At 67.3% G+C, this 112,548-nt stretch carries 104 protein-coding genes, 2 pseudogenes and 2 riboswitches (2 of these 108 only partly in view); of the genes and pseudogenes, 48 read left to right on the top strand and 58 right to left on the bottom strand.

From position 1 onward, the window contains the following. Both NU688_RS03545 and NU688_RS03540 read right to left on the bottom strand, forming a co-directional pair. Positions 1–605, bottom strand: partial view of a DMT family transporter gene (locus NU688_RS03545; RefSeq protein WP_257860501.1) — the 5' portion only. The gene continues 280 nt to the left of window position 1, outside the view; 605 of the gene's 885 nt are visible here — the first part of the coding sequence; its start codon is at positions 603–605; the stop codon falls past the left edge of the window. Between the two features lie 20 nt (positions 606–625). After that, positions 626–1,408 carry an SDR family oxidoreductase gene (locus NU688_RS03540; RefSeq protein WP_257859155.1) on the bottom strand — a complete coding sequence of 261 codons (783 nt, stop codon included), beginning with the start codon at positions 1,406–1,408 and terminating at the stop codon, positions 626–628. Positions 1,409–1,523: 115 nt separating this feature from the next. On the opposite strand from NU688_RS03540, the gene NU688_RS03535 reads away from it, so the two are divergent. Together NU688_RS03535 and NU688_RS03530 are read left to right on the top strand one after the other, a co-directional pair. Next, positions 1,524–3,221: an electron transfer flavoprotein-ubiquinone oxidoreductase gene (locus tag NU688_RS03535; RefSeq protein ID WP_257859154.1), complete on the top strand. Its 1,698-nt coding sequence runs from the start codon at positions 1,524–1,526 to the stop codon at positions 3,219–3,221. A gap of 165 nt (positions 3,222–3,386) precedes the next feature. Next, the gene (locus NU688_RS03530) at positions 3,387–3,881 is read left to right on the top strand and encodes a lipopolysaccharide assembly protein LapB (RefSeq protein WP_257859153.1); all 495 of its coding nucleotides are present in this window, start codon (positions 3,387–3,389) and stop codon (positions 3,879–3,881) included. Between the two features lie 60 nt (positions 3,882–3,941). On the opposite strand, the gene NU688_RS03525 is transcribed toward NU688_RS03530, so the two are convergent. Then, complete coding sequence (locus NU688_RS03525; protein WP_257859152.1) at positions 3,942–4,490, bottom strand: DUF3455 domain-containing protein; 549 nt, start codon at positions 4,488–4,490, stop codon at positions 3,942–3,944. Between the two features lie 102 nt (positions 4,491–4,592). Between NU688_RS03525 and NU688_RS03520 the strand changes: the two genes are divergently transcribed. The 11 genes from NU688_RS03520 (at position 4,593) to NU688_RS03470 (ending at position 15,803) form a co-directional block, all read left to right on the top strand. Continuing rightward, positions 4,593–5,201: an RNA polymerase sigma factor gene (locus NU688_RS03520; RefSeq protein WP_257859151.1), complete on the top strand. Its 609-nt coding sequence runs from the start codon at positions 4,593–4,595 to the stop codon at positions 5,199–5,201. Beyond that, a complete protein-coding gene (locus NU688_RS03515; protein ID WP_257859150.1) occupies positions 5,198–5,947 on the top strand; it encodes an anti-sigma factor domain-containing protein in 750 nt (249 codons plus the stop codon). Before NU688_RS03520 ends, NU688_RS03515 begins: the two co-directional genes overlap by 4 nt. A 126-nt stretch (positions 5,948–6,073) precedes the next feature. Next, positions 6,074–7,048, top strand: a complete 975-nt coding sequence (locus tag NU688_RS03510; RefSeq protein WP_206178511.1) for a TRAP transporter substrate-binding protein — start codon at positions 6,074–6,076, stop codon at positions 7,046–7,048. Between the two features lie 88 nt (positions 7,049–7,136). Beyond that, complete coding sequence (locus NU688_RS03505) at positions 7,137–7,649, top strand: TRAP transporter small permease (protein WP_257859149.1); 513 nt, start codon at positions 7,137–7,139, stop codon at positions 7,647–7,649. 11 nt (positions 7,650–7,660) lie between these two features. Next, positions 7,661–8,953 carry a TRAP transporter large permease gene (locus NU688_RS03500; protein WP_257859148.1) on the top strand — a complete coding sequence of 431 codons (1,293 nt, stop codon included), beginning with the start codon at positions 7,661–7,663 and terminating at the stop codon, positions 8,951–8,953. Between the two features lie 77 nt (positions 8,954–9,030). Further along, positions 9,031–9,552 (top strand): DUF4440 domain-containing protein, encoded by a 522-nt coding sequence (locus NU688_RS03495; RefSeq protein ID WP_257859147.1) that lies wholly within the window; start codon positions 9,031–9,033, stop codon positions 9,550–9,552. Positions 9,553–9,671: 119 nt separating this feature from the next. Continuing rightward, positions 9,672–10,217: a hypothetical protein gene (locus NU688_RS03490; protein WP_257859146.1), complete on the top strand. Its 546-nt coding sequence runs from the start codon at positions 9,672–9,674 to the stop codon at positions 10,215–10,217. A gap of 42 nt (positions 10,218–10,259) precedes the next feature. Next, positions 10,260–10,334, top strand: a riboswitch (glycine riboswitch). A gap of 20 nt (positions 10,335–10,354) precedes the next feature. Continuing rightward, positions 10,355–10,466: riboswitch (glycine riboswitch) on the top strand. A 125-nt stretch (positions 10,467–10,591) separates the two neighbouring features. Further along, on the top strand, positions 10,592–11,686 hold the full coding sequence (gene gcvT / locus NU688_RS03485) for a glycine cleavage system aminomethyltransferase GcvT (RefSeq protein ID WP_257860499.1): 1,095 nt from the start codon (positions 10,592–10,594) through the stop codon (positions 11,684–11,686). A 42-nt stretch (positions 11,687–11,728) separates the two neighbouring features. After that, entirely contained in the window at positions 11,729–12,100 is a 372-nt protein-coding gene (gene gcvH / locus NU688_RS03480) for a glycine cleavage system protein GcvH (protein WP_093433797.1), read from the top strand. 48 nt (positions 12,101–12,148) lie between these two features. Then, positions 12,149–15,055: an aminomethyl-transferring glycine dehydrogenase gene (gcvP, locus tag NU688_RS03475; RefSeq protein ID WP_257859145.1), complete on the top strand. Its 2,907-nt coding sequence runs from the start codon at positions 12,149–12,151 to the stop codon at positions 15,053–15,055. A gap of 16 nt (positions 15,056–15,071) precedes the next feature. Next, positions 15,072–15,803, top strand: a complete 732-nt coding sequence (locus tag NU688_RS03470; protein WP_257859144.1) for a Crp/Fnr family transcriptional regulator — start codon at positions 15,072–15,074, stop codon at positions 15,801–15,803. Here NU688_RS03470 and NU688_RS03465 read toward each other — a convergent pair. From NU688_RS03465 to NU688_RS03445, 5 genes are all read right to left on the bottom strand, one after another. Further along, positions 15,746–17,338, bottom strand: coding sequence for a CocE/NonD family hydrolase (locus NU688_RS03465; RefSeq protein ID WP_257859143.1), 1,593 nt, complete (start codon positions 17,336–17,338; stop codon positions 15,746–15,748). The genes NU688_RS03470 and NU688_RS03465 overlap by 58 nt on opposite strands. A gap of 98 nt (positions 17,339–17,436) precedes the next feature. Next, positions 17,437–17,685: a hypothetical protein gene (locus NU688_RS03460; protein ID WP_257859142.1), complete on the bottom strand. Its 249-nt coding sequence runs from the start codon at positions 17,683–17,685 to the stop codon at positions 17,437–17,439. 105 nt (positions 17,686–17,790) lie between these two features. Continuing rightward, positions 17,791–18,702, bottom strand: a complete 912-nt coding sequence (locus tag NU688_RS03455) for a DUF3014 domain-containing protein (RefSeq protein ID WP_257859141.1) — start codon at positions 18,700–18,702, stop codon at positions 17,791–17,793. Positions 18,703–18,828: 126 nt separating this feature from the next. Next, positions 18,829–19,497, bottom strand: a complete 669-nt coding sequence (locus tag NU688_RS03450; protein ID WP_257859140.1) for an alpha/beta hydrolase — start codon at positions 19,495–19,497, stop codon at positions 18,829–18,831. 12 nt (positions 19,498–19,509) lie between these two features. Beyond that, positions 19,510–20,565 (bottom strand): nitronate monooxygenase family protein, encoded by a 1,056-nt coding sequence (locus tag NU688_RS03445; protein ID WP_257859139.1) that lies wholly within the window; start codon positions 20,563–20,565, stop codon positions 19,510–19,512. A gap of 107 nt (positions 20,566–20,672) precedes the next feature. On the opposite strand from NU688_RS03445, the gene NU688_RS03440 reads away from it, so the two are divergent. The 3 genes from NU688_RS03440 to NU688_RS03430 are packed head-to-tail and all read left to right on the top strand — an operon-like array spanning position 20,673 to position 23,307. Continuing rightward, positions 20,673–21,644, top strand: coding sequence for a hypothetical protein (locus NU688_RS03440; protein ID WP_257859138.1), 972 nt, complete (start codon positions 20,673–20,675; stop codon positions 21,642–21,644). Positions 21,645–21,661: 17 nt separating this feature from the next. Next, on the top strand, positions 21,662–22,342 hold the full coding sequence (locus tag NU688_RS03435) for an AraC family transcriptional regulator (protein WP_257859137.1): 681 nt from the start codon (positions 21,662–21,664) through the stop codon (positions 22,340–22,342). Positions 22,343–22,395: 53 nt separating this feature from the next. After that, on the top strand, positions 22,396–23,307 hold the full coding sequence (locus NU688_RS03430; RefSeq protein WP_257859136.1) for a DMT family transporter: 912 nt from the start codon (positions 22,396–22,398) through the stop codon (positions 23,305–23,307). A gap of 124 nt (positions 23,308–23,431) precedes the next feature. Here NU688_RS03430 and NU688_RS03425 read toward each other — a convergent pair whose 3' ends face one another. Beyond that, complete coding sequence (locus tag NU688_RS03425; RefSeq protein WP_257859135.1) at positions 23,432–24,733, bottom strand: UDP-N-acetylglucosamine 1-carboxyvinyltransferase; 1,302 nt, start codon at positions 24,731–24,733, stop codon at positions 23,432–23,434. 246 nt (positions 24,734–24,979) lie between these two features. Between NU688_RS03425 and NU688_RS03420 the strand changes: the two genes are divergently transcribed. Beyond that, entirely contained in the window at positions 24,980–25,381 is a 402-nt protein-coding gene (locus tag NU688_RS03420; RefSeq protein ID WP_257859134.1) for a RidA family protein, read from the top strand. Here the strand turns inward: NU688_RS03420 and NU688_RS03415 are convergent. Further along, positions 25,371–26,276, bottom strand: coding sequence for a LysR family transcriptional regulator (locus NU688_RS03415; RefSeq protein ID WP_257859133.1), 906 nt, complete (start codon positions 26,274–26,276; stop codon positions 25,371–25,373). The genes NU688_RS03420 and NU688_RS03415 overlap by 11 nt on opposite strands. Before the next feature lie 182 nt (positions 26,277–26,458). On the opposite strand from NU688_RS03415, the gene NU688_RS03410 reads away from it, so the two are divergent. Together NU688_RS03410 and NU688_RS03405 are read left to right on the top strand one after the other, a co-directional pair. Beyond that, complete coding sequence (locus NU688_RS03410; RefSeq protein WP_257859132.1) at positions 26,459–27,391, top strand: tripartite tricarboxylate transporter substrate binding protein; 933 nt, start codon at positions 26,459–26,461, stop codon at positions 27,389–27,391. Positions 27,392–27,445: 54 nt separating this feature from the next. Further along, the gene (locus tag NU688_RS03405) at positions 27,446–28,432 is read left to right on the top strand and encodes a Bug family tripartite tricarboxylate transporter substrate binding protein (RefSeq protein WP_374684612.1); all 987 of its coding nucleotides are present in this window, start codon (positions 27,446–27,448) and stop codon (positions 28,430–28,432) included. A 31-nt stretch (positions 28,433–28,463) separates the two neighbouring features. Here the strand turns inward: NU688_RS03405 and NU688_RS03400 are convergent, their stop codons facing one another. The 4 genes from NU688_RS03400 to NU688_RS03385 all read right to left on the bottom strand — a co-directional run bounded on the left by NU688_RS03400 (position 28,464) and on the right by NU688_RS03385 (position 31,969). Further along, on the bottom strand, positions 28,464–29,534 hold the full coding sequence (locus tag NU688_RS03400) for a hypothetical protein (RefSeq protein WP_257859130.1): 1,071 nt from the start codon (positions 29,532–29,534) through the stop codon (positions 28,464–28,466). Positions 29,535–29,782: 248 nt separating this feature from the next. Beyond that, positions 29,783–30,100, bottom strand: a complete 318-nt coding sequence (locus NU688_RS03395) for a hypothetical protein (protein ID WP_257859129.1) — start codon at positions 30,098–30,100, stop codon at positions 29,783–29,785. Positions 30,101–30,654: 554 nt separating this feature from the next. Beyond that, entirely contained in the window at positions 30,655–31,290 is a 636-nt protein-coding gene (locus NU688_RS03390) for an ankyrin repeat domain-containing protein (protein WP_257859128.1), read from the bottom strand. Between the two features lie 64 nt (positions 31,291–31,354). After that, the gene (locus NU688_RS03385) at positions 31,355–31,969 is read right to left on the bottom strand and encodes a GNAT family N-acetyltransferase (protein WP_257859126.1); all 615 of its coding nucleotides are present in this window, start codon (positions 31,967–31,969) and stop codon (positions 31,355–31,357) included. A 241-nt stretch (positions 31,970–32,210) separates the two neighbouring features. On the opposite strand from NU688_RS03385, the gene katG reads away from it, so the two are divergent. From katG to NU688_RS03370, 3 genes are all read left to right on the top strand, one after another. Continuing rightward, the gene (gene katG / locus NU688_RS03380) at positions 32,211–34,394 is read left to right on the top strand and encodes a catalase/peroxidase HPI (protein WP_257859125.1); all 2,184 of its coding nucleotides are present in this window, start codon (positions 32,211–32,213) and stop codon (positions 34,392–34,394) included. A 167-nt stretch (positions 34,395–34,561) separates the two neighbouring features. Next, positions 34,562–34,792, top strand: coding sequence for a hypothetical protein (locus NU688_RS03375; protein ID WP_257859124.1), 231 nt, complete (start codon positions 34,562–34,564; stop codon positions 34,790–34,792). A gap of 236 nt (positions 34,793–35,028) precedes the next feature. Further along, positions 35,029–35,718: a class I SAM-dependent methyltransferase gene (locus tag NU688_RS03370; RefSeq protein WP_257859123.1), complete on the top strand. Its 690-nt coding sequence runs from the start codon at positions 35,029–35,031 to the stop codon at positions 35,716–35,718. Positions 35,719–35,733: 15 nt separating this feature from the next. Here NU688_RS03370 and NU688_RS03365 read toward each other — a convergent pair whose 3' ends face one another. Then, positions 35,734–36,669 carry a LysR family transcriptional regulator gene (locus NU688_RS03365; protein WP_257859122.1) on the bottom strand — a complete coding sequence of 312 codons (936 nt, stop codon included), beginning with the start codon at positions 36,667–36,669 and terminating at the stop codon, positions 35,734–35,736. A 161-nt stretch (positions 36,670–36,830) separates the two neighbouring features. Between NU688_RS03365 and NU688_RS03360 the strand changes: the two genes are divergently transcribed. Continuing rightward, positions 36,831–38,171 carry an amidohydrolase gene (locus NU688_RS03360; protein WP_374684611.1) on the top strand — a complete coding sequence of 447 codons (1,341 nt, stop codon included), beginning with the start codon at positions 36,831–36,833 and terminating at the stop codon, positions 38,169–38,171. 240 nt (positions 38,172–38,411) lie between these two features. On the opposite strand, the gene NU688_RS03355 is transcribed toward NU688_RS03360, so the two are convergent. From NU688_RS03355 to NU688_RS03340, 4 genes are all read right to left on the bottom strand, one after another. Further along, positions 38,412–38,786, bottom strand: coding sequence for a hypothetical protein (locus NU688_RS03355; protein ID WP_257859121.1), 375 nt, complete (start codon positions 38,784–38,786; stop codon positions 38,412–38,414). A gap of 28 nt (positions 38,787–38,814) precedes the next feature. After that, positions 38,815–39,213: a hypothetical protein gene (locus NU688_RS03350; RefSeq protein ID WP_257859120.1), complete on the bottom strand. Its 399-nt coding sequence runs from the start codon at positions 39,211–39,213 to the stop codon at positions 38,815–38,817. Between the two features lie 63 nt (positions 39,214–39,276). Further along, positions 39,277–39,636, bottom strand: a complete 360-nt coding sequence (locus tag NU688_RS03345; RefSeq protein ID WP_308340280.1) for a hypothetical protein — start codon at positions 39,634–39,636, stop codon at positions 39,277–39,279. 41 nt (positions 39,637–39,677) lie between these two features. Beyond that, positions 39,678–40,223: a hypothetical protein gene (locus tag NU688_RS03340; protein WP_257859119.1), complete on the bottom strand. Its 546-nt coding sequence runs from the start codon at positions 40,221–40,223 to the stop codon at positions 39,678–39,680. A gap of 136 nt (positions 40,224–40,359) precedes the next feature. Between NU688_RS03340 and NU688_RS03335 the strand changes: the two genes are divergently transcribed. Beyond that, positions 40,360–42,042 carry an ATP-binding protein gene (locus NU688_RS03335; RefSeq protein ID WP_257859118.1) on the top strand — a complete coding sequence of 561 codons (1,683 nt, stop codon included), beginning with the start codon at positions 40,360–40,362 and terminating at the stop codon, positions 42,040–42,042. Continuing rightward, the gene (locus NU688_RS03330) at positions 42,039–42,746 is read left to right on the top strand and encodes an alpha/beta hydrolase (protein WP_257859117.1); all 708 of its coding nucleotides are present in this window, start codon (positions 42,039–42,041) and stop codon (positions 42,744–42,746) included. The genes NU688_RS03335 and NU688_RS03330 overlap by 4 nt, the downstream gene beginning before the upstream one ends. On the opposite strand, the gene NU688_RS03325 is transcribed toward NU688_RS03330, so the two are convergent. The 3 genes from NU688_RS03325 to NU688_RS03315 form a co-directional block, all read right to left on the bottom strand. Continuing rightward, positions 42,724–43,497: a tRNA-uridine aminocarboxypropyltransferase gene (locus NU688_RS03325; protein ID WP_257859116.1), complete on the bottom strand. Its 774-nt coding sequence runs from the start codon at positions 43,495–43,497 to the stop codon at positions 42,724–42,726. The two genes, NU688_RS03330 and NU688_RS03325, sit on opposite strands and share 23 nt — an antisense overlap. A 43-nt stretch (positions 43,498–43,540) precedes the next feature. Beyond that, a complete protein-coding gene (locus NU688_RS03320) occupies positions 43,541–43,963 on the bottom strand; it encodes a hypothetical protein (RefSeq protein WP_257859115.1) in 423 nt (140 codons plus the stop codon). Positions 43,964–44,055: 92 nt separating this feature from the next. Next, positions 44,056–44,466 (bottom strand): cupin domain-containing protein, encoded by a 411-nt coding sequence (locus NU688_RS03315; RefSeq protein WP_257859114.1) that lies wholly within the window; start codon positions 44,464–44,466, stop codon positions 44,056–44,058. Positions 44,467–44,718: 252 nt separating this feature from the next. On the opposite strand from NU688_RS03315, the gene NU688_RS03310 reads away from it, so the two are divergent. From NU688_RS03310 to tuf, 6 genes are all read left to right on the top strand, one after another. Further along, positions 44,719–45,090 (top strand): VOC family protein, encoded by a 372-nt coding sequence (locus tag NU688_RS03310; protein ID WP_257859113.1) that lies wholly within the window; start codon positions 44,719–44,721, stop codon positions 45,088–45,090. Positions 45,091–45,114: 24 nt separating this feature from the next. Continuing rightward, positions 45,115–45,387 (top strand): immunity protein Tsi6 family protein, encoded by a 273-nt coding sequence (locus NU688_RS03305; RefSeq protein WP_257859112.1) that lies wholly within the window; start codon positions 45,115–45,117, stop codon positions 45,385–45,387. 42 nt (positions 45,388–45,429) lie between these two features. Next, positions 45,430–46,203, top strand: coding sequence for a hypothetical protein (locus NU688_RS03300; protein ID WP_257859111.1), 774 nt, complete (start codon positions 45,430–45,432; stop codon positions 46,201–46,203). Positions 46,204–46,389: 186 nt separating this feature from the next. Then, positions 46,390–46,689, top strand: coding sequence for a hypothetical protein (locus NU688_RS03295; protein ID WP_257859110.1), 300 nt, complete (start codon positions 46,390–46,392; stop codon positions 46,687–46,689). 370 nt (positions 46,690–47,059) lie between these two features. Further along, positions 47,060–47,458: a hypothetical protein gene (locus tag NU688_RS03290; RefSeq protein WP_257859109.1), complete on the top strand. Its 399-nt coding sequence runs from the start codon at positions 47,060–47,062 to the stop codon at positions 47,456–47,458. A 943-nt stretch (positions 47,459–48,401) separates the two neighbouring features. Then, positions 48,402–49,598 (top strand): elongation factor Tu, encoded by a 1,197-nt coding sequence (gene tuf / locus NU688_RS03285; protein WP_374684610.1) that lies wholly within the window; start codon positions 48,402–48,404, stop codon positions 49,596–49,598. Between the two features lie 56 nt (positions 49,599–49,654). Here tuf and NU688_RS03280 read toward each other — a convergent pair. The 13 genes and pseudogenes from NU688_RS03280 to NU688_RS03220 all read right to left on the bottom strand — a co-directional run. Next, a pseudogene (locus tag NU688_RS03280) lies at positions 49,655–49,792 on the bottom strand (VOC family protein); the annotation flags it as partial. Between the two features lie 64 nt (positions 49,793–49,856). Beyond that, positions 49,857–50,153 carry a hypothetical protein gene (locus tag NU688_RS03275; RefSeq protein ID WP_257859107.1) on the bottom strand — a complete coding sequence of 99 codons (297 nt, stop codon included), beginning with the start codon at positions 50,151–50,153 and terminating at the stop codon, positions 49,857–49,859. A 28-nt stretch (positions 50,154–50,181) separates the two neighbouring features. Further along, positions 50,182–51,393, bottom strand: a complete 1,212-nt coding sequence (locus NU688_RS03270) for a DUF1501 domain-containing protein (protein WP_257859106.1) — start codon at positions 51,391–51,393, stop codon at positions 50,182–50,184. Positions 51,394–51,547: 154 nt separating this feature from the next. Further along, entirely contained in the window at positions 51,548–53,113 is a 1,566-nt protein-coding gene (locus NU688_RS03265; protein WP_374684609.1) for a DUF1800 domain-containing protein, read from the bottom strand. 121 nt (positions 53,114–53,234) lie between these two features. Then, a complete protein-coding gene (locus NU688_RS03260) occupies positions 53,235–53,918 on the bottom strand; it encodes a DsbA family oxidoreductase (protein WP_374684608.1) in 684 nt (227 codons plus the stop codon). Positions 53,919–53,965: 47 nt separating this feature from the next. Beyond that, a complete protein-coding gene (locus NU688_RS03255) occupies positions 53,966–55,378 on the bottom strand; it encodes an MFS transporter (RefSeq protein WP_257859104.1) in 1,413 nt (470 codons plus the stop codon). 54 nt (positions 55,379–55,432) lie between these two features. Then, complete coding sequence (locus NU688_RS03250) at positions 55,433–57,313, bottom strand: bifunctional sugar phosphate isomerase/epimerase/4-hydroxyphenylpyruvate dioxygenase family protein (protein WP_257859103.1); 1,881 nt, start codon at positions 57,311–57,313, stop codon at positions 55,433–55,435. Positions 57,314–57,447: 134 nt separating this feature from the next. Then, positions 57,448–58,215 (bottom strand): alpha/beta fold hydrolase, encoded by a 768-nt coding sequence (locus tag NU688_RS03245; protein WP_257859102.1) that lies wholly within the window; start codon positions 58,213–58,215, stop codon positions 57,448–57,450. Between the two features lie 39 nt (positions 58,216–58,254). Beyond that, positions 58,255–59,412 carry a multidrug effflux MFS transporter gene (locus tag NU688_RS03240; RefSeq protein WP_257860495.1) on the bottom strand — a complete coding sequence of 386 codons (1,158 nt, stop codon included), beginning with the start codon at positions 59,410–59,412 and terminating at the stop codon, positions 58,255–58,257. Between the two features lie 50 nt (positions 59,413–59,462). Next, the gene (locus tag NU688_RS03235; protein WP_257859101.1) at positions 59,463–59,897 is read right to left on the bottom strand and encodes a carboxymuconolactone decarboxylase family protein; all 435 of its coding nucleotides are present in this window, start codon (positions 59,895–59,897) and stop codon (positions 59,463–59,465) included. Next, a complete protein-coding gene (gene pcaB, locus NU688_RS03230) occupies positions 59,894–61,105 on the bottom strand; it encodes a 3-carboxy-cis,cis-muconate cycloisomerase (protein WP_257859100.1) in 1,212 nt (403 codons plus the stop codon). Before pcaB ends, NU688_RS03235 begins: the two co-directional genes overlap by 4 nt. Positions 61,106–61,127: 22 nt before the next feature. Beyond that, positions 61,128–61,961, bottom strand: coding sequence for a shikimate dehydrogenase (locus tag NU688_RS03225; protein ID WP_257859099.1), 834 nt, complete (start codon positions 61,959–61,961; stop codon positions 61,128–61,130). Positions 61,962–61,990: 29 nt separating this feature from the next. Then, positions 61,991–62,914, bottom strand: a complete 924-nt coding sequence (locus NU688_RS03220) for a shikimate dehydrogenase (protein ID WP_257859098.1) — start codon at positions 62,912–62,914, stop codon at positions 61,991–61,993. A 200-nt stretch (positions 62,915–63,114) separates the two neighbouring features. Between NU688_RS03220 and NU688_RS03215 the strand changes: the two genes are divergently transcribed. Beyond that, the gene (locus tag NU688_RS03215; protein WP_257859097.1) at positions 63,115–63,918 is read left to right on the top strand and encodes an IclR family transcriptional regulator C-terminal domain-containing protein; all 804 of its coding nucleotides are present in this window, start codon (positions 63,115–63,117) and stop codon (positions 63,916–63,918) included. A 23-nt stretch (positions 63,919–63,941) separates the two neighbouring features. On the opposite strand, the gene NU688_RS03210 is transcribed toward NU688_RS03215, so the two are convergent. The 5 genes from NU688_RS03210 to NU688_RS03190 all read right to left on the bottom strand — a co-directional run bounded on the left by NU688_RS03210 (position 63,942) and on the right by NU688_RS03190 (position 78,707). Beyond that, positions 63,942–64,562, bottom strand: a complete 621-nt coding sequence (locus NU688_RS03210) for an RNA polymerase sigma factor (protein WP_257859096.1) — start codon at positions 64,560–64,562, stop codon at positions 63,942–63,944. Positions 64,563–64,704: 142 nt separating this feature from the next. Beyond that, positions 64,705–76,158 carry a filamentous haemagglutinin family protein gene (locus NU688_RS03205; protein WP_257859095.1) on the bottom strand — a complete coding sequence of 3,818 codons (11,454 nt, stop codon included), beginning with the start codon at positions 76,156–76,158 and terminating at the stop codon, positions 64,705–64,707. A gap of 144 nt (positions 76,159–76,302) precedes the next feature. Continuing rightward, on the bottom strand, positions 76,303–77,307 hold the full coding sequence (locus tag NU688_RS03200; protein WP_257859094.1) for a FecR domain-containing protein: 1,005 nt from the start codon (positions 77,305–77,307) through the stop codon (positions 76,303–76,305). A 90-nt stretch (positions 77,308–77,397) separates the two neighbouring features. After that, the gene (locus tag NU688_RS03195; RefSeq protein ID WP_257859093.1) at positions 77,398–77,910 is read right to left on the bottom strand and encodes an RNA polymerase sigma factor; all 513 of its coding nucleotides are present in this window, start codon (positions 77,908–77,910) and stop codon (positions 77,398–77,400) included. Then, entirely contained in the window at positions 77,907–78,707 is an 801-nt protein-coding gene (locus NU688_RS03190; RefSeq protein ID WP_257859092.1) for a secretin and TonB N-terminal domain-containing protein, read from the bottom strand. Before NU688_RS03190 ends, NU688_RS03195 begins: the two co-directional genes overlap by 4 nt. Positions 78,708–78,914: 207 nt before the next feature. On the opposite strand from NU688_RS03190, the gene NU688_RS03185 reads away from it, so the two are divergent. The 5 genes from NU688_RS03185 to NU688_RS03165 are packed head-to-tail and all read left to right on the top strand — an operon-like array spanning position 78,915 to position 83,472. After that, positions 78,915–79,919 carry a tripartite tricarboxylate transporter substrate binding protein gene (locus NU688_RS03185; RefSeq protein ID WP_257859091.1) on the top strand — a complete coding sequence of 335 codons (1,005 nt, stop codon included), beginning with the start codon at positions 78,915–78,917 and terminating at the stop codon, positions 79,917–79,919. Positions 79,920–79,945: 26 nt separating this feature from the next. Next, positions 79,946–80,611, top strand: a complete 666-nt coding sequence (locus NU688_RS03180; RefSeq protein ID WP_257859090.1) for a response regulator — start codon at positions 79,946–79,948, stop codon at positions 80,609–80,611. Between the two features lie 8 nt (positions 80,612–80,619). Continuing rightward, complete coding sequence (locus tag NU688_RS03175; RefSeq protein WP_257859089.1) at positions 80,620–82,020, top strand: sensor histidine kinase; 1,401 nt, start codon at positions 80,620–80,622, stop codon at positions 82,018–82,020. A gap of 13 nt (positions 82,021–82,033) precedes the next feature. After that, the gene (locus NU688_RS03170) at positions 82,034–83,044 is read left to right on the top strand and encodes a tripartite tricarboxylate transporter substrate binding protein (protein WP_257859088.1); all 1,011 of its coding nucleotides are present in this window, start codon (positions 82,034–82,036) and stop codon (positions 83,042–83,044) included. A gap of 23 nt (positions 83,045–83,067) precedes the next feature. Next, the gene (locus NU688_RS03165; protein ID WP_257859087.1) at positions 83,068–83,472 is read left to right on the top strand and encodes a DUF6194 family protein; all 405 of its coding nucleotides are present in this window, start codon (positions 83,068–83,070) and stop codon (positions 83,470–83,472) included. A 24-nt stretch (positions 83,473–83,496) separates the two neighbouring features. Here NU688_RS03165 and NU688_RS03160 read toward each other — a convergent pair whose 3' ends face one another. Further along, positions 83,497–84,138, bottom strand: coding sequence for a hypothetical protein (locus NU688_RS03160; RefSeq protein WP_257859086.1), 642 nt, complete (start codon positions 84,136–84,138; stop codon positions 83,497–83,499). 195 nt (positions 84,139–84,333) lie between these two features. On the opposite strand from NU688_RS03160, the gene NU688_RS03155 reads away from it, so the two are divergent. Further along, entirely contained in the window at positions 84,334–84,810 is a 477-nt protein-coding gene (locus NU688_RS03155; protein ID WP_257859085.1) for a hypothetical protein, read from the top strand. A gap of 50 nt (positions 84,811–84,860) precedes the next feature. On the opposite strand, the gene NU688_RS03150 is transcribed toward NU688_RS03155, so the two are convergent. From NU688_RS03150 to NU688_RS03130, 5 genes are all read right to left on the bottom strand, one after another. Further along, positions 84,861–85,580 (bottom strand): hypothetical protein, encoded by a 720-nt coding sequence (locus NU688_RS03150; RefSeq protein ID WP_257859084.1) that lies wholly within the window; start codon positions 85,578–85,580, stop codon positions 84,861–84,863. 245 nt (positions 85,581–85,825) lie between these two features. Beyond that, a complete protein-coding gene (locus tag NU688_RS03145) occupies positions 85,826–87,049 on the bottom strand; it encodes an ROK family transcriptional regulator (RefSeq protein ID WP_257859083.1) in 1,224 nt (407 codons plus the stop codon). Continuing rightward, on the bottom strand, positions 87,042–87,839 hold the full coding sequence (locus tag NU688_RS03140; RefSeq protein WP_257859082.1) for an ATP-binding cassette domain-containing protein: 798 nt from the start codon (positions 87,837–87,839) through the stop codon (positions 87,042–87,044). The genes NU688_RS03145 and NU688_RS03140 overlap by 8 nt, the downstream gene beginning before the upstream one ends. After that, a complete protein-coding gene (locus tag NU688_RS03135; protein WP_257859081.1) occupies positions 87,839–88,801 on the bottom strand; it encodes an ABC transporter permease in 963 nt (320 codons plus the stop codon). The genes NU688_RS03140 and NU688_RS03135 overlap by 1 nt, the downstream gene beginning before the upstream one ends. A 27-nt stretch (positions 88,802–88,828) precedes the next feature. Next, entirely contained in the window at positions 88,829–89,842 is a 1,014-nt protein-coding gene (locus tag NU688_RS03130; RefSeq protein ID WP_257859080.1) for a sugar ABC transporter substrate-binding protein, read from the bottom strand. A gap of 369 nt (positions 89,843–90,211) precedes the next feature. Here NU688_RS03130 and aspT (NU688_RS03125) point away from each other — a divergent pair, with 369 nt between their 5' ends. The 3 genes from aspT (NU688_RS03125) to NU688_RS03115 are packed head-to-tail and all read left to right on the top strand — an operon-like array spanning position 90,212 to position 95,294. Then, a complete protein-coding gene (aspT, locus tag NU688_RS03125) occupies positions 90,212–91,897 on the top strand; it encodes an aspartate-alanine antiporter (RefSeq protein WP_257859079.1) in 1,686 nt (561 codons plus the stop codon). Positions 91,898–91,916: 19 nt separating this feature from the next. Further along, complete coding sequence (gene aspT, locus NU688_RS03120; protein ID WP_257859078.1) at positions 91,917–93,605, top strand: aspartate-alanine antiporter; 1,689 nt, start codon at positions 91,917–91,919, stop codon at positions 93,603–93,605. Positions 93,606–93,650: 45 nt separating this feature from the next. Continuing rightward, on the top strand, positions 93,651–95,294 hold the full coding sequence (locus NU688_RS03115) for a bifunctional aspartate transaminase/aspartate 4-decarboxylase (protein ID WP_257859077.1): 1,644 nt from the start codon (positions 93,651–93,653) through the stop codon (positions 95,292–95,294). 54 nt (positions 95,295–95,348) lie between these two features. Here NU688_RS03115 and NU688_RS03110 read toward each other — a convergent pair whose 3' ends face one another. The 10 genes and pseudogenes from NU688_RS03110 to NU688_RS33920 all read right to left on the bottom strand — a co-directional run. Next, positions 95,349–97,523: a LamG-like jellyroll fold domain-containing protein gene (locus NU688_RS03110; RefSeq protein WP_257859076.1), complete on the bottom strand. Its 2,175-nt coding sequence runs from the start codon at positions 97,521–97,523 to the stop codon at positions 95,349–95,351. A 96-nt stretch (positions 97,524–97,619) separates the two neighbouring features. Next, a complete protein-coding gene (locus tag NU688_RS03105) occupies positions 97,620–98,813 on the bottom strand; it encodes an MFS transporter (protein ID WP_257859075.1) in 1,194 nt (397 codons plus the stop codon). Continuing rightward, positions 98,813–99,925 carry a chorismate synthase gene (aroC, locus tag NU688_RS03100; RefSeq protein WP_257859074.1) on the bottom strand — a complete coding sequence of 371 codons (1,113 nt, stop codon included), beginning with the start codon at positions 99,923–99,925 and terminating at the stop codon, positions 98,813–98,815. Before aroC ends, NU688_RS03105 begins: the two co-directional genes overlap by 1 nt. 32 nt (positions 99,926–99,957) lie before the next feature. After that, entirely contained in the window at positions 99,958–100,143 is a 186-nt protein-coding gene (locus NU688_RS03095; protein ID WP_257859073.1) for a hypothetical protein, read from the bottom strand. A 47-nt stretch (positions 100,144–100,190) separates the two neighbouring features. Beyond that, entirely contained in the window at positions 100,191–101,783 is a 1,593-nt protein-coding gene (locus NU688_RS03090; RefSeq protein ID WP_257859072.1) for an MFS transporter, read from the bottom strand. Next, a complete protein-coding gene (locus NU688_RS03085; RefSeq protein ID WP_257859071.1) occupies positions 101,780–102,142 on the bottom strand; it encodes a YciI family protein in 363 nt (120 codons plus the stop codon). Before NU688_RS03085 ends, NU688_RS03090 begins: the two co-directional genes overlap by 4 nt. After that, positions 102,139–102,510, bottom strand: a complete 372-nt coding sequence (locus NU688_RS03080) for a YciI family protein (protein WP_257859070.1) — start codon at positions 102,508–102,510, stop codon at positions 102,139–102,141. Before NU688_RS03080 ends, NU688_RS03085 begins: the two co-directional genes overlap by 4 nt. Positions 102,511–102,603: 93 nt before the next feature. Continuing rightward, positions 102,604–103,854: an RNA polymerase sigma factor gene (locus NU688_RS03075; protein WP_257859069.1), complete on the bottom strand. Its 1,251-nt coding sequence runs from the start codon at positions 103,852–103,854 to the stop codon at positions 102,604–102,606. After that, positions 103,851–104,324, bottom strand: coding sequence for an SRPBCC domain-containing protein (locus NU688_RS03070; protein WP_308340279.1), 474 nt, complete (start codon positions 104,322–104,324; stop codon positions 103,851–103,853). Before NU688_RS03070 ends, NU688_RS03075 begins: the two co-directional genes overlap by 4 nt. A gap of 149 nt (positions 104,325–104,473) precedes the next feature. Then, positions 104,474–104,671, bottom strand: a pseudogene (locus tag NU688_RS33920) (ArsR/SmtB family transcription factor); the annotation flags it as partial. Positions 104,672–104,840: 169 nt separating this feature from the next. On the opposite strand from NU688_RS33920, the gene NU688_RS03060 reads away from it, so the two are divergent. From NU688_RS03060 to NU688_RS03030, 7 genes are all read left to right on the top strand, one after another. Beyond that, positions 104,841–105,263 (top strand): cupin domain-containing protein, encoded by a 423-nt coding sequence (locus NU688_RS03060; RefSeq protein ID WP_257859067.1) that lies wholly within the window; start codon positions 104,841–104,843, stop codon positions 105,261–105,263. An 82-nt stretch (positions 105,264–105,345) separates the two neighbouring features. After that, positions 105,346–106,278 (top strand): DUF2167 domain-containing protein, encoded by a 933-nt coding sequence (locus NU688_RS03055; protein ID WP_257859066.1) that lies wholly within the window; start codon positions 105,346–105,348, stop codon positions 106,276–106,278. A gap of 113 nt (positions 106,279–106,391) precedes the next feature. Further along, a complete protein-coding gene (locus NU688_RS03050) occupies positions 106,392–107,501 on the top strand; it encodes an ABC transporter substrate-binding protein (RefSeq protein ID WP_257859065.1) in 1,110 nt (369 codons plus the stop codon). 1 nt (position 107,502) lies between these two features. Further along, a complete protein-coding gene (locus NU688_RS03045) occupies positions 107,503–108,531 on the top strand; it encodes an adenosine deaminase (protein WP_257859064.1) in 1,029 nt (342 codons plus the stop codon). Next, positions 108,528–109,361, top strand: coding sequence for an ABC transporter ATP-binding protein (locus tag NU688_RS03040; protein ID WP_257859063.1), 834 nt, complete (start codon positions 108,528–108,530; stop codon positions 109,359–109,361). The genes NU688_RS03045 and NU688_RS03040 overlap by 4 nt, the downstream gene beginning before the upstream one ends. Further along, positions 109,358–110,188, top strand: coding sequence for an ABC transporter permease (locus tag NU688_RS03035; RefSeq protein ID WP_257859062.1), 831 nt, complete (start codon positions 109,358–109,360; stop codon positions 110,186–110,188). Before NU688_RS03040 ends, NU688_RS03035 begins: the two co-directional genes overlap by 4 nt. Positions 110,189–110,222: 34 nt before the next feature. Then, positions 110,223–111,227, top strand: a complete 1,005-nt coding sequence (locus NU688_RS03030) for an isopenicillin N synthase family oxygenase (RefSeq protein ID WP_257859061.1) — start codon at positions 110,223–110,225, stop codon at positions 111,225–111,227. 24 nt (positions 111,228–111,251) lie between these two features. On the opposite strand, the gene NU688_RS03025 is transcribed toward NU688_RS03030, so the two are convergent. Together NU688_RS03025 and NU688_RS03020 are read right to left on the bottom strand one after the other, a co-directional pair. Further along, positions 111,252–112,217 carry a LysR family transcriptional regulator gene (locus NU688_RS03025; protein ID WP_257859060.1) on the bottom strand — a complete coding sequence of 322 codons (966 nt, stop codon included), beginning with the start codon at positions 112,215–112,217 and terminating at the stop codon, positions 111,252–111,254. A gap of 106 nt (positions 112,218–112,323) precedes the next feature. Then, positions 112,324–112,548: the final stretch of an enoyl-CoA hydratase-related protein gene (locus NU688_RS03020; protein ID WP_257859059.1), read on the bottom strand. The gene runs 564 nt beyond the window's last position; 225 of the gene's 789 nt are visible here — the last part of the coding sequence; the start codon falls outside the window, past its right edge; the stop codon is at positions 112,324–112,326.

Here is a 112,548-nt window from a genome sequence, read left to right as displayed (position 1 = left end):
CCCGCCACCACCCACAGCAGCAGTGCGCCGAGGCCGGTCGCGATGCCGAGCCAGTTGGCCCAGTCGGTCGCATTGAGTTCGGTGTGGCGCTGCAGCCATTTCGCGTTGAGCAGGCCGTAGATCGTCCAGCTCACCATCGCACACAGCGCGAGCGCGATGCCCCAGCCGAATCGCGCTCCACCACCCGCGCCATGCTGCGCCGACCACGCACCCCAGATCATCAACGCGATGCCCGCACCCGTGAGCAGCAGCCCCGGCAGCAGCGCGCGCATCTGCAGCCCCGCGGGCCGGCCGAGCAACATCATCCAGACGGGAATCGTGCCGATGATGAGGCTGGGCACCTCGGTACCGGCCGCCGCGATGCCGAAGGCCAGCAGCAGGTAGTAGCCGCTGAAGCCCAGCACGCTGAGCCCGAGCGCCGCCAGGGCCTGCCGCCCGTTGGGCCAGCGCACGGCCGCCGGCCGGCCGAACACCGCGAGCGCCGAGATGGCACCGAACACCGCATAGCGCGCGGCCGTGATGTCGACCATGCCGAAATGCCCCACCATGCGCGGTGCCACGAAGCTCAGGCCCCAGAGCGCGCCCGCAGCCAGCCCGGCAGCGATGCCGACCCACGCCCGCGGAGTCAGAGTGCGAACCCGTCGTCAGCGGCGATGACGGCGCCGTTCACGAAATGACTCTGGCCGCTGGCCAGCAGCACGATCAGGCCGTCGAGGTCTTCGGCCTTGCCCACGCGCTTGCGCGGCAGCATGCTGACCAGCTTGGCGCCGGCTTCGGTGGTCCAGACATCCTCGTTGAGCTCGGTGGCGATGTAGCCGGGGCACAGCGCATTCACGTTGATGCCGAAGCGGCCCCATTCGAGCGCCATGGCCCTGGTCATCTGCACCACCGCAGACTTGCTCATGCAGTACGCGGCGAGGTTCGGCACCACCTTGAGCGCGGCCACCGAGGCGATGTTGATGATGCGCCCACCGATGTAGGTGCCCGGCGCCGAGCCGTCGGCGCGCGCCAGCATGCGCTTGCCGACTTCCTGTGCGACGAAGAAGGCGCCCTTCACATTGGTGTCGAAGATGAAGTCGTAGTCGTCGGGCGTCACGTCCTGCAGGCGCTGGCGGACGTTCACGCCGGAGTTGTTGACCAGGATGTCGATAGCGCCGACCTCGGTCTCGGCGCGCGCAACGGCGGCCTTGATGCTGCCGTGGTCTGTGACGTCGAGTTCAACCACGTGGGCGTCGCCGCCCTCGCCTTCGATGCGGGCGCGCAGCTCCTTGAGTTTTTCGACCCGGCGGCTTGCCAGGACCACCGCGGCGCCGGCGCGCGCCAGTGTTTTCGCGAACTGGGCGCCGAGGCCGCTGGAGGCGCCGGTGACGAAGGCCACGCGGCCCGAAAGATCGATGCTGTAAGCCATGGGGAGCGTCCTGGGTGGGTCCTGTCGAGTCGCGGAGGTGACGCATTGCGCTCCCCCTAAAATGTTTCGCGCCCTCGTAGCGTCCGAGCCTCAAAACATTATCGACCACACCCACATGACCCACGACGAAATCCTTGCCCAGTTCGGCCCTCGCGAAGCCATGGAATACGACGTGGTCGTGGTCGGTGGCGGCCCGGCCGGCCTCTCGACCGCGATCCGCCTGAAGCAGCTGGCTGCCCAGCACGAAAAGGAAATCTCGGTCGTGGTGCTCGAGAAGGGCTCCGAGCCCGGCGCGCACATCCTCTCGGGCGCGATCATGGACCCGCGCGCGCTCAACGAGCTCTTGCCCGACTGGAAGGAACTGGGCGCCCCGCTGAACCAGCCCGTCACCGACGACGCGATGGTGTTCCTCGGCGAGAAGTCGGGCCTGCGCACCCCCAACGCGTTCCTGCCGGCGTGCTTCCAGAACCACGGCAACTACATCATCAGCCTGGGCGCCTTCACCAAATGGCTCGCGCAGCAGGCCGAGAACCTGGGCGTGGAGATCTTCCCGGGCTTCCCGGCCGCCGAGGTGCTCTACAACGAGAACGGCTCGGTGCGCGGCGTGGCCACCGGCAACATGGGGATCGGCAAGGACGGCGAGCCGACCGAGAACTTCCAGCTCGGCATGGAGCTGCTGGGCAAGTACACGGTGTTCGCCGAAGGCGCGCGCGGCCACCTGGGCCGCCAGCTGATCGCCAAGTTCAAGCTCGACGAAGGCAAGGACCCGCAGACCTACGGCCTGGGCGTGAAGGAAGTGTGGGAAATCGACCCCAAGCGCCACCAGCCCGGCTTCGTGCTGCACACGGCCGGCTGGCCGATGAAGAGCGACACCTACGGCGGCGCGTTCCTCTATCACATGGAGGACAACAAGGTCACGATGGGCTTCATCACGGGTCTCGACTACAGCAACCCGTACCTGAGCCCGTTCGAGGAAATGCAGCGCTGGAAGCTGCACCCCAACGTGCGCTGGTACCTCGAAGGCGACGAGGCCAAGGGCATCAAGCCGGCCAAGCGCATCGGCTACGGCGCGCGCGCCATCACGGCGGGCGGCCTGCAGTCGCTGCCCAAGACGGTGTTCCCGGGCGGCGCGCTGGTCGGCTGCGAGGCCGGCTACCTGAACGTGAGCCGCATCAAGGGCAGCCACGCCGCGATCAAGACCGGCATGCTGGCCGCCGAAGCCGCTTTCGATGCCGTGCAGGCAGGCCGCCAGCACGACGAGCTCACCGCCTACCCGGCCGCATTCGAGAAGAGCTGGCTGCACGCCGAGCTGAAGAAGGCGCGCAACTTCAAGGCCTGGTTCAAGAAGGGCCTGCTCGTTGCGACCTTCATGAACGGCATCGAGCAATGGCTGCTGAAGGGCAACATCCCCTGGACGCTGCGCCGCACCAAGCCCGACCACCAGTACCTCAAGCCCGCGGCCGAGTGCAAGCCCATCGTCTACCCGAAGCCGGACGGCAAGCTCACCTTCGACCGGCTCTCCAGCGTGTTCATCAGCAACACGAACCATGAAGAGCAGCAACCGGCCCACCTGACGCTCAAGGACGCGACGGTGCCGGTCAACATCAACCTCGAGAAGTTCGCCGGCCCCGAGAGCCGCTACTGCCCGGCCGGCGTCTACGAATTCGTCGGCACGGAAGACGGCAAGCAGCGCCTGCAGATCAACGCGCAGAACTGCGTGCACTGCAAGACCTGCGACATCAAGGACCCGACGCAGAACATCGTGTGGGTCACGCCGGAAGGCGGTGGCGGGCCGAACTACGTGGGCATGTGACAAGGCCCGCGCGATGATGAACAAGGCCCTCTTCGGAGGGCTTTTTCATTTTTTTCCGCGAAGATGCGTCCGTTCGGAAACACGCGGCGTAAGTGGAAGCAGGACGGCGATGAAACATCACCGTCCGCCAACCCATTCAACGACCATTCGAGAGGATCTTTCGCCATGAACACCATGCTCACCCGCATCGCCATCGCAGCCACCTTCGCCCTGGCCGCCGGCCACGCACTCGCCGCGGACATGACGCCCGCCCCTGCACCAATGACCCCGGCCGCCAAGGCCGCGCCGGCCAGCAACCTCGCCGCCGCCCGCGCGCTGATCGCCGACAGCAAGTGGACCGCCGCCGTCAGCGAGTTGGAGCGCGTCAACGACACGGGCAACGCCGACTGGAACAACCTCATGGGCTACACGCTGCGCAAGTCCGGCGCGGGCAAGTGGGTGGCTTCGGAGAAGTACTACGACGCCGCATTGAAGATCGACCCCAAGCACCTCGGCGCGCTCGAATACTCGGGCGAGCTGTACATCTCGATGGGCGACCTGCCCAAGGCCGAGCAACGTCTTGCCGCGCTGGGCCAGGCCTGCAACATGAACTGCCCCGAGTACAAGGACCTGAAGGCCTCGGTCGAGACCTTCAAGGCGAGCGGCGGCAAGAAGAGCTGATCGCCACCGTCGCCTGAACCACGCTGCGGGCCCATGGGTCCGCAGCGTCGTTTTCAGGGTTTACCGGGTGACGAGAAAAACATAGTCGGCGCTGTAGCCTTGCCTGATTCGCTTGCCACTGTCGGCCGCCACCTCGCAACCCTTGGCCGGCGCGTTGCCGCCGAGGGTGTTGATGCGCTGCACGCCGGTCACGTTGGCCAGCTTGCCGCTGCCGCCCGCCGACCTGGCCGAGAGCAGCAGCCAGGGAATGTCCGCCTCGCGCTGGCCATTGGCGCGGGCCTTCAGGGTGCCGATGGTCTTGCTGCCGTCGAGCGCGGCCCAGTGCGGGCCGGCGCCGTGGGTTCCGGCGCGTTCGCCGCCGGGTGCGTAGAGCTCGGCTTCGGGCGCGACGAGCTGCCAGGCCAGGGCGCCTTTGTCGCCCGCGCGGCATTCGTAGATCTGCACACCCACCGCGTGCCAAGTGAAGGCGGCGCGCTCGCCGTCGGGCGCCTTGATGGCGGCCGGCAGTTCAGCGGGCGGGGTCGACGGCCTCGGCGAGGCGCAGGCTGCGAGCAAGGCCGCGCCCACGAGAGTGGCGACAAGGGGAAGGCGTCGCGTGTTCGATGTCATGGCATTTTCCTTTTCGAGAAGAGTGATGAAGCCCGGGCCACGGTGGCCCGGCGCTCCTTCCACAAACGACAACCACGCCGCAACGGATGCAATACTCGCCGCATGGATAGAAATATTCTGACCAGCCTGCAGGACCTGATCGCCGGAGCGGCGCGCGGGGACCACAGCGCCTTCGCCCAGATCTACGAGCGTACGCACCTGCACCTGTTCGGCGTCGCGGTTCGCCTGCTGGGCAATGAGCAGGCCGCAGAAGACGTGCTGCAAGAGGCCTACGTGAACATCTGGAAGAACGCGGGCAGCTACCGCGCCAGCGTCGACGGGCAGGAGATCCAGCCGATCACCTGGCTGATCGCGATCGTGCGCAACAAGGCGCTCGATGCGTTGCGTTCGCGCACGCGGCGCAACGCGCACGAGCAGCCGCAGCAGCACTTCGACGCCGAGGACGACATCGAGGCACCCCAGAACACCGACACCGCGCCCGGCGCACTGCATCTCTTCGAGCAGGCGATGCAGGCGCTGCGCATCGAGGGCTGCATGGCGGCGCTGGATGGCAGCTTTCGCCAGAGCCTTGCGCTCGCCTACTACCAGGGCCTGTCGCACACCGAGGTGGCCGCGCAGATGAATGCGCCGCTGGGCTCGGTCAAGGCGTGGATACGCCGCGGCCTCGACAAGCTGCGCGCCTGCCTGAGCGCGCAGGGGGTCACGCCATGAGATACACCGATACCAGGTTGCTCGATGCGCTGGCATCGGCCTATGTGCTCGGCACGCTCGAAGGCGGCGCGCGGCGGCGCTTCGAGCGCCTGCAGCGCGACCGCGTCGACGTGCGCGCGCTGGTGGCGCAATGGGAGCAGCGGCTGGGCCAACTGGCCCTGTCGGTGCCGGCACGCCAGCCCTCGGCCAATCTGTGGCGCGCGATCGAGGCGCGCACGCGGCCGGCTGCGCAACACAAGGCATCCACCTCGCGCTGGCCGGCATGGCTGCGTCCCGCGGGCTTCGGGTTCGGCGGCGTCGTGGCCGGCGTGATCGCCGCGAGCGCGCTGTTCCTTTCCGCGCCCGGCCTCTTCATCACAAACGACCAGCTCGCGATGCGTTCGGGCGAGCGCCTGCCGCAAAGCTATGTGGGCGTGCTGACCGATGCACAGGGCCAGGGCCGGCTGCTCGTGAGCTCGCTGCGGCATGGCAAGACGCTCACGCTCAAGGTGCTGGGCACTGCGCCCCTCACATCCGCATTGGGCAGCGACGAACGACTCGTGCTGTGGGCTCTGCCCGCCGACGGAGTGCCTTTCGCCATCGGCACGGTTCCGGCCAGCGGAACCCAGGTGTCGGCACTGCCCGACACCTCCGAGAAACTGCTGTCGAAAGTCTCGCGTCTCGTCGTCACGCGCGAGCGCACGGCGACGCCTTCGGCCCCGAGTGCCGAGGTGGTGTTGAGCGGGAGCTGCGCCAAGCTCTGGTGATTCGCGGGGGGCGGCTTTCACGGGTGGCGTCCGTGAAACTCCCGACATGGCGAAGCCCCCGGTTGCGGCATAGTCGAATGCACCTGACGCATTCCTGACCCCGACCATATTCCCCCCGGAGACACCATGAAACTCGGCCACATCGCCGCCGCCTGCCTTTCGCTCGCCCTGGGCACATCCGCCCTCGCACAACAACCGACGGTGCTGAAGATCGGCTACGCGACCTCCAAGGAGTCGCACTACGGCGTGGGCTCCACGGTGTTCTGCGACGAGGTGGAGAAGGGCACGCAAGGCCGCTTCAAGTGCCAGCACTTCGCCAACTCGGCGCTGGGCGGCGAGCGCGAGCAGATCGAGGCGATCCAGCTGGGCACGCAGGACCTGGTGAACACCTCGACCGGCCCCGTGGGCAACTTCGTGCCCGAGGTCAAGATCGTCGACATCCCCTTCCTCTTTCGCGACTACGACCATGCGCGCAAGGTGATGGACGGCCCGATCGGCCAGGACATCCTCACCAAGTTCCCGAGCAAGGGCATCATCGCGCTGGCCTGGACGGAGAACGGCTTCCGTCACATGACGAACAGCAAGCGCGACATCGTCAAGCCCAGCGACGCAGCGGGCCTCAAGATGCGCACGATGGAGAACAAGGTGCACATGGACGGCTACCGCACCTTCGGCATCCTGCCGACGCCGATGGCTTTCCCCGAACTCTTCGGCGCGCTGCAGCAGGGCACGGTCGATGGCCAGGAGAACCCGATTCCGGTGATCCTCGCGTCCAAGTTCTCGCAGGTGCAAAAGCACCTGTCGCTCACGGGACACGTGTACTCGCCTGCCCTGCTGCTGCTCTCGCCGAAGGTGTGGAACAAGCTCTCGGATGCCGACAAGAAGGTCTTCGTCGATGCCGCCAAGAAGGCGGCCGTGGCCCAGCGCAAGAAGGTCAACGACGACGAGAACAACGGCATCGCCCAGCTCGAAAAAGACGGCATGAAGGTCACCAAGGTCGTGGACGGCGCCGCCTTCCGCGAAGCCCTGAAGCCGGCCTATGCGGGCTATGCCAAGGAGTTCGGCGCCGACAACATCAAGAAGATCACGGACGTCCAGTAAGCCTCGCGCGCCAGACTTCTTTGACGACCGCGCCCGGCCCGCTTCAGTGCGCCGGGCGCTTCGCTTTTTCAAGACAAGAGAACCACACGTGCAAGCCTTCGAGCGCTACTTTCTCGCCGCCAGCCGCTGGGCGCTGATTCTTCTGCTGGCCGCCATGTCGGTCATCATCTTCACCAACGTCGTCATGCGCTACACCACGAGCAATTCGCTCGAATGGGCCGAAGAGGTGTCGCGCCACATGATGATCTGGCTCACCTTCCTGGGCGCCGGTCCAGTGCTGCGCTACGGCGGCCATATCGCGGTGGAGAACCTGCAGGACGCATTGCCGCGCGCGGGCGCCATCGCGGTCCGCGCCTTCGTGGCGGCGCTGCTGTTCGCCTTCTTCGGCTTCATGGTCTGGTACGGCTGGCTCTACATGCAGCGCACGATGTTCCAGCTCACGGCAGTGACGCAGATTCCGTTCGCCTACATCTACAGCGCGATGCTGTTCGGCGGCGTGCTGCTGATCGTGCACTGGCTGCTGGTGGTGCGGGGCTATGTGCTGCGGCGCGAGTTCGCATCCGACGCGCACTTCGACGCCAACGCCTCGGCGTCGCTGTAAGGAGAACGACCATGGATGCCAGCATCGTTCTCATCGTCTCGGCCTGCATTTTCCTGGCCATCGGCGTGCCCGTGGCCTTTGCGCTCGGGCTCTCCACCGTCACCACGCTCATCCTTGCGGAGAACTATCCGCTGATGGTGCTGCTGAAGGAAACCTTCACCGGCATCGACAGCTTTCCGCTGATGGCCGTGCCCTTCTTCATCCTGGCGGCCGAGCTCATGAGCGGCGGCTCGCTCACCGAGGTGCTGCTGCGCTTCGCGGGCCAGTTCGTCGGCCACCGGCGCGGGGGCCTGGGCTACACCAACGTGGTGTCGCTCACCTTCTTCTCGGGCATCTCGGGCTCGGCATTGGCCGACGCGGCGGGGCCGGGGTCGATGCTCATCAAGATGATGGACAAGGCCGGCTACGACCGCTCCTACGCAGCGGCGCTCACGGCCTCCACGGCAATCGTGGGGCCGATCATCCCGCCCTCGATCATCATGATCATCTATGCGCTGCAGGACGAGAGCGTGTCGGTCGGCACGCTGTTCGCGGCCGGCATCCTGCCGGGCATCCTGATCGCGGTGGCGATGTGCGTGGTGAACTTCCACGTCTCGAAGAAGCGCAACTACAAGGGCGACGGGCAGACGCCGCCGCTGCGCGAAATTCTCATCACGACCTGGAAGGCGATTCCCGCGATCCTGTTGCCGGTGGTCATCCTCGGCGGCATGCGCGCCGGCTGGTTCACGCCGACCGAAGCCTCGGTGGTGGCGGTGTTCTATGCGCTGGTGTGCGGCAAGTTCGTCTACCGCACGCTCGAGTGGAAGATGCTGCCCGACATCCTCTCTCGCTCGGCCCTGCTCTCGGCCTCGGTGCTGATCATCATCGGCCTGTCGGCCTCGTTCGCGTGGGTGCTGACCATCGAGGGCATTCCGCAGCAGATGGCCGAATGGCTGATCAGCATGAACCTCTCGCCGTGGATGTTCCTGATCATCGTCAACGTGTTCCTGCTGCTGTTCGGCATCTTCATCGAGCCGCTGCCGGGGGTGATGGTGCTGGCGCCGATCCTGGCGCCCGTGGCGATCAAGCTGGGCGTGGACCCGGTGCACTTCGCGATGATCGTGATCTTCAACCTCACGTTGGGCATGATCACGCCGCCGGTGGGTGGGCTGCTGTTCGTGACCTGCAACGTGTCGAAGGTGCCGATGTCGGCGCTGGTGAAGGAGCTGGTGCCGTTCCTCTGGGCGCATGGCGCGGTGCTGATGATCCTGACCTTCGTGCCCGCGCTCAGCACCTGGCTGCCGCGGGCGCTGGGGTTCAAGTAGCGGCGCCGCTGCTCCTGAAACGGTTCGCTGCCAGAATCGGCGCCACGCCAACAACCGACAACCGAGGGAACTGCCCCATGAACCGACTCGTCATCTGCCTGCTTGCCGCAGGGCTGCTGTCCACGGCCGCGCTGGCTGCCACGCCTGCCACCACCCCGGCGGCAAAGCCACCGGCACCTGCCGCATCGGCGCCCGCTGCAGCGGCAGCAACCCCGGCACCTGCTGCGCCAGCGGCTGCCCCCGCGCAGGCGCCCAGCGCGGGCATCGCCGAAGTCGAAACCGCCGTGCGCGCCTGGGCCGACGCCTGGTCCGCGCGCGACGTGGACCGCTACCTCGCGACCTACGCCCCCGACTTCACGCCGGCCAAGAAGCAAGACAAGAAGCACTGGGAAGCCGAGCGGCGCACCCGCATTTCGAACAAGTCGAAGATCAGCGTGACCGTTGACGACCTCGTCATCAGCGTCAGCGGGCAGACCGCCAGCGCGCGCTTCAAGCAGGTCTACAGCGCCGACAAACTCAAGAGCACCGACCGCAAAACGCTGGAACTGCAGCGCGTGGGCGACAAGTGGCTGATCCGCAAGGAAAGCACCGGCGCCTGAAGACTTGAGCGTCCGACGGGGCGGCGGTGGTGATTTCTCCTGTAAGCCGAACGGGTTCATGAAGATGTCACCGCTTGCAGCGATGCTGCAGCCTTCGATCTTCGAAAGCTGTGGCCGCCATGTTTCCCACCAAGACCGACAAGGCACGCGACGAACTCCAGGGCGGGCAGCGCACGCTCAGCCAGCGTGAACGCGCCCTGCTGCTGATGGCCGACGGCCGGCGCTCGCTGACCGACTTCAGCCCGCTGTTCGCGAACCGCATCGAGGCGGAGCAGGCGATCCAGGCGCTGGTGAGCAAGGGCTATCTGCAGGATGCGCAGGCGGTTGCGGCGGCAGCGCAGGCGTCGGCTCCCCCGCCCACCCCGGTGCCCGCGGCCGACCCGATCCGCATCGCCACCTCGACCGACACCTTCGACGGCAAGCGCTCGCTGGCCACCACGCGGATGTTCCTGTTCGACATCTGCGAGCGCATGTTCGTGCGGCGCGACCCCAAGTTCGCCCTGCAGATGCGCGACGCCCTGCGCGAGGCCCGCGACCGCGAGGCGATGCTGACCATCGCCGCGCTGATGCTCACCGAGATCGAGAAGACGGCCGGCGCCGAGCGCGCCGAATCGCTGCGCGAGCGCATCGACCGGCTGCTGCCGCCCGCGGAAATCGTGCACTGACCCCGCGAGCCCCGGCCAGCCCGATCCACTACACTCGGCGGGGTCAGGAGAGAGCCCCGCACGACGGGGCCGCCGAAGGCGCAGGGAACCCCCGAACGCTCAGGCAAAAGGACTGACAAGGCGCCGGTTCACACCGGCGTTTCCTTGCTGGAGAGAGGCCGTTGCAGGCATGCATTGCACCGGCCCACCGAAGGAGCAAACCCCGATCGTGGGGCGAATCTCTCAGGTAAAGCGGACAGCAGGGGTGGCCCGTGGCGTTGCAGCCATGGATTTCGACTGCCCCTTTGGAGTGCCTCCCGGTGACTTCTCCCGCTTCTGACGCCCAACTTCTCAAGACACCGCTGTACGACCTCCACGTGGAGCTCGGCGCCCGCATGGTGCCCTTCGCGGGCTATTCGATGCCGGTCCAGTACCCGGCCGGTTTGATGGCCGAGCACAGGCACACGCGCGATGCGGCCGGCCTCTTCGACATCTCCCACATGGGCCAGCTGCGCCTCATCGGCCCCGACGCCGCAGCCGCCTTCGAAACCCTGATGCCCGTCGACGTGATCGACCTGCCCGCCGGCAAGCAGCGCTACGGCCTCCTGCTGAACGACGAGGGCGGCATCCTGGACGACCTGATGTTCTTCAACGAAGGTCACGACTCGATCTTCGTGATCGTGAACGGCGCCTGCAAGGTCGACGACATCGCGCACATCCAGCAGAAGATCGGCACGCGCTGCGAGGTGCAGCCCCTGCCCGACCACGCGCTGCTCGCGCTGCAGGGCCCGCAGGCCGCGGCCACGCTGGCGCGGCTGTCGCCCGGCATCGAGCGCTTCGTGTTCATGACGGGCGGTGCGGTGCAGATCGGCGGCATCCCCGCCTTCGTCACGCGCAGCGGCTACACGGGTGAAGACGGCTTCGAAATCTCCGTGGCCGGCAAGGACGCCGACGCCCTCGCCCGCCTGCTGCTGGCCCAGCCCGAGGTCAAGCCCATCGGCCTGGGTGCCCGCAACTCGCTGCGGCTCGAAGCGGGCCTCTGCCTCTACGGCAACGACATCGACACCACCACCACGCCCGTCGAGGCCTCGCTCAACTGGGCGATGCAGAAGGTGCGCCGCGCCGGTGGCGCGCGCGAAGGCGGTTTTCCGGGCGCGACAAAGATCCTCGCCCAACTCGCTGCCACCACCGCTGGCGCAGCCGGCCATACCGACCACGACACCCTGAAGCGCAAGCGCGTCGGCCTCGTCGCGTTGGAGCGCATTCCGGTGCGCGACGGCACGCTGCTGCAATCCTTTGAAGGCCAGGACATCGGCATCGTCACCAGCGGCCTGCTCGGCCCGACGGCCGACCGCTGCGTCGCGATGGGCTACGTGGCCACCGCGTTCTCGGAGCCCGGCACGCGCGTGCAGGCCATCGTGCGCGGCAAGCCGGTGCCGATGGAAGTCTCGACCATGCCCTTTGTGCCGACCCGCTACTACCGCGGCTAGGCTTCGCATCTCTATTCAATTTTTTCCACGAGGAGTTTTCCCATGAGCATCAAGTACACCAAGGACCACGAGTGGGTCTCGGCCGAAGGCGGCGCCGCCACCGTCGGCATCACCGTGCATGCACAGGACGCACTGGGCGACGTCGTGTTCGTCGACCTGCCGGAAGTCGGCAAGACCTTCGCGCAGGGCGAAGTCGCCGGCGTCGTCGAATCGGTGAAGGCCGCGGCCGACGTGTTCATGCCCGTCTCGGGCGAGATCACCGAAGTGAACGAAGCGCTGCGCGCCGACCCGTCGCTCGCCAACACCGACCCGCTGGCCACTGGTTGGTTCTTCAAGGTCAAGCTGAGCGAGCCCGCGCAGCTCGACGCCCTCCTCGACGCTGCCACCTACGACAAGTTCGCCGCCGAATCCTGATCCACCGCGTTCCCCGCCTTTCCTTCTTCTCCTCGAGCCTTCACCGCCATGCCGATTCCCGCCCTTCCCTCTTTGCAAGCCCTAGAGAACGCCGAAGAATTCCTCGCCCGCCACATCGGCATCGATGCGGCGGACGAGGCGCGCATGCTGCCGGTGATCGGCTCGGAAACGCGGGCGGAGCTCATCGACGGCATCGTGCCCGCGGCCATCCGCCGCGCGAAGCCGATGCGCCTGCCGGCCCCGGTGACCGAGGCCGAGGCGCTGGCCGAGTTGAAGGCGATGGCGTCGAAGAACAAGGTGTTCAAGAGCTTCATCGGCCAGGGCTACTACGGCACGCACACGCCGGGCGTCATCTTGCGCAACGTGCTGGAGAACCCCGCCTGGTACACCGCCTACACGCCCTACCAGGCCGAGATTTCGCAGGGCCGCATGGAGGCCCTGCTCAACTTCCAGACGATGGTGTGCGACCTCACGGGCATGGCCATCGCCAACGCCTCGATGCTCGACGAAGCCACGGCCGCGGCCGAGGCGATGACGCTCGCCAAGCGCAGCGTGAAGAGCAAGAGCAACGTGTTCATCGTCTCGGGCGACTGCCATCCGCAGACCATCGAGGTCATCAAGACGCGCGCCGCGCCGCTGGGCATCGAGGTCAAGGTGAGCACCGCCTCCGAGACGCTGCCGCACCTGATGGTGAGCGGCGAATTCTTCGGCGTGCTCGCGCAGTACCCCGCCACCACCGGCCATGTTCATGATCTGCGCCCACTCGCGGGCCACGCCCATCAATGCGATGCCGCCTTCTGCGTGGCTGCGGACCTGCTGGCGCTGACGCTGCTTGCGCCCCCCGGCGAATGGGATGCCGACATCGTCTGCGGCACCACGCAGCGCTTCGGCATGCCGCTGTGCAACGGCGGCCCGCACGCCGCGTACCTGGCCTGCCGCGATTCGTTCAAGCGCTCGCTGCCGGGCCGCCTGGTCGGCGTGAGCGTCGACTCGCACGGCCAGCCCGCCTACCGCCTTGCGCTGCAGACGCGCGAGCAGCACATCCGCCGCGAGAAGGCCACCTCCAACATCTGTACCGCGCAGGTGCTGCCGGCCGTCGTCGCCAGCATGTACGCCGTGTACCACGGGCCCGATGGCTTGACGCGCATTGCACAGCGCGTGGCGGCACTCACCGCCATCCTCGCGCAGGGCCTCACGCAGATGGGCCGCGAGCCGGTCAACGCATTCGCCTTCGATTCACTCACGATCCGCACCGGCGACGACACGCCGAAGATCATCGAGCGCGCCTATGCTGCCGGCGTCAATCTGCGCCAGCGGCTGCAGCAGCACCTGGGCATCTCGCTCGACGAGACCAGCACGCGCGCCGACGTCGAAACTCTCTGGGCCCTGTTCGTGCCGGCCGGTACCGCAGTGCCGCGCTTCGACGACCTCGCCAACACCGCGCCGCGCCTGCCCGAAGACCTGCGCCGCACCAGCGCCTTCCTCACGCACCCGGTGTTCAACACCCACAAGAGCGAGACGGCGATGCTGCGCTACATCCGCAGCCTCTCGGACAAGGACCTCGCGCTCGACCGCAGCATGATCCCACTGGGCAGCTGCACGATGAAGCTCAACGCGACCAGCGAGATGATCCCGATCACCTGGCCCGAATTCGCGAACATCCACCCCTTCGCGCCCGCCGAGCAGCAGCTGGGCTATGCGCAGCTCGACGCGCAACTGCGCGCGTGGCTCTGCGAAGCGACCGGCTACGCGGGCATCAGCCTGCAGCCCAACGCGGGCTCGCAGGGCGAGTACGCGGGCCTCCTTGCCATCAAGTCCTTCCATGAAGCCAAGGGCCAGGGTCACCGCAACATCTGCCTGATTCCCTCGTCTGCCCACGGCACCAACCCCGCGAGCGCCCAGATGGTGGGCCTGCAGGTGGTGGTGACGGCCTGCGACGCGCAGGGCAACGTCGACATGGACGACCTCAAGCGCGCCTGCGAGAAGCACAGCGACAAGCTGGCCGCGGTGATGATCACCTACCCCAGCACGCACGGCGTGTTCGAGACGCGCGTGAAGGAACTCTGCGAGCTCGTGCACGAACACGGCGGTCGCGTGTACGTGGATGGTGCCAACATGAACGCACTGGTCGGCGTGGCCGCGCCGGGTGAGTTCGGCGGCGACGTGAGCCACCTGAACCTGCACAAGACCTTCTGCATTCCGCACGGCGGCGGCGGCCCGGGCGTGGGCCCGGTCTGTGTGGTCGAAGACCTCGTGCCGTACCTGCCGGGCCATGCGACGGCCGGCGTCGCATCGAACGGCGTCGGTGCTGTTTCCGCAGCGCCGCTGGGCAACGCGGCCGTGCTGCCGATCAGCTGGATGTACTGCCGCATGATGGGCGCCAAGGGCCTGCAGGCCGCGACCGAGACAGCGATCCTCAGCGCCAACTACATCAGCGCACGCCTGAAGGACCACTACCCCACGCTGTACGCGAGCCCCAACGGCCACGTTGCGCACGAGTGCATCCTGGACCTGCGCCCGTTGAAGGACACGAGCGGCGTCACCGCGGAAGACGTGGCCAAGCGCCTCATCGACTACGGCTTCCACGCCCCCACGCTGAGCTTCCCCGTGCCCGGCACGCTGATGGTGGAGCCCACCGAGAGCGAACCGCTGGCCGAGCTCGACCGCTTCATCGACGCGATGATCGCGATCCGCGGCGAGATCCGCCGCATCGAAGAAGGCGTGTGGCCCAAGGAAGACAACCCGCTCAAGCACGCACCGCACACCGCGGCCAGCCTGCTGGGCACCGAATGGGCGCACCCGTACTCGCGCGAACTCGGCGCGTTCCCGCTGGCCGAACTCAAGCTCGCGAAGTACTGGCCGCCGATCGGCCGCGTGGACAACGTGTACGGCGACCGCAACCTGTTCTGCAGCTGCGTGCCGGTGGGCGACTACAAGGAAACCGAAGAGGCCTGAGACGACTGAGACGCGCATGAACGCGGACGAGGTCGCCTCGCTCAAGTCGCGCTGGCGCGGCTGCGTGTGGGCCCACACGCTGAGCGACGACGAAGGCGCGGCACTGCTGCCGCATCTGCGTTTTGTCGAACTCGCCGCGGGCCAGGCCATCTGGCATCGCGGCGATCCCGCCGAGCATTGGGTGGGCATGGGGCGCGGCAGCATGAAGCTGTGCACCACCTCGGCCTCGGGCAAGGCCGTGACCTTCATGGGCCAGGCCTTCAGCTGGGTCGGCGAGGTCGAGCTGCTGCAGGACACGCCGCGCTTCTGCGACGCGGTGACGCTGTCCGAAGCGGTGGTCATCAAGTTGCCCAAGGCCGCGTTCTTTCACCTGCTCGACACCAACCCCGCGTTCAACCGCTTCGTGCTGCGGCTGATGAGCGAACGGCTCACGCAGTCGATGGCCGTCACGCTGTCGGACCGCACGCTGGAGCCCCTCGCCAAGGTGGCGCAGACCCTGGCCCTGCTGTTCAGCCCCTCGGCCTTTCCACCGCGCTCGCTGGAGCTGCGCGTGTCACAGGCCGAACTGGCGAGCTACTGCAACATGTCGCGCTCGCGCCTGAACGCGGCCCTGCGGCAGCTCGAATCCGAAGGGCTCGTCGAACTCGGCTACCAGGTCGTCACGCTCACGCGGCTCGATGCGCTGCGCAGCTACTGCGGCAGCGCATCGGTGGCGAGCGGCAGCCACACGCGGCCAGAGACCGCATAGGCGTTGCCGGCGACGATGCCGGCCACCGGTGTACCCAGAGCGCCCGCTGTGGGCGCGGGCGCCCACACGTACTGTGGATGCGTCGCGAACAGCGCCACGCCCAGTTCATCGCCCGGCTGCATGCGCGCGGCCACGCCACCGAGCGCGATGCGCTGTCGGCCCGTCGGCACCGGCACCACCTGGTCGGACAACAGCACCACCTCGCCGCCGCGCCGCCGCAGCGCAAGGCCGACCAGCGCCACGCCGGGGCCGGCCTTGCCCTGCACGTCGAGCTCGGCCTCGGGCACGCCGGCCAGCACGGCGCCCGCGCCCTGGCGCGCGAGCGCATCGACGGACAACGGAACGAACCTCGGGCCCGCCATCGTCGCGGGCACGTCGGTCAGTGGAAGCGCTGCGCCAACCTGCGCCGCGACAGGCGCCGTGCCCGTGTAGGCGGTGCCGTCGTCCAGCGCGATGCACACGCGCGGCACCGACGCGAGCCCTGCATCCACATCCCGCAGCTTGGCATCGAGCCACGCCGCCATGGCCACCATCGCATCGACGTCGCCGCAGCGCGCCGGCTTGTCGCGCTGCCCGGCGCGCGGATTCACATGGCCCGAGCGCAGCACCACGAGCCGCACGTCGCCACCACCGGATTTCAGATAGCGCCAGTTGCGCAGGCCCTCGCCCATGTCGAACAGCACGTCTTCGCTGGCCTGCACGACCAGCGCATCGACCCGCCGCACCGGCTGCCCGGCCCAGCTTGCGCCCGAGGGGCCGTGGGCCTGGTAGGCATCGCGCAGGCGCGGCGCGTCGGTGCCCATGTCGTTCCACGCCCATGCACCCGGCTTGGGCGCGGTGTCGCACAGCGGGCGCAGCAGGCCGCCGTCGCGCACCTTGCCGCGCTGCGCCATGAAGCATTCGAACTGCACGAAGCCCTGCTTCAGCACGCCTTGCGGCGCAAGCGCGTGCTGCAGGTCGTACCAGGTCATCGATGGAACGGCGGTGGTGATGCGCGGCTCGCGCGCTGCGAGCTGCATCTGGTAGCCGCCGCCATAGGAGCCGCCGATGGTGCCGATGCGCGCACGGCCATCGGCGCCCTTGCGCAGCGGCAGTTCGCGCTCGGCCCAGTCGACGAGGCTGCGGATGTCGGCGATCTCGGCCTCGGGATCCATGATGCGGCTCGCGCCGCCGCTGTCGCCATGGCCCCGGTGATCGAAGCTGATGACCGCATAGCCGCGCTCCACCAGCGTGGGCACCAGGCGATCGAGCCGTGACCAGTAGCTGGCCGCCGGGTCGGTGTCGCGTGGCGGCATGGCCTGCAGGCGCCCGAGGCCGAAGCCGCTCGCATGCAACACCAGCGGGTAGCCGCCTTCGGGTGGCCGGTCGGGCAGGAAGAGCGTGAACGCGACCTTGGTGCCGGCGGTGCCTTGCGCCAGCGGATCGGCCACCGCCGACTGCACCGAAAGCTGCTGAACCGTTGCCGCCTGCGCAGAGAGTGCTACGCCAAACAATGCCGCCGCGCACAGCGTCGCGGCTCGAATGATTGCCTTCATGGATTCCCTCGTTGCGTGTCTTGTCTCGAAGCACGCGACTCTAGGAACGAAGGCATCGGGCCGGTGTCCCCGCAGGAACAATGGCCGCGCCCTTCCCGTCAGGCATCACGGCGATAGGTCGCCCACCTCACCGTCAGGATGTCCGCCGCGATCTTCGCGGCGTTGACGCCCGCGTAGCTTTCGGACGGGTTGAATTCGAACGCCTCCTGGTAGCGCTTGACCTGCGCGTAGTCGCGGTCGAAGGTCATCGGGCCCATGAGTTCCGTGGGGTCGACGCCCGTGGGCAACGCGAGGAATTTCTCCGGATTGGTGGCACTCTGGTAGAGGTCGACGCTCATCGGGTTCATATGCTTGTCCTCGTAGTTTGAGAACACATGGTCCCCGGCCCCGGCGCCCCGCGCAATCGGCCCCCGCCTACACGGCGCGCCGGATCAGACCCGATCAACCGGCGTTCAGGGCTGCTTCTTCTTCGCCAGCTCGCCCGTGGCGATCTGCTGGCGGAAACCGCGCAGACTGGCCTTCACCTTGCGCTCGTTCTCCGGCCCCATGCGCACCATGATCTTCTGGCCCGAGGACATCGCCTCCAGCTTCGGATCGACGTACTCGTAGCGCACCCACGGCCGCGTGGAGGGCACGTCGCCCTTCACCTCGACCAGCCGCACCTGCACCGGGCCGCTGGGCTCGGGCGCCTGCAGCAGGTGGTCGATCACCGCGATGAGCCGGTCGTTGAAGTAGCGCCCCGGAAAGCCCAGCTCTTCATACGCCTTCTGGAACAGCGGATAGAGCCTGGCGTACACCGTCGCCGCCTTGGCCGGATCGACCGTCTCGGCGAGCAGCACCATGCCGTTGTAGCGCGCCGCATTGTTCGCCGCGATGGTCTGCGTGCCGCCCTGCGGCCCGTCGGTGATGAAGCGCTGCCCCGTGGGCTGCACCGGCCATGCGCTGGCGGGCGCCTGCTCACGCGCGAGGTTGTCGACCGTGGCCACGAAGCGCCGCACGATGCCATCGGCGCGCAGATGTTCCGAAGCACTCTTGCCGCCGATGAGTTCGGCCAGCGCCTTCATCACGCGCGAATCGGATTCCGCGAGCGCCGGCAAGGCGGCATCGGGCGGCGCGAGCGCATCGACGGGGTTCTGCGGGCCGGTGGGCTCGGCTGCAGGTGCCGGCGCGGGGCCGTCGTTCGGCGCGGTGGCCACCGGCACGGGCTCGGGCGGCTTCTGCTGTTGCTGGTACCAGCGCCAGCCGAAGAACGCGGCCACCAGCACCACGAGGCCGATGGCGACGATCATGCCGATCGGCGTTTCGCGGCGGGGTCTGAATTCGGGGGCGTCGTCCCTGGAGCCGGGGGAGTCGTTGTCGGTCATGGCGGCACTTTCCTTTTGCTGAAGGCTGTGTGATGCGGGAGACCGGTCGATGTTGCATCAATCGGCACCGCGTCACGCCACAAGCTCGTAACGCCTTGTGACGCCGCGAGAAGATTCAGCGAAGGTTCAGGCCGGCGCGCTGAGCGACTGCAGCCACGCGATCGAGCCCTGCAGCTCGGCCGGCCGGATCTCGTGCGCGCCCGGAAAGTCGAGGCCCGACAACGCCAGCGGCAACGTGCGCGCCAGCTCGCGCGTGGCCGCTGCGGCGGCCGGCGGAATCACGTTGTCGGCGCTGCCATGGCTCACCCACAGCGCCTTGCCCTCGAAGGCCTCGGGCAATGCGATGTGCGGCACCACCTGCGCGAGCAGCCGGCTGTGCCACACCATCGCGGCGCGCAGCTTCGCGGGCTGCGTGAGCAGCAGCGACAGCGCCATGATCCCGCCCTGGCTGAAGCCGCCCACCACGATGCGCTCGGGCGGCACGCCCAGTTGCTGCGCGGCCGAATCGATCATCTCGCCGACGAGGAAGCGGCTCTCGCGCTCCTGCTCTTCGTCGATGCGGCGCTCGCCGTTGGGCAGCACCTCGAACTCGAACCACGCATAGGCATCGGGCGACAGCACGTACGGCGCGCGCAGGCTCAGCACGTGGAACTGCGGCGGCATCATCCGCGCGAGACCGAACAGGTCCTGCTCGTTGCTGCCGACGCCGTGCATCAGCACCAGCAGCCAGGGCTCGCGCACATTGGCCTGTGCGCTGTGTTCGAGAAACTTGAGGGGCAGGTGGAGTTGGGTCATGAATGCAATGAATCAGCGGGATGCTTGAAGAAAACCTTGGGCCAGCGCGCGCGTCACTTCGGCCGACGACACCTCGCGGCAGCCGGTGGCGTTCTGCCCCGACCACAGCGGCGTGAAGTCGCCGCTGCCCTGCGCCTCGGCCTTGGCGCGCAGCGGCGCGATGCCCGAAGTGGCGAGCGGAAATTCGGGCGCAGCCGCGCCGATGGGCCCCAGCTCGCGCATCACGCGATTGACGATGCCGCGCGCCGGTCGGCCGGTGAAGAGATTGGTGAGCGCGGTGTGGCGGGCGGCTTCGCTCTTGAGCGCCGCGCGGTGGATCGCGCTCGTCGTGGCCTCGGGCGTCAGCATGTAGGCGGTGCCGACCTGCACGCCCGCGGCGCCCAGCGCCATGGCCGCGGCCACACCATCCGCATCGGCGATGCCGCCGGCCGCGATCACTGGCAGCTTCACCGCGCGCACCAGTTGCGGCAGCAGCGCGAAGGTGCCGAGCTGCTTGGTGAGATCGTGCGAAAGAAAGTGGCCGCGATGCCCGCCCGCTTCGAGCCCCTGCGCGATGACCGCATCGGCGCCATGCGCTTCGAGCCACACGGCCTCTTCGACCGTGGTGGCCGAGGCCAGCACCTTCGCGCCCCAGCCATGCACCCGCGCCAGCAGCTCGGCGGGCGGCAGCCCGAAATGAAAGCTCACCACCGGCGGCTTGAACTCGGCCAGCAGGTCGGCCACCTCGGCGCTGAAGGGGTTGCGGCCCGGGCCGGTCGGGATGCTCGCCGCATCGATGCCGTATTCGGCGTAGTACGGCGCGAGCGCGGCGCGCCAGGTGGCCTCGCGCTCGGGGCGCGGCACGGGCGGCGTGTGGCAGAAGAAGTTGACGTTGAAGGGCTTGTCGGTGCCCGCGCGAATGGCGGCCAGCTCGTTGCGCAGGGCCTCGGGACTCAGCATGGCGCACGGCAGCGAGCCCAGCCCGCCCGCGTTGCTCACCGCGATGGCCATCGCGCCGACCTGGATGCCGGCCATCGGCGCCTGGATGAGGGGAAGTTCGGTGCCCAGAAGCTGCTGCAGCGTGGTCATTCGGAGGTTCCTGTGCTTGGGAGTCGGTACGCGGGCCATTCTCCCGCCTTGGCGGAGGGCGCTGCGGCTGCGGGGTCATCGCGGCGCGGCTTGGCACAATCGCGCGCATGCCACGCCCGACCTTGCCCGCCTCATCGAAGCCGCTGCGGCGCGCTGTTGCCATCGCCGGGCTCCTGGTGCTCGGCGGCTGTCCGCAGAAGGAAGTCACGGTCGACCCGGCAGCCTCCCCGGCCCGCGCTGCATCGCCCGCATCCCCCGCTCGCGCGCCCCGCCCCACCGTCGCCGCCACGCTCAAGCGCGCCGAACTGATGGCGCTGGTGTTCCCCGACTCCCACGGCCCCCAGGCCGCGGAGGACACGCCCGGCATGGTCCGCCTGCCCAAGCTCGACGACCAGGGCAAGCAGATTGCAGGCAACGACGCCGAACGCGAGGCGCAGATCACGGCGCGCGAGGTGGTGCGGCTGGACGACCGGCACGCCGTCATGCTGACCGAGGCCGTGCCCCTCACCGAGCAGGGCAACCCGATGAACGGCCACCCCGATGGCGCCTGGCTCGGCGCCTACTTCTTCGAGCAAGGCGCCGACGGCTGGAAGCTCGCGGGCCGCAACGACGCGGTCGATTACCAGGGCTTCATGGGCAACCTCGGCGAGACCAAGGTGGAGCGCCTCTCGACCGGCCAGCTCGTGATGACGCTCAGCAACGGCAGCTGCTGGCAAGGCATGTGCGCCCAGTGGCTGTCGGTCTATGCGCTGGAGACCGACAGGGTGCGCGCGATGGTCAAGGGCATTCCGCTGTCGGCCAACAACGAAGGCTCCGACGAAGCCTGCGAGAAGCTGCTCAAGGGCGAGCGGTCGGAAGAGCCGCCGCGCAGCGCCTGCTTCGACATCGGCGGCCGGCCGGTCTTCGCGCACAGCGCCGAGGGCGACGGCAAGGACGAGTTGCGCATCGTCTTCAGCGGCCAACGGACCGGCGGCACGGGGAAGCCGCAGGTGCGCAAGGTCAGCACCACGCTCGTGTACGTCGAGCGCAAGGGCCGCTACGAATTGCGCGAGGGGCGCAACCCGGTGCCTTCGCTCTGATGAACGGAAAGCCCGCCATGACGCCCGCCTCCGCCCCTCATTGCAGCATCCGCCACTACAGCGGCGAGTACCTCGGCCACGACCATGACCACGCGCAGATCATGTATGCGCTGGACGGCCGTATGGAGCTGGAGATCGGCGGGCGCGCCGCCTTCACCGACAGCTCGTGCGGAATGATCATTCCGGCCGGCGTGGCCCACACCTTCATGTCGCCGCGCGGCGTGCGCATGGTGGTCATCGACACGCCCGACGACACCGGCGTGGACCGCCTGCGGCGCTTCGCGGTCACGGCCGCCTGCCGCAACGGCATCGACGCATCGAATGCCGTGCGGCAGCTGGCGAAGGTGCTCGAGGCGCCCTCGATCCTCGCGCGCCGCAGCATCGACCTCGCCCGCCTGGACGATGCCCTCGGCCGCGCGCTGCACGCGCCATGGGACACCGCGCGCATGGCCGCGCTCTTCTTCCTGAGCCCGCAGCGCTTTCACGCGCGGCTGCTCGAGCTGACCGGCCTCTCCCCGCAGGCCTACCTGCGCGCGCGGCGCCTCGATGCGGCGGAGCGCTGGCTGCGCGGCGGCATGCCGCTGGAGGCGACCGCGCTGCGCGTGGGCTACCGCTCGGCGAGCGCACTGGGCTTTGCGCTGCGGCGCGAACGCCAGTTGGGGGCGAGGCAACTGCGCGGCACATCTGCATCGCCCTGAAGGTCGAGAGTCTCTCGACATTCGGGAGCCCCGGTCCGCCCGAGCATCCGGGCATGAAGAACGCATCCATCGTCGGCGCCTGCATGGTGCTGGCCGCAGCCGCCCTGTGGGGCACCACCGGAACCGCGCAGAGCTTCATGCCCGCGCACACCTCGCCCTATTGGGTCGGCACCTTGCGCATGGCGATCGCCACGCTGTTCTTCGCGGCCTTCATCGCATGGCGCCGGCGCGGCGGCGACCGCTCGACGCTGGCGTTGCCTGCCACCGCATGGCGATGGGTGCTGCTCGCGGGCCTGTGCATGGCAGGCTACAACCTGAGCTTCTTCGCGGGCGTCAAGGCCACGGGCATCGCCATCGGCACCGCGGTGGCGGTGGGCAGCGGGCCGGCGTGGGCGGGGCTGCTGCAATCGCTGGTCTCGCGCAGGCCGCCCGCGCCGGTGTGGTGGGTGGGCACGCTGCTCGCCATCGGCGGCGGGTGCCTGATGGTGATGCCGGCCAGCGGCGATGGCCTGCGGGCTGACCCGACGGGGCTCGCACTGTGCCTGGCGTCCGGCTTTTGCTATGCGGTCTACACGCTGGTGAGCCAGCGCCTCGTGCGCCACTCGCCGCCCGCGACGGTCACGCTCTGGGTTTTCGGCGTGGCTTCCACCGCGGCGATACCGGTGGCGCTCCTCGTCTCGGGCCCCTTCTCGGCCACGCCGTCGGGATGGGCCATCGTGGCGTACCTGGGACTGGTCTCGACGGGCGTCTCGTACCTGCTCTTCAGCCATGCGCTGCGGCACATCTCCGGCGCCTCGGGCGTCACGCTGGCGCTGGCGGAGCCCGTGACCGCGTTCGCGCTGGCCCTGCTCGTGGTGCATGAACGCCCGGCCCCGGCGGCCTTTGCCGGGCTGGCGATGGTGCTCTCGGGACTGGTGATCGTCGTGTGGACCGAAGCGCGCAACGGCCGGCGCGGCGCCCGGTGACGAGGCCGGCACCGAGCGCTAGGCTGGCCGGCTCCGCCGCACGAATTCGACGATGCGCTCCGCGCAGTACGCGCCGATGCGCCGTGGTGTCGGACGCTACCCGCCCCGCGCCTTGCGCGTCACCTCACTCCTCGCTCGTCCACTCCACCTGCACGCCCAGGCTGCGCAGGTTCTCCACGAAGTGCGGATGCGCGCGGCGGATCGGCGTCGCGTTGCGGATTTCCGAGCGCCCTTCGATGCTCGCCGCCACCATGAAGAGCGCGATCGCCACGCGGATGATGTACGGGCTTTCGACCACCGCCGGCGTCAGCGGATTGCCGCCGAAGGTGATGAGCCGGTGCGGGTCCGACGAGAACACATGCGCGCCGAACTTGGAGAGCTCGCCGGTCCAGCCCAGCGCGCCGTCGTACACCTTGTTCCAGAACATCGCGTTGCCCTGCGCGCGCACGCCCAGCGCAATGAAGATGGGCAGCAGGTCCACCGGAAAGTAAGGCCACGGCGCCGCCTCCACCTTGGTGAGCACGTTGCTCGTGAACGGCGTCTGCACCTTCAGCGGACCGGTGCGGATGGCGCGTGACCAGCCGTCCGCGTGCTCGATGCGCACACCGAATTTCGCGAAGGTGCGGTCGATCAGCGGAAAGTTGGCGGGCGCGGTGTTGCGCACGATCACGTCGCCGTCGGTGATCGCGCCGAGCGCCAGAAAGGTCGTGATCTCGTGGAAGTCTTCGTCGAAGCGGAACTCGCCGCCCGTGAGCGCGCCGCCGCCGTGCACCGTCACGCGCGAGGTGCCGATGCCCTCGATGCGCACGCCGATCATCGCCATGAAGCGGCAGAACTCCTGCACATGCGGCTCCGAGGCGGCATTGGTGAGCGTCGAGGTGCCGTCCGCCGCAGCCGCGCACAGCACGAAGTTCTCGGTGGTCGTGACCGAGGCGTAGTCGAGCCAGTGGTCGGTGGGCGTCAGGCGCCCGTCACTGTGGACGAGCAGCGAGCCCTCGGTGCGCTCCACCTTGCCGCCGAAGCGCTGGAACACCTCGACGTGCGGATCGATCTCGCGCACGCCCAGCGTGCAGCCCTTGACGTTGTCTTCGAGCCGCGCCACGCCGAAGCGCGCGAGCAGAGGCGGCACCAGCATGATCGACGAGCGCATCTCTTCGGGCAGGCGATGCCGCGCGGCGTCGAACGCGGTTTCGCGGTGGTGCAGCTCGAGCGTGCCGCTCGCGTGGTCCATCTGCACGTCGCTGCCGAGGGTGCGGAAGATGTCCAGGATCTTGCGCACGTCGGTGATGTCGGGCACGCCGAGCAATCGCAGCGGCTCGTTGGTGAGCAAGGTGGCGCAGAGCACCGGCAGCACGGCGTTCTTGTTGGCGGAGGGGGTGATGCGGCCGCGAAGCGGCGTGCCGCCGTGCACGATGAGGTTGGACATGGAGGTGCGGGGAAACGGAAACGAGGGAGTCGAGGAGAGAAGTCGCGGGACATCCGCGACCGGGTGCCGGGACTTTACCGTCGGCCGATGGCGCTCACGGAAGGGGAAGTTGTAAGAACTTGCCGGGGCTGCCGGTGCGGGTGCTCGATTGTCCATACATGTGAACAGTCATTTCACGAACGGCGGCTGTCGGTTTCGCTCGCAAGTCCATACCATTCAGGCCATTGGACAACCGAAAGGATTGAAATGAGCAAACCCGAATTCTTCATCACCCCTGGTTATGGCAAGCAATTTCTGGACAGATTGCATTACTCGCAAGCCGTCAAGATCGGCAATCGCGTGGAAACGTCCGGCCAAGGCGGTTGGAGCGACGATCTGCAATTCCCCAAATCGCTTGAAGAAGAAATTGCGCAGGCATTCAAGAATGTCGAGCGGACATTGGCAGCCGCCGGCGCCAGTTGGGAGCACGTCGTTCACGTCAATTCGTACCATGTCGGCGGATTTCCGCCGGAGGTCAATGAAACGATGGCCAGGCTTTACCGCCAGTACATGCCGAACCATGCGCCCATCTGGACGGAATTGGATGTCGCATCCCTCGCGCATCCGGACATGCATATTGAAATTCGCGTGACCGCAATTATTCCGTGACGGGCAGATCAACTCCGAACTTCTGAACCACCCAATCGGCGAACGCCTTCAATCTGGCATTCTGGTGTCGATTGGGCGGATAAAGAATATGAAAAGGCATTGCGGGCCTTGACCAATCTTCCAGAACCGCCACCAATTCGCCCGAATCCAGATAAGGCTGGACGATGTGCCTGAAATGCTGCCCGACGCCAAGGCCCGCCAGCAGCATTTCCTTCAGGCCATTGCCTTCGTTGGTCGAGAAGACGCAATTGCCGATTTCAAATCGCTCGGCGCCGCGCTCGAAAATCAAAAGCTCCGGCTTTCCTGTCGAAAAGAAATAACACGCGGCGGCGTGATTCAATTGAAGATCGTCTGGGGACGACGGAATTCCTTTTCGATCCAGATAGGCCGGCGCGGCGCAGGTGACATATTGAAGCTCCGTCACCCTTCGCCCGATCATCGCCATATCGTCGAGCTTTCCGGCGCGGATGACGCAATCCACGCCTTCTTCCACGATATTCAATGGCCGGTCGCTGATTCCGACTGCAACGGTGATGTCGGGATATTTTCCATGGAATTCCGGCAATTCCGGAATCAGCAGGCTGTTGGCGAATACTGCCGGCGCATCAATTCTCAGATGCCCGCTCGGCTTGACTTTTTTACCCCGCACCGCGCTTTCCACCGAATCCATTTCGGCGATCCAGCGCATGGCGTGCCCGTAATACGCCAGCCCGTCCGATGTGGGAGCCACGGCGCGCGTGGTCCGCTGCATCAATTTGATATTCAGGTGCTTTTCAAGATCCGTAATCAATTTACTGACCGTCGACCGCGGAAGCGCCAATTGATCCGCGGTTCGGCTGAAGGAGCCCGTGTCCACGACCCGCACGAAAGCCCGCATTGCAAGGAGTTGGTTCATCGTCATCTATTGAATCAAGGCGGATAAAAAGGCGGCCCCATTGTCTATGCATGTGCGCAATGGCGGCAAGAAGCCATCGCAGCCAGGGGGACGCCTCGGCACGGAACCTGCAGCGCGCCCCGACCATGCCTCCCATCACCCGATCCCTTCTCGCAGCGCTTGGCGCCATCGCCGTTCTCACCATGTCCACGCCGTCCGTGGCGCAGGACGCCTACCCCAACCGCCCCGTCAAGGTCATCGTCGCGCTGCCGGCCGGCGGCAGCGTGGACATGGTGGCGCGGCTGGTCAGCCAGCAGCTTGCGGCCGACCTGGGCCAGCCTTTCGTCGTCGACAACAAGGCCGGCGCCTCCGGCCAGATCGGCACGCCGCTGGTCGCGCGCGCGGCGCCCGACGGCTACACGCTCATGGTCTCGCCCGCTTCGTTCCTCACCACCAACAAGAGCATCTTCAAGACGCTGCCCTACAACCCGGAGGCCGACTTCGCCCCCGTCACCAAGCTGGTCAACCAGGCCATGGTGCTGGTGGTGCGCGACAAGACGCGCTTCGCGAGCGTTGCCGACGTGCTGGCCGCGGCGAAGGCCAACCCCGGCAAGCTGACCTATGCGTCCTCGGGCGACGGCAGCCCGCAGCACCTGGCGGGCCTCATGTTCGAGAGCCGCACCGGCACGCGGCTGCTGCACATCCCCTACAAGGGCGGCGCGCCGGCGATCACCGACCTCATCGGCGGCGTCGTGGACATGGTGTTCGCCCCGCTCCCGGAAGCGCTGCCGCACATCCGGGGCGGCAAGCTGCACGCCGTCGGCGTGCTGAGCGACAAGCGCGCGGTGTCGGCGCCCGAGATTCCGACGCTGCGCGAAGGCGGCGAAGGCGGCGTGGAAGGCGTGGTGCTGTCGGCGTGGATCGGCCTGCTGGCCCCGGCGAAGACGCCGCGGCCGATCCTGGAGCGGCTGGACAAGTCCGTGAAGGCGCTGCTGCGGGGCGATGCGAGGGCGAAGTTGATGGACGTGGGCATGGAGCCGGCGCCGGACGATGCCAAGCCGCTGGGGCAGGTCATTGCGGAGGAGATTCGGGTGCATGCGGAGCTGGTGAAGGCTGCGGGGTTGGTGCCGCAGTAGGGGGCGTGTTGCGAACGACGGTTGGAGCTTGCATGGGCATGGCTCTTGCACCAGATGTTCATGTCTTCTATCGCCTCCCTCACGCGCCGAGGTGCGCTCCAATCCCTGGCTGCCGGCGCAGCATCGCTCGCGCTGCCGGCCTTTGCCCAATGGCCCGGTAAACCGGTCCGGATCGTCGTCACCTTTCCGGCCGGTGGCTCAAGCGACATCCTCGCCCGCGTCATGGCCGAGCAACTTGGCAAGAAGCTCGGCCAGACCTTCGTGGTCGACAACAAACCGGGAGCAGGCGGCACCATCGGCGGCGCACAGGTAGCGGCCGCACCGGCCGACGGCTACACCCTCATGCTGTCGAACACGACCCCCATTGCGCTCGGACCCTTCGCACTCGAAAAACAACCCTACGATCCCGTCCTGGCTTTCACGCACATCGCCTATCTGGGCTCGGCACCGCTGGTGATCATGGCCAGCAAGTCCGCGGGCATTGCAAGCTACGCGCAACTCGATGCCCGTGCGCGCAAGGAAGGGCTGCTGAACTTCGGCTCCGGAGGCCCCGGCTCGGTCGGCCACATCCATGGCGAACTGATCCGCAAGACAACAGGCATTCCCATGGTGCACGTGCCTTACCGGGGCGGAGCACCCATGACGACGGACCTGATCGCGAATGTGATTCCGGTCGCCATCGACGTCGTCACCGCGTACACGCCATTCTTCAAGAGTGGCCAGCTGGTGCCGTTGGCGGTGACGGGCAACGCACGGTCGCCGCTCATCCCAGAAACCCCGACAGTCGCCGAACTGGGTCAGCCACAGCTGGTTCTGGAAAACTTCTTTGGCCTGAGCGCGCCGGCGGGTCTGCCGCCCGCCATCGTCGCCAGGCTCAATACCGCCTGCAACGAGATTCTGGTCATGCCGCAGGTGTCGGACAAGTTGCTCGAGCTGGGCATCGTCGGCAAGCCCGGGTCGGTCGATCGCTTCGAAGAGTTGGTCAAGGCGCAAGTGAGCATTCTTGGCTCGACGGTCAAGGGCGCGAGCATCAGGCTCTGATGTCCGACACGCTGCAGCTTTCGGCAGAAGCTCAGCGGGTCGTCGCAGGCAACTGCATCGCCACGGAGGGGCGCTGGCCCAGGGGCCAGTTCCACAGGCGCCCCTGCCCATCGATAGCGATCGTGTCTTCCAATCCGGCCGCCATGTGCGCAACGCCCTGCATTGCCAGGCGCGGCTGAACGCCCTCAGGTCCGCCCCAGATATACAGGCTGCCATCGGGCCGCAAGGCCAGCGAATGGCGGCTGCCGGTTGCGATGGCCGCGGCACCTTCGAAGATCACGCCCCATCGATCGGCCTTGTCACCCAGGCCATGACTGGCCAGCGGGCCGAAGCGATTGCCACCGGTGCCCAGGACCGCGCCGTCCATGCGGCGATACAGAGCGTGGCCCGTATGGCCGACCACTTCGCTCGCCTGCTCGGCCACTGCGGTCCAGCCGGGGCGCTCGGCCAGCCGTCCGTCGCCGTATTGACCACGGTGCGCGAGGCCGCGCGCATAAAGGCGGCCACCGGGGGCGACGTAGTAGTCGGCACCATCCCCTACCCAGGCGTGGATGGCGGCGTCGGCACTGCGACTCCACGTGGCTTCGCCGGCTCGGCGTTGCCACAAGCTGCCGTCGCAGCGGATTGCCAGCAGGCCGCTGTCGCCGGCCGAGATCAGCGCCACGTCGTCCAGCAGTGAATCGACGCGCGCCGAGCCCAGGGGCCACGTCACCGCGCGCTGCTTCCCGTCGATTGCATAGCCGTGCGACTTGCTTACCGCCACATGGCTGGCCCCATGCAGCACAAGCCTGGGCTTTTCTTGTGGACTCCGCCATTCATAGACGCGGTCGTCCACCAATGCCAGCTTGTGCTCGTAGTACCCGGCGAGCCGGGCACGGTGCTGTGCGGCTTCCACGCCGACCGGCGACATCTGCGCGCAACTGGCGGCGGCCGGATTGGCCACCAGCACGGTGCAAGCGGCCGCCATGCTCAGCAACGTACGCCAGCGTTCGGCCACGCCTTTCCAGAACACCGGTCGTTGGGTCGACCTCGCGTGCGCGACCCGGCGCAGAGGTTCAAGTTCGCAGATGCACAAGTTGAAGACATGGGATGTGTTTTTCATCGGGATGAAAGAAGCAATTGACAAGGGCGTTGTTAACGATCGCGTGCGCAGCTCACAAACCCGCGGCGGCCGCCGCCGCCCTGTATTCCATTCCATATCGCGCGCATCGGCCAGTCGTCCAGACAGTGAAGCGTGTTGATCGTAGAAATAGCTGCTTGACTCTGAAGCGACTCCAGGGTTTTTAATTCCTCTGCGCGCGATTCTGCGAACGCATCAAATCTAAACAGGGAAATCAAATGAACAGCTGCTCACAACACCCCGGCGAACACACGCACCAGCATGGACCGTCGTGCGGCCACACCGCCATCACGCACGGTGACCATGTCGACTATCTGCATGACGGCCATTTGCACCACATGCACAACGGCCACGTGGACGAACACACCCTTGAAGTCACGGTCGCGAATCCCGATCAATGCACGCCGAACCATCGCTGCGCGGGTCATGAGGCAGGGCATGTTCACGGTCCCAACTGCGGCCACGAAGCCGTGCCGCATGGCGATCACGTCGACTACCTGGTTGACGGTCACCTTCATCATCCGCACGGGGATCATTGCGATGATCATGGCGCCGTGAAGCTTGCCTAAATCGCTTCTTCCGGATTGCTCTGCGCCCGCCTCGTGCGGGCTTTTTCTTGCCCTGTATCGTCGATGCAGCAAAGGCTGCACAACGCCTCGGAGTGACTCGCTCTCTCATGGGCTCGCCCATTGGCGGCCCAAAGAAGAAAGGCGGCAAGTGCGCCAAGAAAAGTGAGGGCCAGCCCGACGGCTTGCGTAATCTGGATCTTTTGGTTCATAGAGCTTGGCGAGCAAGGTCGCAGAGTCTAAGACCGCTTTTTGTCTGGGCGATTGCAGGCGTGATCAATTGCACGATGCCAAGAGAATTTGCTTGGATGCTTGAATTCATTCATCTCCAAACAATGCGCTGAACTGTTAACAACGCAAAGCAAATAGTCAACAGGTGCATCGCATAACGGCCGTATCCGTTTGGCAAGGTCATCTTGATTGCGTGAGGCTGAGACAGGGCCTCGTGTCTGACTAACTTCTACGCGAATACATGGACACGGCCTCTCTCGTTGAGACGCTCGGCCCGCGCGACCGGCAAGCCGATGCGTTTGGCCCTACCTCAGCCCGACCTGTCTCAGCCGCTCCAGGCGTTCGATGAACTGTTCCGGCAAGCGTCGTGCCCGTGCGATGTCGACTGCGTCACGACCCTTGAAGTCGGCAATGGCAGCGTTCGCCCCAGCCTCGATCAGGAGGTCCAGTGTCTTGAGCCGCTGGAGCCTCGCCGCGTAGAAGATCGGCGTTTCGCCGTGCGCGCGCAGATTGAGTTCAGGCTTTGCCTTGAGCAAGACCCGGCACATCTTTTCGTCATCGCGCCACACCGCTGCCCAGAGCGAGTAGCTTGCGTTCGCGCCCTGCCCCACAAGAAACCCGACCAGAGGCAGGTTCTCGCCGCGCGCGACGGCATACCAGAGCGGCGTCGCGCGAAAGTCGCCTTCGTCCTCCGCCATGGGCACCTCGCCCTCGAGGTCGGCCCCGGCGCGAAGCAGAGTCGCCACTGTCTGGAGTCCGTGCGATTCCGCGAGTTGAGGCGTGCTGCCGGGCGTGACGCTGCAGGCAAGGTGCAGCGCCGTGCGACCTTTGGGATCGCTCGCACCGATCAACTCAGGCGCTCTGGACAGCGTCGCCGCGACCGAGGCTTCGTCCCAGTTCTTTGCTGCAGCGAAAAGCGATGTCTTGGACGGCTGGCGCATTCGGGTCTCCTCTGTCTGCTTGGTCTCCATCAACGTACAGCGCGATGGCTTGGGCGGTCTGGCCCTATTGCTGTTTGCCGCTCGAATAGTCGTGGCGCAGCAGCGAGAGCTGCACAAGGTCGTGATGCTCGCCCCACCAGAAGCCAGCCTGCCGCAGAAGTCCTTCTTCGACAAAGCCCAGTCGCCGCAGAAGTTTCAGCGAAGCGGCGTTTTGCGGATGGACCTGGGCTTCGATGCGATTCAGCGCCATCGATTCGAACCCCCACGTCAGAGCGGCACGCAGCGCTTCGGTCATCAGGCCATCGCCCCAGGCGTCGCGTGCGAGTTCGTAGCCTACGGTGCAGCTCTTCCAGTTCCTGTTCCAGCGGAACAAGCCACATGTGCCGATGAGCCGGCGGTCTTGGTTGCGTTCGATCGCCCATCGGGTCCCCAGGATCGGCGGCTTTCGCCAACTCGCGAAGGTCTGCACCATCTTCTCCGCTTCCGGCAGGCTCGCGATCGGATCGTTTCCGAACCAGCGCATGGCCTCGCGGTCACCGTGGATGGCGAGCAAGGAGGCGGCGTCGGTCGGGACGATCTCGCGCAGCGTGAGGCGGGGGGTTGTCAGGCACGGAAAGCTCTCGGCCGGCGCGTCTGCGGCAGTGGCGCCGACATCTACGATTGCATTGACGTTCCTCATGGCAGGTTACTCCCTTTGTTTGTTCGATCGACACGGCGCATGCTGCGTCGCTGTGGCCGGATTCTGCTGTAGTGGCGAACGGCCGGTGCCGGCCGTTGTCAGTCGAAAGAAGACGTGACGCCAACGGCTTCACCACGGCAACATGGCAATGCACTATGACCGTCATAGTCAAAGCGTTTGCGCTATTCGTCGATGCGGATCAAGAATGTACGCCCCTCAATCGAAGAACTGGAGACCCCCGATGACCCAGACTCAAGCAGAAGCCAAGTGTCCTGTCCACCATGCGGTGGGCCGCGGCGCAGTCAATCGTGACTGGTGGCCCAACCAGTTGCGCGTGGATCTGCTCCACCAGCATTCCTCCAAGTCCGACCCGATGGGCAAGGACTTCGACTACGCGAAGGAATTCAAGAGCCTCGACTACGAATCGCTGAAGAAGGACCTGCGTGCGCTGATGACCGATTCGCAGGCCTGGTGGCCGGCCGACTTCGGCCACTACGGGCCTCTGTTCATCCGCATGGCCTGGCACAGCGCCGGTACCTACCGCACCGGCGACGGGCGTGGCGGCGGCGGCCGGGGCCAGCAGCGCTTTGCACCGCTCAACAGCTGGCCCGACAACGTCAATCTCGACAAGGCCCGGCGCCTGCTGTGGCCGATCAAGCAGAAGTACGGCCGCAAGATCTCGTGGGCCGACCTGATGATCCTGACCGGCAACGTGGCCCTGGAGTCCATGGGCTTCAAGACCTTCGGCTTCGCCGGCGGCCGCCCGGACACGTGGGAGCCCGACCAGGACGTCTACTGGGGCAATGAGACAACCTGGCTCGATGACAAGCGCTACACCGGCGACCGCGATCTGGAGAACCCGCTCGGCGCCGTGCAGATGGGTCTGATCTATGTCAACCCCGAAGGTCCGAACGCCAACGGCGACCCGGTCTCGGCGGCTCGGGACATCCGCGAGACCTTCGCCCGCATGGCGATGAACGATGAGGAAACCGTCGCCTTGATCGCCGGCGGCCACACCTTCGGCAAGACCCACGGCGCGGGTCCGGCGGACCTCGTCGGCTCATCGCCTGAAGGGGCCGATCTGGAAGAAATGGGCATGGGCTGGAAGAGCACGCATGCCAGCGGCATCGCCGGCGACGCCATCGGCAGCGGCCTGGAAGTCACCTGGACCCAGGAGCCGACGAAGTGGACCAACCTCTTCTTCGAGAACCTGTTCAAGTTCGAGTGGGAGAAGGTCAAGAGCCCGGCCGGCGCCGGACAGTGGCAGGCCAAGGGCGCACCGGCCGACATTCCGGATGCGCACGACAAGTCGAAGAAGCGCACGCCGACCATGCTGACCACCGACCTCTCGCTGCGCTTCGACCCCGCCTACGAAAAGATCTCGCGGCGCTTCCTCGAGCACCCCGAGCAGTTCGCCGACGCCTTCGCGCGCGCCTGGTTCAAGCTGACGCATCGCGACATGGGTCCGCGCGCGCGCTACCTGGGCCCGGAAGTGCCGAAGGAAGAGCTGATCTGGCAAGACCCGATCCCGAAGGTCGATCATCCCCTGGTCGACGACAAGGACGCCGCGGCGCTCAAGGCGAAGATCCTGGGTGCGGGCCTGTCGGTCTCCGACCTGGTGCTGACGGCCTGGGCGTCGGGCGCCACCTACCGCGGCTCCGACATGCGCGGCGGCACCGACGGCGGCCGCATCCGCCTGGCGCCGCAGAAGGACTGGGAAGTCAACGAGCCGGCAAAGCTGGCCAAGGTGCTCAAGGCGCTGGAAGGCATCCAGGCCGAGTTCAACAAGGCGCAATCCGGCGGCAAGAAGATCTCGATGGCCGACCTGATCGTGCTGGCCGGCTGCGCTGGCGTCGAGCAAGGCGCGAAGAACGCGGGCCATGGCGCGACGGTGCCCTTCACCCCCGGCCGCGCGGACGCGTCGCAGGCGCAAACCGACGTGGAGGCCATGAAGGTGCTCGAGCCCGTGGCCGACGGCTTCCGCAACTACCTGAAGAAAGACTATGCGGTTCCCGCCGACGCACTGCTGGTCGACAAGGCCCAGCTGCTGACGCTGACAGCGCCCGAGATGACGGTGCTGGTGGGCGGCATGCGCGCGTTGGGTGCCAACGTCGGTGCGACCAAGCACGGCATCTTCAGCCAGAAGGAGCGCACGCTGACCAACGAGTTCTTCGTTCGCCTGCTCGACCTGAACACGACCTGGAAGGCCGCGCCCGGCGAGAACAACCTGTACGAAGGCGTTGACCGCACGACGAGCGAGCGCAAGGGCAGCGCGACGCGCGTGGACCTGGCCTTCGGCAGCAATTCGGTGCTGCGCGCCCTGGCCGAGGTCTACGGCAGTTCGGACGCACAGGAGAAGTTCGTGAAGGACTTCATCGCGGCTTGGACCAAGGTGATGAACCTCGGTCGGTTCGGCGCGGCCTAGACAAGCCTCGCCCTGCCGTTTCGATGCAGCGCCGCCAAGTGCTCGCCATTGCGAGCGCTTGGCGGTGCCATCGCACATGAACAAGATGGTCCTGCCCCGTGTGCCCGGACACGACCCATTCGCAAACCAACGCTACGCCTATGCAGCGAAGCGCGCAGGAGACAACGATGACGGCCAGCTATGTAGACATACAAGGCGCCCAGGCGGATGTTGACCTCTGGGATGGGTTGATCACGGATCAGAACGCCCTCGTCGGCGTCATGATGCAGAAGATGTCCCAAGTCGGATGCACGGATGCAGCATGGCTCGACGAGCGGATCACGGAGGCGGAAAGTATCGAGAATCGCCTGGTCGTCGGACTCGACCGCGCCCAGCGCCGATTGCGGGCATTGATCTAGACATCCCGAGCGCTCGACTCGAGCGGACCAACTTCCGGGAATGATGCGGTGCGAGGTCGGAATGCTCGGAACTGCCTGCGATGGCGAAACAGTTTTCGGCTCTGATCTCATCGATTTGCTACCGTGTTGTAAGCCCGCTCCCTGCGAATGCGGCGGCGAGCGGCTGGCTCTGGCCGGACTCTGCCGCGCGCCACCACCCAGCAAAGCACCTTCTCTCCGCCCCAGAGACTATTCCCATGCCCCAACCCGACATCCCCTTCAGCGACGCCTCCGCCCTCCGCGACTACGCCGAAAAAACCGCCCGCATCGTCCCGGGCTTGCACGACCTGCAAACAATGGCCGCTCTGCTCGTCGCAGAGCGCGCGCCCGACACGGCCAACGTGCTCGTCATCGGCGCCGGCGGCGGCGGCGGCATGGAATTGAAGGCGCTTGCAGAAGCGCATCCGCAATGGCAATTCGTCGGCGTCGATCCGTCGCAACCCATGCTCGACCTGGCGGCGGCAGCGCTCGGCCCGCTTGCCGAGCGGGCCCAGTTGCACCTGGGCTATACCGACACGGCGCCCACCGGCCCGTTCGATGCCGCGACCTGCCTGCTGACGATGCACTTCGTGGCCATCGAAGAAAGAAGATCGACGCTGAAAGAAATCCATCGCCGCCTGAAGCCCGGTGCGCCGTTCGTCATGGCGCATCTCAGTTTTCCTCAGGCCTCAGAGGAGCGAGAGTTGTGGCTCTCGCGCTATGCCGCTTTCGCGATCGCTTCGGGCGTCGAACCGGAGAACGCGCATAAGGCGGCAGCCACGATCGGCTCGACCCTGCCGTTGCTCGGCCCTGAGCAAGAGGAAGAATTGCTTCAAGAGGCCGGCTTCACGAACGTCCGTCTGTTCTACGTGGGGATGGCTTTCAGGGGCTGGGTAGCGCAGGCCTGAGCAAAGAAGTCGCAGTCACGCGGCCGCAGTCCGACGCGTGCCCGCAGGTTGCCGGCCATCCGACGGCATCCGCTCTGCAATCACCTCCCGCAGCAACGGCAGCGTCGGCGCCTCGCTGCGGCCGGCCAGCGTGACCAGTCCGAAGCGGGCCGCGCCCAGCGGCGGATGCACCGGCAGCGCCACAAGGTCCGGCGCCACCGCGCGCACGGCCAGCAAGATCGCGTCGCTGTTGCGGGTGAGCTCGACCAGATTCGAAATTTCCGAACAGCGCAAGGTCACGCACTGGTCGGGATGCGCCTCGGGGCCGTAGGCGTCCACCATCGCACGCATCACATCGCGCCCAAGCCCGGTCGAGGCCAACGGGTAGCTCAGCAGATTCTGGAAACTCAAGGGCCCGCGCTTCCTGGCCAACGGATGGCCGCGGCGGCACATGAAGGCGCCGCGCATCTCCACCAGGGGTTCGATCCGCAGGTCGACGCTCGGCGTCACGGTGCGGAACTCGACCACCACCGCATCGAGCGCGCGCTGTCGCAGTGCTTGCAAGAGACGGTCGGTGTCGCCACGCAGGATGTCGATACGCACCGGCGCGTCGCGGTAGGCCATGCGCTCGAGCAGCGGCGTCGCGAGCAGTGCACCGGGGCCGGCGCCCAGCCCGACACGCAAGGTGTTGCTGCCCTGGCCGCGCGCGGCGGCCACGAGATCGTCCGCATCGCAGACCAGATGGCGCACGCGCTCGAGCATGTCGCGCCCGAAGTGCGTGAGCTCGCTGCGCCGCCCCACCCGGTCGAACAGGGCGCGCTGGAAGCCGCCCTCCAGCGCGTGGATGCTGCGGCTCAGGGCCGGTTGCGTGATCGACAGCGCCTTGGCCGAGCGGGTGAAGGAACCCGTCTCGGCCACCGACAGGAAGTGCCGGAGCTGCACGAACGTCATCGTGTGAAGTGGCCTATTCATGCATTCGAATTATTGCAGCGCATAGAACAATGCATTGGACGCCTGGCAAGACTTCCCCTAGATTTGCGCTCGCCGTGCCAAGGCGCACACAGCACAGCACAGCAGATGCGCCACGCGGCCAAGAAGCCGTTCGACACCCATCCCCGGAGACACGCCCCCTCATGTTTTCTCTTCGCCAGCTTTCTCTGTCGCTGTCCTGCCTGTCCTTCTTCTGCGCAGCCGTGCCGGTTGCCATGGCGCAGAACGCGCCGCCGTCCACGCAGCGCATCGAACCGCTGGTGCGCGACATGTACCCACAGCTCGATGCGCTCTACAAGGACATCCACGCGCATCCCGAGCTCGGGTTCCAGGAGGTGCGCACGGCCGCCAAGCTGGCGGCCGAGATGCGCGCCCTCGGCTTCGAGGTGACCGAGAAGGTCGGCCGCACCGGCGTGGTCGCGGTCTATCGCAACGGTGCCGGCCCGACCGTGATGGTGCGGACCGAGCTCGACGCCCTGCCGATGGAGGAGAAAACCGGCCTGCCCTACGCGAGCAAGGCCAAGGCCCTGTGGCAAGGCAAGGAGACCTTTGTCGCGCACAGCTGCGGCCACGACATCCACATGGCAAGCTGGGCCGGAACGGCCCGCACGCTGCTCGCGCTCAAGGACCAATGGAAGGGCACGCTGGTGTTCGTCGCGCAGCCCGCCGAGGAGGCCAGCGGCGGCGCCAAGGGCATGCTCGCGGACGGGCTGTACACGCGCTTTCCGAAGCCGGATTTCGCTTTTGCGTTGCACACGTCGGCCTCGCCGTATGGCTACGTCGGCTACCGCGCGGGGCCGATCACCTCGGCATCGGACGGCATGGAGATCCTCTTCAAGGGCCGCGGCGGCCACGGCTCCGCGCCCCACAGGGCCATCGACCCGATCACGATGGCCGCCCGTTTCGTGACCGATGTGCAGACCGTGGTGAGCCGCGAGAAGGACCCGAACGAATTCGGCGTCGTCACGATCGGCGCGTTCCAGGCGGGCACGGCCGGCAACATCATCCCCGACGAGGCACTGCTGCGCGGCACCATCCGCAGCTACAACCCGAAGGTGCGCGACGGCCTGATCGACGGCGTGCGCCGCACCGCGAAGGCCACGGCCGCAATGGCCGGCGCGCCCGAACCGGTGATCGGGCTCGATCCGTCGAAGGGCAATGCCGCGGTGGTCAACGACCAGGCGCTGGTGCAACGGACCGTGGCTGCGCTGAAGGCGCAACTGGGGGATGCGAAGGTCGTGCAGGTGCCGCCGATCACGGCGAGCGAAGATTTTTCGGAGTTCGCCGCGGAGGGCGTGCCGACGATGTTCTTCTTCATCGGGGTGAGCGACCCGAAGGACGTGGCGGAGTCGCAGAAGCCGGGAGGCAAGCCGCTGCCGTTCAATCACTCGCCGTACTTTGCGCCGGTGCCGGAGCCGTCGATTACTACGGGGGTGCGGGCGATGACGGCGGCGATGTTGAGTGCGTTGGGGGCGAAGAGCTGAGGGTCGTCTTGCGAGGGCAAACGCCCTCGCCTACTGCCTTGCCGTGACGCAACGTGCCTGCTGGTGGTCCCAAGCACCTCCGCGATCGAGGCACCTGTCTATCGGCACCTCGCGTGCAAGCCAGAGGCTCACAACCATCAGGACAGCGGCTACAAGCAGGAATGCGATTCCAACGCGTACGCGTGTGTTCATGGTGAAGTTCTTCTCCTGGTCCGGCGGGAATGCACGAAGCCCGTGCAGTTACTCCAGATCAAACGTCATCCCGAACAGGCCGGCGCGGCGAACAACACCATCTCCTCCGAAGTCCTGGACACAGACCACTTGAAGGGCGCCACGCACGAAGGCGGCCACGTCCTTTTCATCGAAGACAAGGTCTACGTATTCATCGCGCGGATGGAATTGAAACCGCTCATCGCCGAGGAAGCATCTGAACACCGGGTGCCGCTCGAGAACCACATCCATGACCCAGTAGCGGACGCCAACAGTCGTACCTGAAGACGTGCGAATGTGATCGTAGAAGACACCGCCGAGGCTCACCTTCGCGTCGGGCTTCCATCCTGTTTGATTGCCCGAAAACGGCTGCCCGGATATCTTGGGCACAACGAGGTGTTTCATTGACCGAGTCCATCCGGCTGTAGAGATCTCATGGGACATACACCATGTAGATGCGAAACGCGAAGCCACCCTTGGCCTCGGACACATGAAGACTCAGCACAAGATCGCTTCTCCCCTCCCCGAGCGTCCAGAGATCGATGAGCGCATCCCATCGCGTGCCGGTCCAGATGCAGACCGATGAATCCCACGTTTCATCGGAAAGCGACGTCAGCGTCTCCCCATAGTCTTCGATGTAGTCCCTGATTCTTTCCGCGTCATCGGCCGAGACCGGCTCGACGCCGGCGATGGGAACACTGAGGCCATGGTCCCCGTTCACGAACGCATCGACGATCTTTCGAATGACCGGGCGCCAGGCCGAAGGGATCGGACGTTGGGCCTCTTCGTCTTTGATTGCCAGGACTTCAGGGTTTTCTTTTTCGATAGTCATTGCCAAGACCTTTGAGCGGCCGCCTCGTGCGGCAACAAGCGTTTGTGTGAAGGTGAAATGCTGTCAATTGCCGTGGTTCGTGCTCGGCTCTTCCGTCCCATCGGGCTTCCAGAATCGCCACACGCCGACCTCTCGGCCTTCGCGGTAGCGGCCTTCGGCTGCAGGTTGTCCGTCCGGATGAAAGTCGCGCCAAAGCCCGTCCTCCATCCCGTCGACATACTGGCCCTCAGACGCCACGACTCCATTCTCGTGATACGCGATGAAGAGGCCATGCCGAATCCATCGGGTCTTGTCGGGGGATATCACCCTCGCATATCGGAACTTGATGGCGCCCGATTCGTAGGGGATCTCGGCGATATGGAGGTCAGCTTCGACGGTCATGTTCTTGAGCTGGCGGATGAGTCGGAGGCTGATGATGAACACCCGCCCTTCCGTAAAGATGAGTTGGCTCGACAGATGTCATTTCAGGCCGATGAAATCGACACCTCGATCTTTCTTTTCAACCGCTGTCCCGCGAGAAGAAGAATCTTCGCAAATCGCTCATCGCTGGCCGGGTCCGCGAGGCCCATCAGCACCTTCCAGTTTGCGAGAGATACAAGGTACTCGCCCCACCCCATTCGCTCCACGACCCGGGCCACCATCCTTTGCTCGCCGTCCTGAATGTCGTAGAGCCGTGCGCAAAGACCGATCTTGGGTCTCCAGCCCAGCGGCAGCGCAGCGAAATCAAGGGAGAAATCGGCAAAGCCGCCGCGGGAATGACTTTCAACGGCGATGTCCACGCAGACATCGCCATCGCCTGGGTTTGTGACCTCGGTCGCATCCGCATACCCGAACGATTCACCGAGAACGGCGAGAAGGCTCGGACGCAGTTCCTTGCCTTGCTGCAGCCCCGCCTCCAGGTGACGCCACACATCCCGACGCGGCACCACGCGCACTACGCCCAGGTGAAGCTTGACGGGAGGCCGGCGGCCGAACGAGAGCATCTTGGGAAAGTGGTTGAAGTCAATCAATCAGTGTCGAGGCCGGGCGCCGCCCGCTGTATGTGTCCGAATGGTAGACGCTCCGAATCTTCCCCCAAGCTTGACCCAGGTCAAGCGCCAACCCCCACCCCCATGGCTAGCATCGAAGACAACACGAGGAGACACCGTGGAACTCGAGATACCGGAAATGCTGGCCGCTGTACTGCAGGGTCAGGTCGGCGCGCAGTCGCCGCTTGGCCTGCAGTTGGGTGGGTATGGCGCCGGCAGCGGCGTGCGCATCGTGTCCAGTCAGCATTTCGACGGCGACTCGCTCAACCAGCTGTTCCAGCTGGGCATGGCCGCCGGTGCGCGCGACCTGGTGTTCCAGCTGCTCGCGCTGGACAACCTCAACGGCGAACCGCTCGCGCGGCCCATTCCGAGCCTGGAGCTGATGGTCCCGGCGCTGATCGAATGGCTGCGCCGCGACCTCATCGACGGCTGGCTCTACCAGCGCGGCAAGGACGGCGCGTTGCTTCCCTGGCTGGTGCACACCGTGCGCCTGGTGAAGCCGACGGACGGCGAGGCCTATGTGCTGGTGGGCCTCCTGGCCAACACGCTGCAGGCGGCCGGCCGCGAGCCACCCACCGAGCCGCGGCTGCGCTTCTCGGGCATGACCTGGGGCCTGAGCTTCTACGCGGAAGACCTGCCCGGCCGCACGATGGCCGGCCTCTTCGCCGACCACGGCTTTCACAAGGAGTGCGCCGAGTTCAAGCGCGAGTACGACAAGCAGGTCGCGTGCTTCACCAGGCTGCAGCCGCAGTTCGGCGCCCAGTTCACCGTCGACGGCTGCATCTGGACGACGGGCGAAGGCCCGCGGGCCGGCATGTCGTGCCACCGGCTGCCCGAAGGCTCGACGGTGCGCGGCGTGAACGACGAAGAGCTGCTGCGACGCCGCTTCGATCTGGCGGCCGATCCGCACTACTGGCGCGAGAGCGGCGTCGCCAGCGGGTTCGACCGCATTCCGCAGCACTGCTACCTGCACCTGTTCCATCTCGACTGGCACCGCAACGTCTGGGTCCATGCGCAGCATGTGCAGGCGTACGCGTACCAGCCCAACCTGCGCGAGCGGCTGGTGCTGCCGCAGGCGCATCGCGACCTGATCGACATCCTCACGGCCGACCGCAGCTTCCTCGTGGAGGACGTGGTGCCCGGCAAGTCGGGCGGCACCACCATCCTGTGCAAGGGCGCGCCGGGCCTGGGTAAGACGCTCACGGCCGAGGTCTATGCCGAGGTGGTCGGCAAGCCGCTGTACCGCGTGCATTCGGGCCAGCTCGGCGTGACGGCCAATTCGGTCGAGGCCAGCCTCACCAAGATCCTGCAGCGCGCCGCGCGGTGGGACTGCGTGCTGCTGCTGGACGAGGCCGACGTGTACATCCGCCGGCGCGACAACGACCTGCAGCACAACGCGATCGTGGCGGAGTTCCTGCGCACGCTCGAATACTTCAGCGGCCTGCTCTTCATGACCACCAACCGCGACGGCGACATCGACGAGGCGATCCTCTCGCGCTGCATCGCGGTCATCGACTACCAGCCGCCGGGCCCGGACGATGCGCGCCGCCTGTGGTCCACGCTGTCGGCGCAACTGGGCGTCGAGCTGCCGGGCGCGGTGATCGACAGGCTGGTGGCGGACTACGCCGGTGCAAGTGGGCGCGACATCAAGGAACTGCTCAAGCTCACCAGCAAGTACTGCCGCCGCAAGGAGCTGCCGCTGTCGACGCAGGCATTCGCGCAGTGCGCCGTGTTCCGCGGCATCGCCTGCGCCTCGCAGACCGGAGCGCCAAGCGGAGCACAGATGAGGACCGTCGAATGATCGATGCCAGCCTGCTCGGTGGCGCACTCACCGGCCGCCTGGCCTTCCGCCCGGTCGCCCTGCCCGCTTCCGACCCACTGCCACCGGGGCGCCACGGCCTCTCGTTCGCCGAAGGGCGCGAGGCCGTGCTGGTGGTGCCCGAGGGATTGCCCGCCGATGCACCACTGCCGCTGCTGGTGATGTTCCACGGCGCGGGCGGCGAGGCCAACCGGGTGCTGCCGCATCTCGTGGCGCATGCGCGGGCCCGGAAATTTCTTCTGCTCGCGCCGCAGTCGATGTACCCGACGTGGGACATCGTGGTCGGCGGACACGGGCCCGATCTGGAGCGGCTCGATGGCGCGCTCTCGACGGTGGCCGGGCACTTTCGCATCGACCCCACGCGCCTCGCATTCGCCGGCTTCTCAGATGGCGGCAGCTATGCTCTCTCGCTCGGCGTAACCAACGGCGATGTGGCGAGCCATGTGATCGGGTTGTCCGCGGGCTTCATGAACGCTTTCACGCAGACAGGAAAGCCGCGGGTGTTTCTGGCGCACGGCCGCGCCGACAGCCAGTTGCCTATCGGGACCAGCGCCCATCCGCACGCACGGCGGCTGCTGGAGAGCGGGCACGACCTGACGCTTCAGCCCTTCGATGGCGACCACGTCATCGTGCCGTGGGTGGTTGGGCGGGCAGTCGAATTCTTCATGGGCGCGCAGGAGCCATAGCGCCAGCTTGCTCCAGGAGTTGCACCTCGCGCAGCCGCTGGTGCGCATCACCATCCCACACGACAGGCTGCTGGTTCTTCGCACGCAGATAGTGATGCGTGAACACCGCCAGATAGGCCTCCAGCGTTTGCTCGGCGACGTGTTCGCCTGCCAGGTTCATGCACAGGGCGGCCACCTCGCTGGTGCAGAAGTGGTCGTCGCGGCCGGAGCGGCGCAGCTTGTACTGGGATATCTGCTCGGGCTCCAGGCTCAGTACCGGCAGCGCATCGAGGTACGGGCTTCTGCCGAACATCTTGCGGGCCTCGCCCCAGGTTCCGTCCAGCAGGATGAAGAGCGGGCGTTTCGCCGGCGCACCGTGCAGCGAATCAAGCGACAACGGGACGGTGCGGACCACGCGCTCGGGCGCCGCATATTGCCCGGGAAACACCACATAGGGTTGCCACTGCGGGTCGGCCAGCAAAGCCAGCAGCGTGGGATCGGTTTCGGTACGCGCCCAGCCGAAGGCGAAGGTATCGGCCACCACGTCGGCGATCAGCCAACCCGTGTTGGTCGGCTTGAGCGGCTCAATGTCGGCCATGAGCAGGCACACACCCGCGCGCGTGGCCACCGACGGGCGCAAGGCGCACATGCAATGGCTGGGCAGCAGCCGGCAGCCCGCGCAGCGTTCGCGCTTGAAGCCGCCGCGGGCCAGAAAGGGCTTGGCGCTTCGCGCAAGGCGGGCGGCGCGAAGGAGAGAAACGGCGTGAGGCATGCGGGGATTCTCGACGGTGCCGGCAAGCCCGCCGGCGTTGTCGTCAGCGGGCCGGCCGCAAGACGATCTTGTACTGGCCGGGTCTCCCGGCTTTGATCGTCACGTCCTGGTTGTCTTCCGTCGAATAGGGGTTCGCCGAGCGCAGCCGAATCTGCGATCCGCTGAATACCTTGCGCCGGTCGTCCAGCCTGACGGACGAGAAACCGTTGGACAGCTCATTCACCAGCACCCGTGCAGCCAGCCGGCGCTCTCCGCGTTCCCCGATGCTGATCCATTCGAGCCAGAGCTTCGAGTGCATGTGTTCGAAGCCCTCGTAGACGATGATCACGCGAAGCGCGCCGCCTGCCTTGGCCGTGTTCCACTCGCCACCGCTTGCCACGGTGTGCACCTGCGGCGGCACGACCGGCCCGTCGGTGCGGGCATGCACCGCCATTGCGCTCGCGATCAGCAGTGCGGCGACGAGCATTCGTGGAAACGGCTTCATGGTTTCATCCCTCGCTTCTGGGTTGATGCGGTGCGGGCAACTGCCCGGACTGTATCCGTCCGCGGTGCCGACGCTCACTTGCTCACGACAAGCGGCTTCCCCTTCTCGACCAGATAGGTGGCGAGCTCGGCCGCATTGCCGCTGCCGATGTTCCTCGCCGAGTGGACCGCACCCGCCGGGATGAACAGCGAGTCGCCGACCTTGAGCGTGATAGGCGGCTTGCCCTCGAACTGGTATTGCACCGTGCCTTCGAGCACATAGGCGATCTCTTCGCCCGGATGCGAGTGAAAGCCGAAGGCCGCGCCCTGCGCGAAATCGACGCGCACCTGGATCACCTCGCGGCCGGGGTCGGCCAGGTCGTGCTTCAGCGATTGGGTGCGGCCGATGCCCGGGGGCTGCTGCGCGAATGCGAAATGCGGGGCCAGGGTGGTGCCGGCGACCAGCAGCATTGTTGCCATCGTTCGGATCTTCGTCGTGTTCGTCATGGGAGTCTTTCGGCATGTGGAGTGGATGACGAAGGCGATTCTTGGGGCGCTGCGTCCCGCTCTCCGCGCACACCGTATGCCTGTGTATCCGGGCCCGCTTTCGCGACAATAAATTTCATAGGGCGCTCGGCGCGCAAGCGCATTGCTCGCTCACTCGACTGCTTCGTGAGCGGCGCCATGGCCCCTTGTTGCGGGCGAAGCACGCGCATAGCATGCAGCCCATCCGAAACCATGCGCTTGTCAGGAGAGACCATGCAGCTTCACACCGCACGCATCTTCGTCCGGGACCTTGCCGACGCCTCCCGCTTTTATGAAGAAATACTTGGCCTGAAATTGAAGGCCGACGGGCGCGAACAGGGCTTCTGCGTGTTCGACGCCGGACCGATGAGTTTGGTGGTCGAGCGTGTCGAGGAGGATGCGCCAGCAGAAGACCGGGTACTGGTGGGGCGCTTTACCGGCCTGTCTTTCGATGTGGCAGACATCCAGTCGAAGTACAGGGAGCTTTCGTCGCTCGGCGTTGACTTCAGTGGGCTTCCGGAGCGGCAGCGATGGGGCGGTGTTCTTGCAACGCTTCGCGATCCTGCGGGCAATGAGCTTCAGCTTGTGGAGCAGCCTCGAGGGTAGTGGCGAATTGCCTTCGGATGAAACATGGAAGAAGAACTCCTCGAGAAGATCGACGCTGCCCTGGCCGACATTCGCCCGATGGCAGCACAGTCGTTCGAGCCGGCAGTGAGCATCGAGCGCCAACTCACGTGGTGCCGGAATTTCGTTCTCGGCCATCCGCAGGAGAACCGGCCGGGTCCGTTCTCGATGGGTCTCATCGCCGTTCGCGAATTCGACATGTACGGGGACCGGCCCGAACTGGCGACGCTTGTCAACGACGTCCAGAATCTGGTGCAGGCAAAGTTGGGGCTGCGCTGAGCCGACGTTAGGCCACGATTGCCCCCTACATCTTGGAAGAACATGTCTCTGCGTTCCGTCTTCTCGAAACTCGGTCGAAAACCATCTTCGGAGCAGCCGGGGACGTCGTCGATCCACGCAACGTCCGACTGCAAGCGCTACGGCCATCCAGAGTTTCAGATCCGCGTTTCGAACAGCGCCGTGCCGGTTGAAGACATCGCCCTGCTTCTGCGATTCTTCGAGCAACGGGTCGCCCAGGGCGAGAAGTTTCGGAGCGGCGAGAGCCTGCAGGTCGGCTGGATGTTCACGATGCTCGAGGACACACCGGAAGGATTCCTGCGAGTGCTGGAGCCCGACATGAAGGTTGTTCCGGTGAAGTTCGTCGATTCGGTCGATGGCACGCTGACGCACCTGCGCAATCAGCAGGACGTTGTCAGGAGCCTCACGCCTTCGGTGGAGCCGGACTTTCCGTCGCTTCGTCAAAGCGCTGTCGTGCACGTGAATTACAAGGAAGCAGGCCGAGTTCTGCTCACCCGAAGCGCTGCCGCCGACGAGACGGACTCTGGTTGGTGGCTCTCGGACCTGGACGACGAGGCGGGCTCCCAAGACCCGACTCGTTTCGTCAAGACCTCGCTCTATCAACTCGGTATCGACCGCCCGGACCTGGTCAAGTTCTTAGCTGTGCCGGCGGAATTGCAGGTTGTCGTGGACGGCGCCCGCATCGGCGTGCTTGGGGTAGACGGTGAGGTGCAGCAAATTCCGGGCTCGTACCTGAGCGAGCTGAACAAGCTCCGGCAACAACGCGCGTCCTCGACAGGTCAGTCTTCTGGAGGCTGAGGCCCGCTGCCGGCCAACACCAGACCTTCGCCGATCACTGTCAATCCCGCGTGCGAGACGACTGGTTGTGAAGGCATCCCTTGTCGGAAGCGAGATAACATCTTGAAATGATCCGCCGCTCCACCCTGGTCGGACCATCAATAGAGCAGCAACAACCAAGGGTGTTACCGCGAATGGAGCATCCTCATGTGGGGAATCTTGGGCGATCTTTTTATCGGCATCTTCGATTTCGTTGCCGATGTCTTCTTGTTCAGGGCGCTGCGCCGCAAACACGGTCGCCCCGGCCGTCGTGTTGCCGAGGACACGCTCGAGGTCGCACGCTTTGATTTCGTCACGACGGTCTTTATCGCACTGGTCTGCGTCGGACTGATGCTTCTGCTGACATTTGGACTGGGCCTTCCGGCGGGCTGGAGCGTCGGAATCGGCATCACCGTCGGAGGAATCTGGGGAGTCTGGCGATACGTTCAGTTGGTTCGTGAGCGATGAGCACGGCGCGGCCCGTAGCTATCACTCAGCCAAGGCCGATTTCTCCGGTCTTGCGCACCATCTGTCACCTGTTTCTATTCGACAAGTGCCGATTCAGTCACGCCTTTCAGGTCGCCTGGCGTTGCATCCAAGATGAAGTGGGATTGCTGCGCGTCGGGCTGCATTCGGCCGAGGCTGTGTGAAAACGCCGGTGTTGCGTCCTTCGCGTGAATGTCGACCTCTCAGAACGCGCCAGGATCGACGATCAAGGCTTCGGGAATGGTTTGGCTACCCTCGAAAACACGCCCGTCGAGCGTTTTCACACAGCCTCGGCCAGAAGCAGCCCCCTTCTTCAATGTGCATGCGTGCAAGCGACCTGCGAGGAACTCTCTTGAAACAGATGCCGAACACGATTCTTCCCGACTTGGCATGGTCATTCAGCAGGGACACTCCCGAATCCATCGCTGAATGGGAAGAAGCGTTGTTGGCCTATGGGGAAGACGTTGGCATGCCTGTCGAACGGGAGAGCCTGTGGCTGGTGCTCCCAGTTCGCGCTCTCGATGTGCAGTACACGTACTGGGTGTTCGACAACGAGTGGCAGCCAAAGAGCAAGGTCGTTTCCGTCCGTGCTTCAAGGCTCCTGTCGTGCAGCGAAATTCTTTTCGAGGTGCATAAGTCGTCGCATGCAGAACTGAAGGACCAGGATCACCGTTTTTTCGAAGGGCTGGAACTGCTTGACGAGGTGTTCGAAGAAGACGTGCCGGCGTACAGGATGCTGCTGGGCAGTTGAGGCTTGGTGGTGCGGAGACGCTGTATCGCAACTTGCCGAGATGCGAAAAAGGGGCGAACTTCGCAGGTTTGGAAGTAAGGGCTGACGGAATAGTTGCGAAACGAACGACTGCTGAGGAGAGGAAGCTACTTCCGCTTCGGGCCCGTCGCCGCCGTTCCCACCGCCCCGGTTCTCCGCGAAAAAACCGGTCACCCAACGGGTCATCATCCGCGAACTGAAGGAGGCGTTGACCTGTGAGCCTGGTGCCTCTCCGGCGAGGGCCGGAGGAGCCGACGTGCTTCCGCGCCGATCTATGCCGCGGCGCCACGAATGCGACGTGCCGACATTTGCGACAAGGCGCCGGGCACCTGTTGCTGCGTGCGTGCAACGCCCCTGTTGCCCGATCGCTATGGCGGTGTTAGCCTCCGCCCCCCAAAGATTAACTATCGCGTTGCGGCCAGCAACCAGCCGCACGAGAAACCCATGAAGCAGTTCCCGACCACGCAAGACGCATTGATGACCCGCACAGTTGCGGCGATTTCGCCGCGCCCTTTTTGCGCCGAATTGCTTTCCTAGAGCCTTTTCACCTGGAGGCTCGGCCTCCTGAGTTTCACAAGACCCGGTAGGCCTCAAGCCACCGGGTTTTTTGTTTTCTGCTTGCTGAGTTGGAGATTTGGACATGAGCCCCGAACGAGAACTTCTTTTTTCCGCCGCATGCGCTGCCAGTGCAGTGCTGCGCGTCAACTCCGTGGAGTGGTTCGTGTAGAGCCTCCAGGCCCTCGTGCGCCCGGAGGTCCATCCTTCAGGCAAGAAAAAAGCCTGTCGGGTGGTCCACCCCCGCAGGCTTTTTTTTCGCCCGCATGGCGGGCATCGCGAGTTTGGTGCGCGCGCGCCGACAACCCGCCGAGAGGTTCGCCTGGCCAGCGGATCGAATCGGTTTTCTTGACTCTCAAACTGGAGAAAAATGATGAACAACAAGGTTCATGTGAACGTCGGAACCATCGGTCACGTCGACCACGGCAAGACGACCCTGACGGCTGCTCTTACCTTCGTGCAGGCCGCGCGCATTGGCGGCCGTGCGCTGTCCTATGGGCAGATCGACAACGCGAAGGAAGAGCGCGAGCGCGGCATCACGATCAATACCTCGCACGTCGAGTACGAGTCGGACAGCCGTCACTACGCACACATCGACTGCCCCGGACATGCCGACTACATCAAGAACATGATCACCGGCGCCTCGCAGATGGACGGCGCGATCCTGCTGGTGGACGGCACCGAAGGCGCCGCCCGGCAGACCATCGAGCATGTGCTGCTGGCGCGCCAGGTGAACGTCGGCCACATGGTGGTGTTCGTGAACAAGATGGATCTCGTGGCCGGGAGCGACCGTGCGGAGATCGAACAGCTGATCGAAATGGAGATCGGCGCGCTGCTGGCTGCACACGGATACCACGATGCCCGCTTCGTTTTCGGCAGCGCGCTGAAGGCGCTGGCTGCCGCCGAACGTGGCGACCTCGAAGGGGCCGACGTGCAATGCATCGTCGAGCTCGTGAACGCGCTGGACTCGCGCATCCCCGATCCGGTGCGCGACTACGACGCGCCGTTCATGATGCCTGTCGAGGGCGTGCACACCATCGCGGGCCGTGGCACCGTGGTCAGCGGCCGTGTCGAGCGCGGCGTGATCCGCGTCGGCGACAGCCTGGAGATCGTCGGGCTCAGCGCGGACGGCGACGAGCAGGTGGTCGTCACCGGCGTGCAGTCCTTCCACAAGGACGTCGCCGAGGCACGGGCCGGCATGAACGTCGGCCTGCTGCTGCGCGGGGTCAAGCGCGACGCTGTCGTGCGAGGCCAGGTGGTCGTGAAGCCCGGTGCGCTGAAGCCGTACCGGACGGGGCGTGCGCAGATCTTCGTCCTCGGCAAGGACGAGGGTGGTCGCCATACCCCGTTCGGCTCCGGCTACCAGCCGCAGTTCTTCTTCGGCACGACCGACGTGACGGGTGTCATCCGCGTCGACACCGAGAGCGGTGTGGTCGAGCCGGGCGCACAGGCGCAGATCAGCTTCGAGCTGAACAAGCCCGTGGCCATCGAGAACGGCATGCGCTTCGCCATGCGCGAAGGGGGCAAGACCGTCGGCGCAGGCATCGTGACCGAGGTGCTCGGCTGAAAGACTGATGCACCACTTGCCCCTGTCGTCCGCTTGTCGGACGGCAGGGGCTTTTTTTATTGGCCGAGTTGTTCGGCAAGCCCGACGATGATGCCCTCGGGGCCGCGAATATAGGCAAGCCGGTACGAATCCCCGTACTGCATCTGGCCGATGATTTCCGTGCCATGGGCCTGCATCCACGCAACGACAGCATCTGGCGTGTGGAACTTGGACGGTCATGTCCTTCGGTCCCTTTTTCAACGATGTCGCGTGTTGCGTTTATTTTCTCTTGCGAACCAGCGCATGAACAACCATCGCGATGCCAACAAGCACAAGGGGCAACCCTCCGGCCCACGACTCGTATCCAACCGGAAGCAGCATCTTGAACATGTCGTCTATCCAGCAGGTACCGCGGCACATACGGCCTTCGGTCAGCATGAGAGCCCCGCCGATCAGCACGCCTGCGGCGCCAATGGCAATTTCACCTTTCAATGGAAGACTCCTCGTGACCGACCGCTCCAGGTCGAATGTTTTCTTTCTTGCGTCGCGCTCAGCTGCGGCCAGCGTACTGGTCATTTTGCGCGGTCGTTTGCGGGACAGCACACTAGACCAGCCGCAGCTCCCGCGGCGCCACGCCCTCGAACACCCGCCCAATCTGCGCAGGCGACAACCCATACATCCGCCGGAACAACCCACCGAACACCGCCCGGTATTCATTGAGTACCGGGTAGTCGCGGTTCTGGAACAGCGTGGCCTGCGTCAGCGCCTGCTGCTCGCCGACGATGCGCCCGCCCGCCTCGGCCGAGAGGCCGCCGCCGAGCACCCAGTACACGGTCCCGTGCCCATGGTCCGTCCCCCTGTTGCCGTTCTCGCGAAAGGTGCGGCCGAACTCGCTGATGACGACCACCACGGTCTGCCGCCAGGCGTCCTCGCCCATCTCCTGTGCAAAGCCGGCGACGCCGCGGCCCAACTCCTCGAAGCGGTTGGCGAGGTAGCCGGTGGCGGCGCCCTGCCCCACGTGCGTGTCCCAGCCGCCGACGTCGACGAAGCCGAGGTCGAAGCGGTCGCGCATCAGCACGGCCATGCGGCGCGCGACGAGCTCAAAGCCCTTGGCGCTCATCGCATTGCGGCTGACCGCATCCATCTCGGCCTGCACCGCACGCATGACCTCGTCGCGCACCTGGAAGCCTTCGGCCACCGGCTGTGCGAGCGATGTGTTGCGGTACATGGCCGCGATGATCTGGCTCTGCCGCGCGTCGATGCCCGAGCGCGCATTGCCCGCGAGCGCCATGTTGGCGGCCTTGGCGTCGCCGCGCAGCGAGATGGGCAACTGGTCGGTAAAGGCAATGGGCGACACGTCGGTCACCGGGCCGCCGCCGAGCACGCTGGCCAGGCGGTTGAGAAAACCCGAGCGGTAGTCGCGCCGCTTGTCGAGCGCCTGGCCGAGTTCGATGGAGTCTTGCGTCTCGAAGTGGCTGCGCGTGAGGTCGTCGGTGCCCGCGAAGGCGATGAACGCAGCCTGCTTCTGCTGGAAGAGCGGCATCACGCTCTGCGCGAGTGCAGGGTGCAGGCCCCAGTTGCCGTCGAGCGGCAGCGCACCGTTGGGCTGACCCGGTCTCGCGATGGCGATGTTGGGGCGCGAGGCGTAGTAGAAATCGCTGGCGGTCGGCACCAGCAGGCTGGTGCAGTCGTAAGCGCCGCGCAGGAACACGACGAGCAGCTTGGCGCCTTCGGCAGAAGGTGCGGCGATCAACTGGCCGGCCGCGCCCGCGAGCGGTGCGGCGGCCATCAGCTTCAGGAGTTCTCGGCGTTGCATCACTTGCGTCCTTTCTTTTGTCTTGCCCCTTCCCCCTCTGGGGGAAGGTTGGGATGGGGGCACGACGGCGTTCGATCCGTCACGGTGCTTCATCGAACGCCGCTTGCCCCCACCCCTGCCCTCCCCCAGAGGGGGAGGGAGAAAAACCCAAACCTCATCGGCGCATCAGCTCGGGCGATGCGAGCAGGAAGGTGTTCCATTCCTGCGGGGTCTTCGCCTGCGCGAGTGCTTCGCGCGTGTCTGCACTCAAGCCGACCTGCATCGCACGAACTGCCTGCGATTCGGCCAGCTGCGGAAACGCGGGCTTCTCCAGCGGCGCCTTGTCGTCCGCACGGAACAGCACCGCGCCATTCGCCCCGATGGCGCGCGCAATCTCGAAGCGCGTGTTCATCTGCCCCGCACTGGCCCACGCGGCTTCGTTGAGCGGATACCCATCGGGCGTCTCGTGCCCATACAGCGGCTCGCCCATGCGGTTGATCCAGTTGAGCATCGGGTTCACGTTGGGCGCCACGCGGTCGTCGTACGCGAGCCGCACGCCGGCCATCACGTAGTGCACCGGGTCGCGGAACTTGCGGCCGAGCGAGGCGGCGAATTCGGGTGATTCGAACAGCGCCCTCAGCGTGACGGCGATGTCGCCGTCGCTGCGCGTGAAGGCGGCGGCCATGCGGTCGACGAGTGCGGGCAATGGCTCATCGGCAACGAAGTACACCGCGAGCTTGCGCGAGATGAAGCGCGCGGTGGCAGGGGCGCGTGCCAATCGGTCCAGCGCCTCGTCGGCTTCCGCAAGACCGCGCGCCTGTATCGGCTGGCCCAGCAGCGTCTTGGCACCGTAGTCATGCCGGTTCGGGTTGAACTCGAAGAGCCCCTTGCGCACGTAGTCCGCACGCACGGCAGCGCGGATGTTCGGCGGCGCGGCGTCGATCGGCTGCTGGCTCACGCCCACGCCAGTGAGCACACGCGCCAGCTCCTGCACGTCGGCCTGCGAGTAGCCGCCGCCCACGCCCAGCGTGTGCAGCTCCATCAGCTCGCGCGCGTAGTTCTCGTTGATGCGGTTGGCGGCGTTCTGCGCGTTGTCCAGGTAGCGCAGCATCGCGGGGTGATGCAGCGTGGCGCCGAGCAGGTCGCGGAACTTGCCGAGCGCATGCGGGCGGATCGCGTTCTCTTCGTAGTCACCGACGAGCGCGCGGATGTTGTCCTTGCGCAGGTTGACGTTGAAGTGATTCATCCAGAACCAGGTCATCTGCTCCTGCAGCTGGTTGGGCGAGTACAGCGCGCGCAACACGAAGCGTTGTTGCGCCTCGCGGCCGAGCCGGGTCAGCTCCTGTTGGTAGGCCTGGCGTGCGGCTTTCTTCTGTTCTTCGTCGGGCAGTGCATCGGCCGCCTTGCGCTGGGCGTCGAGGCCGATGACCAATTGATCGAGCGGTGTGCGCGAGATCGTCATCGCGTCGATCTGCGCCTGCGCGGCCGGAGGCAAGGGTTGGGGCTGCGGCTTCAGTTGCTGCCCCATCCATCGCGCAAGGCCTGTCCTGGACAGTTCAGCCTGACTGCTGGCGTTCGCGCCCCAGGTCACGCGATCGAGCCATTGCAACTGCGCGGCCGGGTTGTCGGCCGCAGTGCTCGAAACAGACAACGGAGGTGCATCGGATCGCAGCGATCCGGTGGTGCAGGCCGCCAGGGCCATGGCGGCCGACACCATGCAGAGACGGCCAAGATGCAGCATGGAACTCATCATGAACCGATCAACCCGCGCGGGGTAGATGCGGTTGACGGCCCCGCGCCGCCCTTCAGGTAAAGCTGGCGGTCAGCTTCGTTTCAAGCCGAAACGAAAGCCAAAGGCCGGATCAGGCGCTCGCGACCTGGCTCGGCGCCGCACCAGCAATCTGCTTCAACGCCCGCTCGAACACCTCGACCGGCTGGCCACCGGAGATCAGGTGCTGGTCGTTGATGATGATCGCGGGCACCGAGTGGATGCCGGCATCGGTGTACATGCGTTCGCGTTCGCGGGTCTCGGTGGCGTACTCGTCGCTCGCCAGAATCTCACGGGCCCGCGCCGCATCGAGGCCCGCCTCGGTCGCCGCATGCACCAGCACCTCGGGGTCCGAGGGGTTCTGGCTGTCGGTGAAGTAGGCCTTGAGCAGCAGCTTCTTGAGCGCCGCCTGCTTGGCCGGGCTCTCCAGTTCGGCCCAGTGCAGGAGCCGGTGTGCATTGAAGGTGTTGTAGACCCGGGGCCGGCCCTCGGCGCTGAACTCGAAGCCGACGGCCGCGCCGCGCTGGCGGATCATCTCGCGGGATTGGGCTTGCTGTTCGCGCGAAGAACCGTACTTCTGGTTCAGGTGCTCGAAGGTGTCCTGCCCTTCGGGCGGCATCTGCGGGTTCAGCTCGAAGGGCTGGAAGTGCAGCTCCGCGGTGACCTCCGGTGCCACCCTCTTGAGCGCCGCCTCGAGCGAACTCAGGCCAACGGCGCACCAGGGGCAAGACACATCGGAGACGAAATCGATCTTGAGGTGGGATGAAGAGGTGGTCATGGGCGCCATTCTTCACGGCCCCACAACCCTTCGTGCTGACAAGGTTTTCAGGCCACGGCCTTGGTCAACCGGGCGTCCGACAGCGTCTGCTCGCGCAGGCGCTCGTACTCGGCCTTGTCCACCGGTACGGCGTTGGGGTCGCCCAGGTCGCGCATGTGGATGCGGTAGGTTTCCCGCGCGCTCATGGCCGCGAGCGCCGCGAGGATGGTCACCGCGAAGGTGATCGCGCCGACCGTGAACCACACATTGGTCGAGCCCGGAGGCGCCACGGCGGCGAACAGCGCGGGCAGGAGCGCGGTGAAGGTGGTGCCGATGTTCTGCGAAATGGCCATGGCCGAGACGCGGTTGCGGGTGCGGAACAGCTCCGGATAGAAGCTCGGGAAGGTCGCGTTGTAGCCCTGGTACACGATGCCCCACATCAGGAGCGACATGCAGATCGCGAGCGGCACGTTCTTGATGCTGATCGCATACAGGTACACGAACGACAGCAGCCCCGAGGCCAGCGCGCCCACGATGATCGGGGGCTTGCGGCCGATGCGGTCCGACAGGTTGCCCACGAAGGGAATCACCAGCACCGCGAGGATGTTGCCCAGCACCGGGATCCACAGGTACACGTCTTTCTGGAAGCCGATGCCATAGGCCGCCTGCACCGCATAGGCCGCGCCGAACACGGTCGCCACCACGGGAATCACGTTCATCAGCGCCATGCAGACCACGCGCAACATGTCGGCCCAGCTGTCGGTGAAGGCCTGCACGATGGGCGACTTCGCCACTTCGCCCTTCTTGTCGACTTCGGCGAAAGCGGGCGTCTCATCGACCTCGCGGCGGATGATGTAGCCGGCCACGATGACCAGGAAGCTCAGCAGGAATGGAATGCGCCAGCCCCACGAATTGAAGGCGTCTTCGGGCATGTAGTGCGCGAGCGGCAAGAAGACTGCAGCCGCCAGGATCTGGCCGGCCTGCACGCCCTGCAGCGTGAAGCTCGCGAAGAAGCCGCGGCGCCCGAACGGTGCGTGCTCCAGGATCATCGAGCTCGCGCCCGAGATCTCGCCCGCCACCGCAAAGCCCTGCACCAGGCGCAGGATCACCAGCAGCACCGGGGCCAGCAGGCCGACCTGGTCATAGGTCGGCAACAGGCCCACGGCCACGGTCGAGAAGCCCATGAGGAACATGCACAGCACCAGCACTTGCTTGCGGCCGTGCGTGTCGCCCCAGTGGCCGAGCACGAAAGCGCCGATGGGGCGTGCCACGTAGCCCACACCGTAGGTCGCGAGCGACGCGACGATGGCGGTCGTCGGGTCGCCCTTCGGAAAGAAGATCTGCGGAAAGATCAGCGCCGCCGCGGTGGCGTAGATGAAGAAGTCGTAGTACTCCAGCGCCGAGCCGATCCAGCCGCTGGCGGCGGCTTTCTTCGACTGATGCCTGCCTTGCGGCTCTTTGGCTGATGTGTTGTTGGCCATGGGTTTGTCTCCAGTGGTGATGCTGTGTGATGCAGTGATGCGTGCGGAAAAAAATCAGTCGTCCTGCGCTTGCGAAGCCATGCGCGCGGGGGCATTGAGGGCACCGTAGGCGTCGTAGCGGCCCACGCGCTGCGCGACCTCGAAGAAGAGCCCGCCCTCGAAGCTCTCGGTGTAGATGTGCAGGTAGTCGCCGGCCGGCGAGCGATCGAACAGCACGCCCGCCGCGCGCATGCGTTCGAGCAGCTCGGGCGCGAGGTCGATGCGCGTGGCGAGGTCGTCGTAGTAGTTGTCCGAGATCGGCACGAAGCGCGTGCCGTTGGCGCGCAGCCTCGCGGCCGTCTCGAAGATGTCCTCGCAGTTCAACGCGATGTGGTGCACCGCGCCGCCGCCGGTCACGCTGAGCGTGCGCGCGGTGCGGGTGCGCTGGCTCAGCGATACGTTGAGTACCAGGCGCACGCTGCGCTCGGCGTTGGCGACGCCGCGGCTGCGGATCAGGCCGAAGGGGTCGGCCAGCTCCAGGCTCTCGCCGGGCTCCAGGCCGAGCACGGCGCGGGTGAAGAGCACCCAGGTGTCGAGCTGGTCGAGCGCGAGGCCGAGGGCGACGTGGTCGATCTGCGCCAGGCCCGCATCGTTGGCTTCGGGCGCATCGTCTTCGAGGATGAAGTCGGCTTCGTACAGGCCGTTTGCGCCCAGCGACTCCGGCACGAAGTGAATGAGGTTGCCGCCCGGCGCAACGACCGCCGGCACGCGCAACTCGTTCGGGCCGACGGGACTGTCGTGGCGCTTTGATCGCATCGCGGTCGCACGCCCCACCGCCGCGAGCGGATCGGCGCAGCGCACACCGAGCGCGCACACCGAGGTGCCGTGCGCCTCGAATCGTCCGCGCGCAAAAGAATCGGGCTGCGCGTTCACGATGAAGTTGATCTCGCCCTGCCGATACAGCGTCACGGCCTTGGAGCGGTGCTTGCCGATGCGGCGAAAGCCCAGTTGCCGCACCAGCGTGTCGAGCGTGAGCGCCGAAGCTTCGTTGGCCGCGAACTCGATGAACGACAGGCCCGAGAGCGCAGCGACGGGCGGCGGATTGAACAGCTCCACGCGCTGCTGCGGCTGCACCGCGGCCAACCGCTGGCGCGCTTCGCTCTCCAGGTACAGCAGCGAGCGCATCGCATCGACGGCGGTGCGGCGATTCGGCGTCTCGCGAAAGATGTCGTTGAAGATCTCCAGCGACAGCGGCCCGGTGTAGCCCGCGCGCAGCACCTGCTCGAAGAAGCCGACCACGTCGAAATCGCCCTGCCCCGGAAACGAGCGGTGGTGCCGCGCCCACTGCAGCACATCCATTGCGAGCAGCGGCGCATCGGCCATCTGCAAAAAGAAGATCTTCTCGCCCGGAATGCCGGCGATGCCCGCCGGGTCGTCCTTCAATGAGAGCGTGTGGAAGCTGTCAAGGATGAGTCCGAGGTGCGCGTGATCCGCCTGCTTCACGATGTTCCAGGCCTGCCCATAGCGCGAGGTGTGCCGGCCCCAGGCCAGCGCCTCGAAGCCCACGCGCAGGTTGCGGCGCGCGGCGCGCTCGGCCAGTTCGTGCAGTTGTGCGGCGGCGAGTGCGGGGTCGTTGACCGACAGCGGCGAGGTGTTCGAGCAGCACAGCACCATCGGCGCACCCAGCGCCTCCATCAGGTCGAACTTGCGTTCGGCGCGCTCCAGGCTGCGGCGGAATTGCGGCTCGGGCATGCCTTCGAAATCGCGAAACGGCTGGTAGAGGTCGATGGCCAGGCCCAGGTCGGCCACGATGCCGCGCAGCTCGGTGGCCGTGCCCTTGAAGTTGATGAAGTCGGCCTCGAACAGCTCGATGCCGTCGAACCCGGCGGCCGCGATGGCTTCGAGCTTCTGGCGAAGGGTGCCGCTGAGCGAGACCGTGGCGATGGAGCGATGCATGGGGGTGGACTTTAGGAACCCGGGCCCTGCGCCACAACCAATTCAGGCACCGATCGGGCGATTAACGAACGCACTAGTTCATTAATCGCACGAAATACGGGATACACCTAGGTCCGGGCTGCCTTCGCGGGCGCTCAGAGGTTGCGCCAGAAATCGATCAGCAGCTGTTCGAACTCGGTAGGCCGCTCCACGGCGCTCAGGTGGGCGGCGGCTATGGTGGCCAGGCGCGCACCGGGAATGGCCGCAGCCATCGCTTCCGACATCGCCATCGGCGTGGCCTCGTCCTGCAGGCCGCCGATGACCAGCGTGGGCACGGCGATGCGGTGGTTGCTGTCGCGAAAATCGATGGCGGCGACCGCGTTGCAGCTCTCGATGTAGCCCTGCGCATCCGTTGCGACCAGCACGTCGTGCAGCGACTTGGCTGCGGCTGCGCCTTCGGGCGTCGCCGCATACGCGGGCGTGAGCCAGCGCGAAACAGCACCCGCCGCGATGGCGCCCACGCCCTTGGCGGCGACCGTCTCGGCCCGCGCACGCCACGGCGCCTGGTCGGGATAGTGGGCGGACGAATTGGCGATCACCATGGTCTTGAGCAGCTCAGGGTGCCGCACCGCCAGCGCCTGCGCGGTCATGCCGCCCATCGAGAGGCCGACGAAGTGCACCGGCTCGCCGTCGGTCTCGCGCTGGATCAGTTCGGCCACGTCCTGCGCCAGTGTCTCCACGCGCAGAGCGCCCGGCACCACCTCGGAGCCGCCGTGATTGCGGTGGTCGTAGCGGATCACCGTGTGGGCTTGCGCAAGCTGCTCGGCCACGCCGTCCCACATGCGCAGGCTGCAGCCCAGTGCATGGCTGAGCACGACGAAGGGGCCTTCGCCTTCGCGAACGACATTCAGGCGGGGGGTCATGGTGTGGTTTCCTTTTTACGGATCTTTTTACGGATCTTTTTACGAATGCTTGGGAGGTTGAAGACGCGGGAGCCAGAGAAACGCAATGGCCAGCAGCACGGCACCGGCCACCAGCATCGGCACAACCATGGGCCATGCGCCATGGGAGTAATCGGTATCGACAAACAGCGCGGCGACCTGCCCCACGCAGAACGCGACCATCATCATGCCGAAGCCGGACCACGACACGGCCCGCCCCGCGAGGTGCGGCAGGTCGCCCACGGCGCCCGCCTGCCCGCAGGGCTGGTGGATGCCGTGGCCGAGGCAGTACACCGCGTGGCCCACCAGCAGTGGCACGGCGCTCAGCGGCATGAGCCAGCAGCCCAGCGCCTGAATGACCGCACCCGTCATGCTGAGCGATGCGCCCAGCCGCACGGTGCGCACCGGCCCGTAGCGCCGCAGCAGGCTGCGGCACATGGTGGTGCTGAAGATGTAGACCAGCGAGCCGCCGGCCGGGATCCATCCGTACCACGCGGGCGACCAGCCGAGGTAGCCGATGTAGACCATCGGCGACAGCAGCAAGAAGCAGAAGAGCCCGCCATAAGTGGTGGCCGCCACCGAGGCCCACGCGCGGAACGAGCGGCTTGCGAACACGGCGCGCGTGCTGCCGCGCGGTGCGGACGATTCGCCCGTCAGCGGCTTGCGCGTTTCGCCGAACGAGCGCCAGCACAGCGCGAACAGCAGCGAGGCATACACCGCCATCGCCACCATCACCCAGCGCCAGCCCGCGCCCTGCACGAGCCATGCGCCGAGCAGCGGCGCGATCAGCCCGACCACGCCCAGCCCCGTGAGGCCGCGCGCCATCACATGCGGGCCTTCGTGCGCCGGATAGAGATCGCGCACCGCCGCGCGCGAGCACACGAGGATCGCGGCCATCGAAAAGCCCTGCAGCGTGCGCCAGGCCGCGAGCACCGCCACGCTGCCCGCGAACGCACCGCCGAACGCGGCGACCACGTAGCAGGCGAGCCCCGCGAGCAGCACGGGCCGGCGGCCGAAACGATCCGCGAGCGGGCCGCAGAGCAACTGCGCAAAGCCGAAGGCCAGTACGAACAGCGTGAGGCTGGTGCTGGCCGAGCCGAGCTCCTTCGCGATGGCGGGGAGCGCCGGCAGATAGCTGTCGGTGGCGACCGGCTGCGCTGCCAGAAGCAGCGGCAGCATCAAGGTGAAGCTGACGTCGAACCGGCCCTTCTTCGGGGCGACCGGCGCGGTCACTGCGCAGGCGACGGCGTGGCCACAGGCAGCAGCCCCTTCTCGCGCAGGATGTTCGTGGCAATGCCGAACGCATGGTTGGCCACGGGCACGCCGCAGTAGATGGCGGCCATCATGATCACTTCCTTGATGTCGTCGGGTGTCAGGCGCGACTCGGGCGGGCCGTCGAGCGCGGCGCGCACGTGCATCGCGAATTCTTCGTACGCGTGGATGCCCAGCATCATCGACAGCACCATGTAGCGACGCGTCTTGTCGCCCAGCGCGGGGCGACCCCAGATGTCGTTCCACGCATGGCGCGTGATCAGCTCCTGGAACTCGGCGTTGAAGCCGTTGCGGTTGGCCAGCGACTTGTCGACCCAGGCATCGCCGAGGATGCGGCGGCGGTTCAGGAGGCCGTCTTCGTAGTCGTTGCTCGGGGTTTCGGGGGCGGTCATTGCGAGAGTTCCTTGTCTTTGAGCTGGGCTTGCAGCGCTTTCACTTCTGCCAGCGCGGTCTGGCCCGCGCCGATGGCGAGCGCAGGGTCGAACCATTCGTCGGCCGCATCGCGCGGCAGCTCGGCGCGCAGCCGGTCGATGTTGGCGCGCATGCGCGCGGCGTCCACCTGCAGGCCGGGCAGCGCGCCGGCCATCGCACGCACGCTGCCGTGCGCCGACATCAGGAGCTGCGGCCATTCGGCCAGCTCGGCCTGCCACGCGCCGAGCGCGCGTTCGTGCTGCTGCGGCATCGCGCCGAGCAAGGCGGCCACGCGCTGCGGCGCACGGTGCGCGGCGGCGATGGCGACCATCGAGGCCACGGGGTTGCGCTTGTGCGGCATCGCCGACGAGCCGCCGCGACCGGGCTCGCTGGGCTCGGCGACCTCGGCCACTTCGTACTGGCCGAGCAGTGCGATGTCGACGGCGATCTTGCCGAGGCTGCCCGCGACGAGGCCGAGCTCGCAGCCGAGCGCCACCCATTCGTCGCGCTGTGTGTGCCAGGTCGCGCCGGGGTCGCCCAGGCCCAGCTCCTTGGCCATGCGCTTGCGCACCGCGGCGCCCTGCCCCTTCATCTGCGCGAGCGTGCCGACGGCCCCGCCCAGCTGCAGTTGCAGCGCGTGCTTCGCCGCATCGCGCAGCCGGATGCGGCTGCGCACCAGCGGCGCGGCCCAGCCCGCGCACTTGAAGCCGAAGCTGGTGACCGAGGCCGGCTGCATCAGCGTGCGAGCGAGCATCGGCGTTTCGGCGTGCTGGGTGGCAAGGCGCAGCAGCGCATCGGCGGCCTTGGCGAGGTCGGCCTCGATGAGCGCGACCGCCTCGCGCGTGACCAGCGCCATCGCGCTGTCGATCACGTCCTGGCTGGTGCTGCCGAAGTGCACGAACGGCGCGGCCTCGGCATTGAACAGGCCCACGGCTTCGCGCAGCGCCTTCACCAACGGAATCGCCACGCTGCCCGCACGGCCGCTCTCGCGCACGATCTTGGCGACGTCGAACAGTTCGACCTTGCAGCTGCCGACGATGGAATGCGCGGCGCTCTCGGGGATCAGCCCTTCGGCTGCCTGCGCACGCGCAAGCGCGGCTTCGAAACGCAGCATTGCATCGACGAACGCGCGGTCGCTGAACGCGCCCAGCGTTTCGGATGTGGAAAGAAAGCCTTCGAAAATGCTCATGCGGTGACCTGGGTGTTCATCGTCAATATTTCAGTTGGGCCACGGCACGCAACTCCTCGGGAGATGCGGTGCCGAAGCCGAAGAATTCGAGGTAGGCCGGGATCATCTCGAACAGCATGTCGGTGCCGACCTGCACCGCACAGCCCTTTGCTTTTGCGGCCTGCAGCAGCGGCGTGTATTCGGTCTTCATGACGACCTCTCCGACGAAGGTGGCCGGGTCGATGCGGTCCACGTCGAAGGGCAACGGGTCGCTGTCCTTCATGCCGAGCGGCGTGGCGTTGACGACCACGTCGTAGCCGGCCGGGTCCTTCGAGCCCGTGGCGACCTTCATCTGCGGATAGTGTTCGCGCAGCCGCGCGGCAAGCGCCTGTGCGGATGCATCGCTCATGTCGAACAGCATCAGCTCCGCGGCGCCCGCAGCGGCGATCGACGCCGCAATGGCCGAGCCCACGCCGCCCGTGCCCGACACCAGCACCCGCGTGCCCTTGAAGAGCCGGCCCTTGCGCTCCACGCCGCGCACGAAGCCCGCGCCGTCGAACTGGTCGCCGAGCAGCGTGCCGTCGGGTCGCTTGAGGATCGCGTTGCACGCGCCCGCGACGCGCGCCGTCGGTGTCACCTCATCGACCAGCCCCATCGTCGTGACCTTGTGCGGCATCGTGACCAGCGCGCCGCAGATGTTCGAGAACCTGAACACCTGCGGCAGCGTGGCCGCGTAGTCCTCGGGCTTCACGCCCATCGGCACCACCACCGCGTCGATGCCCTGCTTGTCGAACCAGGGGTTGTAGATCATCGGCGCCTTGAAGGCCTCGGTCGGGTAGCCGAGGTGGGCGATGAGCGTTGTCTTGCCGGAAATCATGAAAGTCGTTTGCTTGAAAAGATGAGGCGTCAGGCGACGCTGGGCGAGTGGTAGCGCAAGGGGTTCGCGATCTCGCCGTGCATCGCTGGCGGATGAACGATTTCGCGCAGGAAGTTCGCATCGGCCTGCAGCGCCTCGGCCGCATCGAGGTGGCCGAAGTAGCGCAGGTAGTGCGGCATCTGCTGGATCAGCATCTCGAAGCCGGCCTGCGCATTGAGCCCGCGCGCACGCGCCGCACGCACCAGCGGCGTGGGCTGGTTGCGCAGCAGGATGTCGAACAGCGTCGCGTGGCTCTCCATGCGCGACACGTCGAGCGGCAGCGCATCGCCCTCGACCAGGCCGAGCGGCGTGGCGTTGATCACGAGGTCGTAGCCTTCGGGCGCGTTGCTCTCGACCGCGACCACGGTCGCATCGAAGAAGGCATCGAGCTTGGCCGCCACGCCCGCCGCCTTGCCGGCCGCCGTGTCGAAGAAGGCGATGTGCTCCGCGCCGTTCACCGTGCCACCTTCGGCCAGCGCCACGCCGATGGCCGCGGCGCTCACGCCCGCGCCGAGGATCAGCACCCGCTTGCCGCGGAAGGGAATGTTGCAGTGGTCGAGCGCGCCGATGAGGCCTTCGCCATCGAACAGATCGCCCTCGAGCTGGTCGCCCTCGGTGCGGCGCACCACGTTGACCGAGCCCGCCACGCGGCCGAAGAGCCCGCAGCCGTCGAGCAGGTCGACCACCAGCGGCTTGTGCGGCGGCGCGATCACCATGCCGCGCACATTGCGCGCGAGAAAGGCCGACTTGAAGAACACCGCGAAATCGCGCACCGGCACCTGCATCGGCAGCAGCACCGCGTCGATGCCGAAGCGCTCGAAGGTGGCATTGAACATGCGCGGCAGCCGCACGTTCCGCACCGGATCGCCCGGGATCAGGTAAGCCTGGGTGCTGCCGCTGATGGAATGGCTCATGTGCTGGGTTCCGTTCGTCAATCGCTCTTTGGGAGGTCGGATGCCGAGCTTTATAGTCCCTTAGGCCCTTTTCCACAGCGCCAGCAAGGCAAAAACGTTCGATCATCGATCTTTGAAATTCGACAATCGTTCAAACCAAGGGTTTTCACTGCCCACGAATGCAACTTGCCGGTGATCCACCGGCGGCACACTTCCGACCCATGAGCAAAGAGAGCAAGGACAGCAAGGACGACTCGCCCGCACCCGCAGGCCTGGACAAGCGCGACTGGATCGCCGGCCTGGAGCGCGGCGTGAGCATCATCGAAGCCTTCGACGACGCCAACCCGCGCCTCACCGCCAGCCAGGCCGGCCAGCGCACGAACATGACGCGCACCGCCGCGCGGCGCTATCTGCTGACGCTGCAGCACATGGGCTACGTCGCGAGCGACGGCAAGTTGTTCTGGCTCACGCCGCGGGTGTTGCGCCTGGGCCGCTCGTACCTCGAATCGGCCCGCCTGCCGCGCGTGGTGCAGCCCTTCCTGCAGCGGGTGGCGGCCGGCACCAACGAGATCGCCTACCTCAGCGTGATGGACGGCGACGAGGTCGTCTACATCGCGCGCAACGGCCCCAACCGCAGCATGAGCACCGGCTATGTGCTGGGCGCGCGCGTGCCGGCGCAGGTCACGGCCTCGGGCATGCTGATGCTCGCGCTGCGCAGCGATGCCGAACTGAACGAGTGGCTGGCGACGCGGCAGCTCACCGTGTTCACCTCGCACACCATCGCGAGCATGGAGCGCATGAAGCTCGAACTGGCCCGCATCCGCGCGCAAGGCTGGGCGCTGTCGGAGCAGCAACTCGACCTGAACTCGCGCGGCATCGCGGTGCCGCTGCGCGACCGGCACGGCACGCTGGTGGGCGCGCTGAACATCACGATGCCGATGGGGCACGAAAGCTCCGAAGACGCGGTGGCGCGCGTGCTGCCGGTGCTGCGCGAGACGGCGCAGGCGATGCGCAACCTGATCTGAGCTGAACCGCTCTCCCGCCGGGATCAGGAAACCTGCAGCGGACGCACCGCGCGCCGGGGCGCACTCACACCAGCCAGCACCTGCTGGCCGGCATGCGCGGCGCAGTAGTCCAGCGCCTGGCGCAGCGCCGTGTCCACGCCGCGCAGCGAAAGATCGAAGCGGATGGCCGCCTCCTGGCGTGTCATCTCGTTGATGCGCAAGGCGATTAGCACGCCGCGATGCCGACCCGGCAAGCGGTCCATCGCGCGGTCCACGGCCGCGACATCGGAGCGGGCTTCGGCGATCAACTCGGGACCCGGGGCCAGGTCGATCAGGTTCTCGAGCGCGACATCGGCATCCCCCGTGTACTGCCACGACCGGTTGCTGCGCATGCGGTCGACTGCCCCGTTGCAGGCCATGCGGTAGACATAGGCCAGCGGGTGCTGCACGTCATCGCGGATGTCCAGTTCGCCGAGCCGCATCCACACATCGTGCAGGCACTCGCTGGCCATGTCGGGGCAACCGAGGTGGCGCACGAGCCTGCGCCGCAGGTACTCGTAGTTCGCGACGAGCACGCCCTGCAGCGCGGCGCCGTGCTGCACCGCGTCCGGCGAGTCGTCGGCCGGTTCTTCCAGGTCACGCAGGATGTGGATGTGCATGCTCATGATGGATCGATCTCGATGGGGGTCGGCGAAAGTCCCGGTCGTGCAGTCACGAGGTGGACGGAAGGTCGATAAGAGGGCGAGGCCTCCCGCCCCGCGCCCCCGGATCGGGAGCGCAGGCCGGGAGCACCGGGTCGCGAGCGGCCTACCGGCCCTGCAGGGCCCGGCGTTCTTCGTCGGTCAGCCGTGCCACCTGCCCGGCATCGAACTGCTTGCCGTTGCCGACCAGCTGCACGAGGTTCGCCGGGTCGTAGCGAACCGACTTGTCCGATGAGGGCCCGCCCGGCGGCGGCGGTGCGCTCCGGCTCGCGCCTTCGGCCGGCTCGTTGCCCGTGCCCAGCACCCGCACGGTGAACACCGAGGGCAGCGCCTGGCGCGCCGCGGCGCGGTCGCGCTGCAGCACATCCTGCGCGGCGGCCGCGGCCTGCGAGGCGGCCGCGCTGGCATTGGTCAACGCGCCGACGTTCACCGCCGCGATCACCGGCAGGCCCTTGGTCTCGCCCTTGACCTGGATGTTGTCGGCATTGAGCACCTGCAGCGCGGCGATGTTCAGGTTGCCCGCCACGCGCAGCCCCGCATCGCCGGCGTTCACCGTGCCGTTGGGCGCGACCAGGTCGACGTCGCCGTCGCCCACCGTGCCGATGCCGCTGCCGCTCATGTCGGACTTCTCGCGCACCACTGTCACGCCGTCCAGGTCGGTGGACACCTCGGGCGCCGAGGGCACACGCAGGGTCTTGGCGCCGCGCCCGGCGTCGATGTCGCCGACGGTGGCCCAGATGATCTGGTCGCTGCCCTGCTTCGTCACCTCGGGCACGAAGGACAGGATGCGCGACTGGTTCACCGTGACGTCGTCCCTGGCGGCGATGCCGATGTGCCCCGAGGCCAGCGTCACCAGGCCGTAGCCGGACGGCACCGTCGCGCCCAGCGCCGCCACCTGCAAGCCGCCGCCGGGCGTGAGCACGTCGATGTCGCCGCCGGCCATGGTGCGCAGCATCAGCTTGTTGGCTGCCACGTCGCCCTTCCATGCGTCGCCCGGAAACAGCGTCTCGATGGCCGCGTAGCCGCGGTTGTAGCCGCCGTTGCGCGGCAGGCCGCCGGTGCCCGGCTCGTTCTGGTCGCGCCCCGCTTCGCGCAGTTCGAGCAGGTAGATCTGCCGCAGAAACTGCTGCTGCGCGAGCTGGGGCAACTGCTGGAACCGCGCCCAGGCCTCGAGCGGCGCCAGCTTTTCGCCGGTCATGTCCGACATGTACGACACGAGGCCGCGGCGCACGGTCTTTTCCTGTCCGCCCGCGCGCGTCTCGAGCTGGTCCACCAGGTAGATGGGCAGCACGCTGCCGTCCGCGCCTCGTGCCTTCAGGTAGTCGGGCATGGACGCGACCTTCGACGGATCGAGGTAGGCGGCCGTGAATGCCTCGTAGCCCACCGCGCGGTTCAGCCCGGCCATGGCGGTGATGGTGGCGCCGTGCTCCGGCAGGCCCTTGATCTGCGTCTCGGGCCGCGCGCGGTTGTTCGCGTCGTAGCGCTGGTTGCCCAGCGTCTGCACCTGCAGGTTGTCGGCGTACAGGTCGCGGCCGGCGGCCAGCACCAGCGTGCCGGGGCCCTGCATCTCGATGTTGCCGGTCAGACCCAAGGCGAGCTCGTTGTCGCGGTTGAGCGGCCTCACGCTTTCCACCGCCAGGATGTCGTTGCCCGCCTCCAGCAACGTGACGTCGGAGCCGCGCAGGTTGCGCCCGGCCAGGCGAATGCCGCGGATGTCGGTGCCCGCGCGCACCCAAGTCTGCTCGTTGGCCTTCACGTCGAGCCCGACGATGGAGCCCTGCGAAGCATAGATGCGGCTGGGTTCGAAATCGTTGGCCAGCGGGAGCACGTCGGGGTTGTGGACGCTGCGCAGGTACGTGTTGTTGACGGGCGAGGACAGCGCCGGGTTGATCAGGTTGTCGAGCAGGTCCTCCATGTTCATCTGGTTGAAGGGCGAGTTCGATCCGCCTGGCATGTAGGCCGAAGACATCATCGCCGGCGTGGCGTAGGCCATGACGAGCTGCGCATCGAAGCGGATGTCGTTCTTCGCCACCATCCTCACGTCGTTGGTGGTGCCCGGCAGCACGTACAGCGGCCCGTCGATGGCGATGCCGCCGTTCAGCGCGGCCGCCGAGAACCGCGCCGGATACCGGTTGCCGCCGAAGCCCACCAGCGTGTCGGTGTCGAAGCTGTTGAGCAGCAGGTCGCGAAAGATGAACTCCGCGCGGTTCACGAAGGTGATGTTGCCGCCGGTGGACACCAGCCTGAGCGCGCTGCGGTCGGTGTAGCCGCTCATGTAGGCGCCGTAGTTCAGCAGCTGGCCGTCGTTGCGCAAGCCTTCGCCGTAGGTCACAAGCAGCGGGTCGATCACCGTCTGCAGACGCAGGTCGCCCGCCGTGCGCAGGCTCAGCGTGGCGTCGCCCAGCGCGAGCACCGGTGCCACGGTGTAGCTCGACTTGGTGAGGCCGCCGTTGTTGTCGTCGCGGGTCAGCACGAACGTGTGACCGACCGCCGTCTCGCCGGCGCGGATATCGCCCGCGCCGCGCGCCACGTAGTACTGGCCGCCGCGGATCGCGCCGCCGGCCTGCACCGTCATGGCGCCGCCGTTGCGCATTTCCATGGTCATCGCTTCGCTCGCGGAGCGGCCGCCGCGCATGCGCATGTGGGTCGGCAAGGCGACCAGCAGGTTGCGCAGGTCGCCACCGGCGTCCACGCTGACGTTGCCGCCACCCAGCGCGCCCACGCCCTGCTGGAAGCGCGCGTAGTCGATCCACCAGCTCGATTGCTCGGGCGCGTGAAGGATGGGGCCGTAGGTGCCGTCCGGGCGCACGCCGTTCTCGCCGTTGGTGTACTCGCCGAAGAAGAACTCGGCGTTGAGGTTGCCCTGCCGGTTGAGCCATTCGGTGAAGTGCTGGCCCGACGGCACGGCCTCGACGCTGCCCTGCGCGCCGATGACCAGGTTGCCGCCCTCCACGCCGTAGCTCGCATCCGGGTTGGCGGTGGAGAAGTCGCTCCACGCCGTGGTGTCCTTGCGCCCGGCGGTGTAGATCACCGATTCCTTGTGCGCCAGCGTGAGGTCGCGGCCCGCGCGCACCTCGAGGTCGCCGGTGCCGGTGCGCACGAGCTTGCCCGCGCCGTTGTCCGGCGTCGGGTCGCCTTCGGCGGGAACGGCGGTGTTGGCCGTGCCGACCGTGATCGACCCTTTGCCCGCAGCCTGCGCCGCGAGCGGCTTGAGCGCCATCGCGTCGGCCGAGGCCAGCTCGCCGCCGGCCACCAGCCGCAGGTTCCACGACGGGCCCGCCTGCAGCAGGCCGCTGCGGTCGGCCGCGTCGAAGCCGTCGCTCAGATGGCCGTTGATGGCGAGGTTGCCGCCCGCGCGCAAGGTCAGCGTGCCTTCGCGCGCGCCGGAGAAGTCGCTGAACAGATTCCAGTCGCTGTTCAGCGCGAGGTCGCCCGCGCTGCGGATCTCGATGCCCGGCATCACGGCCAGCCCGGTGCCCAGCCGGCCGGCCACCGCGGCCGCCGCGGCACGGAAACGCGTAGCGTCCGCGATGGCGTCGGTCTTGACCGAATCGACCGTGGCGCCGTCGTAGTCCTTCACGTCGTAGACGCTCACGCCCTCCAGCACCGCGGAGCGCGCGCCGGTGACGGAGATGTTCAGCGCGGTGACCGCGAGGTCGTCGTGCGCGGCATTCTGTTGCGCGCGCAGGCGCACCTTGCCGCCTTCGTTGCCGGCCACGTCGATCAGGCCGCCTTGCAGGTTCAGCTGTCCTCCCGCCGCTTCGAGCGTGACGCGGCCGGTGCCAAGTTCGCCGGTCGCGCCGGCCAGCAGTTGCGCGCCCTGCCGCATCGCCACGCCGTTGCCGGCGGTGATACGGATGACGCCGCCGTAGGCCGAGCGCGCATCCACCGTGCCGGAGATGTCGATGCTGCCGCGGTCGGCAGTGAGGCCGAAGTCCTCGACCGTCGTGAGGCCGCCCAGCACCACGTTGCCCTGGCGGATGCGGAATTGGCGCGAGCGGTTGAAGCCGGCGTCGTTCAGCCGCTGGCTGAAGCCCGCGAAGTCGGGCAGCGCCTCGATGTCCAGGGCGAAGCTGCCGGCCTTGCCGCCGCCATTGCCGTTCGTGCCGGCCTGCGCCGCGATCACCCCGTCGAGCACCACCGTGCCGCCCTGCGATGCCGCCAGGCTCAGCGTGCCGGCGTCGCCGCCGTTCGGGTGTGCGGCCAGGTTGAGCCGGCTGCCGGCCTCCAGCCGCACGTCGCCGCCGACCGCCGACAGGCCGATGCGGCCCGCGTCCGCGTATTCGGCCACATCGAAGAACTGCTTGGCCGAGCCGCCCACGTCGATCGCGGCGCCCTGCGTCACGACCAGGCTGCCGCCGGTGGCCGTCATGTCGATGCTGCCGCCCCGCGCGACCGCCCGGCCGCCAAAGGCGATGCTGCGGCCGCTGAGGCCCAGGCGCAGGCCCAGGCTGTCCTGCAGGTCGAACGGTGCGGCCCCACCTTCCGGCAACGCGACGACCTGCAATGCGCCGCCCGTGGCAATGCGCTGCACCGCGCCGCCGCGGCCAGTGAGCAGCGGCGTGTTCAAGGTCAGCGCCGCGGCGCCGGTGTCGATGCCGCCCGCGCCCTCGCCGACGATCGCGTTGCGGCCCGCCAGCGTCACCGCGCCGAAGCCCGAGAAAGTCTTCTGGCCCGCGCCCAGCACCAGCGTGGCCGCGTCCAGCGTGAGGCCGCCCGTCCCCGTGCCGGCCGGCACGCCCGTACCGCCGCCGCTGTTGACGAGCGCGATGCTGTCGCCCTTGATCGTCACGTCGCCCGCGCCGCGGCCGACGAATGCGGCGCCGTCGAAGGTCAGCGATTTCAGGCCGGCCGCGCCCAGGTCGAGCGAGCCGTAGAAGTCGAAGTCGGTATAGCTGCGCAGCGTCAGGCGCGTCGAATGCGCCAGTTGCGCCAGCGCGCCGCTGTCCAGCACCATGCCTTCGGTGCCGCCGCCAAAGCCGATGCGGCCGGCCGCCACCGACAGGTCGGTGCCGGCGATCTGCGCCGAGGCGGCCAGCTCGGTCGTGCGCGTTGCATCGATCAGCAAGGCCGCGTCGCCGTTGACGACGGCGCCCGCGCCGATCGCGACCAGCCCCCCGCGCGAGGTGTCCACGCCCTGGCGGATGACCTTGACCGCATCGCCGGTGCTCACGCGAACCAGCGCGCCCCAGTCCCTGGCGGCCGTGATGAGCACGTCGTCCACCGCGTCCTTGGCGTCGATCACGCCGTCGTTGTTGTCGTCCAGCCTGCCGTCCGGGTCCGCGTAGACCGCCGCCACTCTGGGCTTCACGACCAGGCTGCCGGACCCGCGCCCGCCTGCGCCCTTCGCGCTGACGCGGCTTCCCCCTTCGATGGCCACCTGCTCGCTGGCGGCCAGAATGATTTCGGGGCCGAACAGTTCGGAGCCCTCGTTGTTGCGCACGACGATGTCGGTCGCGGTCACGTCCAGTTCCAGGCCGAGCGCATTGCCCTGGCGCTTGCCGCCCACCAGCAGGCTGCCGGCGCCGAAGTTCGACAGGCTCGCCGAATCGATGACCAGGTAGCCGTCGGCCTGCAGGCTGGCACCGTCCTGCCCGCTGCCGACGATGGCGATCTTCTTGCCGGCGATATCGACCAGGCCGCCGCGCCCGCCCGCATCGGGCGCCGAGCGCAGCGTGCCGTCCAGCACGAGCCGGCGGCCCGCGTCGAACACGACCGCGCCGCCGTCGCGCGGCAGGCGGGGCGTGACCACGTCCTGGCCCGTGAGGCGGTACTGCGTGAGCTTGAAGGCCTCGGACGCGAAGAAGTCGTTGGCCGTGGCCTCGTTGTATTCGGTGTAGCGGCGCAGCGTGCCGCCGGACATCACGCGCCAGGCCGTGGCCTGCGCGTCCTGGTTGCCGCCGTAGGTGTTGCCGCCCTTGCCCTGCATGACCAGGCTGCCGTCCGGTGCGCGGATGGCGGGCGCGGAGGCGCCGCCCCATGTCCTGCCCGTCGCCTGCACCGCGAAGGCACCCGGCAGCAGCGCATAGCGCGCGGGCAGCAGGTCGTACCAGCCGGCCGCAAGACCGGGGCCACCGGCGAGCCAGACGCGCTGGCCCGCCTGGGCACCGCCCGCGGGCGCCGCACCGGCCTGCCCGGGCAGGATCGCGTACATGCCCGGCATGTTCAGCACGTCGTGCGAGCCGCCCGGGCCTGGCACGAATTCGGAGGCATGCAGGTCGCCGCCGCCCGCGATGTCCACCACCGCGCCCTGCGCCAGTGCCACGTCGGGCGACTTCATGGTTATGCGCTTTTCGGGCGGTGCTGTCAGCGAGCCGCTCGAGGGGTTGGTGACGTCGACCCCCTTGGACGGGTCGTGCCAATGCTCGTTGTTGGACAGCGTGCCGTAGGGCACGGCCAGGCCGGCGCCCGACACCGACGTGAGGCTGCCCGCGCCCAGTGACAGGCGTTCGCCCGCGTCCAGTTCGATCTGGCCGAAGGGCGCGCGCAGCACGCCGTTCTGCGCGATCACCGGCGCTTCCAGGCGCAGGCTGCCGCCGGCCGACAGGGGCGCACCGCCGGCATCGCCCAGGCGCTCGACGGTGATCGAGTCGCCCGCGCGGATCACGCCGGTCATCGCGGTCGTCGGATACACCTGGCCGGCCTTCAGCACCAGATGTCCGTCGACATCCAGGTTGACCTGCAGCCGGGTGTCTTCGCTGATCTGCGAAGGCAGCGCACCGCCCATGCGGATTTCGCCGGCTTCGAGCACCGTGCGGCCGAAGCCGGTGATACGCACGGCGCCGGCCTGGAACTGGTTCGGATCCTCCGATGCCGAGATGTCGATCAGCGAGCCGGTCAGCGTGAGCTGCCCCGCTGCCGCTGCGGGGTCCTGCGCGGCGGCCGATGTCGGCACCGGCGAGGCGCCGGGCATGGCCGAGAGCACGATGCGCGGCGCGCGCAGCGACGACGACGAGGCCGCGTGCCCGACGATCGTCCCCTGCAGCGAGATCGAGCGGCCCAGCGCGAGGTTCGCGTTGTCCAGGCGAATCGCGCCTTGCGAGGCATTGACCAGCGCCAGGTCGGCAAAGCCGCCGTCCTTGAACGCCTGCGGGCGCACCGTCAGCGCGAACTGCTGGCCGGGCTTTTGCAGCACATCGCGCAGCAGGTCGCTCGACAGGAGCGCGTCGCGGAACAGGTCCAGCGCTTGCGGGGTCAGGCCGAACTGCGCCGGATCGAGCGGGCCGGCCACACCGGGCGAACCCAGCTGGTCGGACACCACCAGTTCCTTGATGTCCGCCAGGTGCGCGAGCAGCGAGGATGGCAGGATCATCGGGCCGTCGATCTCGTAGCCATAGGTGCGCAGGCCCGGCGCCCAGTCGTAGTCCAGGCCCTGCTTCCAGTCGCTGCACGCGCCGTCCACGAAGAGGCCGAAACAGTCCGGGTCCTGCAGCGTGCGCTGGAGCTGCTCCAGCGGCGAGCCGTTCGGAGCGGACGGCGCGGTCATGTTCAGGCGGATGCGGCCGCCGACGCCGCCGGGGCCGCCCGCCTTGCCCAGCATCGTGCTTTCGATCAGGCCCTTGCCGGTGATCTCGATCAGGCCGCCGTTGCTGTCCAGCACGATCGGCTGCGCGGGCCTGGGCACCCGGGTGCCCGAGGGGCCGGCATCGGCAACGCCGTCGATCGTGCCGGTGGCGCCGGACACGTCGATGAGCGCATCTTTCTCCAGCCGCAGCTCGCCCGCCTGGATCGACACCGTGCCGCCGTCGCGCACCTCGCCCACGCGGCGGCCGGTGCTGTCGAGGTGGATCAGCGGCACGCCGCGCGCCAGCAGTTCGCCGCCGGCTTCGAGGGTGAGCTCGCGGCCGCCCAGCGCGATGCGCCCCGCGGGTGCGTCCAGCCGCCCGGCGACCGCCAGCACGCCCAGTTCGCCGCCGGCGTTCAGCGCCAGGCTGGCGCCGGTGTCGGTGCGCACCGTGGCGCCCCGCGCGACACGGATCGGACCGTTTTCGGTGCCGAGCATCAGCGCTGCGGGGTCGCGCGCCGCGCGCTCCTCGGGCCGCAGCACGCCCGCGGGCGCCGCGTCGGCCAGGTTCCGGCCACTCGGCAGGTCGCGCCAGGCGAAGCCGGTCAGCTCGAGGCTCGTGGCCAGTTGCGAAACCGTCACGCCTTCGGGCACCACGATGCCGTTGCCTTCGCCGCGCACCGAGACAGAGACTTTTCCGAACCCGCGCTCGCCGAAGAGCGTGGCCGGCAGCAGCAGCGCAGCGGCGGTCTTGTCCGCCGGCGAACCGGTCGGCGCGCCGCCGACCTGCACCGCCGAGGCGGTCTCGATCGACAGGCTGCCTGCCGAGCCGGCCGCATGGGCGCGCAGGTTCAGCGTGCCAAGGTCCAGGTCGGGCGTCACGCCGGTCAGCGAGATGGAACCCGCATCGCCCACGCGCAGCGTCGGCAGGCCCTTCGCGCCGGGGTCGACGCGGCCGCCGCCCGACACATCGAACACGGCATCCTTGTGGGCCGAAATATTTCCGACGTTGACCATGATCGCGCCGCCATCCATCGCCCAGGCACCGCGCAAGGCGCCGTCGCGCCAGGTGTTGATCCACTGGCCGCTGGCGTCCAGCCGCCCGTACTCGCCCACTTCCAGCTTTCCGTTGGCCGACGAAAGCCCGATCTGCCCGCCCGGCGCACGGATCTGCCCGTTGATGCGGATGTCGTTCGTCGAGCCCTCGGTGCCGGCCACCGAGAGCGATGCGCCTGGCGCCAGGTTCAGCACGGCGCCGCTGGCGAGTTCGAAGTCGCCGTTGATGGTGTTCAGCACGATGGTGCCCATGCCCGAATCGCTGAGCATGTCGTCCGACAGGAAGGTGAGCTTGCGCGACTTCTGCTCGTCCGGCTTCAGTTGCACGTAGAAGTCTTCGCCCAGCTTGGCCTTCGCATCGAAGTCCTGCGCCAGCCGCTTCGGGTCGTGGCTGACGACGATGGTGCCCGGCGACCAGGGCCGGCCGTCCGGCGTGTTCTCGCCCAGCTCCAGCCGCCCGCCCTTGTTGCCGCCCGGGTTCTGCGACTGGCGCTCGCCCACCACCACGCCGCCCAGCATGTCGCCCTCGAGCACCATGGCGTCACCCGCGTAGATCCGCACGCCGCCGGCCTTGCGCCCTTCGGTGTAGCCAGCTTCCTTGTAGTCGGCGCCGATGAGCGGGTTGCGCCAGGTGTTCTTCACGCCCCAGCGTGCGTGCACATTGTTGAACTCGCCCGCGATGCCGGTGTAGTCGGTGTCGGACATGGCCCGCTCCATCGTGTGCACGCGGCCGTCGGCGCCCATGAGCTTGGTCGCCGTGTTCATGCCGTCGGTGTAGCGCACCGAGCCGCCGGACACGTCGAGCATCGATCCCGCGCGCGTGATCACCGAGCCGCCCGCGCGCAGGTCGATGCTGCCCGCATCGGCCGAAAGCTCGCGCAGGTCGGTCTTGCCCACGCCCACCCAGCCGCTCACGTCGCCCAGCGGCGTGCCCACCCAGGCGCCGGGAATGTAGGTGGCGCCGTCGGGGCCGAGCACCCATTGCACGCCCGCCATCGGACCGTCCCCGAACACGCCGCCGACGCGCCGGTCGACGATCACCTTCTTGCCGCGCACCCACGAATCGAGCAGGAGCGGCGAGTCGCGCAGTTCGTTGATGCGCAGCTCGGCTTCGATGAAATTGCGCGACATGTTCACCTGCATGCCCTGCAGGCCGGCCACACTCAGGAAGGCCTCGCCGTCCAGGTAGATGCGGCTCTCGTCGCCCAGGCTGCCGGGCTTGAAATACGGGTATTGCGTGAACAGCGGATTGACCGCCGATTCGATCTTGATGGTTCCCGCCGGCACCAGCACACCGGCCTTGGGCCGGATGTCGATGAGTTGCCCGTAGAGGCTCACGCGGCCGGGCTGGTAGCGCGTTGCCAGTGCGGACGCCTCGATCTCGCTGGTGTCCGAGGCATCGGGCAGGACCTGCGCGATGCTGCCCTCACCCAGCGTCAGCGTGCCGGCCGACCAGTTGATCAGGTCGTTCACGCCGTCCGCGTACATGTGGGTGCCCAGGCCCCAGGCGCGCAGCAGGATCGAGCCGTTGCGGTTGTTCAACGCGGTGGTCGAGCTCAGCACGCCCGACTGGCGAACGTCCTGCGCCTGCAGCGTGATGTTGCCGCGATCGGCCTGCACGGTGCCGGTGTTGACCACCTCGTAGCCGACCGACTTGGCGCGCGCGGCCATCTCGGGCATGACCACGTCGCGCAGGCCGCTGACGAAGTTGAAGTCTGCATAGACCGGCGACAGCTTGAGCGCGCCCTGCACCTGCCCGCCGGTGAAGGCCCAGCCGGGCACGGCCGAAGCGGCCACGTCCAGGCCGCGAGGCGCATTCGGGTCCTGCGCGGACGGCGTCTTCAGGTAGATGTTCTCGCCGGCCGCCAGGATGACCTGGCCATCGGGTGCCGAGATACGCCCGGCGTTCCGAACCTTGGGCGCGAACAGCATGACCTTGCCGCCGCTGTCCGCAGCAAGCTGCGCGCCGGCGTCAACCTTGACCTCGCCGGGCGCCGCGCCGGGATCGAAGCGGTCCACGTTGCCCATGCGGTCGGGCGCGCCGCCGACGCCGGCCTTGAAGCCGTTGTCGCCATAGATCTCGGGCCGGGCGGAAGTGAATTCGCCGAACTGCGGAATGGGGAAATCATTGCCCTGGTTGGCGAGCACCTGCGCGTTGTTGATGCCCAGCTTGAACTGCTTGTCCGAGAGCGAAAGGCTCGAGGCCACCAGCGAGCGCGTGTTCACCTGGCTGGAGCCGGTGAAGACGATGCCGTTGCGGTTGATGAGGTAGACCGAGCCGTCCGCCTTGATCTGCCCCGCGATCTGGCTGGGCCGGCCGCCCGGATCGTTGATGCGGTTCAGCGCGATCCACGCGTTGGTGCCGTCGGGCTTCGCCCCGCCCTTCTGATCGAACTGCACCGTGGTGTTCTTGCCGACATTGAAGCTCTCCCAGTTCAGGATCGCCTTCTCGTCGGTCTGCCGGATGCCGACCACGACGCGGCCGCCCGCGGCGGTCTGCACCGGCGCGTTGGCATTGAGCCAGCCCGCTGTGAGGCTGTTGCTGTCCACCTTCAACCCGCCGTCGGCCAGGCCATCGGGAATGTCCGAGCCGCCGTTCAGCGCCGCCTGTCGCGACGCCTCCTGGGCCGCCTGCTGCGCGGCGATGCCGCGCGCGGCCATGTTCAGGTTGCCGATCGAGCGCTGCAGCTGCTCGCCGGCTTTTCGTTGCTCCAACGGATTGGTCAGCATCGATGCCGGCATGCCGTTGGGCAGCCGGCCCGTGGCCGTCGCCGAGTTCTGCACCGTGTTCTTGGTGGCGAACCAGGCACCGCTGAAAGCCCGCTGCGCCTGGGCATCGAGGACCGCGCCGTCGGCCACCAGCGTCATGGCGATGACGCAGGCGGCACGTGCGGCATGTGCAATTGGCGCCATGCGAAAGCGCGGCCGGCGCGGCGGCGCTGCCACCCGCTCCCGGTTCGTCGATGGGTTGATTGCGCCCAGGGATCCGCGTGTGCTCATGTGAAGTACTTCTTGCCCGAAAGTTGAGGTCGTGGAGTTCCGCGCAGCGCGGCCAGGGTGGCCGGCGGTGCGCAGAATTTCCTGTGCGCTAAGACGAATGGGCTGTGCGCAAACCCCCAACTATTTTTTCGGCGCGCCGCGGCTTCAACTCAGCAGCAGCAACCCGCCGGGCAGCGACCGCTGGCGCAGGCCGAAGGTGTGCTCCAGCTGCGACAGCGCCGAGTCCAGCGAGGCCAGCCGGAACCGGCCGCTGACCCGCTTGTCGCCCGCGGCGCTGTTCATCAGCAGCACGCGGCCTGCGCGGTAGCGGTTGATCTCGGCGAGCACCTCGGCCAGCCGCGTCTGCTCGAACACCAACTCGCCGCGCCGCCAGGCCGACACGTTCTCCAGCGCGACCCGGGCGATGCCGCTGAGCGACTGCGCGTCGTACACCGCCTGCTGGCCCGCCAGCAGCGCGCGCACGCCGGCCGGATGCTCGATGCGCACCGTGCCCTCGATGCAGGTCACGCAGACCTTGCCCTCCAGATGCCGCACCTCGAAGCGCCCCGCGTGCGCCAGGCTGCGCCCGGTGCCGGCCGCCACGCCGAACGCACCGCCCTCGGCCAGCAGGTCGACCGCGGCCTCGCCCGAGAGCAGGTCGATGCCGGTGAGCTGGCCCGCCGCGCTCTCGCGGCGGATGCGGGTCTGGGTGTTGAGCGTCACCTGGATGCGCGGGGCCAGCGCCAGCGCGCGCTGCTCGCCGACGGCGGTGCGGTCGTCCGCCCCTCCGTCGCCCAACGCAGGCCAGAGCCCGCCGGGCGAATTGACCACCGCCACACCGGCGACGCCGGCCATGGCGGCGGCGCTCGCGGCAGCGCCCAAAAATGCGCGGCGCCCGAAATTGCGGCCGCCCTGCAGCGCGCGCTCGTGGGTCGCGGCCGCGGCCGGCCGGGTGCGCAGGAATTCGCCGGCCAGGGGTTTCATCGCTGCCCAGCGCTGCTTGGCCTCGTTGAAGGCCGCGCGGTGCGCCTCGCTGCTGTGGAGCCAGCGCTTGAAGGCTTCGGCGTCCGAGGCCTTCACGTCGCCGGATGCGAGCAGGCGCAGCCAGGCGCGCGCCTCTGCCGGCAACGCGTCGCTCGGCGCTTTGCGAACGTCGGCCGATGTCCTCATGGCCTCACGTCCGGAACGTCCGGCATGCCGGTGGAACGATGGAAAGGTGCTTCACCCACCCAGACGAACGGCGCCACGACAAACCCCCAACTATTTTTTGTCATCGTTCATCCGCGCATCCAGAAAGTCGTGCGCGCGCTTGAGTTCATGCTCGACCACGCGCACCGAGAGACCCAGCCGCGCCGCCACGTCCTTCTGCGGGAGGCCTTCCCAGCGCACCAGCATCAGGATCGTGCGGCGGCGCTCGGGCATGCGGTCGATGAGCTTCATCAGCGCCGCCACTTCCGAGCGCAGTTCGGCGGTGCGGGCCGGGCCGGGCGCCGGGTCGGACAGCTCCATCAGCGACTGCACTTCGTCGATGGACAGCGAACGGCTCTGGCGCCGCTGGATGTCCATCGCGATGTTGACGGCCACGCGCACGAGATAACTGCCCGGGCTCTGGATCGCGCCTTCGTCCTCGCGGCTCTGCAGGCGCAGCCAGGTGTCCTGCAGCGCGTCGCCGGCCAGGTCGCTGTTGCCCAGCAAGCGCGTCACGCGGCGCTTGAGGCTGGCGTAGTGCCGCGACAGGTAGTCCGAGAGGATCGGGCGCGCGTCCTCGGTCATGGCGGCGTTGCCTCGCGCGGGCTTTCGCAGCGCTGCGCGCCGGCCGCCTGATCCCCTGAGTTGCCAGGATCGCGCGGCAGCAGCACCATGGTCAGCGGCTGCGCCATCGCGGGCGGCGGCGCGCGGCCCACGCGCACGCGCTGCAGGGCTTCGCGCACCGCGGCGTCGCGGCGCGCATTGCCGGTCGAGGTGAGGAGGCGCGGCCTTTGCAGCGCGCCCGTCGCATCCACCTCGAAGCGCAGCAGCGTGCGGTATTCGCCCGGCGCGGTGCGGGGGTCGGCGCACAGGGCTTCCCAGATGCGCGCCTGGACCCAGGCGCCGTAGCCAGTGTCCACGCCGTCCGGGGCCGGACGCATCGCGTCCGCCTCTGCATCGATCGGCTTGAGCACGAAGGCGTCGGCCGGTCCGTCTCTCGCGCTTTCCGCGGTGAGGCCCGTGCCTTCGAGCAGCCGGTGCAGCGCGGCTTCGGGGCTGTGGCGGCCGCGCACGGCGCCCGAGGTGCGTCCGCTCACGGCCGCGCTGTCGAACAGCGCCGGGCGGCCGGACTGCGAGGCATAGCGCTGGAGCGCGGCGGCCAGGGGCTGCGCGGGGATGTCGAAATCGAAGCGCAGCCCGGCGGCCTCGGGCATGGCGGCCACGTCATTCATGCGCGGTGCGGGGGTGTCGCCGGCCCAGACGGCCAAAGGCGCCGAGAGCCCGCACAGCAGCGCCAACACCGCCGCATGGCAGCGCAGACGGGCGGCGAACGGGCGCACCCTGCGAAGAGACGAGTCGAGCCGGCAAGGTGGGTGCGCCATTCTGGAAGCCCGCCATGGTGGCGCCGGAATATGACGTCGGTGCTACACCAAAGCATTCCTGGTCCGTTGCACGCGCGCTGCGGGGCGCCTGCGCACGGCGCGTCGCTCAGCCGCAGCCGCTGGTGGATCAGCCGCAATTGACAGCATTCCGACAGCCACCGCCGGGCACCATGTGGCCTTCCCCAAAAAAACCACGGAGACGCATTCATGCACGCCAAGCCTTTTTCCCTGTCCTCCAGCCGACGCCAATGGCTCCAATCCGGCGGCGCCCTCGCCCTCGGCGGCCTGCTGCCCTCGCTGGCCTCGGCCCAGTCCGCATGGCCCAGCAAATCGGTGCGCTTCGTCGTGCCCTTCGCGCCGGGCGGCAGTTCCGAGATCGTCGCGCGCTCCACCGCCGCCGAACTCTCGCGCACGCTCGGCCAGAGCGTCTTCGTCGACAACAAGCCGGGCGCGGCCGGCAACATCGCGATGAGCGAGGTGGCGCGCAGCACCGACCAACACACGCTGATCCTCGGCCACATCGGCACGCTGGCCGTGAACCCGTACATCTTCGCCAAGCTGCCCTACGACCCGAACAAGGACTTCAAGCCCGTGAGCCTGCTGGCCAAGGTGCCCAGCCTGTACGTGGTGCACCCCGACGTGCCGGCGAAGAACCTCAAGGAATTCATCGCCTATGCCAAGTCGAAGCCCGGCAAGCTGAGCTACGGCTCCGCGGGCAACGGCAGCGCGGGCCACCTGGCCTTCGAGTACCTGAAGATGACGGCCGACGTGTTCATGCTGCACGTGCCCTACCGCGGCACCGGCCCGATGGTGACCGACCTGCTCTCGGGTCGGCTCGATGCCTCGGCCATCGGCGCGGCGGCGATCATTCCGTTCATCAAGGCCGGCAAGGTGCGCTGCATCGCGACCGGCTCGGCCAAGCGCCTCGCGCAGCTGCCCGACGTGCCGACCGTGGCCGAGCAAGGCTTCCCCGGCTTCGAGATGACGCAGTGGTACGGCATGCTCGCGCCGGCCAACATCGAACCCGCAAACCTCGCCAAGCTCTCGGCCGAGACGATGAAAGCGGTGAAATCGCCTGATTCGATGCAGCGGCTCACGGCCGATGCGGCCGAGGCCATCGGCGGCACGCCGGAGCAGTTCGCGCAGTTCATCGCAGCGGAGCAAGCGCGCTGGCAGAAGGTCATCGCAAGGGCAAACATCAAGCCGGACTGAGCGTTCAAGGCTCTAGCATCGGCGCCATGCGCATCCTGCTGGCCGAAGACGAACACACCCTGGGCACCTGGCTCTGCAAGGCGCTGGAGCATGCGGGCATCCAGGTCGAATGGGTCGACGACGGCCGGCTCGCGGACCGCGCGCTGCAGCAGCGCGACCACGATGCACTCGTGCTCGACCTGGGCCTGCCCGGCATGGACGGCCACACGGTGCTGCAGCGGCTGCGCGAACGCGACCAGCGGCTGCCGGCGCTGATCCTCACGGCGCGCGATTCGCTGAACGAGCGCGTGGCATCGCTCAATGCGGGCGCGGACGACTTCCTCGCCAAGCCCTTTGCGCTGGCCGAACTCGAAGCGCGGCTGCATGCGCTGGTGCGGCGCGCGCGCGGCGTCGAACATCCGCGCTTGGCCTGCGGGCCGCTGGTGTACGACAGCGCGCGCCGGCATTTCGTGCTGAACGGTGAAGCATTGGCGCTGTCGCCGCGCGAGCAGGCGGTGCTGCGCGTGCTGGTGCAGCGCAGCGGCGAGCCGCTGTCGAAGCAGCAGATCCTCGAACGTGTGTTCTCCGATGACGAGGAGGTGCATCCCGAAGCGGTCGAGGTGTTCGTCTATCGCCTGCGCAAGCGGCTCGACGGCACCGGCGTGCGCATCGTCACGCTGCGCGGCCTGGGCTACGTATTGGAAGCCGATTAGTGCGCGCGATGCCGAGCTTCCTGCGCCGCGCGAGCCTCTGGCAGCGGCTCGCGCTGCTGCTATTCCCCGCACTGCTGGTGGTGACGGGCCTCGAACTCTGGATGACGCGGCACGACGCGCTCGCCGCCGCCAACGCGGCCTACGACCGCTCGCTGCTGGGCGCCCTCAAGTCCATCGACGCCAACATCTCGACGGCATCGGGCGGCCTCTCGGTCGAGCTGCCGTACACGATGTTCGAGTTCTTCGAGCTCACCGCGAGCGGGCAGGTGTTCTTTCGCGTGGCGACTTCCGATGGCCTGGTCGAACTCGGCAGCGCCGACCTGCCCGCGCCGCCCGCCGAGCTGACGATGGGCGTGCCGGCGTTCTACGACGCAACCTACTTCGGCGAGGCCGTGCGGCTCGCGGCCTACCGGCGCGACCTCGACCGCGCGCCGGCGGGTAGCACCGGGCGCAGCGTGCTGATCCAGGTCGGCGAGAGCACGCGCTCGCGGCAGGAGTTCAGCACGCGCTTCGTGCGCAGCGCCGCGTTGCGCGACGGGCTGGTGCTGGCGCTGCTGCTGTGCGGCACCGCCATCGCGCTCGCCGCGGCGCTGCGGCCGCTGTCGCGGCTCGCGCGCGAGGTCGAGGCACGCACGCCTGACGACCTGACGCGCATCGCCGAGACCGACCTGCCCGCCGAGGTGCGCCCGCTCGTGGATGCGGTCAACCAGCAGATGTCGCGCACGCAGGACCTGGTGACGCAGCAGCGCCAGTTTCTGGACGATGCCTCGCACCAGCTGCGCACGCACCTCACGACGCTGCAGATGCAGGCCGACTACGCCCGGCGCGAGGAAGACCCGGCACAGGTGCGCGCCGCACTCGATGCGCTCGGCACCGAAATCGGCCGCGCCACGCGCAGCGCGCAGCAACTGCTTGCGCTCGGCCGCAGCGACACGGTGGCGGTGGAGCCGGCCGAGTTCGACCTCGCGGCGCTGCTGCGCGAGGTGGCGGTCGACCTGCTGCCGCTCGCGCGCGCCAAGCGCATCGACCTGGGCATTCATGCGCCCGCGCCCGAGTTCTTCGCGGTCGCGGACCGGGGGCTGCTGCGCGAAGCGCTCAGCAACCTCGTGACGAACGCCATCACCTACACGCCGGCCGAAGGAACCATCACCCTCTTCGCAGCAGGCGATGCCGCGGGCTGGAGCCTCAATGTCGAGGACGACGGCCCCGGTCTGAGCGATGAAGAACGCGCCGCGCTGGGCCAGCGCTTTCGCCGCGGCGCGCGTGCGGGCAAGGGCGGCTTCGGTCTCGGGCTGGCGATTGCGCGGTCGATCGCGCAGCGGCATCGGGGCGAATTGCGGCTCGAAGCTCGGGAGGCCGGCACGGGGCTGCATGCGATCATCTGGTGGCCCCGGCCGGCCGCCAGCTAGCGGCGCACATCCCATGCAGTCTCTCCTCTTCACTCGCCGCGTCGTGCTTCGCGCGTTGCCCGCGCTGCTCGTGCCCAGCATCGCTACAGCGCAGGCCGGTGACCCCTCGCTGGCCGCGGCCGATTGCGTGATACCCGCCAAGGCCGGCGGTGGCTTCGAACTCACCTGCGCCCTCGCGCGCGATGCGCTGCAGGCGGTACGCCCTTCGCGACCGCCGCTGGGCCAGCGCTACCTGCCGGGCGGCATCGGCGCGGTCGCCTTCGACCGCATCGCCACCGGCCAGCTCGGCGGTGCGGGAACGCTGGTCGCGTTCTCCAGCGGCTCGCTGCTCAATCTGGCACAGGGCCGCTTCGGCCCGCATCCGCCGTCGGCCGTGCGCTGGATCGCCACGCTCGGCACCGACTACGGCGTGATCGCCGTGCACCGCGACTCGCCCTACAAGCGCCTGCAGGACCTGGTCGCGGCCCTGCGGCAAGACCCCTCGCGCATGACCTTCGGCGCGGGCGGCACAGTCGGCAGCCAGGACTGGGTGAAGGCCGCGCTGCTGGTGCGCGCCGCGGGCCGCGACCACAAGGCAATGCGTTTTGTCTCTTTCGAAGGCGGCGGCGATGCGCTGGGCGCGCTGCAGGGCAAGCATGTCGATGTGTTCCCCGGCGATGCAGCCGAGGCGCTGCAGGCCATCGCGGGCGGCGCGGCGGTGCGCCTGCTGGCGGTGCTGTCGGAAACGCGGCTGGGTGGCGCGCTCACCGGCGTGCCGACCGCGCGCGAGCAAGGCGTGGACATCGTCTGGCCGACCGTGCGCGGCCTGTATCTGAGCGCCAACGTGCCCGATGCGGCTGTGCGCGCCTGGACCGCCGCGTTCACGGAAGCCACGGCCGCGCCGGGCTACGCGGCGCTGCGCGAGCGGCACAGCCTTTATCCTTTCGCGCTCACCGGCGCCGCGCTCGACGACTACGTGCAGGCCCGCATCAAGACCTACCAGGCACTCGCGGACGAACTCGGATTGCGCCGCTGGAAGCCCTGAAGAGCATCCCCTTCTTCCCTGCCATGACCGAAGACGACATCACCCAACACATCATCGACTCGCTCGGCGGCGGCCATTTCCAGGTTGCCGACGACAACACCTTCTTCTTTCATGGCGCGGACAACAAGTTCCCCTTCGCGACCATCGTCACGAAGGACCATGAATCCGACAACGCGTCGAAGCTGGACCGGCCTGGCGTCTTTCGCCTCAATGTGGGTGTCGGCAAGGAGACCTTCCGCGCGCTGTTCGGCGAGGGGGAACAGGCGGACATCGACTACGCCGCGCTCGACCGGCTGATGCCGCATCCGGTCTACGGAAAGATGTACTGGGTCAGCGTGATCAACCCGAGCGGCAAGACCTTCGAGACGGTGAAACCGTTGATCGCCGAAGCCCGCAGCCTCGCCGCCGCGCGGGACAAGAACAAATAGCCCGGCAACTGCCTGTCGGGGGCACTACTTCGACGGGCGCGACAGCGTTGCCAGCTTCTTCTTCGCGCTTTGCAGGAGGCCGATCTTCTCTACGGGCAACTGGGCCTTCGTATCCCCGAGCTTGACGATCTCGAGCGCCGAGGGCTTCGGCAGGAGCGCATCGCGCGGCGTGAGTCCATTGAACCGGGCGTTCGAGATGACGTGCATCTTCAAGTGGCGATGGATGCTCTTCGACAGCTTCTGGCAGGCGGCCGTCATGGTGGCTTCGTCGGGCATCAGCTGGCCGTGCACGACGAGCAGTTCCAGCGTGCCGTCCTTGTCCTCGCCCAGCACGAACGCGCGCACGACCGAATCCTTGAACTTGCTCCGCAACATCGCGCGAACCGGCTCGGCCACGGCGAACGACTTGAGCGCAATGCTGCGCAGCTCATCGTGAAAGATGAATGTGCGGTCGATGGAGACGGTCTCGGCCTCGTCTGCCTTCGGCTTTTGCCGCTTCAGGATGCCGCTGCCGACCAGGTGCTCCAGGGTGCGCGTCACATCGTCCGGGGCCAGCTTCGATCGCTGGGCCAGCTCGTCGGATGAAAACAGTTGGTCGGGCGCCGCGTAGGCGACCATCAGAAGCTTTTGCACCTCGGGGGCGAAGAGGAAATCTGCGGCGCTCATTTTTTTCCGGTTCTTTGCAAGGGGTCCGCATTATCGAGACACGCGGCCCCGCGGTGCCCGGTTCGCGAATACCGCGACGCGGTCTTCTCCGCGGCGTTTTCGGGATGAATTCCGTCGAGGCGCATGGCGCAGGCCTACAGCGGCGCCCGGTCTCCGCCGTTTAGAACGGCTGGACACGAACACGGAGCTTGCGCCATGAGCCTGCAACACACGATCGACACCTTCGAGCCGAGCGATGCCGCGCCATCCCGCGCCGGCTCCGAGCGGTACTGGGCACCCTGCATGGCCGTGGCGCTGGTGGCGGTGTCTCTCTTCTACGTGACGTTGAAAGACCTGGTGCATGAGAGCGCTGCGCGCGCGCCAGCCCCGCCACCTGCGGTCATGCCGGCCTACGTCGAAGCCACCGAATCGGCCGGCCGCCTCGCGCTGCCGGATTCGGTGACACGTTCGTCGGTGGAGCCCGCCATGCCGGTGTTCCATCGCGCATCGCCGGCGAACGCGAACTTCGATGCTCCCGTCGAGCCTGCCAAGGCGGCGCCCGCCGTCACCGAGGTGAGCAAGTGCGTCATGCCCGAAGGCGAGGCGATCTATTCAGACGGGCCCTGCCCCGAGGGCGCGAGCGCGAGCACGCTGAGATTGCCGCGCAACCAGCACGCATCGGTGAACCAGTAAGCACAGCGGCGAGCGGCCGCGCACGGACATGGACTCGCCGCGTGCGACAGCTAGAACGACACCGGCGGCAGCACGAATCGACCGGACATGGACAAGACTGACGCTTCCACGTTTTTTTGCAACGCCTCGCCCCACGCGACCAGGGGTTCTGGCGCTTCATGCCTGTCTTCCGCTTGCGGCTTGACCTGCGGCAGTCCGGCAAATTTTCTGTTGGTCATCAGGTTGACGCGCAGCAATGTGCCGCCATTGGCGCCGTAGACACTTCGGATCGAGTAGCCGGACTTGAACAAGGCAATGCCTTTTTCCGCCGCCGCCCGGACAAGCTCGGAGTCGGGCTTCAGGTAGCTCATCGTCGCGAAGGCAGAGTTGACGACAAGGCATTGCCGTGTTCGCGCGGTCTGGTTGGTGCCGAAGTCCTCGGTGTGGAACTTGGGGCGCGCAGGTGGACAGGTCTCGCTCACCCAGTCCACGCTCCTTCGATTTCCTCCTTCGGTGCTTGTCAGGACCAGGACCGCCATGGGCTCCGGTCCAGGGCCCGCCAGGTAGAACACCTTGGTCTCCATCGCAATCCGATGTTCTCCGCCGTTGAATTTCAACGACGACTCGTACTGCGTCAGTTGAATCCAGGGCAGGCCCGAGGGATCGAATTCTGTCCGCCCTATCGATTCCGCACTGGCACTGCCTGCAACCGCCGAACAAGCAGCGAGCAGTGAAGGCGCGAGTTTTCTCGAGAAGAAAAGCGAAGGCTTGAACGTGGTGGCGGAGATCAAGTTGTACCTCTCGGACGCGAGTGCGGCGTGTGTGGGCTTCCGGCCCGATGGTTGATGCTTGCGCATGGGGGTTGATGTGAAAGTGCTTCGCCGATTTCAACGAGGCGCTGCCGTGGGCGCGCCGCCAGACATCGGTCGGGGCCGAATCTAGCCGGACAAATCGACCATGACTCACCGGCATTTGCGAAATCCGAAGTGCCGTGAAGAATTCCCGGTTCTGGCCGACAACCGTCCCCGGCAAGCCCTCAGGCCGCCTTCAGGAACACATCGTGGTCCGGCGCAAAGTTGGCGTGCAGCGGCAGCATCGCGCCGCCCAGCGCACAAGCCTGCGCCCCCACCCTGCCCCCGTGCAACTGCGGTGGCCACAGCCCTTCCCAGTTGCATTGCGCGAGTGCCGCGCGCGTCTGGTCGAGCAAGGCTTGCAGCAGTGCGCGCGACATGGAGCCATCCATCACCACGTCGGCCAGATCGAGCACCGCGGTGCTGCTGACGATGGCGTGCGCCAATGCCAGCGATGCGGAGCCGAGCCAGGCCTGCGTCGCGGCGGCGAACGGGGGCTGCAACGCGCGGTCGTCGTAGGCGGCCGTGGGGTCGAGCCCTTCGCCTTGCAGGCGCTGCTCCAGTTCCCACAGCGAGGCCTCGGCCATCACCTGCGGCGGCAGTGCGCCATCGGCCCGCACCGACTGCATCGGCAGCGAGGCCAGCGCCCCGGCGTTGCTGTGTGCGCCCGTGTGCAGGTGCGAGTTGATGACCAGCCCGCCGCCCACGAAGGTGTCGACGAAGATGTACAGGAAGCTCTTCAGGTCGTGCCCGCGACCGCCGACCAGCTCGGCCGCGCAGGCCGCGACGGTGTCGCGCGCAAAACTCACCGGCACCTCGGTGCGCGCCCGCACTTCGGCCAGCAGGTCCATCTGGTTCCACTCGTCCGACTGCGCTTTGGAGAGGCCCAGCGTGCGATGCCAGCCGCCCAGAAGGAACGGCGCGGCCAGCCCCACGCCGACATTGCGCGCAGCCAGCGCACCGAGCCCGTCGCGCAGCCGGTGGATGTGCTCGGCAATCGCGGGCAGCAACGCGCCCGCATCGGGAAAGTCGTAGCTCATCGCATGGCGCTCACGCACCTGCGCGGTGAAGTCGATCAGCAGCCATTCGGCACCGCGCCGCCCCACCTTGATGCCGATGGCGAAGGCGCCGTCGGGGTTCAGCGCCAGCGGCACCGAGGGCTGGCCGATGCGCCCGCGCACCCGGCTCTGCTTGACGATGAGCTGGTCTTCCTCCAGCCGCGCGGTGATGAGCCCGATGGTCTGCGCGCTCAGTCCCGTCAGCCGCGCGAGGTCGGCCTTGGGTAGGCTCGTGTGAACGCGCAGCGCCTGCAGCACCACGCGCTCGTTGAACTGGCGCATGCCGACCTGGTTGGAGCCGCGCGGGCGCAGCAGGTCGGGCGGGCGCACGGAAGTGTCCGCATCAGGCATGCGCCTCCGCGGGCAGCTGGTCGGCAGTCATGGCACCGGTCATCACGGCCACCGTGTCGCTCATGCTGATCTTCTTGGGGTTCAGCACCGCCGCGCGCTTGCCCAGGCGCGCGACGTGGATACGGTCGGCCACCTCGAACACATGCGGCATGTTGTGGCTGATGAGCACCACGGGCAGGCCGCGGTCGCGCACGCGGCGGATGAGTTCGAGCACCATGTTGCCCTCCTTCACGCCGAGCGCCGCGGTCGGCTCGTCCATGATGACCACATGCCGCGCGAAGGCCGCGCTGCGCGCCACCGCCACGCACTGGCGCTGGCCGCCCGAGAGCGTTTCGACCGCCTGCGTCATCGACTGGATGCCGACCTTCAGGTCCGCCATGCGCGCGGCGCTTTCCTGCAGCATCTTTTTCTTGTCGAGCATGCGCAGCACGTTGCCGAGGAACCCGGGGCGACGCAGTTCGCGGCCGAGAAAAAGGTTTTCGTAAATGGTCATCGCGGGTGCGACGGCGAGGTCTTGATACACCGTCTCGATGCCCGCGCGCCGCGCATCGAGCGGATTGCGAAAGTGCACCGGCACGCCGTCGAGCAGGATCTCGCCCTGGTCGGGCACCACCGCGCCCGAGAGCGCCTTGATGAGCGAGGACTTGCCCGCGCCGTTGTCGCCGATCACCGCGAGGATTTCTCCTTCGCGCAGTTCGAAGTCGACACCGTCGAGCGCGGTGACCTGGCCGTAGCGCTTCACCAGGCCCTTGGCCTGCATGATGATCTTCGGGTTGGCTACGGTGTTCATCAACGTGCCCCCTTGCGCGAGAGTTGATCGGCCGCCACCGCCAGGATCACCAGCACGCCCGTCACCAGCACCTGGTAGATCGACGAAACGCCCATCAGCGTGAGCCCGTTGCGGAACACGCCCACGATCAGCACGCCGATCAGCGAGCCCAGCACGATGCCGCGTCCGCCAAAGAGGCTGGTGCCGCCGAGCACCACGGCGGTGATGGCGTCGAGGTTCTCGGTCTGCCCCGCATTCGGATCGCCCACGCCGGTGCGCGCCACCGACAACAGCGAGGCAATGCCATACAGCACGCCCGCCGCCACGTACACGCCCAGCAGCACGCGCTGCGTCGGAATGCCCACGAGGCGCGTGGCCTCGGCGTTGTTGCCCACCGCATAGATGTGGCGGCCCGCGCCCGTCTCGCGCAGCACGAACCACGCGAGCCCGTACAGCGCCACCATCAGCACCGAGCCCCACGCCACTTCGGCACTGCCGATGGCGAAGGTGGTGCCCAGCCCCGTGAGGCCGGTGGGCAGGTCGGTGATGGTCTGCGACGACGAATACAGCTGCGTGATCGCGAACGCGATGTTCAGCGTGCCCAGCGTCACGATGAAAGGCGGCAGCTTGATGCGCGTGACCAAGAGGCCGTTGATGAGCCCGAACAGCGTCGTCACGCCGATGCCGCAGAGAATGGCCACCGGCACCGGCATGCCGAGCTCGGTGGCGAACTTCGTCATGATGATCCCGCCCAGCGCCATCACCATGCCGCACGACAGGTCGATGCCGGCCGTGAGGATGATCAGCGTCTGACCGATGGCGATCACGCCGACCACCATCACCTGCTGCAGGATCAGCGACAGGTTCTCGCCGGTCAAGAACCGGTCGGATTGCGTCGCAAAGAAAATGCATGCGCCGAGCAGGGCCAGCCACGGCCCCAGGGCGCCCCACGGGATGTGGTGCGTTGCTGCGGATTTCGCCATCGATGTGTTCTCCCTAGGCCTGGCTGATTACTTCTTGCCCCAGCACAACTCGGCACCGGTCTTGGTGTCCTTGCTGTCGACGCCCGCCACGCTCTTGCCGGCGATCAGCGTGACGCCGGTGTCGACGTAGCCCGAGGCCTTCTTGCCGGTCTTGGCGAACTCCACGCCCGCGGCCACGCCCATGGCGGCCATCTTCAGCGGGTACTGCTGCGAGGTCGCGGCGATGATGCCGGCGTTGGTGTCCTTGATGCCCTGGCAGCCACCGTCCACCGAGACGATCAGCACGCCCTTCTCCTTGCCCGCGCGCTTGAGCGCGTTGTAGGCACCGGCCGCGGCGGGCTCGTTGATGGTGTAGACCAGGTTCACGTCGGGCGCCTTCTGCAGGCAGTTTTCCATCACGGTCTGCGCCTTGGCCTGGTCACCGAAGCTGTCGGCCATGCAGACGATTTCGGGCGCCTTCGAGAGCTCGTTCGACTTGGCATCGTTCGCAGCCAGCCCGAAGCCCTTCATGAAGCCGTTGTGGCGCTGCGCACCGACCGGGTGGCCCGGCAGCAGGTCGAGCGCGACGATCTTGGGCGTCTTGCCGGCCATCGCAGCCTTGGCGTATTCGCCGATCAGCACGCCGGCGGTGTAGTTGTTGGTGGCGAAGAGCGCGTCGGTCGCGTCCGGCGGATCGGCCGGGCTGTCGAGCGCGATCACCATGATCCCCTTGTCGCGCGCCTTCTTGATCGCCGGCACGATGGCCTTGGCGTCGCTCGGCGTGATGAGGATGGTCTTGGCGCCGGCCGCGATCATGTTTTCCATCGCGGTGATCTGGCCCGCGTTGTCGCCGTCGGCCTTGCCCGCGCCCGAGAGCAGCTTGGCGCCGAGCTTCTTGGCTTCTTCCTGCGCGCCCTCTTTCATCTTCACAAAGAAGGGGTTGGTCTCGGTCTTGGTGACCAGGCCGATGACCGGCTCGCCGGCGGCGAAGGCCGTGGATGCGGCAACAGAGAGGATGGCGAGGGCCAGGGCCGGGCGACGGCGGCTGCGCGAACTGAACATGGGTGTGTCTCCTTGGCAGGCGATGTGCCTGGGTCTTGTTGAACGGAGGCAACTATGTTTCAGCGAGCCGACTAAATCAAGCAGTTGTAGTTATCGAAAACCCGGGGGTTGAGCGCACCCGCATTTCCGGATTCATTCGATTTCGTCGAATTGCCGGCTATAGGGCGAATCGGCTATCGGCAATTAAATCGATAGGCCTATTGTTTTAAGCCCTGCGGCAAACCTCGCCAATTCCCGCATGTTTTCACAATTGTTTCCGTTGTTGATTTATCGTGACAGGTGACAAGAGATTCGATATCTCCAAATCCATAAGTACAAAGCTCTCTCTTCCATGAAACCAGCGTTGACCCTCAAGGAGAACGGCCGGCGATGGATGGCGTGACCGGCCTCCTGAGAAGCCAGCCCGAAATAGCGCTTTTTCTGGTGCTCGCCATTGGCTATGCGGTGGGCCAGATCCGCTTCGGCCCCATCCAGCTGGGCGGTATTTGCGGCACCTTGATTGCCGCGCTGGTGGTCGGGCAGCTCGGCATCAAGCTCGACGACAGCGTGAAAAACGTGTTCTTCATGCTGTTCATCTTTGCGCTCGGCTATGCGGGCGGGCCGCAATTCTTTGCGAACCTCGATGCCAAGGGTTTGCGGCTCGGGCTGCTGTGCCTGGTCGAGGTGGTCACCGTGCTCGCGCTGGTGCTGTGCGCCACCGTCTTCCTTTCGCTCGACCAAGGCACCGCCGCGGGCCTGATGGCGGGCGCGGCCACCGAATCGGCCGTCGTGGGCACGGCGACCGACGCGATCTCCAAGCTCGCGCTGCCTCTGGCGGACATCCAGCAGTTGCAGGCCAACGTGGTCACGGCCTACTCCATCACCTACGTGTTCGGCCTCATCGCCATCGTGGTCGCCACGAGCCAGGTCTTTCCGCTGCTCCTGCGCGTCGACCTGCGCGCCGAGGCCGACAAACTCTGGAAGACGATGGGCGGCGGCAACGAAAACCCCGCTGCCGCCAGCGCCACGCCCGAGATGGTCGGCCGCGTGTTCCTCGTGACGGTGGGCCGGGGCCGCACGGTGGGCGAACTGATGTCGATCCTCGGCGGCCACGCGAGCATCGAGCGCGTGGTGCGGCGCGGGCAGAAGCTGAACGTCGAGCCCGCGCTGCGGCTGCAGGCCTACGACCAGGTGCTGGCCATCGGCCGGCGCAGCATGCTGGTGAACGTGGCCGAGTTGCTGGGCCGCGAGTTCGCGGACACCACGGCCTTCGATGCCGTCGTCGAGACCACCGAGGTCGTGGTCAACCGGCGCGAGTGGTTCGGCCGGGGCCTGCGCGAGCTCGATGCGCAACTGCCACCCGCGCTGCAGATCGTGGGCCTCGCGCGCGACGGCCACGTCATGCCGCTGCTGCACGAGGTGAAGCTGCAGCGCGGCGACGTGCTCCAGCTCTACGGCCCGGCCGCCGACGTGGCGCGCACGCTGCCGCTGGTCGGGGACCGCGTCATCGCATCGACGCGCAGCAACATCAGCTACGCGGCGATGGGCATCCTGCTGGGCGTGTTCATCGGCGGCTTCAGCGTGAAGCTGGGCGGCATTCCGTTCTCGCTCGGCACGGGCGGCGGCGCGCTGGTCACGGGCCTGGCCTTCGGCTGGTACCAGTCGAAGAACCCACACCGCCTGAGCGTCCCGCCCGATGCGCTCGCGCTGATGAAGGACCTGGGCCTCGCCACCTTCATCGCCTGCGTGGGCCTGGCCTCGGGGCCGCAGGCGATCGCGCTCGTCAAGAAATTCGGCATTGCGCTGCCGCTGGTGGGCGTGGCCGTGGCGGTGGTGCCGGCGTGCATCTCGCTCTTCGTCGGCCGGCGTTTGCTCAAGCTCGAGGCGCCGGTGCTGCTCGGCGCCATCGCCGGCCAACAGTGCAGCACGCCCGCGCTCAGCGCGGTGCAGAACGCGGCGGGCAATGCCACGCCGCTCCTGGGCTACACGATCACCTACGCCATCTCGAACGTGGTGCTGCCGTTGATGGGGCCGCTGATCGTGGCCCTTGCGGGATTGGTGCATGCAGCGAAATAACCTGAAAGGACGTTGACCTATGGAATGGCTCCATGACCTCTTCAAGAAGTCGCCCGAGATGGCGCTCTTCCTGTCGCTCGCGGTCGGCTACTGGATCGGCAAGATCAAGTTCGGCAAGTTCCAGCTCGGCGGCGTGGCGGGCTCGCTGCTGGTGGCGGTGATCGTGAGCCAGGTGGGCGTGCAGATCGACGGCGGCGTGAAGGCGGTGCTGTTCGCGCTCTTCATCTACGCGGTGGGCTTCGAGAGCGGGCCGCAGTTCTTCAGCTCGCTCGGCAAGCAGTCGGTGAAAGAGATCATCCTGGCCGCGGTGATGGCGGCCACCGGCCTTGCGACGGTGGTAGTCATGGCCCGGCTGTTCGGGCTCGACAAGGGCCTGGCCGCAGGTGTGGCGGCGGGCGGACTCACGCAGTCGGCCATCATCGGCACGGCGGGCGATGCCATTGGCAAGCTCGGGCTCGCTGCGGCCGAGACCGCGCGGCTGCAGGCCAATGTGGCCATCGGCTATGCGGTGACCTATGTGTTCGGCTCCTTCGGCGCGATCATCGTGTGCGTCAACATCCTGCCGAAATTCATGGGCCGCACGATCCGCGACGACGCGATCGCCGCCGAGACCGCCATGCAGGCCGGCGTGAAGGTGCTCGGCGCCGACCAGGAAGAGGCGGCGCCTTCGCTCGTGGGGCGCATCTACGAACTCACCACCGACCCGCAGCGCACGGTGGCCGACATCGAGAACGCGAACCCCGCGACCACCATCACCATCGAGCGCGTGAAGCGCGACGGCAAGTTCATCGAAGTGAGCCCCACGCTCACGCTGCGGCAAGGCGACACCGTGCTCGCGGTCGGCCGGCGCGATGCGGTGGTGGCCAGCGCCCCGTTGCTGGGCAAGGAAGTCTTCGCGGTCGACGGCATGGAGCTCACGCTGGAGAAGCGCGAGATCGTGCTCACCAACAAGGACTTCGACGGCAAGACGGTGGACCAGATCCGCCAGCTCACCGCCGGTGGCGTGCGCCACGGCATCTTCGTGACGGGCCTGAGCCGCATGGGCAAGGCGCTGCCGATGCAGCCCGACACCGTGGTGCAGGCCGGCGACCTGGTGTCGATCTTCGGCGCCGAGCAGGACGTGAAACGCGTGGCCGCCCTCGTCGGCGACGTGATCGTGCCGAGCGCGAAGACCGACTTCGTGTACCTGGGCGCGGGCCTTGTGGTGGGGCTGCTGGTGGGCCTCCTGAGCGTGAAGCTCGGCAACATCCCGCTCACGCTCGGCTCGGGCGGCGGCGCGCTGCTCGCGGGCCTGCTCTTCGGCTGGTACCGCGCGAGGCGCCAGACCTTCGGCGCGCTACCGCCGGCTGCGGTGCAGTTGCTCAAGGACCTGGGCCTTGCCGGCTTCGTGGTGGTGGTGGGCCTGTCGTCGGGCCTGCAGGCGGTGGAGACCGTCAAGCAGCTGGGCCTCACGATCTTCGGCGTGGGTGTGGTCGTGACCATCGTGCCGATGCTCTTGACCATGCTGTTCGGCAGGTACGTGCTGCGCTACACCAACACGGCCGTCTTCGCGGGTGCGCTGAGCGGCTCGCGCAGCGCCAACCCGGCTTTCGGCGAGGTGCTCGGCAAGGCGGAGAACTCCATTCCCACCGTGCCCTTCGCCATCACCTATGCGCTGGCCAACGTGTTCCTGACGCTGCTCGGGCCGCTGATCGTCGCGCTCGTCTGAGCGCCCCCTCTTTTCTCTCTTTTCCACAACCAGAAGGAGCATCCAATGGATTTCAGCGACGTGAAGAAACTGGCCGGCCTGAGCCCGTTCGAACTGAAGGACGCCCTGATCCAGGTCGCCAAGCAGAGCGACCGCCTCATGCTCAACGCGGGGCGCGGCAATCCGAACTTCCTGGCCACCACGCCGCGGCACGGCTTCTTCCAGTTCGGCCAGTTCGCGATGAGCGAGGCCGAACGCTCCTACATCTACATGGAACACGTGGGCGGCTTTCCGCAGCGCGAAGGCATCGAGGCGCGCTTCGAGATCTTTGCCAACGCCCACGCGGGCGCGCCGGGCACGCGCTTCATCGAGGCGGCGGTGTCTTACGTGCGCGACCAGCTGGGGCTGTCGGCAGGCGACTTCATCTACGAGATGTGCGAGGCCATCCTCGGCTGCAACTACCCGGTGCCCGACCGCATGCTGCGGCTCTCGGAGATCATCGTGGGCAAGTACATCCACCAGGAGATGATCGGCACGCACCCCTTCGTGGGCGGCTTCGACATGTACGCGGTGGAAGGCGGCACGGCCGCCATGACCTACCTCTTCAACAGCCTGCGCGAGAACCACGTGCTCTCGCCCGGCGACACCATCGCGCTGGGCATGCCGATCTTCACGCCCTACATCGAGATTCCGCACCTGAACGACTACCAGCTGATCGAGACGCTGATCGAGGCGCCTTCGGAGAACAACTGGCAGTACACCAGGAAGGAGCTGCAGAAGCTGCTCGACCCGAAGGTCAAGGCCTTCTTCGTGTGCAACCCGAGCAACCCGCCCTCGGTGAAGATGAGCGACGAGGTGCTGGGCTACATCGCCGACATCGTGAAGCAGCGGCCCGACCTGATCATCCTCACGGACGACGTGTACGGCACCTTCGCGGACAACTTTCTCTCGCTGTTCGCGACCTGCCCGCAGAACACCATCCTGGTGTACTCGTTCTCGAAGTATTTCGGCGTGACCGGCTGGCGCATGGGCGTGGTGGCCACGCACGAGGACAACATCATCGACCGCAAGATCGCGGCCCTGCCCGAGGCGAAGAAGAAGGAGCTCGACGCGCGCTACAGCTCCATCACCACCGAGCCCCGCAAGCTGAAGTTCATCGACCGCCTGGTGGCCGACAGCCGCACCGTGGCACTGAACCACACGGCCGGCCTCTCGACACCGGTGCAGGCGCAGATGGTGATGTTCTCGCTCTTCTGCCTGATGGACGAACCGCAGGCCTACAAGCAGTCGATGAAGCGCATCGTGCTGCGCCGCAAGGAAGCCCTCTACCGCGAGCTGGGCCTGCCGATGCAGGACGACCCGAACTCGGTCAACTACTACCACCTGCTCGACCTGCAGGACATTGCCACGCAGATGCACGGCGAGCGCTTCGGCAAGTGGATCGTGACGAAGCTGCAGCCGAACGAGGCGCTGTTCCGCATCGCCGAGGAGACCAGCATCGTGCTGCTGCCGGGGCGCGGGTTCGGGGGCAAGCACGCATCGGGGCGGGTGTCGCTGGCGAACCTCAATGAATACGACTACGCGAACATCGGGAAGTCGCTGAGGAAGCTCGCGTCGGAGTACTTCGCACTGTTCGAGAAAGAGAACGGGGTGAAAGCCGGGAAACCCGCCAAGGTGGCCAAGACCGTCAAGGCCGGCAAGAAGAAGTAGGCCGCACTTCCCGCGCCCGACAGGGCGCGGGAAGTGCGCGAGAAGTGCGGAGGTTCAGGCAGGCTTGCGCGCCGTCAGCCACTGGGCCGGCGTCAACGCCGCCGCCACCACGCGCACCTCGCCGATGTTCCCGAAGAAGCCGTCGGCACGCGCACCGTCCCACGAGCCGCCACCCACCACCCACGGGGAGGTGGCCGAGAGCGTGGCCAGCCCCGGAATGGCCGCGGCGTTGCGCAGGACCGGCGCACCCTCGACGTACATCGTGGTGTCGTGCGACACCGGATCGTTCACGATCGCGATATGCACCCAGCGGTCGGCGATGACCTCGCCCGACCAGTTGGCCTTGGGGATCCGGGTGCCGGCCGGGCTCGGCACCACTTCCCACTGCACCTCGCGCAGGCTGGAGATGGCGAACAGCATCGGCGGCGATTCGCCGTCGCCGCCCGAATAGCCTGCCAGGTCACCGCGGCGGCCATCGCGCGTCATGATGTTCATCCACGCCTGCTTGTTGCCGGTCCAGCTCTTGTCGATCTTGACGAAGGCCTCGACGGTGTAGCCGTTCTCCAGCGTCTGCGCGTTGATCGGTGCCGCCGTGTCAGTGAGGAAGTAGCTCAGGCGAGGCACGTTCTTGTCGGTGTTCAGGAAACGCACCGAGCCGGGTGCTGCCGAGAGGTGATGGCGATCGTCGGTCCACACGATGTCGCCGTTCTCGGCCCCCACCACGCCGCCCTGGTTCAACGCATCGCGGTGCAGCGGGTTGTTGCCCGTGACGTCGACGATGGCCGTGCCCGGCAGCACCGGCTGGTTGACCCCGCCGCCGAAGAAGCGCCAGTGCGCCAGCGTGTTCGCCACCTTGGGGTAGTCGTCCGGGTTCGCGGCGGGCCGCTGCTCGACGGTGGCGGGGTCCTTGTAAGTGGCGAGGATCATTGCGCGGGCCTGGTCGACCAGCGAACCCTCGACGGTGGCGCTGCCGGTGCCGAAGCTCTTGTTGAAACCGGCGAAACGCTGCGCGAAGTCCATGTCGATGACGAAAGCCTCGTTGGGCGTGGTGAGCACGGCCTGGTCGAAGCTGTTGAGCGTGTCGGCCGGCTTCTGCGGCACCCAGGGCGAGAACGACAGCACCTTGATCTGCTTGTTCGTCAGGTCGAACTCGTAGAGGCGCATGAGGCCGTTGCCGCCCTGGTAGGCCATCTGGTAGTCCACCACCATCTCCTCGACCTTGCGGCCGAAGTCGTTGGTCTTCGTGAGGTGCGCGGCGCCGTGGTGATGGCCGTTGAGCGTCATGAAGATCTGGTCGTTGTCGCGAATCAGCTTCTCCCAGAGCATCTTGCCGTAGTCGGTCTCCAGCGGGCTGGTGCCGTCGGCATCGATGTTGAGCAGCTGGTGGTTGACCAGGATCACGGGCAGCGTCGGGTTCTTCGCGATCGCCTGGCGCGCCCAGGCGATGCCGGCGTCGGAGATGCGCCACGACAGCGAGAGCACCATGAACTTCTGGCCCTGCGCCTCGAACACGTGGTACTCGTGGAAGCCGCTCGCATCGCGCGCGCCGAAGGTGGACTGCTTCTTCGCGCGCTCGGTGCCGAACCACTGCAGGTAGGGCTCGTTGGCGAGATTGCGGCCGGCATCGGTGCCGTCGGCGGGATTGACGCTGTAGTCGACGTCGAACAGCACGTCGTGGTTGCCGGCCAGCACGCTGTAGGGCAGCCTGGCGTCTTCGAGCACCTTCATCGCGGCGTCGGCCACTTTCCACTGGTCGGGCTTGGTGACCTGGTCGACCACGTCGCCGAGGTGGATGGTGAAAGGGATGTTCAGCGCCTTGGCATTGGCGGCGATCCATTTCGTCTGCGCGGCGAAGGGTGCGCTGCCGAAGCGCTTGTCGTACTGGTCGCTCTCGGCCGCCGTGGCGTAGCGGGCGTAGAACTGGGTGTCGGGCATCACGGCCAGCGCGAAGCTGGATATCTTGGCCGCGACGGCAGGCGGAGCGGGCGGCGGCGACGATGCCGGCGCTGGCGCGGGTGCCGGCAACGCCCCCAGGCCAGGCGAGCCGCCGCCTCCACCGCAGGCGGCCAGCAATGCGCTGCTGCCGCCGACGGTCAGCAGGGATGCGCCGAGCTTGAGCACCTGGCGACGCGCAGGCGCATCCGCTTCGAGCTTCGTTTCATTGTTCGATGGCGCGGGCGAGGGAATGCGTGGCGCACGGGCGCCGCGCGGGTCGTCGGAAACGGACATGGAAAATTGGGCAAGACGTTGCGAAGCGCGCAGCGTAGAAGGCGGCGATGACGCCGCCATGCAAGGCCCGTGACACTTTGATCGGGGCGCGCCCCGTCAGGCTGCGGCCGCGCGCTCCGCCTGCTCCAGCCTCACCACCCGCCAGGCACAAAGGCTCCCCACCACCGCCAGCAACGCCGCGGCCGTGAACATCGCGCGGTAGCCGAACTCTTGTGCCACCGCCCCGCCGAGCAACACGCCCAGCACCCCGCCGAACCCATAGCCGATCACGGTAAAGAGCGCCTGCCCTCTCCCCCGCAGCCGGCCCGGGAAGCGGCGCGACACCACCGCGATGCAGGTCGTGTGGTGCGCCGCGAAGCTCAGCGCATGCAGCCACTGCGCCACGACCAGCGCGGCGATGAAGCCGCCGAGCCCCGCGGTGAGTCCGAGCCGCGCGACGGCCGCGATGCTGCACACCAGCATCCAGCGCGGCATCGGCAAGAGGCCGATGAGGCGGCCCTGCAGGAAGAACCAGACGATCTCGGCCACCACCGACAGCGCCCACAACAAGCCGATGACGCTCTTGCTGTAGCCCATCGAGTCGAGGTACAGCGAGAAGAAGGCGTACACCGAGAAGTGCGACATCACCTGGAAGAACAGCGATGCGAAGAACCACTGCACCACCGGGTTGCGCAGCACGGGTCCGATGGGCTCCTTGACGGCGTCGTGCGCCGCCACGGGCTCGCGCACGTCGGGCAGCTTCATCGTTGCGACGAGCACGATGGCCAGCGTGCCGGCCGCCCAGGCCGGAAAGTGCTTCATGCCGAAGCGCTCGAACCACTCGCCCGCGACGAACACGGTGAGCAGGAAGCCCGCCGAGCCGCAGAGGCGGATGCGCCCGTAGCGGCCCCAGTCGCCGGCCACCAGCTGCGCCATGGCGGCTTCGGTGAGCGACATCATCGAGCTGGTGTGGGTGAACATCACCAGCAGCACCAGCGCGAGCCACCACGCGCCGCCGTGCCACCAGAGCCCGAAGGAACTGAGCAACGCCACCGCCGCGCTGAAGCGCAGCAGCATCACGCGGTGACCGGTGTGGTCGCTGAGCGCGCCCCAGGCATAGGGCGCGAACACGCGCGTGATCGACTGCACCGAGGCCAGCAGGCTGATCGTGAAGATCGGCAGCCCCAGGTCCTTGAGCCACAGCGGCAGGTAGGGGTTGAAGAAACCGATGTGCGCGAAATAGCTGGCCGACAGACCAGCGAACGCCAGCAGGTGGCCGCGCTGGGCGGCCACTGGTGGCGGGGCGGACACTAGAGGAAAGACGCCTGCGGGGACGCGGCTTCGGTCTTCTGGGCGTCGGTCTGCACGTCGCCGCACTGCGCGCGATTGCGCAGCACGTGCTCCATCACCACCAGCGCGAGCATCGCCTCGGCGATGGGCGTCGCGCGGATGCCCACGCAGGGGTCGTGCCGGCCCTTGGTGACCACCTCGACGGGGTTGTTGTGGATGTCGATGGACTGGCGCGGGCTGATGATCGAGCTGGTGGGCTTGATCGCGATGCTCACCTCGAGGTCCTGCCCCGAGCTGATGCCGCCGAGGATGCCGCCCGCGTTGTTGGTGACGAAGCCGGTCGGCGTGATCGAGTCGCCGTGCGTGGTGCCGCGCTGGGTGACGCTGTCCCAGCCGGCGCCGATTTCCACGGCCTTCACCGCATTGATGCCCATCATCGCGTAGGCGATTTCGGCATCGAGCTTGTCGAAGAGCGGCTCGCCGAGGCCGATGGGCACGTTGGTGGCCGTGACGCGGATGCGGGCGCCGCACGAATCGCCGGCCTTGCGCAGGCGGTCCATGTAGGCCTCGAGTTCGCTCACATCGGCGATGGGGGCGAAGAAGGGGTTGTTGGGAACATGCTCCCAGCTCTCGAAGGGAATGGCGATTTCGCCGATCTGCGTCATGCAGCCGCGGAACACCATGCCGTGTTTTTCGGCCAGCCACTTCTTGGCGACCGCGCCGGCCGCCACCATGGGGGCCGTGAGCCGCGCCGAGGAGCGTCCGCCGCCGCGCGGATCGCGGATGCCGTATTTCTTCCAGTAGGTGAAGTCGGCGTGGCCGGGGCGGAACTGCTGGGCGATCTGCCCGTAGTCCTTGCTGCGCTGGTCGGTGTTCTGGATCAGGAGGGCGATGGGCGTGCCGGTGGTCTTGCCTTCGTAGACGCCGGAGAGGATCTGCACCGCATCGGGCTCCTGGCGCTGCGTGACGTGGCGGCTGGTGCCGGGGCGGCGGCGGTCCAGATCGCCCTGGATGTCGGCCTCGCTCAAGGCCATGCCCGGGGGGCAGCCGTCGATGACGCAGCCGATGGCCGGGCCATGCGATTCGCCGAAATTGGTGACCGCGAAAAGTGTTCCGAAAGTGTTGCCGCTCATGGCCGGGATTATCCCCACAAAGGGGCGCCCACTCAGTCGGTCGTGTTTTCCATGCGCTTGGTGAGCGTGCCCAGCTGCAGCTCGATGGAGAACAGCCGCTCGTTCAGCACGGCCGTCTGCAGGCGGATGGCCTCGACGATGGCCTTGGTCTGCGGGTCGGTGGTGTTCTCGGCCAGCTCCGCCAGGTCGTGCAGCTTCTTGCGCAGTTCGTTGCTCATGGAAGGCTCCGGTGATCTCGTCGTGGAAGCCCCAGTATGGGTGTTCGTCAGCGCTCCGGCAATGCGGCGGCACCCGGTGTTTCGGGGGCATTGGCTTCGCCGGCCTCACCCGAACCGCGCAGCCTGAAGGCGACGAGCCCGGCCACGATCAGCAGCACGGCGGCGCAGATGCCGGCCGTCAGGCGCAGGCCGTGCAGCAGCGCGGCGCGGCCCGCATCGAGCAGCTCGGCGCCTGCGCTCCCTGAGAGCTGGGCGGCCAGCGCGACCGCGCCGCCGAGCGTGCTGCGCGCGGCCTCCACTTCGGCCGCGCCCGCCAGCCCCGCGGGCACCGCGTCGGCCATCGTGCTGCGATAGATGGCCGCGCCAATGCTGCCGAGCATCGCGATGCCCAGCGCCCCGCCGAATTCGGAACTGGTTTCCGAAATGGCCGAGGCCACGCCGGCCCGCTCCGGCGGCGCGCTGCCCACGACCACGTCGGTCGCCAGCGTGAACACCGGCGCGAGGCCGAGCGAGGAGATGACCGCGCTCGCCACCAGCCAGGCGAGCCCGCCTTGCGCGGCGGACGCGGGCAGCACGACGAGCATCGCGAACCCCACCGCCGCCACGGCCAGCCCGCCGCCCATCACGTAAGCCGGGCGCATGCGCCGCACGAGCGCCGACACGACCATCGACCCCACGATGAAGGCCCCCGCCCCCGGCACGCTCCAGAGCCCCGCATGCAGCGGCGAGAGGCCCAGCACCAGTTGCAGGTACTGGGCGTTGTAGAGAAAGAGACCGAACATCACGAAGCACGCCAGCATGTAGGCCGCAAGCGACACAGTGAAGGCCGGCAGGCGAAAGAGCTGCAGGTCGATCATCGGGTTCGCAAGCCGCTTCTGCCGCCGCGCGAACACCCAGCCGAGGGCCACGCCCACCGCGATCGACAGCGCCGGCACCACGTCGGGTCCGTGCTCGGCGATCTGCTTGATGCCGTAGATGACGGCCAGCACCGCGCCCAGCGACAGCGCCACGCTGGCCAGGTCGAGCCGCCCCGCATCGGGATCGCGGTACTCGGGCAAAAGGATCGGCCCGAGCACCAGCAGCAGCACCATCACCGGCACGCCGATGAGGAACACCGAGCCCCACGGAAAGAACTGCAGCAGCACCCCGCCCAGCACCGGGCCGATGACGGCGCCGGCCGAGTAGCTCGAGATCCACACGCCGATGGCCACGGTGCGCTGCGCCGGGTCGAGGAACATGTTGCGGATCAGCGAGAGCGTCGACGGCGCGAGCGTCGCGCCCGCCACGCCGAGCAGCGCGCGCGTGGCGATGAGCATGTTCGCGCTGGTCGAAAACGCCGCCAGCACCGAGGCGATGCCGAACGCGGCCGCGCCGATCAGCAGCAGGCGCCTGCGGCCGATGCGGTCGCCCAGCGTGCCCATGGTCACCAAGAGGCCCGCCACGAAGAAGCCGTAGATGTCGACGATCCAGAGAAGCTGCGAGGCCGTGGGCTTGAGCTCCTCGCTGATCGCCGGAATCGCGAGATTCAGCACCGTGAGGTCCATCGAATAGAGCATGCACGGCAGCGCGATGACGGCCAGGCCCGTCCATTCGCGCACCGTGGCACGGGCGGGTGGCGATGTGGGGCGCGTGCCGCTCATGGCGTTCGCGCTCCGCCGCCTTTGACCCGCCGCACCTCGACGCTGCTGAAGCGGGCGGACGGAATGCCGGCCGCGAGCTCGAGCGCTTCTTCGTCGCTCTCGGCTTCGACCAGATAGAAGCCGCCGAGCTGTTCGCTGGTTTCGGCGAAAGGCCCATCGGTGACGGAGAGCTTGTTGCGGCGCATGCGCAGGGTCGTGGCCGCACCGGCGGGCTGCAGCGCTTCGGACACGACCAGCTTGCCGCGGGCGTGCAACTGCGCGTCGTAGTCGATGTGTTCGTCGATGTACATGTTCATCTCTTGCGGCGAGAGGTGGCTCGTCTGTTCCTCGGTTCCGTAGATCAGGCAAAGGTATCTCATGCTGCATTCCCCCCGGTCCTTGCGATGGTTTCGATGGGCCGCACTTCGATGGCGCCGTAGCGCGCCATGGGAATGCGCCCCGCCAGCTGGATCGCGGCATTCAGGTCGCGCGCCTCGATCAGGATGAACCCGCCGAGCTGTTCGCGGGCCTCGGCATAGGGGCCGTCGACGTGGGAGCGCTTGCCGCCCCGCACCTGCACGACCTTGGCGGTCTTCACGGATTCGAGCGCGTTCGAGGCGATGTAGTGGCTGGCCCTTTCGAGCTCGCGGTCGTAGGCATGGGATTCGTCGCCCAGGGCCTTGAGTTCGTCGGGCGGCATCGTATCGATCACCGCTTCGTCGTAGTGAACGAGGCAGAGGTATTTCATGGCGGTATCTCCTTGAAGAGGGAATGTGGACACCACTGGTCGATTGGCGATGGCGGAAATCGACATGCCCGGCACGAGCGGCATCAAAAAAATCTACTTGAGGTGCAGCAGGGTCAGTTGCCGCTCCAGGAATTTCCGCTCGGGCAACTGGCGCGCCAGCGACAGCGCGCGCTCGTAGGCCGTGCGCGCTTCGTCGATGCGACCCAATTGGCGGCACAGTTCGGCGCGGGCGCCGTGGGCCAGGTGGTAGTCGGCCAGTTCGCCGCGTGCGAGCAGCGCATCGATCAGCGCCAGCCCCGCCGCGGGTCCGTCGCGCATGGCGATGGCGGCGGCGCGGTTGAGTTCGGCCACGGGCGACGGATCCAGGCGCAGCAGCACGTCGTAGAGGCCGACGATCTGCGGCCAATCGGTGGTGGAGGGCTCGCGGGCTTCCGCATGCACGGCCGCGATGGCGGCCTGCAGCGCATAGGGACCGAAACGGCGCGACAGCAGCGCGCGCTCGACCAGCGCGGCGCCCTCCCCGATCTGCGCCCGGTTCCAGAGGCTGCGGTCCTGCGCATCGAGCAGCACCAGTTCGCCCTCGGGCAACGTGCGGGCCGCGCGGCGCGAGTCGTGCAGCAGCATCAGCGCGAGCAGGCCGAGCGCCTCGGGGTCGGGCAGCAGCTCGACGAGCAGACGGCCCAGCCGGATCGCCTCGGCCGAGAGGTCGGCGCGCGTGACGCTCTCGCCCGACGAGGCCGCATAGCCTTCGTTGAACACGAGGTACACCACGCGCAGCACCGCATCGAGCCGTTCGGGCAACTCGGCCAGCGAAGGCACCTGGTACGGAATGCCGGCATCTCGGATGCGGGCCTTGGCGCGCACGATGCGCTGCGCGATGGTGGGCGCGGGCACGAGAAAAGCGCGGGCGATTTCCTCGGTGGCGAGGCCGCAGACTTCGCGCAGCGTGAGCGCCACCTGCGCGTCGGGCGCGAGCGCGGGGTGGCAGCAGGTGAAGACGAGGCGCAGGCGGTCGTCTTCGAGGTCTTCGGCGTTGTCGTCATCCCACGCCGGCGCGGGATCGGCGAGGGCCGCCGTGTGCTCGGCCGCGTCGTCCCACGCGGTGAAGCGCGCCTGCCGGCGGATGCCGTCGATGGACTTGAAGCGCCCCGCCGACACCAGCCAGGCGCGCGGGTTCGCGGGCACGCCATCGCGCGGCCATTGCTCCAGGGCGCTGCGGAAGGCATCGTGCAGCGCCTCTTCGGCAAGATCGAAGTCGCCGAGCAAGCGCACCAGCGTGGCGAAGATGCGGCGCGACTCGGTGCGGTAGATCGCATCGATGGTGTCGGCGAGCGATACGTTCATGCTGCTGCGTTGTCCAGCCAGTGCCCGAGCTTGACGAGGGCACCGCTCCAGCCGTGGTTGTGGCCGTCGCGCGCCGCTTCATCGAAGAACCGCTCGTGCATGAGCACGAGTTCGCAGCCGTCGCCGTCGGGCTCGATCTGCACCGTGACGCGCGATTCGCGCTCGGGCGTGCTGCGCCAGGCCCAGCTGAAGACGAGCTTGCGGTTCGGCACGATCTCCAGATACGTACCGCTCACGTCGTGCGTCTCGCCGTCGTCGGCCAACATGGTCACGCGGAAGCGTCCACCGACGCGCAAATCGATCTCGACCAGCGGCACCGCGACGATTTCGTCGGGGCCGAACCAGAGCTTCAGCGCTTGCGGGTCGGTCCAGGCCCGCCAGACTTTGTCGGGCGCGACGCGGTAGTGCCGGCGGAGGGTGAGCGACGGGCGGGCTTGTTCTTCGGTGTCTCGGTCGGCAGGTTGTGCCATTCGGTCTCCTCCTGGTGGTAGAGAAAGCGCGCCAGTGCCTCGAGGCGCCCGGTCCAGAATTTCTCGTAGCGCGACAACCACACGGCGGCCTCCTGCATGGGCCGTGGCGACAGCGCGCAGCGCACGATGCGGCCCTCTTTCGTGCGGGAGATGAGGCCTGCGTTCTCGAGCACGCGCAGGTGTTTCATGAAACCGGTGAGGGACATGCCGTGCGGTTCGGCAAGTTCGGTGACGCTGAGGCTGCGCTCGCCCAGGGTTTCGAGCACGGTGCGGCGCGTCGAATCGGAGAGCGCGGCGAAGACGGCGTCGAGGGTTGCGGCTTCGGGAGGGGCGGCTGGGTGAACCATGCGGTTGAGTATGGGAAGGGGGTGAAGGGGCGTCAAGGGGCGACAAAGGGCGTCAAAGGGACAGGAAGAAAGTCACGAATGCCCCGTGGCGCAAACAAAAGCCCCCACGAACAGGAACGCTTTATGCGTGCTGCGGTGCAGCACACAACCACCTGCGAAGGAGCGCCCCATGCTGGACCGTACCGCCACCCAGTTCTCCCACGTCAAGCCCGGTGACACAGAGTTCGTCTCGGGCGGCCTGCGCGATTTCTTCCTGTACCGCGACCTGGGCGTCGCCGAGGCCACCAACGGCAAGGTCATCGCGCATCTGGTCAAGGCCAACATGGCACCGGAAACGGGCACCGGCTGGCACCGGCACGAGGCGGACTTCCAGATCGTCATCATGCTCAAGGGCTGGGCCCGCTTCATGTACGAGGACAAGGAGACCCTGGTCGAGGCCGGCGACGTGGTGCACCAGCGGCCGGGCATCCGGCACTTCCTGTTCGACTACTCGCCCGACATGGAGTACCTGGAGATCGTCTCGCCGGCGGACTTCAAGAGCATCGACGTCGAGCCGGTGTGCGAGATTCCGCCGCCCACGCCCTGGCCCTGAAAACGCACTGTTGGGCACTGGCCGGGGCCCCGATAGACTCCTCGCGTCTCACCAAAACCGACAACAACCGAGGAGAGAGAACTTGCGTATTCGTACTGCCCGCCTGACGGCCGGCTTGCTGCTCGCGTGCGCCCTTGCGGCCACCAATGTCGGCAACGCCGCATCACCGACCACTTCAACGGCTCCGGCCACTGCCTCTACAGCGAACTCGCTGGAAGCCGAGCAGGAAGCCGCCTTCAAGGCCGCCAAGGCCGTGCAGAAGGCCGGCCCCGCCGACATCCCCCTGCGCGACCAGGCCCACCTGCAGCTGCCGGCCGGCTACATCTGGGTGCCGACGCCCGCGGCCGCGCAGCTCATGCACAGCATGGGCAACCGCACCGACGACACCTTCATCGGCGCGATCTTCCCCGCCGACGACGCCGACTGGATGGCCGTCGTCAAGTTCGTGAAAGAGGGCTACATCAAGGACGACGACGCGAAGGACTGGAACGCCGACGACCTGCTCAAGAGCCTGAAGGAAGGCACCGAGGCCGCGAACGAGGAGCGCGCCAAGCGCGGCATCGACGGCATCGAGGTCACGGGCTGGGCGCAGAAGCCGCAGTACGAGGCCGAGACGCATCGCCTCGTGTGGTCGGCGCTCTCGAAGAAGAAGGGCAGCACGGGTGACAACCAGGGCGTCAACTACAACACCTATGCGCTGGGCCGCGAGGGCTACCTGAGCCTGAACCTCATCACCAACGCCAAGGACCTGGACACCTACAAGCCCGATGCCGCCAAGCTGTTGGCCGCGCTCCAGTACGACGACGGCAAGAAGTACGCGGACTTCAATTCGTCCACCGACAAGGTCGCGGCCTACGGCCTCGCCGCGCTGGTGGCCGGCGTTGCGGTCAAGAAGCTGGGCCTCTTCGCGCTCGCGCTGGCGTTCCTCGCCAAGTTCGCGAAGATCGCCGTCGTGGCCGGCGGCGCTGCGCTCTGGGGCATCGCGAAGGTCTTCAAGAAGAAGCCCGAGGCCTGACGACCCGTTCTTTCAATGTGCGAAAAATCAGAACAATACTGACGGAATATTGATCCAAAGCGATTGATTTCCGGGACTAATCTCGCAGCGATCCGAGCACCACAGGATCGTTCATGTCCCCCCACCTGAAACCCGTCTTCGCCCGCCTTGCCACAGGACTCGCAACCTTGGGCCTCCTGCTGTCGGCCACCCTGGCGCAGGCCCAGACCAAGCCGCTCAAGCCCGTGACCATCGCGCTGGGTACGCAGGTGGTCAACGTCACCTACCCCTGGCTGACACTGCCCATCGCCCTGGGTTACTGGAAGGCCGAGGGCTACGACGTGAGGATCGTCACCACCGGCGGCTCGCTGCAGGGCATCCAGCAGATGGTGGCCGGCGGCGTCGATTTCGCACAGGTCAACTCCACCGGCCTGATCCAGGCCAACACCGAGAACAACGTCGCCGTGCGCGGGCTCATGGGCACCGGCGTGATCGACTGGGGCGTCGGCGTGCCGCAGGACAGCCCCGTGAAGACGGTGGCGGACCTCAAGGGCAAGAAGATCGGCATCTTCAGCCTGGGCACGGGCGGCATGCCGCTGCTCAAGGGGTACCTCCGCGCCAACGGCATCAACCCCGACACCGAGGTGCAGATCATCGCGACCGGTGCCGGCGCGCCGGCGCTCGAGGCGCTGCGCGCGGGTCGCGTGCAGGCGCTGATGTTCTGGGGCTCCGCGCTCACCGGCTTCCAGAATGCGGGCGCGAACATGCGCGTGCTGTTCGATCCGGCGTGGCGCTCGCTGCCCGACTTCACCTTCGCCACCATGCAGAAGACCATCGACGCCGACCCGGCGATGGTCGAGGCCATCGCGCGCGGCGCGGCCAAGGCGACGCTGTTCGCGCAGACCGACCCCGAGTGCGCGCGCCAGATCCACTGGAAGAACTTTCCCGGCGCCAGGCCCACGGGCGCTGACGAGGCCACGCTCGCCAAATGGGACCTTGCGCTCCTGCGGACGCAGCTGGAGACGATGGCCGACGCACAGACCATGAACGGCGGCAAGCTGATCGGCGCGATGAGTCCGGCCGCCTACGGCCGCATGCAGGACGCGATGCTCAAGGACGGTCTGATCAAGCGCACGCTGCCACCCGAGTCGATGCTGTACCTGAAGCCCGGTTTCGTCGAGGCCATCAACCGCTTCGACCGCAATGCCGTCATCGAGGCCGCCAAGGCCTGCAAGGGGCTGTGACATGACGCCCGAACAATTCGTGGCGGGCCTGCCCAAGGCCGAACTGCACATGCACATCGAAGGCTCGATCGAGCCCGCGCTGTTCCTGCGGCTGGCCCGGCGCAACGGTGTGGCGCTGCGCTGGCAGACGGAAGACGAGCTGCGCGACGCCTACCGCTTCACCGATCTGCAGGACTTCCTGAACCTGTACTACGACGGCTGCCGCGTGCTCGTCGCGCCGCAGGATTTCCACGACGTGACGCGCGACTACCTGCGCCGCGCGCATGCCGATCGCGTGCTGCATGCGGAGATGTTCCTCGGCGTGCAGGGCCACACCAGCCGCGGGGTGCCGCTGGCCGCGGTGATGGAAGGCGTGTTCGGCGCGATGGACGCCGCAGAGGCCGAAGACGGCATGAGCTCGGGCCTGATCGTCGTCGTGCAGCGCCACCGCAGCGAAGACGAGGCGCTTGCGCTGCTCGAGGAACTGCGTCCCTGGTACGGCCGGCTGCTGGGCTTCGGCCTCGGCGGTGCGGAGCTGGGCAACCCGCCCTCGAAGTTCGCCGGGTTCTTTCGCTGCTGCCGCGAGCGCGGCTTCAAGGTGGTGGCGCATGCGGGCGAGGAAGGGCCGGCGGCCTACGTGCGCGAGGCGGTCGAACTGCTGCAGGTGCAGCGCGTGGACCATGGCAATGCCTGCCTCGACGACCCCGCGCTCGTCGCGCAGCTGGTGCGGCTGCGCATTCCGCTCACGGTGTGCCCGCTGTCCAACCTGAAGCTGCAGCTGGTGCCCTCGATGGCCGCGCACCCGCTGCGCAGGCTCATGGACGCGGGCCTGTGCGTGACCGTCAACTCCGACGACCCCTCCTACTTCGGTGGCTACGTCAACGACAACTACCTCGCATGCCAGCAGGCGCTCGGCCTCGGGCGCGACGACCTGACGAGCCTGGCGCGCAACAGCTTCGAGGCTGCCTTCATCACACCCGAGCAGCGTTCGGCCGCGTTCCGCGCCGTCGATGCATGGGTCGCCCACAGCATCCAGCAGGCAGCGGCATGAGCGCACTCGTCCAGTTCCCTGCCAGGCGAACGACGCTGCAGGAAGCATCGGGTGCCGTGCCGGCGTTCCGCTTCGACGGGCTGCACAAGACCTTCCGCTCGAAGGACGGCGCGGACGTGGTCGCGCTGCACGACGTGAGCTTCAGCGTTGCGCGCGGCGAGTTCGTCACCGTGGTCGGCCCGAGCGGCTGCGGCAAGAGCACGCTGCTGCGCATCCTGGCGGGCCTCGAGCGCGCGAGCCGCGGCACGGTCGAACTCGGCGGGCGGCGCCACAGCGGGCCGAGCCGCGATGTCGGGGTGGTGTTCCAGTCGCCCGTGCTGCTGCCGTGGCGCAACATCCTGGACAACGTGCTCGTGCCGGCGCAGATCCAGGGACGCGAGCCGAAGGCCGCGCGCGAACGCGCCCTGCACTACCTGCACCTCGTGGGGCTGGCCGGCTTCGAGACCAAGTACCCCGGCGAACTCTCCGGCGGCATGCAGCAGCGCGTGGGCATTGCGCGCGCGCTGGTCAACGATCCGATGCTGCTGCTGATGGACGAGCCCTTCGGCGCGCTCGACGCCATGACGCGCGAGACCATGAACGTCGAGCTGCTCAAGCTGCGCGAGCGCACCGGCGCCACGATCATGCTCGTGACGCACAGCATTCCGGAAGCCGTGTTCCTCGGCGACCGCGTGATCGTCATGTCGCCGCGGCCGGGGCGCGTCACGCAGGTGATCGACGTCGACCTGCCCGCCACCCGCACGCTGGACCTCATCAACACCGAGCGCTTCGGCAGCCACGTCCGCGGCATCCGGACCAACCTGAACGCCAGTGGAGGGCTCGACGGATGAGCACCGCTAACACCGAAAACATCGACTTCGAGCCCCCCGCGCCGTGGCTCACCCCCATGCGCCGCAAGGCGCTGATCGTGGCCGTCTTCGTCGCCGTGGTGGCCACGTGGCAGCTCGCGGTGAGCGCGCTGGGCGTGTCGCACCTGATCTTCCCGGGGCCTGTGGGCGTCGCCCGCTCGATCTACGACGTCTTCCAGTCGGGCGAGGTGTGGCCGCACCTGTGGGTGACGCTCTACGAGATCCTCGCGGGCTTCGCGCTCGGTGCATTCGCGGGCTTCCTGCTGGGCGCGTTGATCGGCCAGAGCGCGCTGCTCGAACTGGTGCTCTACCCGTACGTGGTCGCATTCCAGACCGTGCCCAAGGTGGCGGTGGCGCCGCTGTTCGTGCTGTGGTTCGGCTTTGACACCACATCCAAGGTGGTGATCACCGCGACCATCGTCTTCTTTCCGGTGCTCGCCAACACGATCGTGGGGCTTCGCTCGGCGCCCAGGGACCAGATCGACCTGATGCGCGCGTTCACCGCCTCCCCCTGGCATGTGTTCCGCATGGTGCGGCTGCCGCATGCGCTGCCCTATGTGTTCGCGGGGCTGGACATCGGCATCGTGCTGGCCGTGATCGGCGCGATCGTGGGCGAGTTCGTGGGTGCGCAGGCGGGCCTCGGCTACCTGATCCTGCAGCGCAACTTCTCGATGGACGCGGCGGGCATGTTCGCGATCCTCATCGTGCTCTCGGCCATCGGCATCGTGCTGCATGGGCTGATGAAGGCGATTGCGCGGCGCGTGGTGTTCTGGGCCGAGGCGTTCACCGACCTGTCCCGCGGCACCTGAAGCAACAACCCAACCACTACAAAGGAGCAACGCAATGACCCAACAAGAACAGCAGCTCGAAGCCCCGCGCAGGGCCTCCGCAGAGGAGATGCCGATCCTCGACCTGGGCCCGTGGCTGGCCGGCGGCCCGATCGGGCCGGTGGTCGAACAGTTCAAGGCCGCCTGCACCAACACCGGCTTCTTCTACGTGCGCAACCACGGCGTGCCGCAGGCCGTGATCGACGCGGTGTTCGACGCCACCCGGCGCTACATGTCGCTGCCGATGGAAGAGCGCCTGAAAGACCGCATCGACGAGCGCTTTCGCCGCGGCTTCATGCCGATGGGCGTCACGCAGCACCCGGGCCACAAGCCGGACCTGAAGGAAAGCTACGAACTCGGCATGGACCTGCCGCTCGCCGACCCCGACGTAGCGAACGGCCTGCCACTGCACGGCCCCAACCGCTGGCCCGCGGACAAGCCCTGGCTCGAACCCGCGGCCATGGCGTACTTCAACGCCACCATCGCGCTGGGGCGCAACCTGCTGAAGATCTTCGCCTCGGCCGTCGGCAAGGACGAAGGCTTCTTCCTGCAGTACGCCACCAAGCCGATGGTGCAGGCGCGGCTCTTTCACTACCCGCCGCAGGAATCGTTCACCAACCTGGAGCTGGGCGCCGCCGCGCATACCGACTACGGCATGCTGACCGTGCTGGCGCAAGACCCCATCGGCGGGCTGGAGCTGTGTACGCGCGGTGGCGAGTGGGTGGCCGCGCCGTATGTCGAGGGCACACTGGTCATCAACCTGGGCGATCTGGTGAAGGTGTGGACCAACGATGTCTACGTGTCCAACCGGCACCGCGTCGCGAACCGCACGGGCAAGGAGCGCTACTCGATTCCCACCTTCTTCAACCTCGACTACGACACGCCCGTGGCGTGCCTCCCCGAGTTCGCGCCCGGCGATGGCGAACCAAGGCACGCGCCCATCAGGTCGGGCGACTACCTGGTGCGCCGGTTCGCGGCCGTGCAGAAGTACAAGACGCCTGCGGAGCTGGCCGCGGGTTGACCACACCGCCGTGCGGCGCGTTCCTCACTTGGCGGCCTTGCCTCGCGGGGCCCGTGGCTCGGCATGCGGCTCGGCCAATTGTTCGGCCGCCTCGAGCGCGGCGGTGAGCTCCGACAGGAAAGCGGCCACCGGAATCGGCAGGCTGCGGCCCTTGTGCACGCTCAAGGCCAGGCGCTGCGGCCGGGCGCGCGGGTCCTTCAGTGGCACATAGGAACCCGCCCTCGGGCGCCCGAACGGATCTTCCAGCGGCGCGGTCGTGAAGGTGAGGCACATGCCCTCGGCCGCCACGTTGCGCATGAGCTCGTAGGAGTTGGTCTCCAGCGCGATGCGCGGGCGGATCTTCGCCTTGGCGAGCATCTCGTCGTATTGCTGCCTGGCCCACAGCGACGAATCGAGCCAGGACAGGCCGTACTCGGCGCAGCTGGAGAGCCGCAGCGACTTGCTGCCTTCGAGCGGATGCCCGGTCGGCACCAGCACGTACAACGGCAGGAGCCGCGAATAGACCACCGACATGTCCTGGAACGCGATGTCGCCGAAGGTGAAGCACGCGTCGAGGTCGTCTTCCAGCAGCATCTCTGCCAGCGTGGGGCTGCCGCTGACCTTCACGCTGAACGAGATGCCCGGATAGCGCTTGGAGAAGCCGGAGAAGAACTGCGGCATGAAGTCGCGCGTGAGCGATTCGGGCATGCCGAAATTGACGTGGCCTCGTTTGAGCCCCTGCAGCGCCTCGATCTCGGAGTGCAGTCGCCCGGACTCCTTGACGATGTTCTTGTGATAGCGCATCAGGATCTCGCCGGCCGCGGTGAGCTTGACCTTGCCGCGGCCCTGGCGCCGCTCCAGCAAGGGCGCGCCCAGCGAGTCCTCGAGCATGGCCAGTTGCCGGCTGATGGCTGAGGCCGCGACGTACAGGTTCTCGGACGCCGCCCTGATCGAGCCGGCGCGAACGACTTCGGCAAAGTACCGAAGCGAGGTCGTGGAGACGAGACTCAAGAGAACTCCGTGGTCTGGGTGCGAGGCGGAAGGGGCGCGGCAATTCTTGCACGCGCCATGCCGGCAGTGCCTGCCTTCCGCCTGCTGCAAGCCACGGAGGCAGCAGTCAGCGGCCCGTGAAACGCGGCGCCCGCTTCGCGACGAACGCCGCCACGCCTTCACGCGCATCCGCACTGCCCGCGCGTTCGTGCAGCAGCTTCTGCTCCATCGCGAAATGTTCTTCGATCGGCCGGCCCGGCGCGCCGCCGCACAAGGCCTTGATGCCCGCGAACGACGCGCTCGCACCAGCGGCCAGCCGCGCCGCCAGCGCCTCGCTCGCCGCCGCGAGTTC

This window comes from Variovorax sp. ZS18.2.2 (assembly GCF_024701975.1).
GTDB lineage: Bacteria > Pseudomonadota > Gammaproteobacteria > Burkholderiales > Burkholderiaceae_C > Variovorax.
The sequence above is the reverse complement of the archived record's forward strand: the minus strand, read 5'-3'. Positions and strand labels throughout refer to the sequence as shown.

Coding starts and splice junctions, on each gene's coding strand:
- NU688_RS03240 (WP_257860495.1), bottom strand. CDS start 59,412: ATGCTGCCGCTGCTTCTGGCAGCGCAGCCGGTCGCCACCGACAGCTAT.
- NU688_RS03420 (WP_257859134.1), top strand. CDS start 24,980: ATGAGCAAACCCGAATTCTTCATCACCCCTGGTTATGGCAAGCAATTT.
- NU688_RS03295 (WP_257859110.1), top strand. CDS start 46,390: ATGTGGGGAATCTTGGGCGATCTTTTTATCGGCATCTTCGATTTCGTT.
- NU688_RS03160 (WP_257859086.1), bottom strand. CDS start 84,138: ATGAGCGCCGCAGATTTCCTCTTCGCCCCCGAGGTGCAAAAGCTTCTG.
- NU688_RS03410 (WP_257859132.1), top strand. CDS start 26,459: ATGTCCACGCCGTCCGTGGCGCAGGACGCCTACCCCAACCGCCCCGTC.
- NU688_RS03430 (WP_257859136.1), top strand. CDS start 22,396: ATGAAGAACGCATCCATCGTCGGCGCCTGCATGGTGCTGGCCGCAGCC.
- NU688_RS03540 (WP_257859155.1), bottom strand. CDS start 1,408: ATGGCTTACAGCATCGATCTTTCGGGCCGCGTGGCCTTCGTCACCGGC.
- NU688_RS03330 (WP_257859117.1), top strand. CDS start 42,039: ATGATCGATGCCAGCCTGCTCGGTGGCGCACTCACCGGCCGCCTGGCC.
- NU688_RS03250 (WP_257859103.1), bottom strand. CDS start 57,313: ATGCATCGCTCCATCGCCACGGTCTCGCTCAGCGGCACCCTTCGCCAG.
- gcvP (WP_257859145.1), top strand. CDS start 12,149: ATGCCGATTCCCGCCCTTCCCTCTTTGCAAGCCCTAGAGAACGCCGAA.
- NU688_RS03095 (WP_257859073.1), bottom strand. CDS start 100,143: ATGAGCAACGAACTGCGCAAGAAGCTGCACGACCTGGCGGAGCTGGCC.
- NU688_RS03200 (WP_257859094.1), bottom strand. CDS start 77,307: ATGAGGACATCGGCCGACGTTCGCAAAGCGCCGAGCGACGCGTTGCCG.
- NU688_RS03535 (WP_257859154.1), top strand. CDS start 1,524: ATGACCCACGACGAAATCCTTGCCCAGTTCGGCCCTCGCGAAGCCATG.
- NU688_RS03320 (WP_257859115.1), bottom strand. CDS start 43,963: ATGCTCGTCGCCGCACTGCTGATCGCGAGCGCAATGGCGGTGCATGCC.
- NU688_RS03310 (WP_257859113.1), top strand. CDS start 44,719: ATGCAGCTTCACACCGCACGCATCTTCGTCCGGGACCTTGCCGACGCC.
- NU688_RS03395 (WP_257859129.1), bottom strand. CDS start 30,100: ATGATCATCGCAATGATCCCCGTGCGGATGATGAAGGTGACCGTCAAC.
- NU688_RS03500 (WP_257859148.1), top strand. CDS start 7,661: ATGGATGCCAGCATCGTTCTCATCGTCTCGGCCTGCATTTTCCTGGCC.
- NU688_RS03175 (WP_257859089.1), top strand. CDS start 80,620: ATGCCGAGCTTCCTGCGCCGCGCGAGCCTCTGGCAGCGGCTCGCGCTG.
- NU688_RS03090 (WP_257859072.1), bottom strand. CDS start 101,783: ATGAGCGGCACGCGCCCCACATCGCCACCCGCCCGTGCCACGGTGCGC.
- NU688_RS03460 (WP_257859142.1), bottom strand. CDS start 17,685: ATGAACCCGATGAGCGTCGACCTCTACCAGAGTGCCACCAATCCGGAG.
- aspT (WP_257859079.1), top strand. CDS start 90,212: ATGGATGGCGTGACCGGCCTCCTGAGAAGCCAGCCCGAAATAGCGCTT.
- NU688_RS03520 (WP_257859151.1), top strand. CDS start 4,593: ATGGATAGAAATATTCTGACCAGCCTGCAGGACCTGATCGCCGGAGCG.
- NU688_RS03260 (WP_374684608.1), bottom strand. CDS start 53,918: ATGACCACCTCTTCATCCCACCTCAAGATCGATTTCGTCTCCGATGTG.
- NU688_RS03355 (WP_257859121.1), bottom strand. CDS start 38,786: ATGAAACACCTCGTTGTGCCCAAGATATCCGGGCAGCCGTTTTCGGGC.
- NU688_RS03455 (WP_257859141.1), bottom strand. CDS start 18,702: ATGACCGACAACGACTCCCCCGGCTCCAGGGACGACGCCCCCGAATTC.
- NU688_RS03170 (WP_257859088.1), top strand. CDS start 82,034: ATGCAGTCTCTCCTCTTCACTCGCCGCGTCGTGCTTCGCGCGTTGCCC.
- katG (WP_257859125.1), top strand. CDS start 32,211: ATGACCCAGACTCAAGCAGAAGCCAAGTGTCCTGTCCACCATGCGGTG.
- tuf (WP_374684610.1), top strand. CDS start 48,402: ATGATGAACAACAAGGTTCATGTGAACGTCGGAACCATCGGTCACGTC.
- NU688_RS03135 (WP_257859081.1), bottom strand. CDS start 88,801: ATGGCGAAATCCGCAGCAACGCACCACATCCCGTGGGGCGCCCTGGGG.
- NU688_RS03415 (WP_257859133.1), bottom strand. CDS start 26,276: ATGAACCAACTCCTTGCAATGCGGGCTTTCGTGCGGGTCGTGGACACG.
- NU688_RS03265 (WP_374684609.1), bottom strand. CDS start 53,113: ATGCTGCATCTTGGCCGTCTCTGCATGGTGTCGGCCGCCATGGCCCTG.
- NU688_RS03360 (WP_374684611.1), top strand. CDS start 36,831: ATGTTTTCTCTTCGCCAGCTTTCTCTGTCGCTGTCCTGCCTGTCCTTC.
- NU688_RS03030 (WP_257859061.1), top strand. CDS start 110,223: ATGACCCAACAAGAACAGCAGCTCGAAGCCCCGCGCAGGGCCTCCGCA.
- NU688_RS03130 (WP_257859080.1), bottom strand. CDS start 89,842: ATGTTCAGTTCGCGCAGCCGCCGTCGCCCGGCCCTGGCCCTCGCCATC.
- aroC (WP_257859074.1), bottom strand. CDS start 99,925: ATGAGCGGCAACACTTTCGGAACACTTTTCGCGGTCACCAATTTCGGC.
- NU688_RS03385 (WP_257859126.1), bottom strand. CDS start 31,969: ATGAGGAACGTCAATGCAATCGTAGATGTCGGCGCCACTGCCGCAGAC.
- NU688_RS03080 (WP_257859070.1), bottom strand. CDS start 102,510: ATGAAATACCTCTGCCTCGTTCACTACGACGAAGCGGTGATCGATACG.
- NU688_RS03165 (WP_257859087.1), top strand. CDS start 83,068: ATGACCGAAGACGACATCACCCAACACATCATCGACTCGCTCGGCGGC.
- NU688_RS03225 (WP_257859099.1), bottom strand. CDS start 61,961: ATGATTTCCGGCAAGACAACGCTCATCGCCCACCTCGGCTACCCGACC.
- NU688_RS03450 (WP_257859140.1), bottom strand. CDS start 19,497: ATGACCCAACTCCACCTGCCCCTCAAGTTTCTCGAACACAGCGCACAG.
- NU688_RS03470 (WP_257859144.1), top strand. CDS start 15,072: ATGAACGCGGACGAGGTCGCCTCGCTCAAGTCGCGCTGGCGCGGCTGC.
- NU688_RS03390 (WP_257859128.1), bottom strand. CDS start 31,290: ATGCGCCAGCCGTCCAAGACATCGCTTTTCGCTGCAGCAAAGAACTGG.
- NU688_RS03325 (WP_257859116.1), bottom strand. CDS start 43,497: ATGCCTCACGCCGTTTCTCTCCTTCGCGCCGCCCGCCTTGCGCGAAGC.
- NU688_RS03370 (WP_257859123.1), top strand. CDS start 35,029: ATGCCCCAACCCGACATCCCCTTCAGCGACGCCTCCGCCCTCCGCGAC.
- NU688_RS03060 (WP_257859067.1), top strand. CDS start 104,841: ATGCTGGACCGTACCGCCACCCAGTTCTCCCACGTCAAGCCCGGTGAC.
- NU688_RS03045 (WP_257859064.1), top strand. CDS start 107,503: ATGACGCCCGAACAATTCGTGGCGGGCCTGCCCAAGGCCGAACTGCAC.
- NU688_RS03235 (WP_257859101.1), bottom strand. CDS start 59,897: ATGACCGCCCCCGAAACCCCGAGCAACGACTACGAAGACGGCCTCCTG.
- NU688_RS03315 (WP_257859114.1), bottom strand. CDS start 44,466: ATGACGAACACGACGAAGATCCGAACGATGGCAACAATGCTGCTGGTC.
- NU688_RS03190 (WP_257859092.1), bottom strand. CDS start 78,707: ATGGCGCACCCACCTTGCCGGCTCGACTCGTCTCTTCGCAGGGTGCGC.
- NU688_RS03245 (WP_257859102.1), bottom strand. CDS start 58,215: ATGACCCCCCGCCTGAATGTCGTTCGCGAAGGCGAAGGCCCCTTCGTC.
- gcvT (WP_257860499.1), top strand. CDS start 10,592: ATGGTGCCCTTCGCGGGCTATTCGATGCCGGTCCAGTACCCGGCCGGT.
- NU688_RS03075 (WP_257859069.1), bottom strand. CDS start 103,854: ATGAACGTATCGCTCGCCGACACCATCGATGCGATCTACCGCACCGAG.
- NU688_RS03040 (WP_257859063.1), top strand. CDS start 108,528: ATGAGCGCACTCGTCCAGTTCCCTGCCAGGCGAACGACGCTGCAGGAA.
- NU688_RS03365 (WP_257859122.1), bottom strand. CDS start 36,669: ATGAATAGGCCACTTCACACGATGACGTTCGTGCAGCTCCGGCACTTC.
- NU688_RS03110 (WP_257859076.1), bottom strand. CDS start 97,523: ATGTCCGTTTCCGACGACCCGCGCGGCGCCCGTGCGCCACGCATTCCC.
- NU688_RS03525 (WP_257859152.1), bottom strand. CDS start 4,490: ATGACATCGAACACGCGACGCCTTCCCCTTGTCGCCACTCTCGTGGGC.
- NU688_RS03350 (WP_257859120.1), bottom strand. CDS start 39,213: ATGACTATCGAAAAAGAAAACCCTGAAGTCCTGGCAATCAAAGACGAA.
- NU688_RS03275 (WP_257859107.1), bottom strand. CDS start 50,153: ATGACCAGTACGCTGGCCGCAGCTGAGCGCGACGCAAGAAAGAAAACA.
- NU688_RS03490 (WP_257859146.1), top strand. CDS start 9,672: ATGTTTCCCACCAAGACCGACAAGGCACGCGACGAACTCCAGGGCGGG.
- NU688_RS03180 (WP_257859090.1), top strand. CDS start 79,946: ATGCGCATCCTGCTGGCCGAAGACGAACACACCCTGGGCACCTGGCTC.
- NU688_RS03085 (WP_257859071.1), bottom strand. CDS start 102,142: ATGAGATACCTTTGCCTGATCTACGGAACCGAGGAACAGACGAGCCAC.
- NU688_RS03445 (WP_257859139.1), bottom strand. CDS start 20,565: ATGACCACGCTGCAGCAGCTTCTGGGCACCGAACTTCCCCTCATCCAG.
- NU688_RS03425 (WP_257859135.1), bottom strand. CDS start 24,733: ATGTCCAACCTCATCGTGCACGGCGGCACGCCGCTTCGCGGCCGCATC.
- NU688_RS03070 (WP_308340279.1), bottom strand. CDS start 104,324: ATGGCACAACCTGCCGACCGAGACACCGAAGAACAAGCCCGCCCGTCG.
- NU688_RS03195 (WP_257859093.1), bottom strand. CDS start 77,910: ATGACCGAGGACGCGCGCCCGATCCTCTCGGACTACCTGTCGCGGCAC.
- NU688_RS03465 (WP_257859143.1), bottom strand. CDS start 17,338: ATGAAGGCAATCATTCGAGCCGCGACGCTGTGCGCGGCGGCATTGTTT.
- NU688_RS03375 (WP_257859124.1), top strand. CDS start 34,562: ATGACGGCCAGCTATGTAGACATACAAGGCGCCCAGGCGGATGTTGAC.
- NU688_RS03440 (WP_257859138.1), top strand. CDS start 20,673: ATGCCACGCCCGACCTTGCCCGCCTCATCGAAGCCGCTGCGGCGCGCT.
- NU688_RS03050 (WP_257859065.1), top strand. CDS start 106,392: ATGTCCCCCCACCTGAAACCCGTCTTCGCCCGCCTTGCCACAGGACTC.
- gcvH (WP_093433797.1), top strand. CDS start 11,729: ATGAGCATCAAGTACACCAAGGACCACGAGTGGGTCTCGGCCGAAGGC.
- NU688_RS03255 (WP_257859104.1), bottom strand. CDS start 55,378: ATGGCCAACAACACATCAGCCAAAGAGCCGCAAGGCAGGCATCAGTCG.
- NU688_RS03300 (WP_257859111.1), top strand. CDS start 45,430: ATGTCTCTGCGTTCCGTCTTCTCGAAACTCGGTCGAAAACCATCTTCG.
- NU688_RS03400 (WP_257859130.1), bottom strand. CDS start 29,534: ATGAAAAACACATCCCATGTCTTCAACTTGTGCATCTGCGAACTTGAA.
- NU688_RS03515 (WP_257859150.1), top strand. CDS start 5,198: ATGAGATACACCGATACCAGGTTGCTCGATGCGCTGGCATCGGCCTAT.
- NU688_RS03435 (WP_257859137.1), top strand. CDS start 21,662: ATGACGCCCGCCTCCGCCCCTCATTGCAGCATCCGCCACTACAGCGGC.
- NU688_RS03145 (WP_257859083.1), bottom strand. CDS start 87,049: ATGCCTGATGCGGACACTTCCGTGCGCCCGCCCGACCTGCTGCGCCCG.
- aspT (WP_257859078.1), top strand. CDS start 91,917: ATGGAATGGCTCCATGACCTCTTCAAGAAGTCGCCCGAGATGGCGCTC.
- NU688_RS03210 (WP_257859096.1), bottom strand. CDS start 64,562: ATGAGCATGCACATCCACATCCTGCGTGACCTGGAAGAACCGGCCGAC.
- NU688_RS03215 (WP_257859097.1), top strand. CDS start 63,115: ATGAGCAAAGAGAGCAAGGACAGCAAGGACGACTCGCCCGCACCCGCA.
- NU688_RS03220 (WP_257859098.1), bottom strand. CDS start 62,914: ATGAGCCATTCCATCAGCGGCAGCACCCAGGCTTACCTGATCCCGGGC.
- NU688_RS03140 (WP_257859082.1), bottom strand. CDS start 87,839: ATGAACACCGTAGCCAACCCGAAGATCATCATGCAGGCCAAGGGCCTG.
- NU688_RS03155 (WP_257859085.1), top strand. CDS start 84,334: ATGAGCCTGCAACACACGATCGACACCTTCGAGCCGAGCGATGCCGCG.
- NU688_RS03305 (WP_257859112.1), top strand. CDS start 45,115: ATGGAAGAAGAACTCCTCGAGAAGATCGACGCTGCCCTGGCCGACATT.
- NU688_RS03115 (WP_257859077.1), top strand. CDS start 93,651: ATGGATTTCAGCGACGTGAAGAAACTGGCCGGCCTGAGCCCGTTCGAA.
- NU688_RS03035 (WP_257859062.1), top strand. CDS start 109,358: ATGAGCACCGCTAACACCGAAAACATCGACTTCGAGCCCCCCGCGCCG.
- NU688_RS03270 (WP_257859106.1), bottom strand. CDS start 51,393: ATGCAACGCCGAGAACTCCTGAAGCTGATGGCCGCCGCACCGCTCGCG.
- NU688_RS03530 (WP_257859153.1), top strand. CDS start 3,387: ATGAACACCATGCTCACCCGCATCGCCATCGCAGCCACCTTCGCCCTG.
- NU688_RS03405 (WP_374684612.1), top strand. CDS start 27,446: ATGTTCATGTCTTCTATCGCCTCCCTCACGCGCCGAGGTGCGCTCCAA.
- pcaB (WP_257859100.1), bottom strand. CDS start 61,105: ATGAGCATTTTCGAAGGCTTTCTTTCCACATCCGAAACGCTGGGCGCG.
- NU688_RS03510 (WP_206178511.1), top strand. CDS start 6,074: ATGAAACTCGGCCACATCGCCGCCGCCTGCCTTTCGCTCGCCCTGGGC.
- NU688_RS03205 (WP_257859095.1), bottom strand. CDS start 76,158: ATGAGCACACGCGGATCCCTGGGCGCAATCAACCCATCGACGAACCGG.
- NU688_RS03495 (WP_257859147.1), top strand. CDS start 9,031: ATGAACCGACTCGTCATCTGCCTGCTTGCCGCAGGGCTGCTGTCCACG.
- NU688_RS03185 (WP_257859091.1), top strand. CDS start 78,915: ATGCACGCCAAGCCTTTTTCCCTGTCCTCCAGCCGACGCCAATGGCTC.